The organism is Nocardiopsis kunsanensis DSM 44524 (genome assembly GCF_000340965.1).
In the GTDB taxonomy this organism is placed as follows: domain Bacteria; phylum Actinomycetota; class Actinomycetes; order Streptosporangiales; family Streptosporangiaceae; genus Nocardiopsis; species Nocardiopsis kunsanensis.
The window spans coordinates 115,343-230,685 of record NZ_ANAY01000002.1; the positions used below are offsets into that span (position 1 = coordinate 115,343).

A 115,343-nucleotide genomic window follows, 5' to 3' on the forward strand; every position below is an offset into this window, starting at 1 on the left:
TCCCACAAAAGGGTTCAATGACTTCATATGTGTCCTCATTGCGCCTCTCAATAAACTCCCCAACACCCATTTTAACCCGAGGGGTAGCATTTACCCTGATAACAGTTTCATCACCACCCCACCCAATAATAGAACCGTATGATTTCATCAAGAAAACAAGATCATCAGGAAGGGCCCTCCCCAGACCCTCCTCCACCGGCGCACGATCGAACAGCGGGACCGAACTCGGCTCCCCGAGTGTTTCAGAAAATCGGTCAAAAAATACCTGATACATCCTACCTACCCCCTACACACGGCACACCATGAAGCGCGACAGGTTAATATTCATTTGAAATGCAAGAATCAATCCGAAGGCCATCTTCCCCTGTGGCCTGAATATGAATAAAAGATGGGACATTGGTGTCACTTCCATAAACTGGGCGAACTGAATATATAACATCCTCCCCCGAATTAACGGAATCTCTCACTCTGCGCTCATAGCGTTCCATGACGGGGAAATTGGCTCTACGGTGAAGGTTGACAAGGTTTCTCGCATCTGATCCGCTCCCTCCGAGCTGCCGACCGAGAAGATGCCCCTTGTTGTAGGCGTAGCCCTTTTTTTCAGGCATTTTCGGATGGTGCTTTGGAGTTGTAGGGTACCCAGGAATGACACCCGCAGCTGAACTGGGCTTACTTCCCCCCTTCAGGTCTTCAGGGGAGCAGAACTGCTTGACGACTCCGCTGCGCCGGTCCTCGGTGTCGATATAACCGTAGTTCGTGTACGGCACACGGCACACCCCAGGCCGCAAAGGACTGCGCCTCGTGTGTCATGTCGAACTTGATGGTCCATGTCCCCGGCGGCAGCGGGTCGATTTCGGCATTGATGTTCACGCTCTCCCCGGTTGCCACGTTGCTCGGCACCGGTGTCGTGGGAGCGACGTGGTAGATGCGGTCACCGTCCTCATCGAAGACCTGGTAACTGAGTTCGTAACCGTTGTCCGGGGTCCACGTCTCCTTGCCTCGGTTAGTGACACCGACCTCGACGCTGGTCCCCCGGTTGGGGTGCGGCGCCGGGTCGAGTTCCGGGGAATCCTGCACAAAGGAGTAGTCGGCCCGATAAGGGCTGTAGGTGACCGTCATGTACGGCGCGCCCCAGGATTCCCGGCTTCCGAACTTCTTCCAGCCCGAACTGCTGGTCTCGGAGGCACGCACGGTCAGGCCATGGTTGTCCTTGTCACCGTCGACCCAGGCTTGCACCAGGTCCCGGCCCTGCGAACCGAGGTCGATGCCTTCGTAGCGGGCCGGGCAGGAACTGCTGGATGCTCCCACAGGCATCCATCCGCGGGCGAAACTGTTCTGCCCCAGGGCGGTGGAGTTGTAGCTGGGGCCCGGGAAGTCGGAAACGGACCGGTGGTTCCAGGACTGCGTCACCTCGTGAACGTGAACCGGGGACGGCGTACACGAGTACGACCAGTGGTTGAACAGGTACAGCTGGGCGCCGTAGATCTTGTGGTGGCGTAGCTCGCTCACCAGGGAGCTGAACTTCAAGTAGGAGGCGGCTCGGTTGGAACCGTTGTCGTACGTACCGGCTTTGAGTTCAGTATCGGTGTGCCGCGGGGTGTTGAACCCACTCTGGACGTAGGTGTCTTGGGAGGCGTTGTAGTTCCATGATGCTGTGGGGTCCACCCCGACCTGGTAGACGCGGTCATCGTCGGTCAACCAACCATGGTCGGCGGTGACTTCCAGTACCCACTGCCCGTCCTCCTCGAACAAGGCGAACTCGACCGCTTCGGACCACGCTCCATTACCGGACCGAGGGTCGATATCGGAGTCCTCCATATAACCCGCCGGGATGTGACCGGCGTTTTCTCCGTCCGAATCGACCAAGTCGATACTGCCGTCGTCGAGGAGCTCGGGGATGAGACCATCCAACTCCAAGGGAAAACGCCACGTGGCGTCTTCGGGGCTCTCCGGAACCTCGTTGAGCCAGATGGTCTCCTTCACGGTCCCCCCGACCAGGGACTCCAGTTCGATGTCGGCCCCGGGCAGGGCGTCTTCGTAAAGGATGCTGTCTTCGTCCCCGTCGAGGACCTCACCCTCGACGCCCGCAGCATCTTCCAGAGAGAAAACCAGGCTGTGGTGTTCGTCCAGTTCCATCCGGGCCAACTCACCGCTGCCCGCGTGTGAGGCGAAGGCGAGGTCCCGCGAGTCCGCGGAGTTGGCCCAGGTCGCGGTATTCTCCGGAACCAGACTGGTGTCAATCCTCTCCCAGGAACCGTTCGCGCCCTCGAAGTGGAAAGGCTGCAGCGAGAAATCGGTGGACAGGGTGCCGTCCTCGTTCTCGAAGGTACGGGAGAACTCTTCGCGTTCGTCGACGGCCTCCTCGCTGGTGTCCTCGTCGAAGCCGGAGACGTCCGGCTCGTCCTCCTCGGGCTGTGCGGGCGCTTCTGTTCCCTCCAGACCCGGGGGACGCATCGGATCAGCGTCCTCGGGCAGATCGGGCCACTCGCGGGGCAGCGCCTCGTCCGGTACATCGGCATCCGAGGACGAGCCGTCGGGATCACCTTCGACCACGGCGCTTTCGGATCGGTGTGTCCGATCGGACGCGGAGCCGTCCTGCTGTTCAGGCGTATCGACGTCAGCCGCCGAGGCCGGCGTGAGCCGCGGCATGGTCAGGTGCGGGGCAATGATGACAGGGAGTCCGTCGCCAGTAGCGCCAACGCCATCCCCACTGCCGTGAGCTTCAAGCAGGAACTTCGCACGCCGCCATGAGCAGCATCCGCCCCCGATCGCCCGCCAACACCCCCGAGGTCGGCTTGCTTTCCGGTCGTCACCACCGGTCACCTCCCGATTCCATGGCGGGCCACCCACGGAATCGGACACACTTCTCCTGCGTTTCCACACTTCCCTCTGAAGCCCGTGAATTTGGCATGCCGCACTGAACGAACAAACCGCACATAAAAGTAGCATTAAGTGAAGGTGCGGCCGCAAGTTTCATGACCTCCGCGCGCACCACTGTTTCCGGAACGAGACTTATCCTCACCCCGCACGCATCTCTCCGTTGCCCTCTGCAACAAGAACCAACGCGTTGCCGGCCTGATACCGAAATCACGAATCCGCACACCACAAGAGCCCTGGACCGTGTACCCGACCGTCGTGCGCACCCGCACCACTTCCGAGACGCCCCGTAAACGGCAGCCCTGCCTCTGGCAGCCCCGCAACGGTCCGTGTTCGACTACGGCGACATGACGCGGGCAGAACCGCAGCCCACGTAGGGCCCACTCTGGTCTCGACGACCGCTCAGCTGCGGCGGGCGAGCCAGAGGACCGCGGCGATGAGGACACCGGCGACGACGGCACCCCCGGCGATGAGGCCCAGGGCCGAGTCGTCGTCCCCGTCGCCGCTCTCGGCCTCCTCCGGGGAGGCGCCGGTCTCCTCGCCGTCACCGGCGGCGAGTTCGGCGTCCTCCTCGCTCAGGAACTCATCGGCCAGAGGGACCCGCCACACCGGTGCGTGTTCTCCCTCGGTGCCGGCCATGAGCGCGGTGCCGTCGGGGGTGAAGGCGATCGACTCGCCCTGGTCCATCTCCGGCAGGTCGAAGGAGCCGATCGCGTCGCCGGGCACTCCGTCGGTGGAGTCGTACACCGTGGCGCCCCAGTAGGTGCGGATCACGTACCGGGTGCCGTCGGGGTGGAAGGCGGCGTCGGTGGCGAACAGAGGCGCCGATTCGATGCGCTCCAGGACGTTCTCGCCCTCGGGGTCGAGCTCCTCGGGTGCGGCGTACAGACCGCCGGAGAACTCCTTGGAGGCGAGGTAGAGGCGACCGTCGCGCGGGTCGATCATCATCGACTCCGCATCGCGTCCGCCGTCCTCGTAGGCCAGAGTCAGGGCGGTGGGGTCGATGGCGGCGTCGGCGAGGGTCTCGGGTTCGGGGAACCGGTACACCCGGATGTCGGGCCACCCGCCGCCGAAGTTGTCGCCGATGTCGCCGATGTGGATCTGCGGCTTCCCGTCGGGCCCCTCGGCGACGGTCACGGCCTCCCAGTCGCGCAGTTCCACGTTCAGGGTGAGGGTCGCGAGGGTCTCGCCGTCCTCGTCGACCGCGTACACGCGGGGTTCGTGCAGGCCGCTGTCGTTGTGGGTCCACCACACACCCTCGTGCCGCAGCGAGGGCGCGATCCCGCTGGACTCGGAGACGAGCGGGTCCTGGAACTCGAAGGCCGTCTCCGAGCCCTCGGGCGGTTCACCACCGCGCGGATAGTTGGGGCCTTCCCCGGGTTCGCCCGGTTCCCCGGTCTCGTCGGGCACGTCGGTGTCGGCCCAGGCCGGGAGGGCCGGGCCGGGCGCGAGGACGACGGCTGCGGCGAGCGCGAGGAGTCTTCTCATGTCCGACATCCTGCCAGGACGGTGCGGGCGGGGGTGGCTTGCGTGTGCGTGCGAGCGGGCACATTCGGCGTACGGACACGCTGAGGAGAGCCCCATGAGGATCGTCGCCTGTCTCAACGGGGACCGCCGTCCCGGTTCCCACCCCGCCCTTCCGGTCTCGCTCGACCAGATGGTGGAGGACGCCCACTCTGCGGTCGACGCGGGGGCCACCGACCTCCACGTGCACCCGCGCGGGCCGGGCGGCGCGGAGTCGCTGGACCCGCAGGTGGTGGGGGCGCTCATGGAGCGTCTGCGCAGCGACGGGCCACAGGTCCCGGTGTCGTTGACCACGGCGCTCTCCGCCGAATCCGACCCGGTGCGCCGCTACGACCTGGTGCAGCGGTGGGCGTCGCCGACACTGCCGGACTCGGTGACGGTCAACCTGCACGAGCCCGGATCGGTCGACCTGGTGCACCTGTTGAACGACCGCCGAGTGGACGTGGAGGCCGGGCTGTGGACGGTCGACGCCACACGCATCCTGATCGCGACGGGGATCACGGTCTCGACCGTGCTCGTCGAACCCACGCAGGTGGATACCGGGGACGCGCAGCACAACGCCGACACGATCGTGGCGCTGCTCGACAAGGCCAAGGACCGGCGTCCGCGGCTGCTGCACGGCGCCGACGCGACGGCGTGGCCGATGTTGGAGGCGGCGCTGTCGGCGGGGATGGACGTACGTACCGGCCTGGAGGACACCCTGCGGCTGCCGGACGGCACGGAGGCCGAGAACAACGCCGACCTGGTCGCCCGGGCTGCGGAGCTGGCCTCCTCCGCCGCAGCTTGAGTCCGGTCGGCGGGTCGGGCATCACACGGCGTGCGTACGCAGGTGGTGTTCGATGCGGTCGCGCGTACGGGTCAGTGTGTCGATGCGTTCCTGCACCGACCGCAACCGGCGCTCGTAGAGGACGCGGGCGTCGGCGCACTCGGGTTCGGTGGACAGGTCACGCGCCAGGCAACCGCGGATCGCACGGATGTCGTCGGAACTCAGACCGGAGTCGAGGAGCAACCGGATGCCCTTGACCGTGGCCACGGCCTCCTCCGGGTAGTCGCGGTATCCGTTCTCCGAACGCTCCGAGCCCAACAACCCGCGCTGCTCGTAGTAACGCAGCGCGCGCGTACTGGCCCCCGTCAGTTCGGCGAGTTCACCGATGCGCATGCGGGTCCTCCTTCTCCTCCGTCACCTCCACAGTAGAACCGGGGGCGACACCCCCGGCCGCGGGGAACACGCGCACCGAGACCGCCATGAGGACCAGGGCGGCCAGGCCGATCCCCGTCGCGGCGAGCGCCGCACCGGTCCCCCCGTGTCCGGCCACAGCTGCGCCGCCGGCCGCACCGGCGACGGTGACCCCGACGTAGAGGGCCCCGGTGTTGAGCGCGACCGCCTCGGTACCGGACTCACCCGCCAGAGCGAGGACGCGTGCGCTCATAGGGGCGGCGAACCCCCAGGCGGAGAAGCCCCACAAGGCGAAGACGGCCACGAGCACCCAGACGGGCAGCGACCCTTCGCCGAACAGGCCGAGGACGGCCAACAGGGCGCAGGCGGCGACGAGTCCGGCGAAGGTGGCGATGAGGCTCCGGTCGGTGCCCCAGGCGTCGGTGAGGCGGCCGCACACGACGGTGCCGAGGACGCCCGCCACCCCCGCGACTGCGATGAGGGCCGCGAGGGTGAGCCCTCCGGCACCGGTCAGGTCCCTGGTCACCGGCGCCACGTACGTGTACACGAGGTAACCGCAGCTCGCGCCGCCGACGGTGCCCAGCACGCAGAGCAGCACGGCCGGCCGGGCGAGGGGACGCAACTGCGCGGACACGCGTGTGGCGGGTGATCCGGGCAGGGAGGGGAGGGCGACGGCGGAGGCCGCGAGAACGGCCAGGGAGAGCGCGGCCACGAACACGAACGCCCAGCGCCAGTCGGCCAGCGTCCCGATCGAGGTGCCGAGGGGCACCCCCAGGAAGAGGGCGACGGTGAGGCCGGCGGCGACGCCGCCCAGAGCGCTCCCCTCGCGTCCGGGCCGGGCCATCTGCGCGGCCATCGCGAACGCCGTGGGGGTCAGTGCGGCCGCCAGTACGGCGGCGACCACCCTCAGCGCCAGCAGGGCCGCGTAGCTCGGGGCCAGCGCGGTGACGAGGTTGACCAGCGCGAACAGGGAGAGTCCGCCGAGGAAGAGCGGCCGTCGGGGCCACCGGGCGGTGAGCACGGCCAGCGGCGGGGCGGAGACCGCATAGGTGAGGGAGAAGACGGTGATGAGCTGGCCGGCCGCGGGCACGCCCACGCCGAGGTCGGCGGCGATCTGAGGAAGCAGACCGGCGATCACCAGGTCGTCGGTGCCGATCGCGAAAGCGGCCAGGACCAGGCAGGCCGTCGCGAGCCGGCCGGTGCCGACGGAAGGGTTCTGTGTCGTCATGGCGGCAACCTAGAACCCTGACACCGGCGTCAAGGTCAAGCCGCGGGGGCGGGAGCCGAAGGCACGCACTCGCGGGGCGCGGTCCCGGGGCTCAGTCGAGCAGGGCGCCCAGGACGACCAGGAGCATGATGGAACCCAGCACCACGGGCAGCAGCCAACGCTGCTTGTGGTTGTTGGTGAGCATGCTCATGACGTGCCCCGCTCTGCTGTCCGGCCGGTATCCGTACCCCAGAGTAAGGGGCACGTGAGAGCGGTCCGATAGTGGGTCCCCAGGCACGGAACGCTCTCTCAGCCGTGCCTGAAGAGTCGCCGACCATCGCAAGAAGGCAGCTCTCCATGACATCTCTGGGACCACTGATTGCTGACCACCTGGCCAGTCTGTCTCTGCGCGGCGTGAGCAAGCACACGGGGCGGGTGGGAGCCCGGAACCTCTCCCTTCGGGTTCCGGGCCCTGCTCTGTCTGCTGCCTACCGCATCATGCCCGGGCGGTCACGAGCGCCACTGCTCGGGCAACGGCGCACCCGCGCGCAGCGCGCCATCCAGAGCCGCCCACCGCGCACACGCCACACGGAGCGCGCTGAGGCACGCGGCCGACCCTCCTGTCTCACGGAGAGCTTCCGAGACGTCGTCACACAGGTCGGTGATGTACTGGCGTTCGTTCTTGTCCCCGGGATCGACCACACTCCAGTGCCCGGGGAGCGGGGCGTGGCTGCGAAGCAGAGCGTCCAAGATCCCGAAGGCCACGTCGGCGCGGCGGAGAGTCGCGGTGCTGCGTGCCGGCAGGCCAGGGGACGCGAGAAGGAGCGATACCTGCAACGCCATGGTGGACGTGGGAAACGTGACCGCCCACGTACGACCGTCCGGATCCATGTATCCCCCCTCGTGGGAATCGCGCAGGGTGCATCCGTGTTCGAGGCACGGCTTCACCGGGCGGGTGTTCGCAGTCATCACGCAACAGCCCCCTCGGTGATGTCGCAGAGCACTGTGGCTCCGAGAGGGTTCCTGCCTGCGCGGCGGAGCGCTTCACGCCTTTCATGAGTCACGTAGTAACCCCGCACCAGCGCGGCGGGAGCCTCGGCCTCGCGGGGCTCGACCACGGGCGCAAGAGAGGAGAGGACCGTACGGGGGCGGCCGTCGGCAGGCTTACGCGGGGCGGGCACCAGCGGGGCGGGGGCCTCGCTCGTGTGCCCTTCGGCGACGTAGCGCCGGACACGGCCGGAGCGACGACGGCGAAGCTCTGCGGAGAGTTCTCGAAGGTAGCCGAACGGGGTCACGTGAACCCCGCACGTAGGACGGGACAGCCGTGCGAGCACGGCGAAGAGGGCGATAACGTAGCCCACGGCGAACACCTCGTTTGTTCGTCCGGGCCCGGGGTGTTGCTAGCACCGCCGGGCCGCTCTGTTCGGTTGTGGAGCCTTCACCTTACTTGCTATAGGACGCGGTGTATAGCAAAGGGACGCGTCCCTTACATTTGTGCAGCGCAGGGCCGGTTTATCGTGCATCCATGAGCAGCCCCGAAGACTTCCAGCCATCGAACGCGGCTTACCTGTATCTGGAACTTGCCGACTTCGTGGCAGGGCAGATACAACGCGGGAATCTGAAGCCCGGTGCCCGGCTCCCCCCTGAACGGGAGTTCGCAGAGGAGTACGGCGTTTCGATCGGCACGGCGCGGAGGGCGACCCGAGAGCTTCGGGAACGAGGACTTGTGATCACGCTCCCGATCAAGGGAACGTTCGTGGTGGACCAATCAGGGAGCGTCTCCGGCTCCTGACCGCCTTCGGGCCCGCTCACTCTCCGCTCTGGTCAGCGCAGCCCCGGAGCAAGGGGCACGTGAGAGCGGTCCGATAGCGGGTCCCTTGCCCTGGGATGCTTTCCACGAGGGCGACCCGGGTGGCACGCCATCGCAGCTGGGGCGGGTTCCCGAGCGATGCGACGGTGGCTTCGAGGTCGCGCGGGGGACGGCTGCGGGCGATCGTGATGTGCGGCACGTAGGGACGCGCGCCGGTCTCCACCCCGGCCTCCTCCACGGCCGACCGCAGGTCCCCGACCAGTGCGGCCAGCTCGCGCGTGTGCCCGCCCACCCCGGCCCACAGGACGGAAGCGCGCCGGGCCTGCGGAGGGAAGGTGCCCCAGCCGTCGAGAGCGAGGTCGAGCGGCGGGTGCGCCGCGGCGGCCCGTTCGAGCCCCGGCTCCAGGGCGGGCAGGCGTTCGGGGGCGACCTCCCCCAGGAACACCAGGGTCAGGTGCCAGTGTTCGGGGGCGGTCCAACGCAGTCGTGGCTCGTGGCGGCGGCCGCGCCGGACCGCGTCGCGGAGGGCGTCGGTGACCTGGCGCGGCGGATCGAGTGCGGTGAACAGGCGCATGGGTGCGGTCTTCCCCCTTGCGGGTTGTCCGAGTACCGCGCGGGCGGTACTCTCCCTGCGGCCGGCCACGGAACCCGCGCTGAGCTGGATTTCCCCCCGTCCCCTAACCGGAGTCCCCTTCTGTGCTCGAGCTCGCCGCCGTCTTCGCCGCCCTGGCCGTGGCCTCCCTGGTGCGGATCACGGCCGGTTTCGGCTACTCGCTGGTGTCGGTGCCGCTGATGGCTCTGCTGATCGACCCGGTGACGGCGGTGGTGATCGCGGCGGTCACGGCGGTCCCGCTCAACCTGTGGGTGGCCGTGCGCGACCGGGCGCACGCGCATCCGAAGCTCTCCCCGCTCCTGCTGCTGTCGGCGCTGGTCGGCGTCCCGTTCGGGTTGTGGGTGATCAACGTGGTCGACGAGCGCACGCTGTTGGCCCTGATCGCGACGGTGATCGTGGTGAGCACGGTACTGATCTGGTTCCGGGTCCGGATCCCGGGCGGTACACCGTCCGTGGCGGGGATGAGCCTGCTGTCGGGCGCCTCGTTCTCGGCGACCGCGATCGACGGCCCGCTGCTGGTGGCGGGGATCCAGGGGTCCGAATACCGCGGTCTGTCGCCCCGGACCCAGCGCGCGACCCTGAGCATGACCTTCTCCGCGACGAGTGTGGGGACGCTGATCGGGTTCGGGCTGACCGGTCAGCTCACCACCCAGGTCGGGCTGGCGGTACTGGCCGGTGTACCCGCGATGGTGCTGGGCACCGTCGCGGGCGAGTGGGTCTTCCGTCGGATGGACGCCGAGTGGTTCCGCCGCGCCGTGCTGGCGTTGATGGTGGTCAGTTCGGTGTCGATCATGACCCGCGTGGTCACGGCCTGACCGACACCGTCGCTTCAGGTCCTCTCGGTCCCGGAGGGCCGCGCCGTGCCCCGGTGGTCCGTCCTTCGGGGCCGGTCCTCGCCGTCCCCGGGTTCCCGGGTGGTGCCCGGTTCCCCGTCCACGGCGGCCGGTGGCCCGTCGACCTGGCCCGCGGTGTCCTCGGGACCGGTTGCGGGCTCGGCTTCTTCGGCCGGTCGGCCGTCGTCGATGCGGGCGGTGGTGAACAGCTCCCGCAGACTGATGCCCTTGGCCCAGCGCAACACCAGCGTGAGCACCACGACGACGGCGACCGTGACCGTTCCGCCGATGAACATGCTCGTCCCGGGCCCCCAGGTGTCGGCGAGGAATCCGACGACCGGTGCCCCGATCGGTGCCACACCCATGAACACCAGCAGGAACATGCTCATCACCCGCCCGCGCATCTGCGGGGCGACGCTGAGCTGGAACGTGGCGTTGAGCGTGGTCACGAAGGTCATGAACGCCACGCCCATGGGCACCAGCACCACGATGAAGGCCAGGTAGGACGGCATGGTCCCGGCCACGGCCTGCAGCAGTCCGAAGGCGAGGGCGCCGAGCAGCACCAGACGCATGTGGGGGCGCTCGCGCCGCGCGGCGAGCAGGGCGCCGGCGAGCGAGCCCACGGCCAGGCAGGCCGCGGCCCACCCGAAGGCGTCCGCGCCCGTCTCGAAGACGTTGTTGACCATGAGTGCGAGCTGGTTCTGGACGTTGGCGCCGAAGAACTGGGTGCAGGCGGCCAGGGTGAGCAGCACGATGAGGTCGCGGCGGGAGGCGATGTAGGCCAGGCCCTCGCGGATCCGTCCCTTGCCGCCGGCCGCGTCACGGTCGGTGCGGTTGAGCTCGGAGGTGCGGATCATCATCAGCGCGAGGATGGTGAACCCGAACGAGGCACCGTTGATGAGGAAGACGGGCCCGCTGCCGACCCAGGCGATGAGCAGTCCGGCGACGGCGGGTCCGGTGACACGGCCGAGCTGGAAACTGGCGCTGTTGAGCGCGATCGCGTTGGTCAGGTGGTCACGGCCGACCATCTCGGGCACGAAGGACTGGCGTCCGGGGTTGTCGACGACGGTGACCATGCCCAGCCCGAGAGCGAACAGGTACACGTGCCAGACCTCGGCGGCACCGGCCGTGGCCAGAACGCCCAGCCCGACGGCGAGCACGGCCATGGCGCTCTGGGTGCAGATGAGCAGTCGGCGTTTGTCGATGCGGTCGACGATCGCGCCGCCCAGGAGGCCGAAGAGGAGCATCGGCAGGAACTGCAGGGCGGTGGTGAGTCCGAGGGCGATGCCGCTGCCGCCGCTGAGCTGGAGGACGAGCCAGTCCTGGGCGATGCGCTGCATCCAGGTGCCCGGGTTGGACAGCAGCTGGCCGATCGCGTACAGGCGGTAGTTGCGCACGCCCAGGGAACGGAACATGGAAGCATGCTTCAACGGTTCCTCCCCACCTCTCTGTCGTAGTGGGGAGGAACCGTTGTGCGGGGGTTCCCGGCTCGGGGACCGACATGGAGTAAACGGCGTTGACACATCTCTGGGGACAACGCCACTCACCCGCCCCGGCATTCCCTCGGCCGGAAACCGTCGGTCGACCGGAGCCACCGGCCGGATCAGCCGATGAGGGCGTAGATCGGTGCTTCCGCGAAGTGGATCAGGAAGACCAGGGAGACGAACCACATGAGCGGGTGCACCTGGCGGCCCCGGCCCAGCACCAGGCTGATGAAGGTGTAGGTGAGCAGGCCGAAACCGATGCCGTTGGCGATGGAGTAGGTGAACGGCATCATGATGATCGCCATGAACGAGCCCATGCCAATGGCCGGGTCGGCGAAGTCGACGTTGACCACCTGGGTCATCATCATGAACCCGACGATGACCAGCACCGGGGTGGCGGCCTCGAAGGGAATGAGTTCGACCAGCGGGGTGAACAGCGTGGCGAGCATGAACATGGCGCCGGTGACGATCGGAGCGATACCGGTACGGGCGCCCTCACCCACACCGGCTGCGGACTCCGCGTAGAGCGTGGCGACCGATGCCGAACCCAGACCGCCGAGGATCGTGCCGGCGGAGTCGGCGATGAGCACCTCGCGGGTGCCCTCGATGTTGCCGTCCTCGTCGGCGAGGCCGCCCTGGTGGGCGACGCCGACCATGGTGCCCATGGTGTCGAAGAAGTCGGCGAGCAACAGGGTGAAGATCAGCATGATGACGGTGGCCAGGCCCACGTCCGACCACCGCGCGGCGATGTTGAGGCCGCCGTCGGCGAACAGGCCGATGAGGCTGAAGTCGGGGACCGCGACGAACTCACCGAGGCTCGTGGGCAGGGTGGGGGACTCGCCCAGGCTCCAACCGAGCCCGCCGGCACCGTCGCCGATCAGCGTCTCCACCGCGATCGCGACGGCGGTTGCCACCCCGATGGCGATGAGAAGGGCGCCCTTGAGGTTGCGCATGTAGAGCGCGATGCCCACGAGCAGACCGAGCACGAAGATCACGATCGGCCAGCCGTTGAGGCTGCCGTCCGAGCCGAGCTGGACGGGGGTGTCCTCGGCACCGGTGATGAAGCCGGCGTTGGAGAGGCCGACGAAGGTCAGGAAGAGGCCGACACCGACGGCGATGCCGATCTTGAGGCCGGGGGGCACGGCGGCGAAGACCGCGGTACGGAACCCGGTGAGCACCAGGATCAGCAGAACGATGCCCTCGATGATCACCAGCAGGAAGACGTCCGCCCAGGGCATGAGCGGTGCGATTCCGTAGGCGACGATCGCGTTCAGGCCCATGCCGGCGGCGATCGCGAAGGGGTAGCGGCTGACCACACCCATGAGCACGCAGGAGAGCGCGCCGACCAGGGCGGTCATGGCCGCGACCTCGGGGATGCCGAGGGTCTCGCCGTTGACGTCCTCCGCCGTCCCGATGATGAGGGGGTTGAGGACCACGATGTAGGCCATGGCGAAGAAGGTCGCCAGGCCGCCGCGGATCTCCCTGCCGAGGGAGGACCCGCGTTCGGTGATGCGGAAGTAGCGGTCGAGCGCTCCGCGTGGAGCGTCGGAAGTCTGGGAGGGGGGCGGGGTTGCTGCGTTCACGTCTTCACTCTGACCTGGTCGTGTTGGCGGACATCACGGACACTGAGCAAGATTAGTTGCACCTTCGCACAACAGCAGACACATGTTGCGCAGAGGTTTCATATAAATCACCGAATAGTTGGGGTGTGAGGACGAACAGTGTGATGTAGGCATCAATCGGACACGCACCCGGAAGAAGTCCTCCAGCGAGAGCCCGCCGGCCACTTTTCGCCCGCGTTCGCGCCCGGGCGATAACCTGGACCCGTGCGCAAACCTCGCCAGCCAGATCCGGACGTCCACGAGAGCGACTACCGCGTGCCCGCCGCCATCGGCACGCTCGCCTGGACCGCCGCCCTGGTCCTCCTGCTCGCCATGGGCGACGGCCTCCCCGATTCCGAGCAGTGGTGGATCGGCGTGTGTCTGACCGGCATCGCCCTGGGGGTCTTCGGGTTCCTCTACATTCCGCGCCTGCTCCGCAACCGCGGAGAGGGCCCGGAACAGACCGAAGACACGGAGGAGACCGGGGCCGGGACGAGCGGGGCCACCCACCGTGCGTCGCGGGACAGCACGGCCGGGACCAGCGAAGACACCGGCCCCGAGCGCCCCTGAGCCCGTCCGGCAGTCGGTTCCGGTCCCCCACCTGGCCGATAATGGGCAGGTGTCTGAGACAGAATTCCCGCGCGGACTCGCCGACCGGCTGCGTGGCATCCTGATCGACGCCGATTACACGGTGTCCGGGGTGCGCGACCGTCTCGGCGACGCCGCTGCACGCGCCCTGGCCCGCGAGGAACCCGTACCCGCAATGCGCGCCACCGGCGGGGACGAACGGCTCGGACTGCTGCTGCGCCTGTGGTGGCTGCAGTCGCCCATCCCCGAGCGCGCGGCCCGCAAGATCCTGCCCGTCGAGGAGTTGGTCGAGACCGGCCTGGTCACCGTCGAGGAGGGCGAGCGCGGACGTGTCGTACGCGCCCTGGTCCACCTGGGCCCGTGGGAGCTCGAGGAAGGCCGGCCCGGATTCGTGGTCTCCGACCCCAAGGTACGTCCGGGCAGCGGCGCCGTGCCCCGTCCGGACCACGTCGTGGGCGCCGGTAACGCTTCGTCGACGTTGTCCCAGCTCATCGTGGACGGACCCTTCGACCGAGCCCTGGACATGGGCACGGGCTGCGGCGTACAGGCACTCCACCTGGGTTCGCGGGCCCGCGAGGTGGTCGCGACCGACCTCAACCCGCGTGCTGTGCACCTGGCCGGCATCAGCCTCGCGTTGTCAGGCAGATCCGACGCGCGTCTGCTGGAGGGTTCGCTCTACGAGCCGGTGGCCGACGACCGCTTCGACCTCATCGTGTCCAACCCGCCCTTCGTGATCACACCAGAGGCCTCGCGGTACACCTACCGCGAGTCCGACCTGCCCGGAGACTCCGTCTGCGCAGAACTGGTGCGCGGCGCTCCCGCCCATCTGACCGACGGCGGCTGGTGCCAGATCCTCGCGAACTGGGTGCACGCCGACGGCGACGACTGGGAGGACCGTGTCGGCGGCTGGGTCGCCGGCACGGGGTGCTCGGGCTGGGTGGTCCAACGCGACGTGCAGGACCCGGCCGAGTACGTGGAGCTGTGGCTGCGCGACTCGTGCGAGCACGGGACGCCCGAGTACACGCGGCGCTACGACGCCTGGCTGGACTACTTCGAGCGCGAAGGCATCAAGGGCATCGGTTTCGGCTGGATCAGCCTGCGCAAGGACGCCGCCCAGGACGCGACCGTGCGTGTGGAAGAGTTGCGACACGAGATCGAGCAGCCGGTCGGCCCCTACCTGCCCGAGGTTGTCAACGGGGCGATGACCGCGCACCGGCTGACCGATGCGGCCCTGCTGTCGGCACACGTGGCGTTGGCCCCCGGTGTGGTCGAGGAGCGGATGAGCAGGCCCGGGGCACCCGATCCGGAGAAGATCCTGCTGCGCCAGCGCGACGGTCTGCACCGCGTCGCGCGCGTGGGAACGGTCGAGGCCGCGTTGGCGAGCGTGTGCGACGGGACGATGCCGGTGGGGCCCCTGCTGGACGCGATCGCCGAGCTCATGGGTGAGGATCCCACGGTGGTCCGTGAGCGGACCCCGGACGCGCTGCGCACGCTCATCTCGGAGGGTTTCTTCCGCGTCGCGCGGTAGGGCGCCCGGGCACGCCTCCTGGAGACCCGCGTCACGGGCGGCCCCGGGGCATCCCGCGGAAGCGGGAGTCGGCGGAACACGGGCCCACACGCCGGACCGGCCCGAGAACGGAACGCCTCAGGTCTCCCGGCCGGTGTAGAAGGCGACGGTCCGTGCGGCCGAGGCCTCGGCCGCAGCGGGTCCGCCGCCCGCGGCGACGTGGGCCTCACCCCACCGCTGCCCGGAGAGCATGACGAAGTCGCGGTATGCGGCCGACTCTTCCCATTCGGTGTCACCACCGGGGTTGGGGTCGCCGGTCTCCAGGTACCTGTCCAGCCCGAGCAGCGCCTGTTCCCATCCGATCCCGGTGGCCGCGGGCCCGTACTCCGCCCAGTGCTCGTCGACGGGCGCGGCGTGTGCGATGCGCAGGCGGCCACGCGTGCCGGAGAGCACGGTGAAACGTACCTCTAGTTCGCTGTAACCGCTGAACTCCCACGTCACCCGGAAGGAACGCGGCGGGTCACAGGCCAAGATCCGTCCGGCGGTGTTGTCCTGCACCTGGTAGGTCCCGTCCTCCTCGAACTCCCCGGTGACGGGTACGAACCACCGGGCGAGGCGTTCGCGATCCGTGCAAAGCCGCCACAGTTCCTCGGCCACGACACCGAAGTCACGGGTGAGCACGACCGCGTACTCCTCACCGTCGGCCGTGGGCTCGACCTCGACCGTGCGGTCGACCGCTTCCACCTGGTTGTTCAGGTCCATCGCTGTTTCCTCCCCTCCTCCCTGCCTGTCATTCCCCACCGGGTCGCCACCGAACGTCAGGCGCCGCTGAGCACCACCCGGCCACGTGCGGTCCCCTCGGTCCCGGACCGGAACGGTTCGGCGGGATGCAGGCGAGGGTCCCGAACAGGACCGTCTCGGGGCCGGGAAGTGGAGAGGGAAGAGGCCGTCCGGTGCATGGGTGCTCCGGTCGTCGGCGTGGGAGAAGGAGCACATCCGCCGACGGCGTCCGCCCCTGCCTTCCTGGTCCACCCGTTCCTCAGTCCAGGTCGGCCTCGGCCAGCAACCGGGCGGACGCGGACGGGTCGCGCAGCGCCGCCGCGAGCAGGTGGCGGCGCGACCAGGCGCCGGCCCGCCAGCACAGGGCACGGGCGAGCCCGTCGGTGCCGGACGCGTGCACGGCGTCGTCCCCGACGTACCAGTCGAGTTGGGTGCCGTCCACGGTCAGGGACTGGTGATGCAGGTAGGTGCGGTCGGCCAGGTCCAGGAACAGCTCGGCCTCGTCCGGGACCGGACGGATCCGTCCCGCCGAGCCCACCCGCCCGGTCACGACCTCGCTCGCCAGGTCGAGGTCGAGGACGTCGGCCAGGCGTCCCGCGAGGGCGGCGGGGGCGATGACCATGGGCCCGTCCAGGAGCGGCATCAGGTCCGGGGAGTCCAGGACGACGGTGTCCTCGGCGTCGGCGACCACGATCGTGCCCTCCCTCACCGCTCGCACGCGGGCGGGCGGTGAGACCGCGTCGGGGTCGACCTCGGCCATCGCCGTCCACAGGCTGTGGAGGGTGTTGCGCCCCACGTGCCGTTCGGGGTCGGCCAGGCGGGTGAGCAGGTCGTCGGGGCCGCCGGGGTCGGCGAGCAGGTCGGCGACGGTGGTCCGCACCCCCAGGGCCCGCGCGAATTCACGGTCCACGGTGGCGGGCGCCTCGTCGTAGAGGCCGGTCAGGGCGGACTCGGCGTCGCCGGCCCGCAACTCGACAGGCGCACGGCCGCTCAGGCGGGCCCTCGAACGCAGCCACCAGGCCGTGTAGGAAGGCACGTCACGGACCCGGCCGTCGGGTAGGAGCACACGGGTGGGTGCGGTCACGGCCTCCCGCAACGGTCCCTCGGCGAGCATGGTGAGCGCTTGCGGCCACCGGTCCTCGGCCACGCAGTCGAGGTCGGCGACACAGAGCAGTTCGGGAACGACCGGGGGCAGGTCGGGATCACCGACACGTTCGAGCACGTCGTCGGCCCAGTCCTCGATACCGTCGCCGTCGAAGTCGTCGGTGATGTCCTCACCGAGCGCGACCTCGTCGGCCCGTACGAGCGGGAACTCCCACAGCACGCCGACCGCCCGCAGCACGTCGGTCCCGTGGCGGTCGACGAGGTCCTGGTGCACGGTCGCGAACGGTGCGTCGGCGGCCAGCAGGTCGGCCAGTGGCGCTCCGGGCACGAGGAGTTCCCCGGCCACGGAGTAGCCGTCCTCGTCGTCGTGCAGGGCCAGTTCCGACAGCCACGGCAGGTCGTCGGTACTGCTCCCGGAGGCGGAGACCAGTGCGAGGACGGCTTCGGCGACCGGGTCGGGGTCCTCGGCGTCGAGGGAGTCGCGCACGGCCGCCTCGGTACGCGGGTCGGCGAGCACGGTCGCGGCGGTGGCCTCGACGGCACCCAGGCGCAGCAGGAGCGCGTGGGCGGCCTCGGGGTGGACCACACGCACACCGAGCGCCTCGGAGTCCGTGGGCCGCCAGTCCCCTGTGGGCATGAGCAGGGAACGCGGTCCGCGCACGAGCCGGCCGTCGACCAGCGGCACGGGCAGAGCGCCCAGGTCGGTGGTGTCAGCGGTGGACAGGGTCGCGTACAGGTCGGCCCACCAGCTCGGGGACCGGTCGGTGTCGGAGAGCAGGTCGGCGAGTTCGGCCAGGCCCAGACGCCGCACCTTGAGCGCGGCGAGCGCCGGGTGGCGGGGGTTCCACGCACCGGGCAGGACCTGCGGGATCAGCTCGACCAACTTCTCGGCCGCCCCTTCGGCTCCCCCGCCGGCGTCGAGGAGCACGGCATCGCGCGGGGCGACGGGCATGCCCGCCTCGGTGACCAGGAACGGGGTGTCCTGCAGCGGTTCGGCGACCCGGGTCCGGAAGACCCCGTCGACGGCGCCCCCTGCCACCTTCGCCTCGGGCACCAGGTCCAGTGCGGAGCGGGCGTCGAGTCGGCGCAGCAGGGCGCAGTAGGCGTTGGCGGCCTCCATGAGCAGGAAGTCGGTGACGGCTCCGGGCTGCACACCACGGCGATCGGTACTGAGCGGGAACGTGCCGATCAGGACCGCAGGCAGGTCGAGGGCGGTGTCGGTGGGCGTGGGGGCGTGCACGACCGGTTCGACGTCGGAGGGCATCGGCGCGACCCGGCCCTCGGCGTCGACGGGGACCGCCCAGGTGATCCGCCACGCGGTGCGTTCCCGTTCCTCGGCAGGTCGTCCGGAGAGCATCTCCGGGGAGAGCCGGCCCGAGCGGGAGAGCAGACGCCAGGGGGTGGTGCGTTCACCGTGCGCGTCGCGGTTGGTGGTGGTGAGGTCGGCCGGGCCGCCCTCGTCGCGGGTGAGGACGTGTTCGGTACCGTCGACACGTACACGGATCTCGGCGAGGCCGTCCAGTGCGAGCAGCAGCGCCTCGCCGGTGCGGTCGAGGAGTTCACGCACGCGCTGGGCGGAGTCCTCGTCCCGCAGCACGAGGGTGACGGCGGTCTCGTAGCCCTCGGGGACGCCCGTGTCCTCGGCGGGGAAGGGCAGGCGGAGCATGGGAACGTGCCCGGAGCGGCGTTCCACTTCCAGGGCGAGTTCTTCGTGGGTGTCGTCCGCGGCGAGCAGGTCTGCCACGGCCGAGCCCGCACTCTCTCCGGAGAAGCGCACCGCACCGGTGGAGGAGGCCACGGTCACGTCGTCGCTCAAGGCGGCCACCGCGGAGAAACCGACCCCGAAACGGCCGGCCGACCCGTGGTCGTCGCGTTTGGTGGAGGCCCTCAGTGTCGACAGGGACTCCACACCGTCAGAGGTGATCGGGGAGCCGGTGTTGGCGGCGGTGAGGCGGTCCTCGCTCAGTTCCAGGAACAGACGGCCGGGCCGGCCGGAGCGGAGTGCGGCGTCGGCGGCGTTCTGGGCCAGTTCCACGACGACACGGTCGCGGTAGCCGCCGAGCGCGAAGTCCTCTTCGGCGTTGGCGTCCTCCCGGAACCGGGCCGGGGCGTCCGCCCAGGCCGCGAGCACACGTCGGCGCAGTTCTGCGGTGTGGAAGGGGTCGGTCGCCGCAGCGACCGCGGATTCGGCCATCGTGGACTCCTCGCGCGCTGGGACAAAGGACCGTCCGCGGCGGGGCGCACGCGGTAGACCGAGCCTAGGACATGCCCGGAGCGGGTGTGCCGCGCCACGCGCCCGCATACCCGGCTCCGAGCATGCGCGGTCCCCCGGGAACGACGGCCCCGGCGTGCGTCGCACGTCGGGGCCGTCGGCCGGTCAGGAGTCGGCGGAGACCAGCTCCAGTTCCGTGGTGTCGTCGAAGATGATGTGGTCGTAGCCCATCTCGTCGATGACGGGCGCGACCGGTTCGTTCTGCGACTCGGGTGCACGCACCTCCGAGTGCGCTCCGCAGCCGTGGTCGAGGGACACGACCCGGCCGTCGTCGGGCGCGTACTCGTTCGTGCACACACCGAACATCTTGCGCAGCTCACCGGCGAGCGGGGTGAGGAAACCACAGGTCGCGCACGGAGCCGGGGCCTGGTTGGCCACCGGGGTGCGCGGTCCCGCATCGCCCTCGTACCAGCGCTGGGCGGCCTGCTCGCGGCCGAACTCCGAAAGGACGTGGCTGCGCCCCAGCCCCAGCTCCCAGATCATCTGCTGGTCGACACCCTCGGCCTCGAGGTCGGTCTCGGGGACCTGGGCGTAGCCGGGCATCAGGCGCATGTCGCCTTCCTCCGTGGGCAACAGGTCGCCGGCCCCGACATCGCCGGGGCGCAGGCGGTCCTTCCACGGGACCCACTCGGGTGCGGTCAACGCACCCTGACCCGGCAGGAGGACCACCTCGTTGACCGTGACCCTCTTCGCGCGCGCGGCGCGGACCACGGTGACGGCGTAGTTCCACCCCGGGTATGCGGGGTCCAGGCACGTGAAGTAGTGCGTGACCAGGCGTGTGTCCTCGACCTGGGGGGTGAGGTGCTCACCCACCCACTCGGGTCGCCCGATCTCGGCGGCCACCGAGCGGGCGAGATCCACCGCCTCGATACATGCCTTGTCCGGTACAGGAGAACGTCGAGAAGGGCTCACGTTTTCCATTCTCACTGATGGTGGGCACCGATCTGACCAATTCGGCGGTCCGAATCGCTCAGTTCCGGGTCACGGGTCGGGCACGGGCGGGATGCCGTGCCCGACCCCACGGCCTCAGGTGTCGAGTTCGTCGGCGACCACACGCAGCACGGACGCGACCTTGGCCGCCTCTCGGCGGTCGGGTCGGCGCCCCCTGCGGTAGCCGTTGGAGAGACCTTCCAGGAGCTTGATGAGGTCCTCGGTGATGACGACCATCTCATCGGGTTTCTTCCGACGGGCCTCGACCACCGAGTGCTGGGAGTCCAACAACTTCACCTGGAGCGCCTGGGCACCCTTGCGTCCCTCGGCCACGCCGAACTCGACCCGCTGCCCCGTACGCAGCGCGGTGGTTCCTTCGGGCAGGGAGGAGGAATGCACGAACACCTCACCGCCGTCGTCGCGCGTGAGGAAACCGAAACCCTTGTCTCCGTCGTACCACTTGACCTTGCCGGTGGGCACTGGGTGACCTCATGCTTTCAATCTCGGGAACCGCAGGACCGAAACCTGGAGAGCCCGGAACGCGGCTTCACCGTTCGTTCCCTGGGCGGTCCCTCCGGTTTCCGTGAGTACCCTCCCAGGCTACCGACAGGGGGTATCCGGGCGCGAGAGCACAATTCCTCCGTGGAGGCCCCTGAACACGGGAACGAGGCCCGGAGGCGGACCATCCGGGCCTCGGGACGACAACGGCCCCGATCACCGCTGGATGCGGAGTAATGGGACGGGACTCGGCGGAAACCGGGGTCCGTCGTCGACGCGGTCGGTGCCCATGCTGGCGGGCTGGGACACCGCTACCGCCGCGGCCCTGACGAAAGTGGCCGTGTACCGACATGGGTACCCGAAACAGCGCCTCCGGACGCGCCGGAACGGCCCAGCCGGAAAAGGTTATTCCGAGCATTTGCCAATCAGTGACCCCCTGGGACCGCACACCCTCACACCGGTCGGGCCGCCGTTTCCTTCCGCTCGGCCGCACGGAGCACCCGCGGGAAGAGGTAGAGCACACACACGAGGTTGGCCAGCCCCAGGCCGATCACACCCGTGTCGGTCAGTGATTCCAGGATGTACTCGTCGACGTAACGGGCGTCCCCGTCCCACAGGGCCATCCCCGACACGCAGGCCAGCACCGGCAGACCGATGCCGATCCACGTGTCGCGCCCGTTCCACACCTGGCTCAGAGCGACGAGCGCGGCGGCCAGGACCCACACGAAGGCCAGGTCCATCCACCAGGGGACGGACAGCAGCATCAGCCCCAGAGCCGCGGCCTCGGCCGGGTGCGTGCGCACGACCAGAGCTGTTCCCCTCAGGGGTCCGGTACCCCTGGCCCGCGACTTCTTCCGGCCCGCGACCGTGTCGGCCCGGCCGGGCCCCTCCACCAGGCCCATCAGGCCCGCGCTCGGTCCTCCCCGCCAGGGGGGCGGCGGCCGGTTCGCGTGCTGGGGACGGTCGGGGATGAGTTCGTTGTCCTCCAGGTCGAGGTTGCGTCCGCCGCACTCGCGCTCCACCACGTCCTCGGCGCTGCCGAACCCGCGCAGGATCCCGCGCACCGTGTCCACGTGGTCGTCCGGGGCCGTCCTGCGGCGCTCGTCGATCTTCGAGCGCAGCTCCGCCAGGAAGGCCGTGCGTTCCTTCGCGGTCAAGTGTCCGTACGACGCCAGCCCGACCTCGGACAAGTAATTGAGCACCAATTGTTCCGAGCGCTGGTTCATGGGCCCATAGTGGTCGAGAACCACCCGGCTTTTAACCCCTCTTCGCGAATTTCGGCCACCGATGGGGCACCGCCCCTCCCCGAACCGGATCACCAGGGCGTATTCGGTGTATGCCTTCCGTCACGTCGGCCGGTACCGCACCGGCAGGAGCCGGTGGCCGATCGGTGCCCCGCAGAAGACGTCCCGGCGGGCAGAGGCGGAGCACACTGTGGAAAGGAACCCGACGGACAGGCCATAACGTGGAAACGATGACCGAGAACCCAACCGCCGAGGGCTCCGGGCCCGAGCCGTCCGACGACCGCTCGGACACCCCCCGGCACAGGCCGCCGACGTTCACGGGCTGGCTGCGCAGCCGCTCCGACGAGGAACTCACCGCGTTGCTGAGTGCGCGCCCGGACCTGGCCCGGCCGGTGCCCTCCGACATCGGTGCCCTGGCCGGCCGTGCCACCACCCGCAACGCCGTACTGCGGGTGCTGGAACGCCTGGACCGGTTCACCCTGGCCGTTCTGGAGGCCGTCGTGGCCCTGGGCGACGACCGGTTGTCCGAACCCGTGGGTGTGACCGCGGCCGAGCTCGCCGAAGCCCTGCGCCCGGCCCCGGCGCCCGCTCCCGGGACGGGCACGGCCATCGGCTCCGACAGCTCAGGCGGACCGGACACGTCCGCCGTCCACCACCGGCCCTCGGAGGAGGCCTCCGAAACGACCCCTGTTCTGGACCGCGCCCTCGGGGAGCTCCTCCGCCTCGCCCTGGTCTGGCCGGACCGCGGCCGTGTACGGCCCGTCCAGGTACTCCGCGAGCTCCTCCCCCACCCCGCTCAGCTCGGACCTCCCGCACGCCCTCTCCTGGCGGACCTGCCGCACGCGTCCGTCGAACGCCTGGCCGGAGAGCTCACGCCCGACAGCACGGCCTCCACCCCCGTGGAGAGCCTCGCCATGCTGCTTTCGGACCCCGGCAGGGTCGGGGCGCTCCTCGGTCGGGTGGACGAACGCGCTCACCGCCTGCTGGAGGGGATGGCCTGGGGACCGCCCAACGGCACCGTCACCGACGCCCGCCGCGAGGTCGACCTGGCCACCGCGGGCTCACCCGTGGAGTCCCTCCTCGCGCGGGCGCTGCTGATCCCGACCGGCGACGAGACCCTCACCCTGCCGCGCGAGGTCGGCCTGCACCTGCGGAAGGGCGTGCTCTTCCGGGAACTCTCGTCCGAACCGCCGGCGTTCGAGGGCCGGGAGCGCTCCTCCGGGACCGTCTCACGCACCGCCGCCGGACAGGCCTTCACGGTGCTCCGGGGGCTCGAGGAGCTGTTGGAGCTCTGGGCCCAGGAGCCGCCCGGCGTACTGCGCAACGGTGGTCTGGGCGTACGTGACCTGCGGCGGGCCGCGCAGACGATGGAGGTCGACGAGTCCGGGGCCGCACTCCTGCTGGAGGTCGCACAAGCCGCCGGACTGGTGGGGACCGACGACCGCCTGTCCGGGGAGTGGCTGCCCACCCGCGAGTACGACCTGTGGCGGGAGAGCCCGCCGGAGGAGCGGTGGCTGCGGCTGGCCCTGGCCTGGATCGGCACCGACCGGGTGGCTTCCCTGGCCGGGTCCAGGGACTCCGGCGGGAGGGTCCGGAACGTGCTGGGCCCGGGTCTGGCCCGCCCGGGGGCGCCCCAGGCCCGCCGGGACCTGCTCAACACGCTGGCCGAGGCCGAGCCGGGTCTGGTGCCCTCCGAGGAGTCCCTGGCCGAACGGATGGCCTGGCGCCACCCGCGCCGGGAGTCGTCGGTACACACCGATCTCGTGGAGACCGCACGCACCGAAGCATCGGTGCTCGGCCTGACCGCGTTCGGGGCCCTGGCCGGACACACCCGTCCGCTACTGGCCGGGGACCCCGACGGCGCTGCCCGGGAACTCGCCGAGGAGTTGCCCCGGCCCTTGGACCACATCCTCGTCCAGGGCGACATGACCGCCGTGGCACCCGGTCCGCTCGTGGCCGACCTCGCCCGTGAGCTCGCCCTGGTCGCCGAGGTCGAGTCCACCGGCGGTGCCACCGTCTACCGGTTCACCGAGGACTCGATCCGCCGGGGTCTGGACGCCGGACGGGGCGTCGCCGACATCACCGGCCTGTTGGAACGCCACTCACGTACCCCGCTCCCCCAGGCCCTGCGTTACCTGGTCTCGGACGTGGGTCGGCGGCACGGCCGGCTGCGCGCCGGGACCGCGTCCGGTTACCTGCGCTGCGACGAGCCCTCCCTGTTGGAGGAGCTGCTCAACGACCGGCGTGCGGAGGGGCTCGGGCTGATCCGGCTCGCCCCCACCGTGGTGGCGAGCCGGGAGAACCGGGCGACGCTGGTGGAACGGCTGCGGCAGCTGGGGTACCACCCGGTGCCGGAGAGCGGGGACGGGGCGATGAGCCTGGACCGGCCGGAGGTCCGGCGCGCGGACCCGGTGGAGGTGTCCGAGGCACCCGACCGGGAGGCCTCCGCGGAGACGGTCCGTGCGACCGTGCGTGCGTTGCGGGCCGGGGACGAGGCATCCACGATCGCGCGCCGCCCTGTGCCGCTGCCCACCGACGGCCCCCCGGGTTCACGGGCCGCAGCTGTCATGGCGGCGCTCTCGGACGCGGCCCGGGACGAGCGCCGGGTCTGGATCGGCTACACCGACACCGACGGGCGCCAGGTGAGCCGGATCGTGCACCCGTCGTCGGTCGACGGCGGGTTCGTCACCGCCTACGACGCGACACGGGATGCCGTGCACAAGTTCGCGGTGCACCGGATCTCGGCGGTGGCCGAGCTCGCCGACCCCGACGCCTGACGCGCTGCCGGACCCGGGTGCCGAGGCTTCCGCGCGTCCGGCGGGTCGGGCCGGTATCGGGCGGCGAGACCTCCTTCCACGGTGGTTCGTGGAGCAGGCCCCTCGCCCAGCACCGGACAGCTGTCGTGGACCGGGCGGGCAGCGTCCCGGAACCGCCGGTCCGGGAGGAGGACCGGAATGCCTCCTCCTCAGGGGGAGGCGGGGTCGAACACCGTACAGTGACTCGCGCGTGCTCCTCTCCGGCGGGGCGCGCCAGGTCGAGCCTCAACGTGCGAGAGAGACCCCGATGAGCAATCCACCGCTGCCCCCAGGGGCATCGTCCCCCCGCGACCCCGGCGACGACGATCGGGACCGAGGCCCTCGTCGCGCACCCGGCGGCCCCCCGCACCCGGAGCGGAACGGTCCCGGCCGCGGTACCCATCGGCCCGAGGCCGCCCCCGACCTCGACCTGGCACGCGAGCACCAGGAGGCCCGTCAGGAACCGCAGCGTGTCCGGGAGCGCCGCCCCCGGACCGAGCAACCCCGGGAGCCCCGGCTCGGCCCACAGCCCGAGCAGCGCCGGGAACCGCGGAACGCGCCCGCGCGTGAACCGGAACAGCAGGAACAGGACCGTGACCGCGGGGACGACCAGGACTCATCGAGCGGGTCCGGCGTCCCCATGGCCGGGGGCGGGGCCAGCAGCGCCACCACCGCGATGATCTTGCACGCCATCACGGTCCTGTGCTGCTTCAACTGGCTGTTCGGCGTCGCGGGCATCGTCTTCGCGGTCCGTGCGGGGCACGCGCGTGATCGCGGCATGCCGGTCAAGGCCGAGACCCTGACCCGCTACTCCTGGTACTGCCTGGGCGCGGCGGGGGTCATGATCTTCGTGATGCTCGTGCTGACGTTCGTGGTCTTCACCCAAGCGGGTTCCTGGCTCCAGGAGATCACCGGTCTCGTACCGTACTGATCCGGGGCCGAGCGGCACGCCCGTGTCATGAACACTGACCGGCGCACTTGCGTCCCCCCGGTGGAGAATGGGTACCGCGACAGTACGCGACAAAGGGGAGGAAGCGGATACCGGTGAACAGTGGAGGCCCACGGGATTTCTGGGAGCGGGACCCCAACCCGGTCCTGCGCCCGTCCGAAGGCCTGCGTGAGACCGGGCCGCCGTCCCCGCGGAGCCTCCGGGAGCCGTACCCGGCTCCCGGCTCCTACAGTGCGGACCACCGCGGGGCCCAGGGAACCTACGGCGGGCCGCCTCCCGCTCAGGGGCCCTGCGCAGGTGCGCACACGGCCCCGCCCGCGCCCCACACCGCACAGCCCGCCCCGGGTGCCGCGAACCCCCCTCCGGGCGCACCACCGCCCTCCGGCCCGCCGCCACGGGTGGGTGGTGCGGTCGCGGCACTCGTCGTGGCCTTCCTGACGTGGGCGGTCCCCCTGCTCGGCATCACCATGGGACTCTGGTTCTACGTACTGGTGGCCAACCTGCCCGGTGTCGCCTTCGCGGTGACCGCACTGACGAAGATCCCGAACACCTCCGAGGTGGAGCGCTTCATCCGCTACACCTGGGCGTGCAACTTCGCCTACATCGCGCTGTCGGTGGTCTTCGCCGTCCCGCTCGCCGTCCTGTTCCTCATGATGATGCTGGTCGGCGGCTGAGGCCGCTCGGCCCCAGCGGCAGCTCCCCGACCGTGCCGTTCCATGGAGCCCCCGATGCCCGATCCCTACTACGGTCCCCATCGGCCCCAGTACGGCTCTCCCCGGTCGGAGGTCCCTCCTACGGCGGACCGCAACCGCCCCACGGCGGTGCGTACCGTCCGGTTCCCGGCCCGCCGCCGGCCCCGTACCCCTACGCCCACGTCCCGCCCGAGCACCAGCCGCCGACGGGCAGCACGATCACCGCGCTGGTCGTCGGTGTCCTGCCGGCGCCCATGCGTATGGGCAACGTCACCCCGTTCATCGGTACGGTCATGGCGGGGGTCGCACTGTCCGAACACAGCCGCGCCCCGGGGCACCACGCCGTGTTCCGTCGCCGTGCCTGGGTCTCCGACGGGATCCACCTCGGCATCTTCGCCGTCCTCCTCGGCGCCTTCGTCACCGCGGTACTCCTCGTGAGCTGACGGACGGGCCGCCGTACGCCGCACAGGGGTGTGCCCCACCGCTCCCGGACGGCGGGCATGATCGGAGCAGTACACGTGTTGCACGTGGGGCCCTCCCCACACGCCGTCGACGAGAGTGAAGGTCCCGTGTGTCCTGCCTGATCGTCCAGTCCGACAAGACCCTCCTCCTCGAGGTCGACCACGAGTCGGCCGACGAGTGCCGCCGAGCCATCGCGCCCTTCGCCGAGCTCGAGCGCGCCCCCGAACACGTGCACACCTACCGGATCACCCCGCTGGCGCTGTGGAACGCACGCGCCGCCGGCCACGACGCCGAGCAGGCCGTGGACGCGCTCGTGAGCTTCTCGCGGTTCCCGGTGCCCCAGGGCCTCCTGGTGGACATCTCCGAGACCATGGACCGTTACGGCCGCCTCACCCTGGACGGCGACCCCGCCCACGGACTGGTGCTGCGCTCCAGCGACCGGGCCGTCCTGGAGGAGGTCGTACGCGCCAAGAAGCTCAAGGGCATGCTGGGCGAGCGCATCGACGGCGACACCGTCGCCGTGCATCCCAGTGAGCGCGGGAACCTCAAGCAGGAACTGCTCAGGATCGGCTGGCCGGCCGAGGACCTGGCCGGGTACGTCGACGGCGAGGCCCACGAGATCGACCTCGCCGAGGACGGCTGGGAGCTGCGCCCCTACCAGCGCGAGGCCGCCGAGAGCTTCCGGGCCGGGGGCTCGGGTGTGGTCGTGCTGCCGTGCGGCGCGGGCAAGACCATCGTGGGCGCCGCGGCGATGGCGATGACCGGGACCACGACGCTGATCCTGGTCACCAACACCGTCTCGGTGCACCAGTGGAAGGCCGAGCTGCTGCGCCGTACCTCCCTCACCGAGGACGAGATCGGCGAGTACTCGGGCAGCCGCAAGGAGATCCGTCCCGTCACCATCGCCACGTACCAGGTCATGGCGGCCCGCAAGAAGGGTGTGCACACGCACCTGGAGCTGTTCGAGGCGCGGGACTGGGGGCTGGTCGTCTACGACGAGGTGCACCTGCTGCCCGCCCCGATCTTCCGGATGACCGCGGACCTGCAGGCACGGCGGCGGCTCGGTCTGACCGCCACCCTGGTGCGCGAGGACGGCCGCGAGGGCGACGTGTTCTCCCTCATCGGTCCCAAGCGCTTCGATGCCCCGTGGAAGGACATGGAGAACCAGGGGTGGATCGCTCCGGCCGACTGTGTCGAGGTGCGGGTCGACCTGTCCGACGCCGAGCGCATGGCCTACGCGACCGCCGAGCCGGAGGACCGTTACCGGTTCTGCGCCTCCACCGACGCCAAGAACCGGGTCGTGGGCGCCCTCGTGGAACGCCACGCGGAGGAGCAGGTGTTGGTCATCGGTTCCTTCATCGACCAGTTGGACGAGCTCGGCGAGTCCCTGGGCGCTCCGGTGATCAAGGGCGATATGCGCAACAAGGAGCGGGAACGGCTCTACGACGCGTTCCGGTCCGGTGAACTGCGGACCCTGGTGGTGTCCAAGGTCGCGAACTTCTCCATCGACCTGCCCGAGGCCGGTGTGGCGGTACAGGTGTCGGGTTCGTTCGGCTCGCGCCAGGAGGAGGCCCAGCGCTTGGGCCGGGTGCTGCGTCCGAAGGCCGACGGGGGCAGCGCGCGGTTCTACGCGGTCGTCGCCCGGGACACCCTGGACCAGGACTACGCGGCCCACCGACAGCGGTTCCTGGCCGAGCAGGGATACGCGTACCAGATCACGGATGCGGCCGAGCTGTTGGCCTGAGCAAGCGCACGGGGTCTTCCCGCGTGGCTGGGCCGTGGCGGGGTTCGAGGGTTGTTCCCGGCACCGGTGCCCGAGTTGTGGCAGGGGTCACGAGATAGGACAATGTCGACATCGGATCCCCCCACGCGTCTGAGAGGCCCCATGTCGCACACCCCCATCGACACGTCCGTCGCACACACCGCGCGCGTGTGGAACTATTGGCTCGGAGGAAAGGACAATTATCCGCCCGACCGCGAGGTCGGCGACCGGATCCGGGAGCGGTTCCCCGAAGTCGTCGACGCCGCCCTCGGTGACCGCGCGTTCCTGCGCCGCAGCGTCACGCACCTGGTGGAGCAGGAGGGGGTCCGCCAGTTCCTGGACATCGGCGCGGGCCTGCCCACCGCCGACAACACCCACGAGGTGGCCCAGAGGCTGTCCCCGGACAGCCGTGTGGTCTACGTCGACAACGACCCGCTGGTGCTGGCACACGCACGTGCACTGCTGACCGGGACCGACGAGGGGCACACCTCGTTCGTCGACTCCGACCTGCGCGAGACCGGACGGGTCCTGGCCCGGGCGCGCGAGTCCCTGGACTTCGAGCAGCCGGTCGCGCTGATGCTCATGGGCACCATGGGGCACTTCCCCGACCTGGACGAGGCGCTGGAGCTGGTGCGCACCTACGTGGACGCGCTGCCGACGGGGAGTTTCGTCGCGGTGTGCGACGGGGTGCTGTCGGACACGGTGACTCTGGGTCCCGAGGAGATCGCGGAGTTCACGAAGATCTGGGAGGGCGGGGTGACCCTGCCCTACGTGCCGCGTTCGCTGGAGGACTTCACCCGGTTCTTCGACGGCCTGGACCTGGTCGACCCGGGGGTGGTCTCGGTGAGCAAGTGGCGTCCGGAGCCGGTGGAGGTCGGCCGGTGCCGCGACCTGCCCCAGTACTGCGGGTTGGCGCGCAAGCGGTGAGTTGCCGCGGGCCGGTCCCGGCGACCGGCCCGGAACCGCGCTCTCCGTGTGGCCGCGGGAACCTCCGGGTCAGACCGAGGGCAGGACACCCATGACGTAGGTCCCCGCCGCGATGCCCCACGCGATGAGCGAGTAGGCGAGTGTGCGGGAGCGCAGGAGCCGGTCTCCGCGGACCGAAGGCGCGGTGAAGGCGATCACCAGGAGGGCCAGGCCGAGCAACGCGGGGATCACAGAGGCCAGCGCGAAGATCTGGGTCTGGGCGGCGCACGAGGCGTAACCGGAGCTCCCGGGCTCACCACAGAACACGTCGTCCCCCGATCGGTTCGTTCGGCGTGGAGTGTACCCCCGAACCGTACCGTTTCGGCGAGGCTGCATCGTCGAGGGAGACAGCCGAATCCCGCTCGTCCGGTTTCTTCTCCGCCAGATCTTTACATCTGTAGCGGATGTGCCCAATCATGAGGGTCGGTTTCCCTACCCCCCGGAGGCCCCTCATGACCGACACCCGGCAGCGCTCCGGTTTCCACTCGCTGCGGGCAGGCGGACTGAACTGGGAGTCCCTGCCGCTGCGACTGTTCGCCAAGGGCAACGAGCGCGGGTGGGACCCCGCCGACATCGACCTGTCCCAGGACGCCGAGGACTGGCAGGGCCTCGACGAGGAGTCGCGCACACGGGTCCTGCGGCTGTGCTCCCTGTTCGTCGCCGGGGAGGAGGCCGTGACCGAGGACCTTCTGCCGTTCCTGAGTGCGATGTCCGCGGAGGGGCGGCTCGGCGACGAGATGTACCTGACGCAGTTCCTGTACGAGGAGGCCAAGCACGTGCAGGCCTTCCGCCGCTGGCTGGACGCCATCGGCGTTCAGGAGGACCTGCACCGGTTCGTGGAGCACAACCCCGGCTACCGGGCGCTGTTCTACGAGGAACTGCCCGGTGCGCTGGAGGCACTCGTGGCCGACCCGAGCCCGCGCAACCAGGTACGGGCCTCGGTGACCTACAACCACATCGTCGAGGGGTCGCTCGCCCTCACCGGGTACTACGCGTGGAACCACCTGTGCACCGTGCGCGGGATCTTCCCCGGTATGCGCCGTATCGTGCGCCGCATCGGTGACGACGAGCGCCGCCACATGGCCTGGGGCACCTTCACGTGCCGCCGCCACGTCGCAGGGGACGACAGCAACTGGCAGGTGATCAGTGACCGGCTCCAGGAGCTGTTGCCGCACGTACTCGACACCGTCGAGCGCAGCGACGTCCCCAGCCGGAATCCGGCGTTCGAGCGTTACGAACTGCCGCCCGACGAACTGGTCCAGTACGCGAACAACCGTGCCGTGCGGCGTCTGGGAGCCATCGAGTCCGCCCGCGGGGCAGCGGTCACCACCATCGACACCGACGCCGCCCCCGAGAAGCTGGAGGAACGTTTCGGCGAGGAGGACCGCGCCACCATGGCACGGCTCCACCCCGCCGACTGAGAGCCACGCAGGGGTCAGGGGACGGGCTCGTGCGCACGGGGTGCGGGCGCGGCCGGGGCGGGTGCCCGTATGCGCCCGGCTCGGACACCGTTGGCCACCACCACGACCTCCGCGAGCTCGTGCACCAGCACCACCGCGGCCAGGCCCAGGACCCCGAACAGGGCCAGCGGCATGAGCCCCACGATGATCGCCAGCGACAACGCCACGCTCTGCCACATGATGGTGCGTGAACGCCGCGCGTGGGCGAGCAGCAGCGGCAGGTGCCCGAGGTCCTCGCCCATGAGTGCCGTGTCGGCGGTCTCGATCGCCACGTCCGTGCCCATCGCACCCATTGCCACACCCGCGTCGGCGGCGGCGAGGGCGGGTGCGTCGTTGACCCCGTCCCCGACCATCAGCAGCGGGCCGTGCGCACGCAGGTCGGCGACGACGCGGGCCTTGTCCTCAGGGCGCAGGCCGGCGTGGACCTCGCCGACGCCCACCTCACCGGCCACCGCACGGGCCGTGACGGGATCGTCCCCGGTGAGCACGGCGATCCGGTACCCGCGGTTCCGGAGCTCGGCGACGACCCCGGCCGCTTCGGGACGCGGGTCGTCTCGCACGGCGACGGCTCCGAGAAGCGCGCCGTCCTCCTCCACGAGCACGACGGTGGCACCGGTGTCCCGCAGCCGCTGCACACCGTCGGTCATGTCCCCGGGAGCGATCCACCCGGCACGGCCCAAACGTACGGGGCGCCCGTCCAGGGTTCCGGTGAGCCCGGCTCCGACGACCGCCTCGACGTTCTCGGCAGGGCGGTCAAGGTCCCCGGCAGCGTCCAGGATCGCTGGTGCCAGAGGGTGCTCGCTGCGAGCTTCCAGTGCGGCGGCGACCGCCAGTGCCCTGGTCCGGTCACCGAGGACCGCGGTGACGGCGGGCCGGTTGCGGGTCAGTGTCCCGGTCTTGTCGAACGCGACGGTGCGCACCGTACCGAGGGCTTCCAGCGCGGCACCGCCCTTGATCAGCACCCCGTGCCGAGTCGCCGCTCCGACCGCCGAGACCACGGTGACGGGGACGGAGATCGCGAGTGCGCACGGCGAAGCGGCCACGAGCACCACGAGGGCGCGTTCGATCCATGTGGCGGGGTCACCGAACAGCCCGCCCACCACGGCGACGAGGGCCGCGGCGACCAGCACCCCCGGAACGAGCGGGCGCGCGATCCGGTCGGCCAGCCGCTGCCCGGAACCCTTGCGGGACTGCTCCTGCTCCACCACCTGCACGATGCGTGCAAGGGAGTTGTCCTCGGCGGTGCGGGTCACCTCGACCTCCAGCACCCCGGTCCCGTTGACCGATCCGGCGTGGACCTCGTCACCGGTGGTGGCCTCCACCGGCACCGACTCCCCCGTGATGGCGGAGGTGTCCAGTGAGGTGGCCCCGGAGACCACGCGCCCGTCGGTGGCCAGACGCTCGCCGGGGCGCAGCACGAGGAGGTCGCCGGTCCGCAGCTCCTCGGGAACGATCCCCCGGTCCTGTCCGTCGCGCCGAACGGTCGCGGTGGCGGGTACGAGAGCGAGCAACGACCGGAGACCGCTGCGGGTACGGGCCAGGGAGTACTCCTCCAGGCCCTCCGCGATGGTGTAGAGCACGGCGAGCATCGCGGCCTCGCCGACGTCACCGAGCAGGACCGCCCCGACCGCGGCGACGGTCATGAGGGTGCCGACGCCGAGCCTGCCCCGGGCCAGACCCCGCAAGGTGGAGGGGACGAAGGTCCATCCGGCCACCGCCAGCGCTCCGGCCTGCCCGAGCAGCACTCCCCACTCGGGCCCGCCGGCCCACCCGGTCCCGTATCCGGCGGTCAGGAGCAGAACGGCCGCGGCAGCGAACCGGATCTCGTCCACGTGCCACAGACGGGCGGGCCCGTTCCCCTGCTGGGCGGGCGCGGCGGTGTCGTCCCCGCATCCGCATGCGTCACTCATCGTCGACCCCCGTGGCCGCACCCCGGGCCCGCTCGCCGAAGTTGGGGCACAGCTGTACTGCCCGACCGGTGGCCTCCAGGAGGGTCTCGGCGGCCGCGAGCAGGTCGAACAGTTCCGGGCGCGTGAGGGAGTAGAAGACCTGGCGTCCCTGCGGGTGGCCGTCCACGAGCCCGCAGTCGCGCAGACAGGCCACGTGCGCGGAGACGGTGGACTGCGCCAGGCCGGTGTGCTCGACGAGATCGGACACGCGGGCCCGACCCTCGGCCAGTCGGCGCACGATCGCCAGCCGGGTGCCGTCGGACAAGGAGTGGAACAGGGACTCGGCCGCCCCCGTTCCGGGGGTGCGTGTAATCGCTTCATTCATCGCCATACAGCGATCATATCGTCTTCAGGCGATGAATTTGGGTGCGCTCCTCCCCACTCCGCCTACAGTGGACGCATGTTCGGGACTTCCACGACCCCACCGGTGATCGACGCCCTCGCCTGGGTCCACGTCCGCGACGGGCTCCTGTTGTGTGTGCGTCCCGAGGGACGTGACCTGCTCTACGTTCCCGGCGGCAAGCGCGAGAGCGGGGAGAGCGACGAGGACGCCGTCGCCCGCGAGGCCTTCGAGGAAGTCTCCGTCCGCCTGCGCCCGGGCACCTTCCGGCTGGTCACCGTGGTCGACGAGGTCGCGCACGCGCAGGCGCCCGGCACGCGCGTGCGCATGAGCTGTTACACGGCTGAGCACGACGGTGCCATCGCCGCCGACCACGAGATCACCGAGCTCGCCTGGGTCGGTCACGCCGACCGCGCCCGGTGCGCACCCGCCGTACGCCGCCTCATCGAGGTCCTGCACACCGAGGGCGCCGTCCGCTAGGCGGGGTCGGGGACCCGCTCCCGCCAGTTCCCGTCCCGGCGGGACAGCAGGCTCGCCACGAGCACCCCGAACACGAACGGGCCCACCAGAGCGAGCATGAACCCGTCCTCACCCCCTCGCAGCTCGAACAACCGGCCGCCGAGAACCGCTTGCGCGGTCACCTGGAACACGAGGTGGAAACCGATGCAGGTCCACACGTTCCCGGTGACCACACGCAGACACCCGATGACGACCGCCATGGCGAAGAACAAGGTGACCCGTTCGCCGAGGACCTCCCATCCGCTGGAGAGCACCCAGAGAGCGGTTCCGAACAGTGTGAACAGCGCCGCCTGTGCCACCACCGCGAGCCAGCCGGCCATGACGGTGTTGAGGTTGCGGAACAGATAGCCGCGGAAGATCAACTCCTCCGGCAGCGCCTCGTACAACAGCACCAGCACCGTCAGCAGAGCCAGGTACCCCACCAGTTCCGGGACGGCCATGCGCGGCACGAGCTCGACCCAGCCGAGCCCGAGCGCGATCCCGATCCCCGCGAAGCCCGGGATCGCCCACGCGAGCGCCCCCACCAGGAAGGGCCACCACCCCTCACGGAACCCGGTCAGGTGCAGCCCCTCCCACGGCCGCCGGTCCAAGTACCGGCGGACCGCCCGTATCAGCGGCACGGCCACCACCGTCACGACCGCGGCGGTGACCCAGCGGGCGGCGCCGAACTGCGCGTCCTCGGGGGCGGCGAACGGTGCACGGACCAGGGGCAGGAGGGCGTACCAGAGCACCATGGCAGCCGCCATCACGGCGACCACCCGCACGAGCAGACCGACGCGTGGACCTTCTGCCGGGCCGGGGGAAGCGCTCCCGTTTCGGATCGAATCATCGTTCATACGGGCATTATCAGCGCCGGGAACGTCCCGGGGCATGGGGCATCACCCCCGTTCCTGCCCTGGAACGGGCCCTGAGGCGGTTCGGGGACCGGACGGAGGAGCCGGGGCGCCCCGGCCAAAAAATCAGTGGCCGACGGGATCGCGCACAGCTAATGTCCGGTGACTGTGCCCCGACCACCCGAACCGGTGACGACACCACCGGACACCCGTTCCCCCGACCACTTCCTCCTCTGGGGCGCCGGCCAACAGTGGACCACCCTCCTGAGCACCTCCGTCGTCAACGGTCTCTACACCCTGTGCGGGGTCCTGAGCGCCACCGTGCTCGGTGCCGCCCTCGACTCCGGCCTCACCAGCGGCGACACGGAAACGCTCCTGCTGTGGTCCGGTGTGCTCGCCGCGTGCGCGTTCGCCTCCGCGGCCATCGTGCTCGCAGCCGAACGCACCGCGACCTACAGCTGGGTCCGCGGCGCCTACCGCACCATCGCCGTGGTCATCGACCGTTCCGTCGACCTCGGCCCGACCCTGACCCGGAGACTGCCCGGCGGCGAGGTCGTGGCGATCGGAACCAACGACATCAACCGCATCGGCGACCTGTACGAGAACGCGTCGCTGGTGCCCGGGGCGCTCGTGTCGATCGGCGCGATCGTCGGCCTGACCCTGTACACGCACCCGGCCTTCGGAACGGTACTGACCGTCGGGGTCCCCCTCGTCGTGCTGGCGGTCGCACCGATGCTGCGCCCGCTCTCCCGCCGCCAGGACCACCAACGCGACCGGCAGGCCGAGCTCACCACCCGGGCCAACGACCTCGTCTCAGGGCTGCGTGCGCTGCGGGGAGTGGGCGGTGAGGACACCATCGGCGCCCGGTACCGCCAGGAGTCGGGCCGGGTCCGCGACGCCGGCATGCGGGTGGGCTGGATGGACGCCGCCCTCCGTGCCGCCCAGGCCCTCTACCCGGGACTACTGCTCGTGGGCATCGTCTGGTACGGAGCGCATCTGGCCCTGAACGGCGAACTCACCCTCGGCCAGCTCGTCGCCTTCTACGGGTACACGGGACTGCTGGGACAGCAGGTGCGCTGGTTGACCGCCATCACCACGCTCTACATCGGTGCGCGGGTGGCCGCCTCACGTGTGGTCCGGGTGCTGAACCTGACCCACGACCACCCCGAACCAGAACACCCGGCCGCACCCCCGGAGGGCCCGCTCGGGCTGCGCGACCGGCTCACCGGTGTCACCGCCCATGCCGGGCAGGTCACCGGCATCGTGTGCCCCGACCCCGCCGAGGCCACCGCGCTCGCCGAACGCCTCGGGCGCTACCGCGACGGCACCCCGGAGGAGACCGCGGAACTGGTCGAGCACCGCACCGGCCGGACCGTCCCCCTCACCGACCTCCCGTTGCGGGACCTGCGGGGCCGGGTCCTGGTCTCGGACAACGACGCCTACCTGTTCTCCGGGCGCTTGCGCGACGAACTCTCGCCGGACGGCGGTCTGCCTGCGGAGGAACTGGCCGGGGCGGTGCGCGTCGCCCACGCCGACGACATCGTGGGCCAGTCCCCCGCGGGGCTGGACACGGTGCTCACCGCCCGTGCCCGCGAGTACTCCGGCGGTCAGCAACAGCGCCTACGCCTGGCACGCGCGCTGGCCGCCGACCCCGAGGTGCTGGTCCTGGTGGAACCGGTCTCGGCCGTGGACGCGCACTCCGAGGCCGCCGTGGCCCGCGGGCTGCCGTCCGCCCGCAGCGGCCGCACCACCGTCCTGATCACGACGAGCCCTCTGCTGCTGGGCCGCACCGACCGTGTCCACCTGGTCTCCGGCGGGCGGGTGGTCGCCGGGGGCACGCACCAGGACCTGTTGGCGAACAACGCCGACTACACCCGTACCGTCCTGCGTACCGCGAGCGAGGAGCCATGACACACGCCGACCTGCCCGCCGCGGACCGGAACACGGCTCTGCCGGAGCCGGATCCCGCGGCCCTGCCGGTCTCCTCCACACGGGAGGTGTGGACACGCCTGGCCCGGGCCGGACGGGAGTACCGCAGCACACTGGTGTGGGTCGTGGTGCTGCACGCCCTGGCCGCGCTGAGCGCGCTCGCCGCCCCGTGGATGTTGGGTCTCATCGTCGACTCCGTCCGGGAAGGGCGGGACGCCGGCGGCATCGGCACCATGGCCGTACTCGTCGTGGCGGCGTTCCTGGCCAACGCGGCCCTGACCCTGGTCTCGGTGGCCCTGTCGATCCGGTTCGGCGAAGGGGTGTTGGCCCAGCTGCGGGAGGAGTTCATCGGAGCGGTGCTGCGCCTGCCGTTGGAGGTGGTGGAGCGGGCCGGTTCCGGTGACCTGCTCTCGCGCACCGGCCGCGACATCGGCAACCTCAACCACATGGTGCGCTTCTCCCTGCCGCACATGGTCGTGAGCGCGGTGACGGTCGCGGTGGTCCTGGCGGCGTTGGCGGTGATCCACCCCGCGCTGTTGCCGGCGTGGGTGCCGGGTCTCGTGCTGCTGTGGGTGTCGGCCCGCTGGTACGCCCGGCGTGCCCCGGACGGTTACATCCGCGAGCTGGCCACCCACTCGGACCTGACCCAGGGCGTGACCGACACCGTCGAGGGCGCGCACACCGTGGAGGCGCTGGGCCGACAGGACCGTCGGCGCACGCAGAGCGACCGGCAGGTGCGCCGGGCCTTCCTCGCGGAGAGGTACACGCTGTGGCTGCGATCGGTGTGGTTCCCGCAGCTGGAGGTCGTCTACCAGCTGCCCACGGCGCTGACCTTCCTCGCGGGCGGTCTGCTGTACATGAACGACGCACTCACTCCGGGCCAGGTCGCGACGGCGACGTTCTTCTCCGTGCAGTTGGCCCACCCCGTCGAACAGCTCGTGCACCAGATCGACAACATGATGGTCGGTTTCGTGAGCATGCGGCGCCTGCTGGGTGTGGGGCACGCCCAGGAGACCGTGCGGGAGGCACGGAACCGGCCGGTGGCCGGCGACCGGGGTGTGGAACTGTCCGAGGTGCGGTTCGGCTACACCGACACCGAGGTCCTGCACGGTGTGGACCTGCAGATACGGCCCGGTGAACGCCTGGCGATGGTGGGGCCCAGCGGGGCGGGCAAGTCGACGCTGGGCAAGCTCGTCGCCGGGATCCACGTCCCCTCCTCGGGCCGGGTCCGGGTGGACGGAGCGGACCTGGCATCGTTGTCGCCCCAGCAGCGGCGCGCACACGTGATCCTGCTGAGTCAGGAGAGCCACATGTTCCGTGGCACGATCGCGGAGAACCTGAGGCTGGCGGCGGAGTCCGCCGACGAGAGCGACCTGTGGAACGCTCTGGAAGCGGTCGGCGCCGCGGACTGGGTGCGCAGCCTGCCCGAGGGCCTGCTCACCCCCGTGGGTTCGGGGAACACCACCCCTGATCCGGCCCGTGTGCAGCAGATCGCGCTGGCGCGGGTGGTACTGGCCGACCCCGCGGTGCTGGTGCTGGACGAGGCGACGTCGTCGATGGATCCGCGCTCCGCCCGCCACCTGGAACGTTCCCTGTCGGGGGTGCTGGCCGGACGCACGGTCCTGATGATCGCGCACCGGCTGTACACCGCGCACGACGCCGACCGGGTCGCGGTGGTCGAGGGCGGCACGGTCCGCGAGCTCGGCACCCACGAGGGGTTGTTGTCCCGCGGCGGTTCCTACGCCGACCTGTGGCACGCCTGGCACGGGGACTGATCCGCACGGACACACGAAACCGGGCGGCCCCGTGGGGACCGCCCGGTCGTCGCGGGCGAGGTCGCGTATCCGACCCCTGGCCGGTGGACTAGAAGTCCATGCCGCCCATGCCGCCGGTCGGGTCGGCGGCCGGGGCCGCCGCCTTCTCCGGCTTCTCGGCGATGACGGCTTCGGTCGTCAGGAACAGACCGGCGATGGAGGCCGCGTTCTGCAGAGCGGAACGGGTGACCTTGGTCGGGTCGATGACGCCGTCCTTGAACAGGTCGGTGTACTCGCCGGTGGCGGCGTTCAGGCCGACGCCCGGCTCCAGGTTCTTGACCTTGTCGACCACGACGCCGCCCTCGAGACCGGCGTTGAGCGCGATCTGCTTGAGGGGCTCGGCGATGGCGCGGCGGACGATGTCGGCGCCGACCGCGTCGTCGCCCTCGGCCTCGAGCTTCTCGAAGGCGGGCACGCTGGCCTGCAGCAGCGCGACGCCACCACCGGGCAGGATGCCCTCCTCGACCGCGGCCTTGGCGTTGCGGACTGCGTCCTCGATGCGGTGCTTGCGCTCCTTGAGCTCCACCTCGGTGGCGGCACCGGCCTTGATGACGGCCACGCCGCCGGCCAGACGGGCGAGGCGCTCCTGGAGCTTCTCGCGGTCGTAGTCGGAGTCGGTGCGCTCGATCTCGTTGCGGATCTCGTTGACGCGACCGGCGATGCTGGTGGCGTCACCGTTGCCGTCGACGATGGTGGTCTCGTCCTTGGTGACGACGACCTTGCGGGCGCGGCCCAGCATGTCGAGCTCGGTGTTCTCGAGCTTGAGGCCGACCTCCTCGGTGATGACCTGGCCGCCGGTCAGGACGGCGATGTCGCCGAGCTGGGCCTTGCGGCGGTCACCGAAGCCCGGGGCCTTGACGGCGACGGACTTGAAGGTGCCACGGATCTTGTTGACGACCAGGGTCTGCAGCGCGCCCTGCTCGACGTCCTCGGCGATGACCATCAGCGGACGGCCGGCCTGCAGGACCTTCTCCACAACGGGCAGGAACTCGTTGTTGTTGGAGATCTTGGAGTTGACGATGAGGATGTAGGGGTCCTCGAGGACCGTCTCCATCCGCTCCAGGTCGGTGGCGAAGTAGGGCGAGATGTAGCCCTTGTCGAAGCGCATGCCCTCGGCGAGCTCCAGCTCGAGCCCGAAGGTCTGGCCCTCCTCGACGGTGATGACGCCTTCCTTGCCGACCTTGTCCATGGCCTCGGCGATGGCCTCGCCGATCTGGTCGTCGCCGGCGGAGATGGAGGCGGTGGAGGCGATCTGCTCCTTGGTCTCGACCTCCTGGGAGAGGTTGCCGAGCTCCTCGTTGATGCGCGCGACGGCGGACTCGATGCCGCGCTTGAGGCCGACCGGGTTGGCGCCGGCGACGACGTTGCGCAGGCCCTCGCGGACGAGTGCCTGGGCGAGCACGGTGGCGGTGGTCGTACCGTCACCGGCGACGTCGTCCGTCTTCTTGGCGACCTCCTTGACCAGCTCGGCCCCGATCTTCTCCCAGGGGTCCTCGAGCTCGATCTCCTTGGCGATGGAGACGCCGTCGTTGGTGATGGTGGGGGCGCCCCACTTCTTCTCCAGCACGACGTTGCGCCCCTTGGGGCCCAGCGTGACCTTGACGGCCTCGGCGAGCTGGTTCATGCCGCTCTCGAGGCCGCGACGGGCCTCCTCGTCGAACGCGATCAGTTTGGCTGCCATTGAGTTCTTGTCCTCCCGTGACCGGGCTGATACGCGAAGGGACGAGGCCTGCGCCCGCGACGGACGACCGTGACCGTGCCGACAACCCTGCTGTCGGCGACCACGATCTCGCAGCCTCGCTCCGACTTAGCACTCATGATCGCCGAGTGCTAAGCACTCCTATTTTTAGCACTCGCCCATGTCGAGTGCAAACGATGTGGTCACGATTTGCCGCCCGTTGACCTTTACCCTTTCCACCTGCGCAAACACCTGCCCCTCAGGGGTTTCGCGCGACCCTCGGGGCGGACGACACCGCACCGGGCATCGCGAGCAGGGCAGGCATCACCACCGCTCGGGATTCGCTGAGCGCTCCCGCACCCCCGGGCCCTCGTCACTGGGGCCAGACCCCGGACGAGCCGCGGCGATGCGATCCGAGCAGGTGGGTGTCGACGATGCCGACCGCTTCCATGAGCGCGTACATGGTGGTGGGGCCGACGAACGTGAACCCCTCCTTGCGCAAGGCCCTGGACAGGGCCAGTGACTCGGGTGACTTCGTGGGGACCTCCGCGACGGTGCGCGGGGCCGGGGTCCGGTCGGGCCGGAAGGACCAAACGAAGTCGGCCAAGCCGCCTTTGTCCCGCAACCGGAGGGTGGCTTGCGCGTTGGTGACGGCAGCGAGGATCTTGGCCCGGTTGCGCACGATCGCTGCGTCCGCCATCAACCGTTCCAGATCGCGATGGCCGTACTCGGCCACCGTTTCGGGGACGAAACCGTCGAACGCGGCCCGGAACGCGGGGCGTTTGCGCAGAATCGTCGCCCACGACAGTCCGGCCTGGAACGCCTCGAGACTGATGCGCTCGTACATCCCGCGCTCGTCGCGCACCGGCATGCCCCACTCGGTGTCGTAGTACTCGCGCAACAGCGGATCCACCGACGCCCACGCGGGGCGGACCAGCCCGTCCCGGCCGGTCACCGTCCCCGGGTCGGTGGCGTCGACAGCCTGTACATCGTCGGCAGGGGCGGACTCGGTCATCGGGGAAGGGCTCCTTCGCTCTGCGGTCATCGAAATGGTGACACGGGACGGCGCCTCGGGGCAGGCCGAGGCGGCCCAACCATCGAGCCGATCGCCCGGAACACGACCTGACGGCTCAACTGCCGAGACCGGTGACACGATGTTGAGCGGTGCGGTCCCGGGCCCGCGCCCCCGGAAGACCCCGTCAACGGGCTACTCCGACCGCAGCAGGAGCAGCGGCACCAACTGCTCGGCCTCGGTCCAGGAACCGTGGTGGCCGATCATCGCGGTCTGGGCCGGTTCGGCTTCGGAACGCACCAGCGTCCAGGTGTCGCGGGCAGCGGCAACGACGTCACCCAGCCGCCCACGGTTGCGGCCGGACACCGTCCCGTACCAGCCCTCCGCGATCGCCCGGTCGCGTTCGACCACGTGGGCCCGCTCCCCCAGCGCCTCGCGCCAGGCGGCGAGCACATCGGCCGCAGCACCGGGTTCGGTGTGGACGTGGCGCACCCGGGCCTCCCCGCCCAGGCGGTCCACGCCCGACAACAGGCCGGGGGTGTGGTCGAGGTCGATCCGATGATCGCCGGTGTCGATCATCCCGTGGTCGGCGACCACCGCCAGCACCGTGTCCGTGGGCAGGTCCGAGGCCAGGTCGGACACCAGCGCCTCCACCCGGACGAGCTCCTCGATCCAACGGTCGGAACCGGGTCCGTGGTCGTGGCCGGCCCGGTCGAGATCACCGTGGTAGCCGTAGACCAACGCCCGACCGGAGCCGCGCAGTGCTTCCAGCATCCCGGGCACGAGCTCCTCCGGTGCCTCCGCGGGCACGAACCGGCCAGGACCGCGCAGCACGGCACGGGTCAGCCCGGACCCGTGGTGGAAACCTGGCACCAACCGGGAGACCTCGACCCCGTCCGCGGCGGCACGCTCGAACACCGTGCTGTGCGGCTGGACCGACTCCGGGGGGAAGTCCTCCCGCAGGTCCGCATGCTCCGGGCCGGCATGTGCGCACCATCCCAACGCGCTCATGACCGGCCCCTGCGGTGTTCCTTCCGGGCCGTCGAGTGCGAAGCTGTACCCGATGACACCGTGCTCGCCCGAGGACAGCCCCGTCCCGAGCGATGCCAGGCTCGCAGCAGTCGTCGCCGGGAACCCGGCCCTCAGTACGGAACCGCCGCGCGCGAGGGCGGCCAGGGTGGGCGCGTGGTCGGCGTACCGGGCGAGCAGCTGCGCGCCCAGCCCGTCCACCAGCAGGAACGCGGCCGCACGGGCCCGCCCCGCTCCCAGCAGGTCCTCGTGTCCGGGTACCCCCAGGGCCCCGGCCAAGGAGGGGGTGACAGCGGAAAGGGTGTCGTTCACGTACGCCGGGATGCCGCTCTCCGGGTACGTGGTGCTGTCCGTGCTGGGTGTGTCCACTGGATCTCCTTCCGTGGCGGCGGCCGCCGGCGCGTGATCACCGGTGCCAGGAACCGTCGTAGCACCGCATCGGCTCCAGGTACAGGGCTGTCCACAGTTCCAGTCGTGTGCGGGCCTGCCTCAGGTCACCGCCCAGGACCCGCTCCGCGATACGCAGGCGTCCGCGCAGGGTGTTGCGGTGCACCCCCAGTTCCCGTGCGGTCGCCTCGACGTGGGCACTGTTGTCGAGGAAGTGGCGCAGCGTGTGGGCGAGGTCGGTGGAGTTGCGTACGTCGTGCTCGCGCAACGGTCCCAGCACGGCACGCCCGAACGCGCGCGCCCCCTCCGCGGAAAGGTTCTCGCGCAGCAACGACCAGGCGTCGGAGTCGTCCGCGTGCCGGTACCCGTCGGTGGCGGCCTGGCGTGCCCGGTCCACCGCCGCGGGGAGTTCGGCCGGACTCCGAGCACCACAGGCACCGGCGGCGGAGGGCCCCTCGGAAAGATCTTCCAAGGCCTCCAGGAGCCGCTGTCCCGTACGGGGGATTCCGGTGGCCGGGAGCACGGCGACCAGGGCGTCGCCGAGAGTGCACAGGCCGACGCGTTCGGAGGCCTCGGTCGGCCCCAGCAGGTCGGGGAGGGCGTCGGAGGCACGGATCAGTGCGGCCTCCGGGGCCGGGCAGGGGTAATGGACCACCTCCCACGGGGGTTCGGGCAACGGGGGAAGGACCCGCCCGTCGCCGCCCTCGAGCGCGGCACGCAAGTGGGGTGCCCGTTCACGGAACAATGCCCGGCGGGCGTTCCGGGAGTACATCAGGTCCACCGCCAGCAGGGATGCGGCATGGTTGGCGAGCATGCGTGCGTGCGGCGAGGCGGGCTCGGTGTGGCGCACCGCCAGCCACCCCAGCGTGCGCCCGGTGGTGCCCAGGCTCTGCAGGAGGACGGAGGCTTCGCCGTCGGCGAGCACGGTCATACCCCGGGACCGCTGGCCTTGGACGGAGGCACGCACGAGGGCGTGCCACTCCGGCTCGCCCTCCGGTACGGCGAGACGGGCCAGGCCGTTGGGGTCCAGGAGCAGGCAGTCACCGGCGGTCGCCGAGGCCAGCTCACCCATCACCCCGGAAGGGCCCGAACGCAGCGCGGCGCGGGCCATCGAGTCCTGGGCACCGAGAACACGTGACTGCTCGCGGGCACGCTCCTTCGCGTGGTGGTCGGCGACGGCCTCCACGATGGCGATGAAGGGGGTCCCTCCCTCCACTCTCAGGATGGGCAGGCCCAGGCGGTCGCCCTCGGCGAGGACCTCTTCGGGGATCTCCTCCATCCACACGTCGATCGCGAAGGCCAGACCGACGCAGCCGGCGTCGTGGATACGGCGCACGTAGGCGGCCCGACCCTCGGCGTCCACGCTCATGCCGGCGCTCAGGACGAGTTCTCCGCCGCGCATCCAGGGGGCGGGGTCGGGGAGCTCCGTCACGTGCGCCCACCGGATCGGCCGGTCCAGCCCTCCGGTCCCGGCGACAGCGCATACCTCGAGAGCGGGGTCGGTGGTGATGTCCCGAACGGTGATGTCCATCGCGTGCCCCTCCCGGGTTGTGTGCGGCGTGCACTTTTGTCACGACCCGACACGTGCAGAATATCCCTACGAAATCGGATATCGGTGTCTAGGGTCACACGCAGTTCCCGGGACGTTGTCCTGCTGTTGACCACCGGAGTACCTCATGCCTGTTCAAAAGGCCCCGTCGTCATCTCATCCCATGCGTGCGGCCCTCGCAGCCTTCGTGGGGACCACCATCGAATGGTTCGATTTCTACATCTACGCCACAGCTGCGGGGCTGGTCTTCGGAAGTCTGTTCTTCCCCGCCGACGCGGACCCGATGATCGGCCTGATGGCCTCGTTCGCGACCTTCTCCGTCGGGTTCTTCGCCCGTCCGCTGGGAGGCGTCCTCTTCGGTCACTTCGGTGACCGCCTCGGCCGCAAGTCCGCACTGGTCACGACCCTGTTGATGATGGGCGTGGCCACCTTCGCCGTGGGACTGCTGCCCACCTACGAACAGGTCGGCTTCCTCGCACCGCTGCTGTTGGTACTCCTGCGCCTGGTCCAGGGCGTCGCCGTGGGAGGTGAGTGGGGCGGCGCCGTCCTGATGGCGGTCGAGCACGCCCCCGCCCACCGCAAGACCTTCTACGGTGCGTTCGCCCAGCTCGGCAACCCCGCAGGCGCCCTGTTGGCCACCGGTGCCTTCGGCGTCATCGCTTCCTGGGGGTCGGACGTCCTCTACGACTGGGGCTGGCGCCTGCCGTTCCTGGGCTCGATCCTGCTGGTGCTGGTGGGCCTGTTCATCCGGATGCGGGTCGAGGAGTCCCCGGTCTTCGCAGCGGCCCAGGAGAGCTCCGCGAAGGAGCCCGAGAGCCTGCCGCTGCGTGATGCGGTGCGCTCCTCCTGGCGCTCGTTGCTGTTGGGCGTGGGTGTCCTGCCGGTGGCCGTGGGCGGTTACTACATCGTGACCACGTTCCTGCAGGCCTACAGCGTGACCGAGATCGGCCTGAGCGAACAGCTCGTTCTCAACGCACTGACCGCGGCCGCACTGCTGGAACTACTCGTGACCCTGGGCGTGTCCTTGCTGGGCGACCGATACGGCACCGTCCGGATGGTCCTCATCGGCCTGGCGGGTGTGGCCCTTCTGGCCCTGCCGCAGTTCCTGGTCCTGGAGACCGGCAGCGTCGTCCTCATCGTGCTGATGCTGTGCCTGATGCGTCTGGCGATGTCGGCCGTGTACGGGCCCACCGCACGAGTGCTGTCGCAGATGTTCCCGCCCCGCAACCGGTACACGAGCATCTCGCTGTCCTACCAGGTCGCCGGCGCGATCTTCGGCGGACTCTCCCCGCTGGTCTGCACGGCCCTGCTCGCCGCGACCGGCAGCATCCTGCCCGTCGTCGGCCTGCTGGTCCTCATGGCCGCGCTGAGCGCCTTCTGCCTGATCCGCGCCCCCCGCTACCAGGACGAACAGCTGCCCACCGAGGTCTGACCCGGACCGCAGCACAGGCCCGACCCCGCCGTGGTCCCCCACCACGGCCCGAACCCGGAGGAGCACCCCACCGTGACCTCTCTGCTCATCCACAACGCCCGCGTCCTGACCATGGACGAGACCAACCCCGAGGCCGATGCCGTGGCCGTGCGCGATGGCCGGATCCTGCTCGCCGGCTCCACCGAGCAGGCCCGGGCCGCAGCGGGCCCGGGAGCCACCGAGGTCGACGCGGGCGGGCGCACGCTCGTTCCCGGGTTCATCGACCCGCACAACCACCTGCTGTCCACCGCCGAGTCCCTGGCGGCCGTCGATGCCCGCTACCCGCGGGTCTCCAGCGTCGCAGACCTCGTCGAGGCGATCGCTGCCGAGGCCGAACGTACCCCGGCCGGGCAATGGATCCGTGCCTTCTCCATGGACGACGCCAAGTACCCCGAAGGCCGCCCCACCCGCCGTGCCCTGGACGAGGCCACTTCCGAACACCCGGTGATCGTCTACCACGTCTCCGGCCACCAGGCCGTCGTCAACTCGATGAGCCTGGCCTGGAGCGGTGTCGGCGAGGACGTCACCGACCCCGAGGGCGGCTCCTTCGTGCGGGACGAAGGGGGCCGCCTGACCGGCATGGTCCTGGACTCGGCCATGGAACTGCTGCTGCCGTTGGCAGTGGACATCGGATGCCACGGGCCCAACTTCCACACGGACCTACCCGCCGAACAGCTGCTGGGATGGTTGGCCGACGCCGCCGACCCCTACCTGTCGGCCGGGGTGACGACGGTGTGCGACCCGCAGGTCTCCGCACGCGAACTGCGGGTCTATCGGGCCGCGCGCGAGGCCGGGAGCCTGCCCTTGCGCACCTTCGGTATGCCCCTGTCGCACCAGTTGGACGCCCTGACCCAGGCCGGGCTGGCCAGCCCCTTCGGTGACGACTGGCTGCGGCTGACCGGGATGAAGTTCTACTCCGACGGCAGCCTCCTGGGCGGGACCGCCAGGTTCAGCACCCCCTACGGTGAGCGCGGGGAGCTCGCCGGGAGCCTGTACCACCACCCCGACCAGCTCGCAGACCTGGTCACCCGCGCCGCCGGTGAGGGTTGGCAGGTGGCCATCCACACCCAGGGCGACGAGGCGATGGAACACAGCCTGGCCGCGATCGCGTCGGCGTCCCGCGTGAGCGGCCCGGACGCGCGCCCGCGGTTGGAGCACTGCGGCTATCCCACTCCCGAACAGGCCAAGCGCTTCGGTGACTACGGGGTCATCCCCGTCAACCAGCCCAACTTCCTCTACGACAGCGGGGGCGACTTCCTGCGCAGGCTGGGCCGTCGCGCGCACCGTCTCCAGCCCATGCGCGAAGAACTCGACCTGGGTCTGCGGCCCGTGCTCTCCAGCGACTCCTTCGTCTCCAGCCTGCGCCCCATGGACACCGTCGCCAACGCGGTGGGCCGCACCACGCGCGAGGGAAAGGAGATCGGCACGGACCAAGCGGTGACCCTGCACGAGGCCCTTCGTGCGCACACCCTGGACGCCGCGCACGCGCTCGGTGTCGAGGACCGGTTGGGTTCCCTGCACCCCGGTCATCTGGCCGACCTGGTGGTGCTGGACGCGGACGTGCGGACGCTGGGCCCGGAGCGGTTGCGGGACGTGAACGCGTGGCTGACCGTGCTCGACGGCAAGGTCGTGCACAGGGCCGCCTGAGTCCGGCGGGCAGGGAGGACAGTGCCCGCACGTGCTCGGGTCAGAGCGCACGGAAGTAACGCACCACGGGAAGGGCGGTTGTACCCGGCGTTCTCGTAGAGGGCGCGCGCGGGGCTGTGGCCCTCGTCGCCGCCGGTCTCGACCATCGCCGTCGTCATGCCCTGCTCACCGATCCACGCGGTGGTGTGGTCGATGAGGGCCCGTCCCACACCCCGGCCCTGGTGGTCGGGGTCGACGGCCACCAGGTAGACCTCGCCGATCCTGTCGTCGGGTTCGAGGTGTACGGCCACGAACCCGACGACGGTGTCCTGGCGGACCGCCACCCACACGTGGGAGCTCTCCGAGTCCAGCTCCCCGGTGACGGTCGCGCGTTGGCTCTCCCGCCAGTCCGGGATCATCCTCCGGTAGAGCATCTCGCCCAGGACCCGCCGCATCGATGCGTGCACGGGCTCCCAGGCGCGCAGGGCCAGTGCGACCACGGCCTCGCGGTCACTGTTCGTGCAGGAACGGATCTCGGCCATGCCCGCAGCCCAGGAGCGCGGGCCGCGGTCCGCCACGGGTTTTCCGCGGCCCCGGACACAGGGGTACGTCCGGGGCCGATCACCGTGACCGTGCGGGGTCAGCAGCCCCCGGCGACGGCCGGGATGATCGAGACCTGCGCCCCGTCGGAGATCTCGGTGTCGAGCCCCTTCTCGAAACGCACGTCCTCGTCACCGACGTAGACGTTGATGAAACGGCGCACCTTGCCGCTGTCGTCGATGATGCGGGCGCGGATGCCGGGGTGGTTGGCCTCGAGGTCGTCGAAGACCTCCTGGAGGGTGCTGCCCCGAGCCGTCACCTCCCGGGCGTCGTCGGTGTAGCTGCGCAGGATGGTGGGCACGCGAACGCTGGCGCTCATGGCGAAGGTCCTGTTCTGTCTCAGGCGTGGGTGGTGAATCGAGAAGGAAGGAGAATTCAGGCGAGACCTGCGGCGGTGAAGGCCTCCACCGAGGGCTTGACCGTGGCGGTCACACCCGCGTCGACCGCGTTGAGGGTCTTGAGTCCGTCCCCGGTGTTGAGCACGACCGTCTCGGCTTCGGGGTCGATACGGCCCTCCCGGACGAGCTTGCGCAACACACCGGTGGTCACACCGCCGGCGGTCTCGGCGAAGACGCCCTCGGTACGGGCGAGCAGGTTGATGCCCTCGCGGATCTCGGTGTCGTCGACGTGCTCGACCGAGCCGCCCGTGCGCTGGGCGACGTCGAGCACGTAGGGGCCGTCGGCGGGGTTGCCGATCGCCAACGACTTGGCGATGGTGTCGGGCTTGACCGGCTGGATCACGTCGTGGCCGGCCTCCCACGCGCGGGCGACCGGTGAGCAGCCGGTGGCCTGGGCACCGAAGATCCTGTAGGGGCGGTCCGGGACCAGGCCGGCCTGGACGAGCTCCTTGAAACCCTTGTCGATCTTGGTGAGCTGGGAGCCGGAGGCGATCGGGACGACGATCTGCTCGGGCAGGCGCCAACCGAGCTGCTCGGCGATCTCGTAGGCCAGGGTCTTGGAACCCTCGGCGTAGTAGGGGCGCAGGTTGACGTTGACGAACCCCCAGCCCTCTCCGGCCGGGTCGCCGATGAGCTCGGAGCAGAAACGGTTCACGTCGTCGTAGTTGCCGTCGATCGCCACGACCTTTCCGCCGTAGACCGCGGCCATGACGATCTTGGCCTCCTCCAGTCCAGCGGGGACGAACACGCAGGACTCGAAGCCGGCTCGCGCCGCGGCGGCACCGACCGCACCGGCGAGGTTGCCGGTGGAGGAGCAGGACAGCGTCGTGAACCCGAACGCGCGGGCGGCCTCGACGGCCATGGCCACCACACGGTCCTTGAAGGAGTGGGTGGGGTTCGCGGAGTCGTCCTTGACGTGGAGGGAGCGCAGACCCAGCTCAGCGCCGAGGCGGTCGGCGCGTACCAGGGGGGTGAGGCCGGGGTTCATGTTCGGCAGTTCCGCCACGTTTTCGGGGACGGGCAGCAGCGAACGGTAGCGCCAGATGTTGGCGGGGCCGCTCTCGATGTCGGCCCGGGTCACACCGGAGAGGTCGTAGGCGATCTCCAGAGGACCGAAACAGAACTCGCAGGCGAAACGCGGGGTGAGGTCGTACTGCTGACCGCATTCGCGGCAGGAGAGCGCGATGCCCGGGCCGAAGGCGCGGGTGGAGGCTTTTTCTGCGGCGGCGATTGCCATGGCGAGGCTTCTCCCCTCATCTTTCCTGGCTGGCCACTTTGACCCCAGGCCGGAGTTGGCACCTGCCTCAGTCGCCTCGCAGGTCGCGAGTGTCAGATACTGAGATGGTTGCCGGGGCTTCGTAGGGCCGGTCCCTCCACCCCTCTGGATGAGCAATATGAAATTTTCTGCTGGTCCCTGCTGGAACCGCATCGTCACTGTAACCGAGCCCTCGTCAGCTTTTCCACGACGGGTGACGCGTATTACACAAAGTCGCCCGCATGATGAGACGCCACTTCAGGCGGGCCCGACCGGGCACATGCTCCCCCGACCGGGCACATGCTCCATTGCAACGGGATGAGGCGCTCCTGGCCCACGTTTGGGATCCCGGCGCAGGGGCGAGACATACGGTGCGCCCACGCGACAACCCATGCCTGCGAGAGGAACGATTCGTGGACAAGGCCCAGACCCTCATCGCCGCCAACCGGGGGCCGATCTCCTTCCGCACGGCGGAGGACGGTTCCCTGGAGTACAGCCGGGGCGGCGGTGGACTCGTCTCGGGCATGACGTCGGTGGCCGCGGAGGTCGACAGCCTCTGGGTGTGCGCGGCGCTCTCCGACGACGACCGGCGTGCCGCCGCCGAGGCCCCCGGGGCCCGGATCGACCGTGTCCACGACCTCGGCGGGATGCGGGTGCACATGCTCGACATTCCCGAGCGGACCTTCGCCGGCGCCTACACGGGGATCGCGAACTCGACGCTGTGGTTCCTGCAGCACCTGCTCTACGACCTCCCGAACAAGCCGGTGTTCGGTTCGGGGTTCGCACGGTTGTGGGAGGACTACGCCGCCTACAACAACGCCTTCGCCGAGGCCCTGGTCTCCGGTGCGGCCGAGGGCGCACGTGTGGCGGTGCAGGACTACCACCTGGCACTGGTTCCGCAGATCCTGCGCTCCCGCCGCCCCGACCTGCGCATCACCCACTTCTCGCACACCCCGTGGGCTCCGCCGGAATATCTGCGGATGCTTCCGAACCGGGTCGCGCGCGAGTTGTTGGAGGGCATGCTCGGCGCCGACCGGCTGGGTTTCCACAGCCCGCGGTGGGCCGAGGCGTTCCTGCGTTGTTGCTCGGAGATCCTGGGAGCCGACGTCGACATCGACCGCCGCACCGTCGAGCACGGGGGACGCGTCGTGACCGTGGGGGTGCACGCGTTGGGCGCCGACGAGGAAGGACTGCGCACCAGTGCCGCCGAACCCGAGGTGGCCCAGCGTCGCGGGGCACTGTCGCAGCTCGTGGGCGACACACGGCTGATCGTGCGGGTGGACCGTACCGAGCTGTCCAAGAACATCGTGCGGGGGCTGGAGTCCTACCGCGAGCTGCTCACGCTCCACCCCGAGTGGCGCGGGCGCGTCACCCACCTGGCCTTCGCCTACCCGAGCCGCGGGGACGTCCCCGAGTACCGCGAGTACACCGAGACCGTGCTGCGGATGGCAGAGGAGATCAACGAGGAGTTCTCGACGCCCGAGTGGACACCGCTCGTGCTGGAGGTCAACGACGACTACCCGCGGTCGCTGGCCTCGTTCCAGCTCGCGGACGTGCTGTTGGTCAACCCGGTGCGCGACGGTATGAACCTGGTCGCCAAGGAGGGCCCGCTGCTGTCGGAACGCGATTCGGTCCTGGTCCTCTCCCGGGAGGCCGGGGCCGCCGACGAGCTCGGTGAGGACGCGCTGCTGGTGAACCCGTTCGACACCGTGGAGACCGCCGAGGCCTTGCACCAGGCGTTGTCGATGCCGGACCGGGAACGGCGCGAACGCCGCGAGCGGCTGGCCGAAGCAGCGGTGGCGTTGCCGCCCCGCCGATGGTTCCAGGAGCAGATCCGGTCGCTGGGGTGAGCCCGGATCAGGCCGTCGGTCGCCGCGCTGCCTCGGTGAGGAGCTCCTCGACCACTTCGGACTTGGCGTCGGCGTAGTCCTGGACGCGGTCCCAGGTGTGCTCGGTGAGCTCCTTCTTGACGGCGGCGTAGCGGGAACGGGCGTCGGCGTCGGCGCGCAGGTGGTCGCGCAGGAGCAGCATCCGTTCGGCCTCCTGGCACCCGTGCGCGAACACGTGGAGGTTGAGGTTGATCTCCGTGCCCTTGAGGACCCGGTGCCCGTACCACTCCGGTTCACGGAGGGCCACGCTGTACCCGGCGGCTTCGAGATCCGGCACGTAGGCGCTCTCGTCGGCGGGATCGGCCACGCACAGGAGCAGGTCGACGCAGGGTTTTGCGACCAGCCCGGGCACGGAGGTCGATCCCACGTGTTCCAGCAGCAGGACACGTTCCTGGAGCCTCTCGCGGATGCGGCGGGCCTCGCGTTCGAAGAAGTAGGGCCACTTCGGGTCGGACTCGACCAGGCGTATCCGGCCGTCGACGAGGTGTTCGGACCAGGAACCGGGCGCCGGCCGGCTCTGCCCGCGTGTGGGCAGCTCAGTGGGTTCGGGGGAACTCATACGGCCAGCTTTGCCGGTCCTCTCCCGAGCGTCAAGAGGGTCCGGGCGTGCTTTACAGATGCACGTGCACGGCACGGAAGGGCAGTATTCCGGCGGATCGGCCCTTCCTGCCGTGCCGTGCGCGGGTCAGTCGGGCACCGCGACCACCAGCACCAGCGACCCGTGCAGCTCGGGGGTGCTGCGCAGGTGTCCGTGCCGGCGGTCCCACGTCCCGTCGCCGAGATCGCGGGAGAGGTCGGCGGTGAAGCGGTGAACGACGTCGTCCCCGACGAAACTCCAGGCCGAGCACGATGCACGGGCTCCCCCGTCCAGGAGAGCCTCGGGCCGGCCGTAGTAGGCCTCGTTGAACCCGTCGGAACAGTCCAGGGGGACCGGGACGGTGACGGTCTCCACACGCCCGCCCAGGCCGGTGGCGAGCACGTCCGGTGCGGGGTAGCGTGCGGCCTCGGTCGCCAGGACCTCGGGGGCGTACTCGTCGAGCCAGAAGTCGCGGACCAGGGCGGGATCGCAGGTCAGCAGCGCCACGGGGCCACGGGTGACACGGCGGATCTCCGCCAGCCCGCGGTCGAGGTCCTGCCACTGGTGGACGCTGAAGGTGGCCATGGCCGCGTCGAAGGCGTCGTCGTCGAAGGGCAGGCTCTCCGCTACGGCGTCCACGGCCCCACCGAGGTGGCCGGGGCGCCGGCCCCGCATGCTCGTGGAGGGTTCCACCGGCGTGACGTCACGGTCCCCGGGTTCGTAGGAGCCCGCGCCCGCGCCGACGTTGAGGACGGTGCGGGCCTCGCCGAGGGCTGTGTGGACGGTACGGGCGATACGCGGATCGGGGACACGGTGGTCGGTGTAGTCACGGGCGATGACGCCGTAATCGGCGTCCCCCGCGCTGCCGTCGGCCGTGCGTGGCATGATCGTGCTCCATTCTCCGGGGGTGGGCGTACCCGTCAACCTGTACAGCGCCCCCGGGACGGCACACGGCGGCCCCGATCGGCGGACGGTGCTCCCGGAAGCGCCGTCCGCCCGCACCGGGGCCGGGGAGCCCGGACGACACCTCCGAAACGACGACGGCCCGCCCGGCCGGCCGAGCGGGCCACGGACGGCGTCCCGTCAGCCCTTGCGGGGCTTGCGGCGCCGACCGCCCTTCTGACGGCGCGCGGGCCGCTCCTCGGCCGCACGGGCGGCGGCGATCTGCTCGTCCTCCTCCCGGCGTTCGGCCTCGACGCCGTAGGGGTCGCGGGAGGACCGGCGCACCCACATGACCAGGGCCAGGACCCCGAACACCAGGACCGCACCGACGACCGCGAACCACACCCAGACCGGCACGGCCGGCCCCTCCTCGATCTCCTGGGCGAGCTCCTCGTCGATGATCCGGCCGCCCTCGGTCGCCTGGGCGGCCTGCTCCTGCGCGGTGGGCAGATCGAGTGCGGGCAACCCGCCCGGCCCCTCCTGCGCACCCTGGACGACGACCTCCCGTACCTGCTCGGGTGTCAGCTGCGGGTGGTCCGCACGCAGCAGGGCGATCCCTCCGGCGGCCAGGGCGGCAGCGTACGGTGCGCCGGTCACCTGGGTCTGTCCCATGTCCGGCCCCGCGGTGTAGAGGTGATCGCCGGGTGCGGTCAGCTCGATCTGCGACGTGTCGGTGGTACCTGAGGTCAGTTGCCCGTCCTGGTCGGTGGCGGCGACCGAGATGACGTTGGGGTCCTCGTCGCCGCCCGCGGGCCCGACCACGACCACGCCCGACGCCACTGCGGCCCGGGTGTCCTCGACCAGGTCGGCGTCGGTGGAGGGCAGGAGGATCACCTGCGAGTCCTGGGCCGCGGTGCGGATGGCCGAACCCATGTCGTCCTCGGTGGGAAGGGCCAGCAGCCCGGCGTCGGGTGCGACGCCCAGCACTCCGCCGTCGGCGTCCATACCGTGGCCGTGGCCGACGACCAGACCACCCAGCGCCGTACCGAGTTCCATGTCACCGGAGTTGTCACCGTGTTCGGTGTTGACGGTGATGTTGTCCCTGAGGTCGGGATGGTCCTCCATGACCGAGGGCCCCGGGACCGCCACGGTGACCCCGTGTCCCCGGGTCTGTTCCCACAGATCCGCTGAGCCGATCGCGTCCTGTCCCCATTGGTCGGGCCGGAAATCGGGGTAGTCGTCGACCTGGGCGGCGGCAGGGACAGCTGTGGCTCCGAGAACCGTGACGATCGCGCACGAGGCGGCGATCCCCCTGATCCCCTCTCGTGTGTGCGTCCTGTTACGGCTGTTTCCCCCGAGCACGTCAGGCTCCCTCGAACGATGCGGTCGACGTTCCACGCGGTCCTCCCGGGACCCACGTAATTCTGTCATGAGCACAGGAGCACGGCTTGGGCAAGTGGCCCGAGGGCTAAGGCATGCAACTGTATCCCGGCTGCTAGTCATGAGTTTTCCGCTCTCCACGCGGCATGTCGAGTCGCTAACATGAGTCGCGCCGATCCGGACAAACCAATTTCCCGCCCAGGGGGTGCCCCATGCCGAATATCGGCCCGTCCGAGGACGGGCAGTCGGCCCTCGCCGAGCGCGAAGAGCGCATCCTCGCCTTCGAACGCCAGTGGTGGAAGTTCGAGGGCTCGAAGGAGCAGGCGATCCGCGAGGAGTTCGGGTTCTCACCGACCCGTTATTACCAGCTCCTCAACGGGCTGGTGGAGCGTCCCGAGGCGCTCGCCTTCGACCCGCTGACCGTCAAACGGCTGCGCCGTCTGCGCGCGGACCGCCGCCGTCAACGCAACGCCCGCCAACTGGGTATCCGGCTCTGACCTCTGCCGCGACCACCTTGGAGAGACCGCATGGCCCTGCCCTCACCGCGGACCGATGACGGACACCGCGGCCTGGACGCGTTCCGGTCCTCCCCCGGCCGTGCTCTGGCCGCCTTCGACTTCGACGGCACACTCGCACCGATCGTCGAGGATCCCCGGACATCGGTCCCCTACCCAGGGATCGTCCCGGCCCTGACCGGCCTCGCCGCCCGCGTCGGGACCGTCGCCGTCGTCACCGGCCGCCCCGCGGAAACGGCCGTGCTCCTGGGCGGCCTGGCCGAAGTACCCGACATCGTCGTGCTCGGCCACTACGGGGCCGAGCGGTGGGCCGGCGGCCGCCTGGTGGCCGCGGCTCCGCCACCGGGGGTGGACCTGGTCCGCGAGCAACTACCCGCACTGGTGGACTCCGCGGGTGCCCCGGAGGGCACGTGGATCGAGGACAAGGACCGTTCCCTGGCGGTGCACACCCGCCGTGCCGCCGACCCCGACGCTGCACTCGAGCTGCTGCGCCCGCACCTGGAACGCCTGGCCGAGCACGCCGGGTTGGTCACCGAACCCGGGCGCATGGTGATCGAACTCCGCCCACAGGGCGTGGACAAGGGTGCCGCCCTGAGATCACTGGCGCAGGAGACCGCAGCGCGCTCGGTGCTCTACGCCGGGGACGACCTCGGGGACCTGCCCGCCTTCGACACGCTGGTCTCCCTCCGGGAGGAAGGGGTGCCCGGCGTGACGGTGTGTTCGGCCTCCGAGGAAGTCACGGAAGTCGCCTCCAGGGCCGATCTCGTCGTCCCGGGCCCGGCCGGTCTCGCCGAGTTCCTGGACGAGCTCCTGGCCAACCTGCGCACCCACCCCTCCTGATCCCCGGGCGGGTGCGCGGCCCCCGCCCGGCCTCATGACTGGGAGTCGTACGCCTGCGGAACCAGCGCCGCACGTGCGGCCGACCGCAGATCGGTCAGCCCCGTGCGGTCGCGCCCGTAGTGCACAGCGTTGGTCAGCACCCCCACGTACCGGCCGCTGCGAGGGTGCATGAACAGGCCCGTGCCGGTGAACCCGTTGTGGTGGACGACCCCCTCGGGCGTGACCAGCCATCCCAACCCGCGCGAGAGCCGGTGCCCCGCGTCCACGTGCGGCTGCCAGCTGGCACGCACGAACGGCTTCGGTACCGGGCCGCGGCCGCCCTCGTGCATCCGCAGCATCTCCCGTGCGAACGCCCCCAGGTCGATCGCCGTGGTGAACGCCCCCGCGTGCCCGGCGACCCCTCCCATGAGCGAGGCCGCCTCGTCGTGCACCACGCCCCAGTCGGGCGCTGCACCGACCAGGCGGCACTCGGTGGGGGCCACGGACGGCGACCGGCCCAGCGGCCCGTAAGAGGTCGAGTGCATGCCCATCTCCTCCCACAGGTCCTCGGCCAGACGGTCCAGCCCCGTCCCGTACAGGTTCTCCAGCACGAGCCCGAGGAGGATGAACCCCTGGTCGATGTACTGGTAGCCGGGTTCCTCCAGAGGATCGGACAGGATCGCCTCGGCCAGGTGCTGCCCCGTGCCCACGTGCCGCTCCAACCACGTGACCTGGTTGAGGCGGCTGGTGTGGGTGAGGATCTGGCGCGTGGTCACCCCCGCGCCGGGCAGGGCCTCGTCCACGCCCAGGTATTCGGACACAGGGGCGTCCAGGTCGAGCAGCCCCTCAGCCATCGCCTGCCCCACCAACGGCCACGTCGCCATGACCTTGGTCAGGCTCGCGACGTCGTAGGAGACGTCGGGAGCGGTCATGTACAGGTCGGAGGTCCGCCCCACAGCGACGAACTCCCACATACCTCCCGTTCCGATGACGGCGGTGCCGCCGGGCAGCCACCCGGCGTCCACCATGACCTTCAAGACGCCTCGGATCCGTGCCCCGGTTTCCGTGAGCCAGTCACCATCGCGCACCACACGCCTCCCCCCGGTGTTCGTGTTCTTACGCCGAATACCCCGTAACCACGCCGATGTCACGCAGACGCCGTCTATGGACGGCACGAAACCCTTGCAGGTCGGGTCCGTAATCGCGCTCGTGTGTCCCCAGTAAGCTGGCCGCTACACCGGGACGGCACCCACCGGCACACGCCCCGGGCACGACGAGGAGTGACGATGAGCGAGCAGACCCCCGTACCGGCGGGCTTCCGCGGGTTGGCCGGCAACATCGGCATCAAGGACCACCACGACGACTTCTTCGTGGTGGCCTCCGAGGTGCCCGCGCACGTGTCGGCGGTCTTCACACGTTCACGGTTCGCCGGGCCGAGCGTGGTGCGGAGCCGGGACGCGGTCGCCGACGGCAACGTGCGGGGGGTGGTGACCCTCGCCCGGAACGCGAACGTGGCCACGGGAACCGAAGGTGAGGCCCACGCGCGCGAGGTCCAGGAGCTGGCGGCCTCGGCCGCAGGGGTTCCGGCCGACGAGATGATCGTGGCCTCCACCGGTGTCATCGGCCGCCCCTACCCCATGGACAGGATCCGCTCCACCTTCCACGCTCTGTCCCCACCCCTGCCCGCCGCCGACCTGGACCGTTCGGCGGCAGCGATGATGACCACCGACACCCGGCCCAAGACCGCGAGCGCACGCGTGGGCGGTGCGACCGTCACCGGTATCGCCAAGGGCGTGGGCATGATCGAGCCGGACATGGCCACGATGCTCGCCTGGTTCTTCACCGACGCCGAGATCGACCGGTCCGTGTTGGACGCCGTCTTCCGCCGTGTCGTGGACCGCACGTTCAACGCCCTGAGCATCGACAGCGACACCTCCACGAGCGACTCCGCAGCGATCTTCGCCAACGGACTGGCCGGCCCGGTCGGGACCGACGCGTTCGAGGAGGCCCTGTACGGGATCGCTCTGCAGCTCGTACGGATGATCGCTTCCGACGGCGAGGGCGCCGGCAAGCTCATCGAGGTCCGCGCGACCGGCGCGCGCGACGACGCCCAGGCCAAGCGTGTGGCCAAGACCGTGGTCAACTCCCCGCTGGTCAAGACCGCCGTGCACGGGGCCGACCCGAACTGGGGCCGGGTGGCGATGGCGGTCGGCAAGTGTTCCGACGAGACCGACATCCACCCGGAGAACGTCCGGATCGTCTTCGGTGACGTGGAGACCTACCCCGAGCCCTCCGACGAGGAGACGCTCCGCCGCGCCGCTGAGCACATGGCCGGTGACGAGGTCGTCATCGGTGTGGACCTGGGCATCGCCGACGGTTCCTTCACCGTCTACGGCTGTGACCTGACCGAGGGCTACATCCGGATCAACGCCGACTACACCACCTGAGCACCGCCCGTCCCGGGCCTGCCGGAGCCCGTCGTCCGTCCGGGGGTTGATCGGGGCGCAGCGCGGGGAAGGAATCCCCGGAACACACCGGGGCGCCCCACCCCGCCCCCACACTCCGACCCGAGGATCGACATGCCCCAGCGCACAGTCGCCGTCGCCGCCCTCCTGGGGCTGCACGCACGCCCCGCCACTCTTTTCGTGCAGGCGGCCAAAGAGACCGGACTGCCCGTGACCATCGCCCGCGAAGGCCAGGAGCCGGTGGCGGCCACGAGTGTGCTCGCGGTGATGGCGCTCGGTGTCGAGCACGGGCAGCAGGTCACGATCGCCTGCCCCGACACCGACGGGGCCGAGGCGGCCCTCGACGGACTGTGCGGGGTACTCGCCACCGACCCCGACGCGGTGAGCGGCTGACCGGGACGGTCAGGCCCCGTCGATCAGCTCGACCGCCCGCTCGCGCATCTCGACCTTGCGAACCTTCCCGGTGACGGTCATGGGGAACTCCTCGACCACGTGCACGTACCGGGGCACCTTGTAGTGGGCCACTCGCGTGCGGCAGAAGTCGCGCAGGGCCTCCAGGGTGATGGCCTCCGCGCCCTCGCGCATGCGTACCCACGCCATGAGTTCCTCGCCGTACTTGTCGTCGGGAACACCGATGACCTGCGCATCGAGGATGTCGGGATGGGTGTGCAGGACCTCCTCGACCTCGCGCGGGTAGATGTTCTCACCGCCGCGGATCACCATGTCCTTGATGCGGCCGGTGATGGCGAGGTAGCCGTCCTCGTCCATGACGGCGATGTCGCCGGTGTGCATCCAGCGGGCCGGGTCGATGGACTCCGCGGTCTTCTCGGGCATGTCCCAGTAGCCGAGCATGACCGAATACCCGCGGGTGCACAGTTCCCCGGCCTCGCCGCGCGGCACGGTCACGCCGGTGGCAGGGTCGACGACCTTGACCTCCAGGTGGGGGCCGACCCGCCCGACGGTGGACACACGCCGTTCGAGGGGATCGTCGCGCCGGGTCTGGATGGAGACCGGGGAGGTCTCGGTCATGCCGTAACAGATGGAGACCTCCCCCATACCCATCCGGTCGATGACCTGGCGCATGATCTCCTGCGGGCACGGCGAGCCGGCCATGATGCCGGTGCGCAGGCTGGACAGGTCGTAGTCCTCGAAGTCGGGCAGGGAGAGCTCGGCGATGAACATGGCCGGCACCCCGTACAGGGAGGTGCAACGTTCGGCCTGGACCGCTTCGAGTGCGGCCGCCGGTTCGAACCCGGGCCCGGGAAGCACCATGCAGGAGCCGTGACTGGTAGCTGCCAAGTTCCCCATGACCATGCCGAAGCAGTGGTAGAAGGGCACGGGGATACAGATGCGGTCCTGTTCGGTGTAGCCGAGGAGCTCACCGACGGAGAAGCCGTTGTTGAGGATGTTGTGGTGCGAGAGCGTCGCGCCCTTGGGAAAACCCGTCGTGCCCGATGTGTACTGGAGGTTGATCGGGTCGTCCGGGGACAGGTCCTGCTCGATCCCGGCCAACCGCGCCCGGTCGGCCCGCCGTCCCGCGGCGCGCAGCGACTCCCAGTCGTCCCCTCCGAGGAAGACGGTCTCGCGCAGCTCGGGACAGTTCGCGCGCACCTGCCCGACCATCTCCACGTAGTCGGAGGACTTGAACGAAGGAGCCGAGACCAGCACCGACACCCCCGCCTGCTTGAGCACGTACTCGAGCTCATGGGTGCGGTAGGCGGGGTTGATGTTGACCAGGACAGCGCCGATACGGGCGGTCGCGTACTGGGTGAGGACCCACTCCGAGCAGTTGGGCGCCCAGATCCCCACACGGTCGCCGACGGCCACATCCATCTCGAGGAGGCCCAACGCGACCTCGTCCACGGCGTCGGAGAGCTCCCGGTAGGTCAGGCGCACGCCCTGCGCGAGGTCGACGAGCGCATCCCGGTCGGGGTGGGCCGCGACCGTCCGGGCGAGGTTGGTGCCGATGGTGTCACCGAGCAGCGGGGTGGTCGAGGTGCCGGAGGCATAACTGGGGTGGGAGGCGGTCGTGCTCAAGTCCGGGGTCTCCTAGCCGTGCGGGAAGGATGAGCGGAACGGTCGGACGGGGACGACTCCACCCATGTCCGACTCGTGACTCACGTCACTTTTACCACGTCACACAGGCCTCCCGGAAGCGTTCGGCAGGGTCACACTGCCCGGACCCCCGACTGTCACCACCGCACACACGAGGACGGGGCGCCGTCGCTCGACGGCGCCCCGTCCTACCCCCGGTTCCCCGTGGAGGTCCTCACCGGGCCTCGGCGGCCCGGGTGTTCATCGCGTCGCGAAGCGCAGGACCGCCGCGATCCCGTCCTCCGGGGCGAGCCTCTGTCCGGGAACGCGGAGGAAACCGGCGCCGGTCAGGGACACCGAGCGCACCAGCGCGGGCCCGGCCTCCTCCTCGACCGGATCGCTCACCCCCATGTCGCGCAGTTCCTGCGCATTCAGAGCGATCTGCTCGCCGGACGGGCCGATCCACAGCTTCCGCTCGGAGCCGGGGAAACCCTCCGACCACAGGAGCGTCTCCACCTGGCCGCGCTGCAACGCGTGCACGACGGAGTCGAGGCCCTCGACGGACGCCCCCTCGGGGGCCCCGCGCTCGAACGCCTCGACCGCGTCCCGAACGTGCTCGTCGGCCTGACGGTCCAGGTGCTCGTCCAGCTCCCCCTCTACCGGGGAGGCCTCGGACCCGGACGCGCGGGAACCGGACTCCAGCTCGACCGCGCGTTCACGCACCCGTTCGGGCAGGCGTTGCACGAGGTCCCCGCGGACGGAGGTCTCTCCGGCGACGGCGACGATCTCGGCCCCGCTGCGGTCGGCGAGTTCGGCGAGGGCCTCGGCGACGTCGTCGAGGTTGTGCCCGATCTGTTCGTCCGCAGCCCGCTGCATCTGCTTGTGGTGGTATCCGCCTTCACGGACCTTGTGCACGGGTTTGTCCTCACCCTCGATACGGCGGGTCACCGTGCGCCCGTCGGCGTACTCGGCGATGAGGTCGGCGCCGATACTGTCGACGACCGCGAGCGCGTGCGGGACGTGGCGTCCCTCCGCGGCCAGGGCCGGCAGGGGGTCCGGCAGAGTTCCGACACGGACGTAGTGGTCCTGGGGTGGTTCGGAGACCGGGGAGTCGAGCAGCACCTTGCCCCCGGCCGCATACACCACCTGGCCGTGTGGTCCCGGTATTCCTTCGGTCGCGCCGACGACCGTTTCCATCGCGTCGAGGGTCGCTTCGTCGATCCCCCGGTCCCGCAGTGCGTCCCTGGCCTTGTCCCAGCGGACACGGACCGCGTGTTCGGTGTCCTCCGCGTCACGGGAGGTGTTGATGTACAGCGACGCCACGGGCGTGGACGTCTCGTACAGCGGCTGAAGGAAAGTCAGATCCATGATGCGCCCTCCATTCATTCGCTATCGGAGTTCGGAACATCTGGAGACCGCCTCACACCTGGCAGTGCCCGACACATCGGCCGTCAATCATCGGTGCAGGTGATCGATCACGGTGTCATGAACCACCCGAATTTTGCCCTCGGAAGGTGAATAGAACACGAATCACATGGAAGCCCCGGGGGTGAGAGAGCTCGAAGCGAGCGAACCGTAAGGAGGTTCCCATGAGTCAGGAAGGAAAGTCCCAAGGCATGGTCGAGCAGGCCAAGGGCAAACTCAAGGAAATGACCGGCAAGGCGACCGGGAACGACAAGCTCAAGGGCGAGGGCCATGCCGAACGGTTCAAGGGCCGGGCCCGTGAGGGTGTGGAGAACGCCAAGGACTCCGTGCAGGGCGCCGTGGCCGGGCTGCGGGACAAGGAACAGCAGGACGAACGCGGGAAGAAGAACGGGGACGGCGACGAGAGGAGCTGATAAGGCCCCCGGGGACGCCGCCGTCCCCTCCCCTTCTTCCCCTGCTATGCCTGCGTGTCGTCGGAGACACGGTGCACCCGGTGTTGGGCGGCCTGCGCACGGGGACGCACCACGAGCAGGTCGATGTTGACGTGCGGCGGCCGGGTGACGGCCCACACGACGGTCTCGGCCACGTCCTCGGCCGTGAGCGGGTCGGGCACCCCCGCGTAGACGGCTTCTGCGGCCTCGGAGTCGCCGCGCAACCGGTTGAGGGAGAACTCCTCGGTCTTGACCATGCCGGGTGCGACCTCCAGTACACGCACCGGTTTGCCCACCATCTCCAGGCGCAGTGTGGCGGCGAGGGTGTGCGCCCCGTGTTTCGCGGCCACGTAGCCGGCCCCTCCCTCGTAGACCACGTGCCCGGCCACGGAGGTGAGCACCAGGACGGTGCCGTCCCCGCTCTCCTCCAGCCGGGGCAGCAACGCCTGCGTCATGTTGAGCACGCCGAGCACGTTGACCTCGTACATCGTGCGCCAGTCCTGCGGGTCGCCGGTGGCGACCGGTTCGGTGCCGATGGCGCCACCGGCGTTGTTGACCAGGACCCCGCAGCCGTCGAGTTCTGCGGCGAAGGCGTCGACGTCGTCACGGTCGGTGACGTCGAGGACACGGGCCCGGGCCTTTTGTCCGCGGTCGGTGATCTCCCGCGCGAGTGCTTCGACGCGGTCGGCCCGGCGGGCGACGAGCACCACGTCGTAGCCCTCGGCGGCGAGCCCCCGTGCGGTGGCGGCTCCGATGCCGCTGCTGGCACCGGTGACGACGGCGGTCACGCTCATGACGGTCTCCTCGGGTGGTCGGTTCTGCACCGAGCGTACCGACGACCGCGCAGGGGCTCTCGGCCCGGTCTCCGATCGGCCGGGATCGGAGCATCCGTCCGGCCTGTCACCGCGTGCCGGGCGAAAACCCCACATCCCAGCGTGCTTCCATGAGAGTCACGTCGAACGTGGAAGGTGGGAGCGTGCAGGGCATCGAGATCCGGGAACTGGAGTGCTTCCTCCTGGTTGCGGAGGAACTGCACTTCGGCCGGGTGGCCATGCGCCTGGGCCTGTCCGTGGAGCGGGCCCGTGAACTCGTGGAGCGGTTGGAACACAGGATCGGTACTCCGCTGCTGGACGACTCCGCCGAGCGCCTGCGCCTGAGCCCTTTCGGGGAGGACTTCCTCTCCTCCCTGCGCCCGGCCTACGGGGCACTGGTATCGGTGCTGGAGGACGCCCGCGACCGGGCCTCGAGCGGTCAGCGCATGGTGCGGCTGGGGTTTCCGGGACAGATGCGGGAACCGGTCGACCGGGCGGTCAAGGTATTCGAGGAACGTTCGCCCGAGGCCCGGGTGGAGATCGTGGAGAACCCTCTGGAGGATCCGTTCGGCCCACTGCGCGACGGCCGGGTGGACGCGGCGGTGGTGCTGTTGCCGGTGCGCGAGCGCGACCTCGTGGTCGGTCCGGTCTTCGACCGCCAACCGCAGAGGCTGGCGATCTCGGCCGAGCACCCGTTGGCCGACCGCGAGGCGGTGGGGGTGGAGGACATGGCACGGGTCCCCCTCATCCCGGTGCGGCGCTCCCGGAACCACTGGTTGCGGGTGCACGCCCCCACACTCACCCCTCTGGGCAAGAGGATCCATCACCACGAGGGGGTGGAGGACCTGCAGGACGGTCTGCGCCAGGTCGCGTTGAAGCGGGGCGCGATGCTGTTGTGCGGTTCGATCGACGGGTACGAGGACACCGATGAGGTGGCGTTGGTTCCGGTGTCCGGCCTTCCCGAGTCCTCCTTCGGCCTGGTGTGGCCGCGCGGCGGACGCAACCCCGGCGTGCCGGCTCTGGCCGCTGCGTTCTTCGAAGTCCTCGTCTAGGGCACCGGCTTTTTCCGGAGCGTGGCGACAACCTCCTGTCATTGGCTGAGGCCTACCGTATCCATGGCAGCGGGAGCAGGCGGAGAGGAGCTCTCTCGCCGATTCCCACAGAAATGAAGAGCACAGGAACGGCATTCCGTTCAATCGGCGGAACAGAGTCGAGTGTCAGCATTTCCGCATACAATCGGTGGGAGTGGTAGAAATGGCCAAGGCAGGGCTTCTGAACGTACGCCCGATCGTCCAGGCACCCATGGCGGGCGGGGTCTCCTCGCCCTCCTTGGTCACGGCCGTGCACAGGGCCGGGGTCACCGGTTCGCTGGCCGCGGGGTACCTGAGCGCCGACGCCCTGGCCGAGCAGATCACCGCCGTCCGCGAGCAGGGCGTGGACCCCTTCGTGGTGAACCTGTTCGTCCCCCCGAAGATGGAGGGCGACCCCGACCGGTTGCACGAGTACCGCAGGGAACTGTCCGCCGAGGCCGAGCGCCAAGGGGTCCCCGTCGGCGAGGCCGAGCACGACGACGATGACTGGGCGGCCAAGCTGGATCTCCTCACCAGGGACCCGGTACCGATGGTGAGTTTCACCTTCGGTTGCCCGGAACCGTCCGTGTTGTCCCAGCTGCGTGAGGCGGGGACGGCGACGGTGGTGACGGTGACGACCGTGGCGGAGGCGTGCATCGCCGTCGGCCGCGGCGCCGACGCCCTGTGTGTGCAGGGTGTGGAGGCCGGCGGGCACCGGGCCACGTTCGACCCCCTGCACGGCCACGACCGCCCCCTGCTGGAGCTGCTTCCGGACGTGATCGCGACCGTGGGTGTACCGGTGATCGGTGCGGGCGGGGTGATGAACGGCCGGGACGTGGCCGCGGTACTGGACACGGGCGCGGTGGCTGCGCAGCTGGGGACGGCGTTCGTACGCTGCCCGGAGAGCGGCGCCCAGCCGAACCACAAGCTCGCCCTGGGCAACCCGGACTTCGTCGAGACGGCACTGACGTGGTCCTTCACCGGACGGCCGGCCCGGGGACTGGTCAACCGGTTCGTCGACGAGCACCTGGGGGCTCCCTTCGCCTACCCGGAGATCCACCACATGACCAAGCCGTTGCGCGCCGCCGCCTCGAAAGCGGGGGACACCGGGGGCATGGCGCTGTGGGCCGGGAGCGGGTGGCGCAAGTCCCGGGACCTGCCCGCGGCCGATCTGGTGGAGCGGTTGCGCGTGGAGGCCTCCGAAGCGGGCGTGCGGGTCTGACCCGGACCGGGGCACGGTCCGTTCGGGTCCGGGTGCCGGGGCCCGGCCCCGTGTCCTCGCTCCGTGGTGGCACCACTCGCCTACCGCTTGGTAACAAATAGGGCTCGGGAACGGGCCGACCATGGCATGTGTGACCCGAGGCACCTTAAAGTTCCGCTATGGGTGTTCTGCGCAAGCCTGTCCTCCTTCGCGTGCTTTTGGGCCTCCTGGCCGCGATCATCGTCCTGGCCCTGCTCGCCGCACTCCTGAGCGTGTGGGCGGTGCGCCGCCCGTTCCCGCAGACCTCCGGTGAGATCGATCTGCCCGGCCTGCATTCCCGGGTCGAGGTCGTACGCGACGAACACGGCGTCACGAACATCTACGCCGACCAGGCCCACGACCTGTTCATGGCACAGGGCTTCACCCATGCCCAGGACCGGTTCTGGGAGATGGACTTCCGCCGCCACGTCACCTCCGGCCGCGTGGCCGAGCTGTTCGGACCCGACCATGTCGAGACCGACGTGTTCCTGCGGACCATGGGCTGGCGCCACGTCGCCGAGCAGGAGTACGAGCTGCTCGACGAGGACACCCGTGCCCACCTGGACTCCTACGCCGACGGGGTCAATGCCTGGCTGGAACAGAACGGGGACGCCTCGGCCTCCCTCGAGCACAGCCTCCTGACCGTCATGAACGGCGGGCACGAGATCGAACCCTGGCAGCCCGCCGACAGCCTCGCCTGGCTCAAGGCCATGGCCTGGGACCTCAGCGGCAACATGAGCGAGGAGACCGAGCGCGGACGCCTGCTCGCCGCCGGCTTCGACGAGGAACAGATCGGCGAGCTCTACCCTCCCTACCCCTTCGAGGAACACACCCCCACGACCGTGACCGAGGAACACGCCGACCCCGCCGACGAACCTTCCTCGCCCGAGGAGGACGCCCGCCGCGCACCCGGACCGGCCGGCGGACAGGACGCCCTGGAACGGGTCGCGGACTCCGTCGGCGCCGTTCCCGACCTCCTCGGCCCCGGCGGCAGTCCCGATCTGGGCTCCAACGCCTGGGCCGTCTCGGGCGAGCACACCGAGTCCGGTGAGCCCCTGCTCGCCAACGACCCCCACCTGGGCGCCTCGATGCCCTCGACCTGGTACCAGATGGGGCTGCACTGCACCGGGCCGGCCGAGGAGTGCCCCTACGACGTGAGCGGGTTCGGTTTCTCCGGGCTCCCCGGGGTGGTCATCGGCCAGAACGAGTCCATCGCCTGGGGTTTCACCAACCTCTACCCCGACGTCATGGACCTGTACGTGGAGGAGGTCGACGGCGACACCCACCGCTACGGGGACGAGTGGCTGCCCGTAGAGACCCGGGAGGAGACGGTGCGGGTCCAGGGCGGCGAGGACATCGACATCACCGTCCGCAGTACCGTCAACGGCCCGATCGTCTCCGACGCCCAGGCCGGCGCCGGCCAACGCGAGGCCGGACAGGCCCAGGACGGCGGTTCCGGCGACGTCTCCCTGAAGTGGACGGCCCTGGAACCCGGCGGCACCGCCGACGCGATCTTCGCCATGAACCGGGCCCGCGACTGGGAGGACTTCCGCGAGGCGGCGCGCTCCTTCGAGGTGCCCTCGCAGAACCTCGTCTACGCCGACGGGGAGGGCAACATCGGCTACCAGGCGCCCGGCAAGGTCCCGGTGCGCGGCGAGGGCGACGGGCGTTTCCCCGCGCCCGGCTGGGACCCCGACCACGCCTGGGAGGACTACCTGCCCTTCGAGGAGCTCCCGAGTGTGCTCAACCCCGAATCGGGGTTGGTGATCACCGCGAACCAGGCCTCCGTGGACGACGAGTACGCACACATGCTCACCGACGACTGGGACTACGGGTACCGGGGCCAGCGCATCAACGACCTGGCCGAGGAGGCCCTGGCCGACGGGCCGGTCGGGGTCCAGGACATGGAGCGCATGCACATGGACTCCTACCACCTGGCCGCCGAGCCCCTCGTGCCGCACCTGCTGGGGGCCGACGTGGACGGGGTCACCGCGCAGGCCCAGGAGCAGCTCGCCGACTGGGACCTGTACACCGGGGCCGACTCCGCCGGTGCCGCGTTCTACCAGGCCACGTGGCGCCACCTGCTGCCGACGCTGTTCGACGAACTCGACCCGGTCGGCATGGGCGACGGCTCACGCGGCATGTACGTGGTCAACAACCTGCTCGAGGATCCCGACTCCCCCTGGTGGGAGGGTGAGGACGCCGACGGACGCGACGAGGTCCTGGCCGCATCGATGGACGCGGCCGCCGCCGAGCTCACGGACCTGCTCGGCGACGACCCCTCCGAGTGGCGCTGGGGCGACCTGCACACCCTCACCGCCACCCACGAGTCCTTCGGCACCTCGGGGATCGCGGTCGTGGAGCGCCTGTTCAACCGCGGTCCGGTGGAGAGCTCGGGCGGGGGGAGCATCGTCAACGCCACCGGATGGGACGCCTCGGAAGGGTTCGGGATCGTGACCGTGCCGTCGATGCGGATGGTCGTGGACCTGTCGGACCGGGACGCCTCGACCTGGGTGAACCTGACCGGGAACTCCGGGCACGCCTTCCACGGCAACTACGACGACCAGCTCGACCTGTGGAGCGCGGGCGAGACCCTGCCCTGGGCGGTATCGGAGGAGGCCGTACGCGGGGCCGGCTCCGACGAACTGACCCTGGTGCCCTGAGGGGTGCGGGGCGGCCCTGCCCCCGCAGGGGCCGCCCCGCACCTTTCCGGCGGTTCACTGCGGTTCCGGCCGCACGGAAGGGATGCACCGCCGGTACCTCACTCCCCCGACCGCGTGGGCGGCCGGCCTCAGAGCGGGAAGGAAGCCCCCGTCAGCTCCTCCGACAGCTCCCAGAGGCGTTCGGCCGCCACGGGGTCATTCGCGGCGGCACTGCGCTTGGAGTAGGTGGGCGCGCCCCGCATACCGAAGAGTCCGCCCGGGCCGGCGTACCCGGCCCCTTCGATCTCCTGGGTGGCGGCGAAGACCGTGGGCAGCGCCCCGGCCCAGGCGCTCTGGGCGATGACGTCGTTGCCGAGCATCGCCACCTTGCGCGAGAAGGGGTCGGCGCCGTGGCTCTGCAGGTTCGTGGCGGCGTAACCCGGGTGGGCGGCCACCGAGAGCACGCGCGAACCGGCCTCGTCCAGCCGGCGCTGCAGCTCCAGCGTGAACAACAGGTTGGCCAGCTTGGACTGTCCGTAGGCGCGGTAGGGGGTATAGCCCTGCTCGAGGTGCACGTCCTCGAAGTCGATGCCGGTCGCCATGCGGTGCAGACCCGAGGACAAGGTGACCACGCGCCCGGTCACGTGTTCCAACAGCAGGTTGGTGAGGGCGAAGTGGCCCAGGTGGTTCACGCCGAACTGGATCTCGAACCCGTCGGCGGTCCGCCCCTCGGCCACCGCCATGACACCCGCGTTGTTGATGAGCAGCTCGATGTCGCCCGTCCACGCCTCAGCGAAGGCACGCACGGACTTCAGGTCACCGAGGTCGAGACGGCGCACCTCGGGGTCACCGGGTACCTCCCGGGCCGCTTCCCGGCCCTTGGCCTCGTTGCGCACGGCGAGCACGACGTGCGCGCCCCGGGCTCCGAGCATGCGGGCGGTCTCCAGGCCGAGTCCGCTGTTGGCGCCGGTGATCACGACCGTGCGTCCGGTCAGGTCGGGGAGGGAAACGGCTTTGGTCTGCATGCCCACAACGTAGGCACCACCCGGAGAAGTTGTCAACGACAACAATGATGGCACCGTATACATCCGACTATGCTGGGGCCATGGCTCATCGCCCCTACCACCACGGAGACCTGCGCGCCGCCCTGCTCGAAGGGGCCGAACGCGCCCTTGCCGAGCAGGGTCCCGAGGCGCTGTCCCTGCGTGAGCTCGCCCGCCGGGCCGGGGTGAGCCACGCGGCTCCGGGACGCCACTTCCGCGGCAAGAACCACCTCCTGGACACCCTGGCCCTGACCGGTTTCGAGCGTCTGGACACACGGCTCGGCGAGGCCGTCGAGGAACCCGGCGATCCACGGTCCCGCCTTCTCGCCCTGGCCCGCGGCTACGTCGGTTTCGCCCTCGACCACCCCGCGCTCCTGGAACTGATGTACACGCGCAAACACACCCCCTCCCGCCCCGACGAGCTCACCGCCGCCGTCGGGCGCCTGGTGGAGACGGTGCTGCGTCCCGTCACCGAGGGACAGGAGGAGGGGTCGATCGCGCCCGGCGATCCGGGCACCATCGCGCTCACCGTCGCCGCGACCCTGCACGGGCTCGCCTCGTACGCCGACGCCGACTCCCTCCGGGAACTGGAGGACCACCTCCCCGCCGTCGTCGACCTCCTCATGTCCGGCCTGCTCCCCCGTTGAGAACCGGGGCGAAGCAGGGTCGGAACCCGTTTCGGTGCGCAGGATCTCCGGGTAGATCCCGATTGCCACCGACAGGTCCGCTTCGAACGGGGGAACCATGCGCGCACATGTCGGCGATCTCGTGCACACGCACGGCGCCAGCAGCAGCGACGGTCGGCGAACGGGAGAGATCGTGGAGGTGCGGGGCGCCCACGACGGCCCTCCGTACCTGGTCCGGTTCCCCGACGGTGAGGAGATGGTCATCTACCCGGGTCCCGAGACCCAGGTGGAGTCCCGCTCCGCCACGGAATGACCGGCACAGAGCGAGGGGGTGACGGGCCGTCCCGTCACCCCCTCGTCGCGTGCGGACCGGACTCAGCCGACGGTCAGCACCATTTTCCCGGTGGTCCGACCGCGCTCACCGATCTCGTGCGCACGCGCGGCCTGCGCGAGCGGGAAGGTCTCGGCGATGGTGGGCCGCAGCGCACCCCGCGCCACGAGGGCGGCGATGGAGCGCATGCCCTGGTGGTCGTGTTCCACGAGCATGTTCACCACCCGCGAGTTCTGCTCCTCGGCACGGGCCACCGCGTCCGCGGCGTCGAAGGGCAACAGGCTCACGACGGTGCCGCCGGGCCGCAGCGCACGCACCGACATCTCGATCTGCTCGTCCCCGCCGACGGCGTCCAGGACCACATCGACGCCCTGGGCAGCCTCGCCGACATCTGTGGTCCGGTAGTCGATGACCTCGTCGGCGCCCAGGGAACGCACGAACCCGTGCTTGGGCTCGCTGGCGGTCCCGATGACGTGGGCACCGCGGGCCTTGGCGATCTGCACGGCCAGGTGGCCCACACCGCCGGCGGCCGCGTGCACCAGGACCCGGTCCCCGTCCCCGACCCCGGCGGTGTCGACCAGGGCCTGCCATGCGGTCAGCGCCGCGAGCGGCACCGCGCCGGCCGTGACGTGGTCGACCTCGGAGGGTTTGAACGCGAAGGCACGCGTGGGCCCCACGACGTACTCGGCGTGGGTACCGACCCCGAAGGGGTAGGGCACCATCCCGAAGACCTCGTCACCGGGCCGGAACAGGGTGGTGCCGAAGCCGACCTCGTCGACCACGCCGGAGACGTCCCAGCCCAGCACGAACGGCGGCTCGCCGAGGAACCTGCCGGTCTCACGGTGTTTCCAGTCGGTGGGGTTGACGCCCGCGGCGTGCACGCGGACGCGGATCTGGCCCAGCCCCGGTTCCGGAACGGGCAGTTCCTCCTCCTTCAGGACCTCCGGGGCTCCGAGGGTCTCCTGCCTGATGGCTCGCATGGTGTGGCTCGTCATGTCCCCAGTCTCACACCCGGAACAGCCGATACACGTGTTTCCCCCGGGGGCACGAGCGCTCCAGGGGAAAGACACCGGGCCGTCGCAGGTCATGAGGGCGACACGCGGATTCTCGCGTCAACACGTCTCGTCACCGGAGGATCGCCCATTGTAGTGTTCCTCCGTCCGCGTCCCTCCGATCCGTTCCTCCCCCCGATGCAAGGACGCACTATGCGCAGACGCAGAGTCACGGCCCTGGTCTCAGCCACGGTCATCGGTGTGCCCCTGGCCCTGGCCGGGACCGGCGCCACCGCCGCCGAACGCGACGAACTCCACCTGCCCGGACTGAACGGCGAGGCGACCATCGCCGTCGACTCGGCCGGGCTCCCGCACATCACCGCCGACGACAACGAGGACCTCTTCTACGCCCAGGGGGTCAACGCGGCCCGCGACCGGCTCTTCCAGATCGACCTGCACCGCCGGCAGGGGCTGGGTGAGCTCTCCGAGGTCCTGGGCCCGGACTTCGTGGAGCGCGACCGTGCCGCACGCCTGTTCCTGTACCGGGGCGACATGGACGAGGAGTGGGACAGCTACGGGCCCGAGTCCCGCACCGCCGCCGCGCGCTTCGCCGAGGGCATCAACGCCTACGTCGACTGGCTGGCGGAGCACCCCGAGCACATGCCGCCCGGGTTCGACGAGCTCGGTTACGCCCCGGCCCGCTGGGAGCCCGAGGACGTCGTCCGCATCCGTACGCACACCCTCGGCACGAACCTCGCGAGCGAACTCACCCGCGCCCGGGTGGCCTGCGACGACGAGCTCGGCAACGCCGACCTGCTGCTGGGCATGGAACCCGACCACACGGCCTCCCTGCCCGAGGGCCTGGATCCGTGTTCGGTTCCCGACGACGTCCTGGACACCTACCGGCTCGCCACCGGCGACGTGACCTTCGACGACGAGGGGCAGGCGCGCCTGCCCCTGGCCGCCGAAGAGGAAGAGCCCCTGACCACCAACGGGGACGAGGGCAGCAACAGCTGGACCGTCTCCCCCGGCCTCACCGACACCGACCGTCCGATCCTGGCCGGCGACCCGCACCGGCCCGTGACGGCGCCCTCCCTGCGTTACGTCGTCCACCTGTCCTCACCGGAGGTCGACGTGGTCGGTGCGGGCGAGCCGTTCCTGCCGGGTGTGGCGATGGGGCACAACGGGACGGCCGCGTACGGGCTCACGTTCCTGGCCGCCGACCAACAGGACCTGCTCTTCTACGACGTGGATCCCGACGACCCCGACCGCTACCGTCACGACGGCGCGTGGGAGGAGATGGAGGTGGTCACCGAGGAGGTCGCCCTGCCCGACGGTTCGACCGAGGAGGTGGAGCTGCGCTTCACCCGCCACGGCCCGGTCGTCGCCCAGGACGAGGAGAGCGACACCGCCTACGCCGTCCGCACCACCTGGACCGAGCCCGGAACGACCGCCTACTTCAACAGCCTGGAGCTGATGTACGCCGAGGACTTCGGGGAGTTCCGTTCGGTCCTGGACGGCTGGGGCGGCCCGCCCATGAACTACACCTACGCCGACGTCCACGGCGACATCGGGTGGTCCGCGGCCGGCCTGATCCCCGAACGCGGCGAGGGCGACGGCCTGCTGCCCGTGCCCGGGGACGGCACCCACGAGTGGGACGGGTTCATGGACGGCCTGCCGTCCGTGCACAACCCCGACGAGGGGTTCTTCTCCACCGCCAACGAGTACAACATGCCCGATGACCTGGGCCTGGGGTACGAGTGGGCGCCCGGCTACCGCCAGGACCGCATCACCGAGGTGCTGGGCGGCGACGGGCCCGCCACCATGGAGGGTTCCGCACAGCTGCAGAACGACGTCGTGGACCTGACCGTCCGCGAAGCGCTGCCGTTGCTCGAGGGCCTGGACACCGAGGGGCCGGCCCGTGCGGCGGCCGACCTCCTGGAGAGCTGGGACGGCGACCACCCGGTGGACTCCGCGCAAGCGGCCCTGTACCAGACCTGGTTCCACCGCCACCTGGGACCGGCCTTCTACGAGGCGGTCTCGCCCGAACTGGCCTCCTTCACCGAGCACACCCAGGACGCGGGCGCGCTCCTGGACGCGCTGCACCACCCGGAGGAGTGGATCGACGGCGACGCCGAGACGGTGCGGGACGAGGTCCTCGCCGATTCCCTGGCCGCGGCGCTCGAGGACGTGTCCGGGTCCTTGGGCACCGACCCGTCGCAGTGGCGGTGGGGCGACCTGCAGCACACCGTGTTCGAGAGCCCGGTGGGTGATGACCTGGGGCCGTTCGAGCGCCAGGGTTCCACGCACACGGTGAACCGTTCCGGGATGGACCCGGCCGAGTACCGGCACAACGCCGGGGCGTCCTTCCGGATGGTCCTCGACGTCGGTGAGTGGGACTCCTCCCTGGCGGTCAACGCACCCGGGCAGTCGGGCGACCCGGACAGCCCGCACCACGACGACCACGTCGACCCGTGGCGCGAGGGTGACTACGTCCCGCTGCACTACAGCGACGACGCGGTCGAGGCAGACACCCAGCACACGTTCGCGCTGATCCCGCAGGGCTGATCACGGCGGGGCTGCAGAGCGCGGCCCCGCCCCGGTTCAGGCTCCGTGCGTCCAGGTCAGAGGTCGAGGACTCCACCCCGCCTACGGCACTCGACCTCATGCGCGGAACTTAATTCGGAGAATCTGCATAGAAGTGGATTTCAGAAGTCTGCCGCTCCCCATCCGGGAGGACAGTGACAGTTATTACGTGCATACGACCATGCTCCCTCGGGCACGTCATGCGCCAACCCCTCGCCTCAAATGGAGGGATCTGGGCTTCCTTGTCACTGAGAGCAATGGGCTCCTGACGGCCACTCCATGGAAGATATCCTGATCTACAGGACGCATCAACCCTTAAACCAAGATCCTCCCCCACCTGATTATTGACCACCAACTCCCATGAATAAATATTTTCATCAGACTCAGTTGGGCCATACTCAAGGATCCTGAGCGTGAAGTCACCTGCATCATGGGAGCGATTAATTGGCACCACAGAACCAGGTCGCCAAAAAATAAATAACGCGAGAAGCAAAAGGAGAAAAAGAATAATTACGGCAGATATTTTTGCCCACATCAGCGCGCACCAGGAATCATATTCATACAGTCATCGAGCCCTTCCTGTGAAGAATGAGAAGATTCTTCTGGCGTAATCCAAACACTCTCACCGTCAAATTCGATTTCTTTCTCTACAGCTTCTAGGCTTGTCAAATAGTCATCAGATGCTACTACGCAACTGAATTCAGACGAAACTTCGAAGTCCCCCCCTCCACTGAACTCCAGGGACGAACAGATAGAATGCAGATCCGCTAGAATAGCTTCATGAGAAAACTCATCGAACCCGCGTCCTTCAAGATTCCAGGGCTCTGCAGCAGCGCATGTTTCGCCCAGATATGCGAGGAGCGCTGGTGATATTGATTCTTCTCCGTAACGATACCAAAATGAATCCGAGAGTTCAGCTGCTAGTTTCGGGCTATTTCGGTCAGCTAGTTGAGATGCATAGGAGTTCACAAACTCTTCTGAAACATACGGCAGAGCAAGTTCAGCAGATAGGTAATCGAAATTTTCAACCGGGAGCGTTCGCTCTGATACATCAACTGGATCTGAAGATTCTATGGCTTCTTGCCCCCCAACAGCCAAATCAGATATTTGCTGTGCTCTCATATCTATTAGTTCCGCACCTTGAATCCCCGTAGGATAAGGACGTACAAGAACTGACCAGGAAAAGTCCCAGTCACTAAGATAGTTGGCACGAGTCGACCCGAAAGAGAACCCCAAGAACCCATTGATCGATATTCCTTCCTCTTTTTCCACCTCAGAAACGACGTTAGGATAACTATCAGCGTCGAATGACCAGACCGATCCATCGATCATACATTCACTGGCCATGCCGATCGCCGGCTTCTCAATAGAGTGCGACTCTCGGATGCTAGAATAAAATTCGGACAATTTTTCATCGCATGCTTGCCCAATTTCTTCTGTAACCCAAGGTTCATCAATGAACAGTACATTTGTTTTGGATGTATCGAAATTTGATTCGACAATCCCTTGAAGATCGAAACTACCCGAAAGAACTGAGCTTCCTGGTCCTCCCAAATCGACTATCGCGGTGTTTGACACATCGCTGTCAGAACGAATTAGGGAGTACCTATACTTCTTCCCTGAAAATTCCACTGAAGCACATGAAGTAACTGTAGGAGGGTTCTCGCAAACATCGACATCAGTTTGGCTCAGCTCTTGCTCTTCTTTCGACCCGCTCTCGTCATCTCTCTTCAACCAAACCAAGCTTAGGACAAGCACCATAGCCATCAGGGCTGCCGTTGATATAATCAAAACACGTGGGGGGATGCCCCGGGTGACCCGAGACATCCCCAAAAAAAGACGTTTCACTTCTTACCAGCCGCTGTCAGCATGAACATAGGAGTAACTTGGGGAACCAGGGAGGCACAGCACGCCCGCACCACACAGCATGACTTCCGACCAGACATAATCAGCCAGAATAGGCGCTACTTGATCATCGGTAGCTTCGAAAGCCATAGCGTAGTCTGCTGTCTTGTTTCGGGATGTTGTTTCGTCAATCCACCCCATAGAGATCAGACCTGTTCGGGGTTCGACCTCGACATCCTCACAAGTCCCAATCGGGAAAGAAATTCCCACGCCTCCGATTCCAACGTTCCCTGTAGCTCCCGGATTACATTCAGAGGCCGGTACTGCAGTTGCACTTCCGTTTTGCATGACCTGATGCTGTCTGGGATGGCCTGACCAGATTTGACCACGCTGATCTGGGCGTTTGCCGTACACAACAACGGCCACCGCCCGATGATCGTGTGTGTGAAGACAACAAATCCCGAGGCGGTGGCCGCAGACACCAGCATAGCGGCCCAGCGCTGGCCGCACCTGCTGAACGAACTCACCGACACCCTCATCGACCCCCACCTGGCCCGGCCCGAGACCCGCACCACAGCCTGCGAGGTCATCCGCGCCCTGCTCGCCCCGCTCACGGCCAAGAACTGCTGGAGCCTGGCCCAACAGGCCGGACACAGCAGGCCCTACCGGATCCAACGCCTGCTGTCCCAGGCCGGTATGGACGAGAAAGCCCTGGCCGCGGCCCTGCGCGACTACCTCATCGGCCATCTGGGCACCGACGACGTGGTTCTGGTCGTAGATGAGACCGGCGACATCAAGAAGGGCACCCGCACCGTCGGAGCGGCCCGCCAGTACACCGGCACCACGGGGCAGGTGGAGAATTGCCAGGTCGCGGTCTATCTCGCCTACACCACACCCGAGGCTCACGCCCTGATCGACCACCGCCTCTACCTCCCGGCTTCTTGGAGCGATGACCCTGCCCGGCTCCGCAGTGCGGGGGTGCCCGAGGACGTGGAGTTTGAGACCAAGCCGGAGCTGGCCCGCCAGATGATCGCTACCGCCCTGGCCCGGGTGCCCGGCGCGTGGGTGGCCGGCGACGAGGTTTATGGCCGCAACCCCGGCCTGCGCTCCTACCTGGAACAGCAGCGGGTGGGGTATGTGATGGAGATGGCGGCCACCGACCGCATGGCTACCCCGCGCGGGCCCTTGGCGGTCAAGGAGCTGGCCGTGCTGCTGCCGGATGCGGCTTGGCAGAAGCGCTCGGCCGGGGCCGGGTCCCAGGGCGAGCGCTTCTACGACTGGGCGCTCATCGACGACCACACCGACACTGCCGGGGTGCGGTGGGTGCTGATCCGACGCAGTCGCACCAGTGGTGAACTGGCCTTCTTCCGCTGCTATGCACCCCAGGCGGTGCCCTTGGCCCGTCTGGTGGCGGTGGCCGGGCGGCGGTGGCGAGTGGAGGAATCTTTCCAGCAGGGCAAGAACCTGGCCGGGTTGGACGAGCACCAGGTGCGCATGTGGAGGTCCTGGCACCGCTGGAGCCTGCTGGCGATGGTGGCCTATGCGTTCCTGGCCCTGTGCCGGTTGCGGGAGCTGGCCCGTCACCGGCCTTCTTCGGGGTTGGTGGCGCTCTCGTGCAGCGAGATCGCCCGTTTGTTGCACGCTTTGTTCAGAGTCGAGCACGATCTCGAGCACGCATTGGATTGGTCGGTGTTCAGACGCGCCCACCAGGCGCAGGCTCAGCGTTGCCACTACCGCAGACGAGCGCTGTTGGAATCATGACAAAACGGAAGTGCAACTGCAGTACCGGTTCACGGGGCGCCCAATCGACCATGCGCTCGAATTCGTCTTCACGACCTTCCCAAGGTCGGGTGCGCATACTAAAGTCGATATTTCGCGCATAGTCACCGGTGACAGGTTCCGCCGTTTCCCAGTGACCCCAACGGTTATATACCCAGTTGACTGTGCCTGACTCGGCAAATTTCTGATAACACGTCGTCATGTAATGGTCTTCATCATCGACAGTATCATAATTAGGACCGAAATAGGCATTGAAACAATCTTGCGAGAACAAGTACATACCATCAATATCCGAGGCAGCACCATACCCCATGCCGATAGGAGTTTCCCTAGTACCATCCATATCAACTTCGTTGTGCTTCATAGCCACACCGAGGCCAACCTGAGATGCCTTTTCTCCCTCCCCTTCGAGAAGTGAAAGGTTCATCTCGGTGGGAGACATAGAGTCGTTCCATACGAGGTCCACTGAGGAACCATCGAGTGGACTTTCGACGGAGGCACTCATGACCTCTTTTTCGTCTACCAGGTTTCCTTGCCGAGCTTGACTTGCAAGGTAATCTTTGACTTTGCTTTCAGAAGCCGTTTCGCCGTCAGGATTCGCGGCACCATTGAGCTGCTGCATGTCGATCTGCGCAACCGAAATATCGCCTTTTTCCTGAGCGAATGCGGAAGTCGGAAACATGAATGCAGAGGCAACTGTGATACTAGCTATTACAATTACATTGACTTTTTTGGGGGATGCAAAGCTCGTCCTTCATTGGGGGATGATTCGGACTCTGACCATCCAACCCGAATAATATTATATTTAAGTAACAAGCAGGACTCATATTAATTAAGGCACTTCATTCCAGCAAGACACTGGCGGTGTCAATTCGTTGAAACAACACCCTCGCCATCCAGGACTGTTTCAAAGTCGAGGGAGGTCGACATCGGCACTGGTCACGCGAGCCCAAGAAGATCGAGTGGTCTTGTGAAGGCCTCATAGGAGACCCAGCGGATGGCTTCGGGGATACTGCTCCTATCCAGCCCGGCCAACAGCGGGATAGCCAGGTTGCGCAACATCGCCATGTTCTGCGCCCCGTGCCCGCTACGCACCCGCGAGGCGTCCTCGTCAAAGCTCACGTCCCGGACATGGTGAAGCGCCTCGATCCGCCAATGGCCCCGGACCAGACCCGCCAGCCGTCGAGCGTCGGCCTGCTCAGCAGCAAGGCTGGTGACCACGTAGGCGTAGGTGCGCCGCACCTTGCCGGTGCAGACCTCCTTGACCCACCGGTGCACCCGCAACACCTGTTTGGCGTGGGCGAACGCGAGTCCGGGTGCGGTCAGCACCTTGGCGGTGCGTCTTTCTTCGCGGCCGTGTGCGCGTGAGGTCTCGGTGAACAGCAGGGGCGCCTGAGCCCACGGGAGTGCTTTGACCTGTCTGAACAGGGTGGGTTGGTTGGCTTTGACGGTGAAGGCGTAGTGGGCTCTGCGCTCTTGGACCAGGTACTGGGCGGTCTCGTTCTGGGTGTGTAGCGCGTCGGCACTGACCACGCTGCCTTCGATGTCCAGGCCGGCCAGGACGTCGGCCAGGGCGCTGATCTCGCTGGTTTTGTCGGCCACGCGGGTCTGGGCTGCCACCTGGCCGGCAGGGGTCATGGCGGCCAGCAGGTGCACCGCCCGACTCTGGCGGGTGTGTGAGCCCCGGGCGCTCTTGCCGTCAACGATCAGTACGGCCAGGTCGGCGGCGGTGCTCATCTGTGTCAGTACGCCGGGGTCGGTGCTGGTCAGCACGCGTCGGATGGTGGCTGGGCTGGGTGCCTGGCGCAGACCGAGGGCGGGTTGCATCAGGCGGGCGTCCAGCCGGGCCAGGGTGTGCTGGGGTGCGTTGGCTGCCCATTGGCCGATCGCGGCCAGGGAGCGGGCTCCGCCCAGTACTGCGCACAGGCCGATCAGGATGATGCAGCCCAGGTGGTGGCGTCGCCCGCGGCGGTGGCGGGGGTCGGCCTGTTCAACAGCGGGGGCGGACAGGGCGCAGGAGGCCATGGCAGACTGAGGGTGCAACGGAGTCCTTTGGAACCGGAGATGTGAGAGTCCCTGGTTTTCTAGCGGGCTCCGTTGCTTGTTGGTGGGGGTTCGAGCGGATCGCTACAGGTCCGTGATCAGTGCTGATGTCTCATGGCCCCGACTTTGAAACAGCCCTGCTCGCCATCGGCCTCGCCCCCGGGCAGAAGCTTGTGGAAGACCTCTTGGGGCGTGTAGAAGCCCCAGCATGCCCGTGACCGGGTGTTGAGCTCTTCAGCGTAGCCGCGTTCATACTCAACGGGGCTGAGCGATTCGAGTGCCAAGTGTGCTCATCACGACCGGTCAGTATGAGCCTGGGAACCATACTTCTGATGAGTACGCCGAAGGCACCGACCAGATCGGTCGGGGCCTTGCGCATTCTTGAGCTACTGGCGGGTGGCCGAGCGAAGTAGGGCTGCCCATTCCGGAGAGGGGAAGGCCAGGTGCCCCAGCTCCCGATGCTGAGTGTCTCGGACAGCTGCTCCCTCGAAGAACTCAGCGACCTCGACACAGTCCTGCCCCTTGGCGCTGGAGTAGCTGGACTTGCGGAAGTTCAGGTGGGATTCGCTGGTGGACATCGTGCCCCTAACCGAGCTGGTCGAGCTGCCCCTTCAACCATGTCAGTGACTGTTCGGCACTCAGCGCCGAAGTCCGGACGTGGTCGAGGACGGTCTCGTAAGTCGTGAGCTGCTCCGCATCCTCGATCAGCAGGCCGTCTCCGTCGGCCCGCTCGACGTACACCGCCGAGGGATCAGAGGCGAAATCCAGGATCACGAAGGAACCGTCCATCCCGGCGTGCGGCCCCACCTCGTCCGGAAGGACCTGCACCCGCAACGTCGGTCGCTGTACATCGATCAGATGCTGGATCTGGCGAGCAGCCACGGCCCCGGGCAGTTTCCTGAATGCGGTCTCGTCGACGACGGCCGACAGACGCGGGGCATCCGCGCGGTTCAGCAGGTGCTGACGCATCATGCGTACTTCGACGCGACGGTCGACCTCTTCTTCAGAGGTGACTCCTCCAGCACGGATCATGGCGCGAGCGTAGTCCTCGGTCTGGAGCAGGCCGGGAACATGTTGCACCTGATACGTGCGAATAAATGATGCTTCGGTCTCCAGGTCCACGTAAGTGCCGGCACCGAGGATGTCCCGATACCCGTACCACCAGCCGCTGTTGGCCGCTTCGCGGGCGAGCCGCCGGTACACCTCGCGTTGTTCGGTGTCGGTGACGCCGTACACGTCGAGAAGAACCTGGAGGTCAGCGTCACGCACCCGCAGGATCTTGCGGGTTTCGATGCGAGTGATCTTCGCTTCGAACCAGGACCTGTCCGGAGCGATCTCCTTCGCACGGGCGGCGGCCTGCTTGGCGGTGAGGCAAGCATCCTCACGTAGCTGTAGGAGCTGTCGCGCCAGTCGGCGTCTCCTGAGCGTCGGGCTGGGAGCCACCTCGCCACCCTTCCTGGATCGGTACGGACCTGCAGAGCTTACGCTCCGAGTCGCTTTTTCGGACATCTCGCGCACCATGCTTCTAATAGAGTCAGATCCGACTCAGATCGATGCCATCTTCCTTGATCGCATCTTGCGTTATTGAACGCATTGGGCGACCATGGGGTTTCGCCAGTAGCTCGCCGGTCCTCCATCCGGCACCTGACCCAGGAGGTGTGCGCCCATGGCGCCTCGCTACCTGTCCCTGTCCGAGCTAGAACGCGTACGCCGACGTGCAGAAGAGAACCTCCGCGAGCGCCGCCCTCACCACAAGCGCCGCCCCCGCCGTGCGAACCGGGTGCGCACCTACGTGTCCGGCCCGGCCGGAGACCTCGCCCCGCTCGCTTTGGCGGTGCGCCGCTATCTGGCGCAGGGGGCCGCATGAAGTGGCGCGACCTGTCCGAATGCGGCGCCCGCACCCTGGCCGATGGCGCCACCCGTGTGTGCGTGCGCATCACCCGCCACGAGGGCCTGCACCAGGACCGGACCGGACAAGCCTGGGAGACCGAATGCGAAACCCTGGCCCGCCTGCGCGCCCGGTGGGGACACCGGTGGCACATCGTCTACACCGGCCGCACCTGGATCGCCACCACCTACCGCCGCCCCGGCCTGCGCCCCCAGGTCGAGAGCGCCCCCACACCGGGCCGGCTGGAGAAACAGCTCACCCGGGCACCCGCCCCGAGGACACCCCTCATCCCCGACCCCAGGAACAGGGACGGGTGAACACGATGCAGCCCCCGGAGAAAGAGAGCCCGGTCAGGGCGGAGCACTACGACACGACCGACCCCGACAACCGGCCGCTCAACCGCGAAGAACGACGCGCGCTGCGTGAACAGGACCGCCTCATGGAGAAGCGTCGCCAGGCCCGGAAAGCCCGGGAGGCTCCTCGCTCCGACCAGGCCCGGGAACAGAGAACCGGGCCCGATACGCCGGGCACGTGAAGACGCGGGCCGGGTCAGAGACCGAGGGCACCGCCCTGGAACCGCGCGAGGGCGCTGTCCAGAAGGTCGGGGAAGTCCGCGGGTTCGCCCTCGCCCTCCTCGGCCACGGCGAGCAGGACCGACAGCAGCACCCCGATGCACGCGCCCGCCCAGGACCGCACGTCCAGGTCCGTGGCCGGACGGCCGGTACGTTCGGCTGCGGCCTCGGCGAGCTCCCCGATCCCGGTGGCGTGCCGCTCGATCAGGGACGACCGGAGCTCGCGCACGGTGAACATGAGCCGGCGCCGTTGGAGGTCCCCGTCCCGGTCGGCACCGCTCATCTCCGCGTAGGCACGGCGCAGCCCCGCCCGCAGGGCGTCGGTGAGGGGCACACTCTCGGGTTCGTCGAGGAAGTAGCGGCACACCCGGGCGAGCACGTCCTCGGTGAGGACGGCTTCCTCCTTCGTGGGGAAGTACCGGAAGAAGGTGCTCTCCGAGACGTCCGCGGCCGCTGCGATCTGTTCGGTGGTGGTTGCCTCATATCCCTGCTCCCGGATGAGCTCCAGAGCCTGATGCCGGATCGCGGCTCGGGTGGCCGCTTTCTTCCGCTCTCGCAAACCCATGAGCACATCATTGCGCACCGGAGGGCCCCAGGGAATCGGGGGGACGGAACCGATCACGACGGATCTGCGGAGCGCACGGGACGAGTGCGCCGAGCGAGTGTGCGCCGGCGCTCGGAAGGCGGGCGCCGGAGCCCCGCCCGCGCGGATCACCCGCGGTCGAAGAACCGGAAGATCTGGAGCACGAGCCCGGAGGCGAGACCGGCCAACAGGACCGAGGAGACGAAGGAGGCGATCCAGAGCGCGAGTCCCTCCAGCTCCACCCAGGACGCCAGGAAGGTCCGCGTGAAATCGCGGGTGGCGACGAAGGCGACGACGAAGACGAGGAAGGACACGACGGTGGCGGCGTTCCTCACCGGAGGCCACCCCGCTTCCCGGGAGCAAGGTCAGACATGCCGCCCAGCCTATGGCGGGTGGCTCCCTCCCCGTTCACGGGGCAGCCGGCCCCTGTGCGGGAACGGGTTCCAGGAACGGGCCCGTCGCGCCGCCGTGCGCCCGGCAGCGCCTCCCGAGCCCCCTGTCCCGGCCGCTCTCAGAAGGGGCGGACCACGGGAGGGGGCGAGGGCAGCGGGCGGGCCGCCTCCGGGGAGAGTCCGTCACTGAGCAGGGCGAGGTAGCGCCGCCATCCCTCACTACCGCGTTCCACGGTCACGAGCACGCTGGTGAGCATGATCATGATGCGGGGCACGTCCTCGGGTTCGAGGTCCTCGCGAACGGCCCCCTCCTCCTGAGCGCGCCGGACGAGGTCCATGATCTGCCCGAAGAAGGCCTCACGGCTGTCCATGGCCAGTACACCCAGGTCGCCGGCGGCCGAGAGGGTGTTGTACTCGCTCGCCAGCAGGGACATCGTCGCGTCGAGCACGGCGATCAGGCCGCTGCCCGCGTCCTCCTCCTGCACAGCCTCCTCGATGACGGGGGCGACCCGCTCGTGGAAGGCCTGGTCCAGCACAGCGCGCACCAGGACGGCCTTGTCGGGGAAACGCCGGTAGAGCGTGGCCACGCCCACCCCCGCGCGCCGGGCGATCTCGTCCAGGCGGGCGTCGGGACCCTGCTCGGCGAAAACCTCGCGGGCCGCTCCGACGAGCCTCTCGCTGTTGCGGGCGGCGTCGGAACGCAACCGTCTGGGGGACTCGGTACTCATCCGTGCCACCTTACCGACCGATAGTCAGCTCTCACTTCTGTTGACCCCCTCCCCGGACAAGCGATAGCGTCCTCTCGGTTCTTCGGTTATACAACCGTGATCAGGAGTGACCGCACGATCCTGCCCGCACCCGGCCGCGTCCGCCCGCACCAGGTACGGCGCGGTTCCGGGCCGCACATCCCCCTGCCGCATCCGCGCGGGGCGTGCCCGCACATGCCCCACTGCACGAGAGGGGGCTCGATGAGCCCGCAGGAACACACACTGCAGTACCCGTTGACCCAGACCGCACCGCTGGAACCGCCCCAGGAGTGGGATGAACTGCGCCGCGGCTGTCCGGTGGCCGACGTACACCTGCCCAACGGGGCCCCGGCCAAGCTGCTCACCCGCCACGAGGACGTCAAGGCCACGCTCGCCGACCCCCGTTTCGTACGGGACATCCGCGTGGGGACCCGCCCGGAGGGCGCAGAGGACGACCCGGGCGACCTGACACGGATGGTCCCGAGCACCGGTGAGGAGCATCTGCGGTGGCGGCGCCTGGTCGGACGCTGGTTCACCGCCAAACGCATGAAGCAGCTGCGTCCCGGCATGGAGCAGATCGCCGAGGACCTCATCGAGGCCATGGTGGCCTCGGGGCCGCCCGCCGACCTCAAGGCGGGGCTGGGCTTCCCGCTCCCGGTCTTCGTCATCTGCGACATGTTGGGGGTACCGGCCCGGGACAGGGAACGCTTCTCGCGCTGGTCCGACATCCTGCTCAACCTCACCCGCTACACCGGGCAGGAGATGCGGGAGTCCCAGCAGGAGTTCGTCGCCTACATGTCCGGGCACATCGAGGCCAAGAAGACCGCCCCCGCCGACGACCTCATCAGCGCGCTCATCGAACAGCGCGAGACCGAGGGCGACGGCCTCGGCGACACCGAGCTCCTGGGCACGGCGATGGGCCTGCTCGTGGCCGGACACGAGACCACCGCCAACATGATCGGCAAGATGGTCGCGATGCTCCTGGCCGACCGCAGCCGGTGGGAACGCCTGCTCGAGGACCCCTCGAAGGTGCGTACCGCGGTCGAGGAGTCCCTGCGCGCCGACGCCAACGCCGGGTTCGGACTGAGCCGCGTGCTCTCGGAGGACACCGAGGTCGCCGGCGAACACCTTCCCGAGGGGACGCCCGTGGTGTGCAGCATGGCCGCCGCCAACCGCGACGAGCGGGTCTTCACCGATCCCGGGAACATGGATCTGCACCGTGTCCCCAACCCGCACCTGTCCTTCGGTGCCGGTGCGCACTCCTGCCTGGGGCAGGCGCTGGCCCGCACCGAACTGCAGGTGACCCTCGAGGTGCTGTTGCGCAAGCTCCCCACTCTGGAACTGGCCGTGCCGCCCGAGGAGCTCGAACCGGTGGAAGGGCTGCTCGTGGGCGGCCTGCGCGAGGTCCCGGTCCGCTGGTGACCGCCGCCGCGCACCACGAACACCCGACCGAGTGAGGAGCAGAGCTTGAGGATCACCGTCGACCAGGACCTGTGCTGCGGGGCCGGCCAGTGTGTGCTGATCGCGCCGGACGTCTTCGACCAGCGCGACGAGGACGGCATCGTCGAACTGTTGGACCCGGCGCCCGGACCGGAACTGAAGGACGACGTGCACGAGGCCGCAGCGGTGTGCCCGACCGCCGCGATCACCGTCGACGACGGCTGAGGCGGGCACCCTACCCACGGATCGGGCACCCGGCCGCTCCGTCCCAGGTCGGGTGCCCGCCACGCGCCCTCCACCGACACCATCCGGCTGGGCCCCACCCGGCTCACCGCGCTGACCGACACCGACAGGGCACCGTTCCTGGCCCTGGACGGTAAGACGCTGCGCGGCTCCACCCTGGAGCAGGACGACCCGGTCCACCTGTTGGTCGCGATGACCGACGACGGGAGTATCGCCGCCCAGGTACGCGTTCCCGCCAAGGACAGCGAGATCTAGTACGTGACCGAGCTGCCCGCCGGCCTGGACACCGGCGGGACGATCGTCTCCGGCGACGCCCTGCACACCCAACGGCCCACCGCCCACTACCTCCTCGAACAGGCCGGGGCGCACTACTTGCTCCAGGTCAAAGGCGACCAGCTGCTGCACACCCGGACCAAAGGACTTCGGTGGGACCAGGTCCCGAGGTGCTGCGCCAAATCAACAGTGTGCGCGCCACCGACCGGTCCTCCCTCGAAACCTTGAGCCAGGTCCTGAACCGCTAACGCATCCGTGTTATGCGTCACACGCGTGCGACAGATGCGATGCGCAACACGGGCATCACTCCTGTTCAGGGGGTCGATCACTCGCTTTCCCTTTTGCGTCGTTCAGGGGCCCAGGTAAAGAATCAAGCCAACCACGCCAGATTGGCGCTTAGCTCGGGCATGATGGAGTCATGAACGCTGAACAGATCGAACACCCCGACCAGGAGCGCGAGCTCTCGGTCACCCAGGCCCGCGACCACTTCTCCGAACGCGTCAACCGCGCCCACTACGGCGGCGAGGTCACCTACGTCACCCGCGGCCGTCGCCACCAGCGGGCCGCGGCGATCGTCCCGGCCGACCTGGTCGACCACTACGAGGAGCTCCTCGACGAGCGCGACGCCCGCGTGGCCGCTGAGCGTCTGGCCGACATCGAGTCCGGCCGCTCGGAGACAGTCCCCTTCGACAAGGTCCTGGAGGAGGCCGGACTGTCCGAGGAGCTGGGACGGTGACCGACCAGCCCTACGAGGTCTCCTTCGACGACGTCGCCCGCAAGCAGTTCCTGCGGCTCGACAAGCCCGTGCGAGCCCGGATCGCCCGGAAGGTGCAGGAACTGGCCGCCGACCCGCGCCCGCCCGGGAGCATCCCGCTCAAGGGCCCCAGCGAGGCCTGGCGGGCACGGGTGGGCGACTACCGCATCGTCTACGCCATCGATGACGGGCGCCTGGTGGTGTTGGTGCTGAGCGTGGCCCACCGGGGCGAGGTCTACCGGGACCTGTGACCCCATGCCAGACTTCCCGGAGTGATATGTGCAGCACTCGTATTTCGAGTGCTGCACATATCACTCCGGATCACAGGCCCAGCCACTCATGCGGGACGCACGCGGCAGACTCCTCCGCTCCACCGAGAGGTGTCTGCCCGGCGGTCGGTACGGGTCTGGGGATCTTCTGCGTGAGCAGTGTGTGCGCACGTGCCGTGCACGGACGGTGATGGCCGGGCCGGGATTCGATCCCACGCTGGACCCGACACTGGACAGCTGGGGCTTGACTCACTTTCCGCACACGCGGGTCGTTGTGCCTGGTCACAGACAGATGACGATCGCCGGAAAGCCCTGAAGGCAGCAGAAGACCCCTACACAAGGATGGACATACCTCACGAGCCCCCGCGCCGCCCGCGGGATCCGACACCCGCTGAGCTGCATCGTCACCACCGGGCTGTGCGCGGTGTTGACCGGAGCCCGCTCCACCGACGCCATCGGCCCATGGGCCGATGGCGCTCCCAGCACGCCCTGACCCGCCTGGACCCCGCCCGGCTCACCGCGCTGACCGACACCGACCCGGTCGCAGGTCCGGGCGATCTGGTCCAACTGGTGGCCGGATACGAAGACGGTCGTCTCCCCGCGAGCCGGCACAGGAGTTCCCACATGTCCCGCATACCGAGCGGGTCCAGGCCGTTGATGGGTTCGTCCAGCACGAGCAACCGCGGCTTACTGACCAGCGCCACCGCATACCCAAGGAACAGGCGGAGACCCGGCGGGCGGCGAGGTCGGCCCTACCGACGGTGCCCAATGCCTCGTGTCCCCATTCCTCGGGCACCCCGGAGCCTGGCGTGCACACGGACGTGCTCGACCGCGTTCATCCGGGGCCACAACCCCGGGCCGTCGATCAGGGTCCCCGGTTCGCGACGGGAACCCCTCGACAAGGGCCGATCGAACACGGAGATCCGTCCCGAGTCCAACCGCAACAGTCCCGCGATCGTCTTCATCAGCGTGGTCTTACCCGCACCGAGGAGGCCCCTCGGAAACGGTCCGCGGAGGTCCACACGGCGATCCAGGTCTCCTGCAGGAGCTCCTCGGCCACCCCGGGGTCGGACGTCAGCCGCCGCAGCAGCCGCAGCACGGCCGCGGCATGCCGCTCGTACAGGAACCTCAGCCCCTGTTCGTCCCCGGAGGCAGTGCGCGCGAGCAGGTCCTCGTCGCTCTCCACGTCCACCTCCGCCCTCTGGTCCCGGTTCAGGTCCTGATCTCAGAGAGCCTACTCACCCGTGGGATACCGGTGCTCCGGAGCACCGGAGACCGTGGCCGTTCCATGGCGGGCACGTCCCCCCCCCGGGGTTCGTTCCGCTCACCCGGCACGGAGCACGTGCGGCCCCGGGCCACCCGTCCACGTTCGGCGGCATCGGGGGCGCCGGTGGCCAGGCCCTCGGCGCTCGTGTCGAGCTCGGCGAGGGGAATCGGGCCTCAGTGAGTTCGATGTCGACGAGGTCGCCGACGGTACGGACCTCGACCACGTCGATCTCCTGCGCGGCGACGCCGAGGGTGCCGGTACGCCGGACCGTTCCGGTGCCCGGTTCGAGCGCCCACGCGAGGATGTGCAGAAGCGTGGATTTACCGCGTCCGTTTTCCCCGACGTTCCTCCATCGGGAGCGTGTGCGCGAGCTCTTCGAGCCGACGGCCGGCCCCTGCGCGGGGCCCGGACATGCGTCTGGCACCCGCGGCCACGTGGTGGGCGGGTGCTGAGACCCGGATCAGAGATAGAGGGGCAGATGCACGTCTACATCGTGTCCGACGGTCCCCGGCCCCGAGCAGGAAACGAAGGACCCGTGGTCGGGCACCAGCGCCGACGAAGGAACGAAGGTTTCCTGGTCAACGCGTTCCCCGATCCGGTTAACCTTTTTCGGAACCCGGTCCCCGGCTGACGACCAGGAGGGCCGTCTTGGCCACACCGCCCCAGGCCGACGCACAGATGCGAGACACCACCATCGCCTCGACCCACGAACGTGCACAGGGCCTGGCCCACGGCTGGCGCGGTGAGGAACTCGACCTGGAACGCCTACCTCCGGCGCATCGGCTGGTCCGGGCCGCAACGAATGGTCGACGCCGAGCCGGGACGGGGCGGGGCGGTTCATGAACTGGTTCAAGCGGGTGGTGCCCATGGACCGGTGACAGGTGTGTGGTGTTCGTCGAAGCGTCGAGCGTAGCCCGGCCGGGCTAAAATCCCGACTCCGACGAACCACCGCACCCCGGCACCACAAGAAACCCTGAACACTAGCCCCCATCAACGATCGAGGGCGCCCTCCACGTTCTTCACCCGTCCGTACTCGTCGAAGGACACCGTGAGGGCGAGGCCCTCCGCGGACAGGGTCAGCCGCGCGCCGTCATCCGCGAACGCGGGATTGAGGCCGCGCAGGTTGCCGTAGGTGTAGACCGCACGCCGGTGGTCGGTCAGCGGTAGACCGGAGACGGCCTGCTGCAACAGCCCCGCGGTCCGCGCGGGAGCGGGCGCAGGGAGCCGGAAGGCAGGGTGTTCCACCAGGAACGACGCCCGGGTCCCGCCGCCGACCTCGCCGTTGTAGGAGGTCCACCGGCCGGTGAGGACCTTGGCGGCCTCCGTCGGCGGGCCCACGGCGTTGTGCGGCATGTCCGGGGCGCCGGGCAGGTCGGCGAAGGGCACCTCGGCGGAGGTGAGCTCGGCGACCCCGTGGCGTTCGCCGAGGTCGCGCACGGAACCGGCCAGTTGGGTGAGTGCCTCGGGGAACCCCGACGGGTTGGCCCAGGCCCACATCCATGAAGCGGGGCCGGGGGCGGCGCTGCCCAGGAAATGGAAGCTCTCGCAGGTCAGGGTCTCGCCCGAGGGGAACGTGAATTCGAAGACGGGTGCGTTCATGTCGACCCGCCAGTTGTGTTCGCCGAGCACGTCCTGCAGGTGGAACTGGTGTTCCAGGGACAGGATCCCGGCATCGTCCATGAGGGTGCTGAGGGGCAGTTGTCCATTCACGTTCCGTACTCTAAACACCGTCCGCGACATTTCGGGGAAGAACTCCCGAAGCCATCGCCCGACTCCGATCAGGGGGCCGTCCGTCCTTGTGCCGAAGGCGGGCGCATACTGGGGTCCCCGTCCCCGACCGCCTGGGAGCACCATGCCCGGCATCAGTCGCCGCACACTCATGCGCGGAGGCGGAGCCCTGCTCGGCGGCGGGGTCCTCCTCCCGTCCGCGGCCTGTTCCCGGCTGGGCGCACCGAGACGGGACGTCGTGGTCGTCGGCGCGGGCATCACCGGACTCTCGGCGGCACGCAACCTCGTCGACCACGGGTTCTCCGTCGTGGTCCTGGAAGCACGCGACCGGATCGGCGGCCAGCTGCACACCGACCACTCCTTCACCTCCGTCCCCGTGGAACTGGGTGCCGGCCTCATCCACGGCCGCGACGCCTACACCTGGGAGCTCGTGGAGGAGAGCGGTGCCGAGACCGTGCGTGTGCGGGGCGGTTCCGGCAGCGGTACACGCATCGACACCGACAGCCCTCCCCTGGACGTCGAGGACGCCGCCGCCTACCTGCGACGCACAGGCGTGCCCGAGTCCGACTGGCCGCCGGTCTCCATCGACAACGAACCCCTGGACCGGTGGAGCGCCACCTGGATGCACCGCCACGACCTCTTCGACTGGTGGGCGGCCTCGCGGGCCAACTACCGCGTGGTCGACGGCTACGACAGACTTCTCGAGCCCCTCGCCGACGGGCTCGACCTAAGCCTGTCCACCCCGGTGCGGGAGGTCCGCCGCATCCGGTCCGGGGTCGAGCTGGCCGCCGGCCCGGACGGCGAAGAGGTCTTCCGTGCCGACCACTGCGTGATGGCGCTGCCCCTGGGGGTCCTCAAGGCCGAGGACGTGCACTTCGACCCGCCGCTGCCCACCAGCCACCGGGACGCGATCCGGGCCCTGGACACCACCGACGCCCTCAAGCTGGTCTACGAGTTCGACCGCCCGGTCTTCCCCGACGGGCCGGATGCCCTCGACTGGGAGCCGGGCGCCGACTTCGTGTTCTGGCGCATCTCCTCGGGCGAATCCGAGGTCGTCGTGGCCTGGGCTTCCGGCCCCAGCGCCCGCGACCTGCTGGCCCGCGAGGAGGGCGAACGTTTCGCCATCGGCCTCGCCGCCCTCTCCGACGCGCTCGGTGAGGATCTGCCCGACCCGGTCGCCCGCACCACACACGACTGGGCCGCGGACCGTTACAGCCGCGGCGCATACCTGTACGTGCCGCCGGGCGCCCACGACGCCCCGGCGGCGCTGGCCTCCCCCGTCGACGGGGTCCTGCACTTCGCAGGCGAGCCCACCACCGGCGAGAACACCGTCGAAGGGGGCTACGCCAACGGCTACGACCTGACCGACCAGCTCATCGCCCAACTCTGACCGTTCCGGTCACCCGTCGTTCAGGACCCTCCTGACGCCATAGGCCCCCCAGTACCCCTCGGTGTACTCGGTGATCTCGACGTCCTTCCCGGTCTGGGGCGCATGGACCACCTTTCCGTCACCGATGTACATCCCCACGTGCCCCTCGTGCGGGAAGACCAGGTCGCCGGGCTGCACATCGCCGGGCGAAACCCCCCGGCCCACATTGATCTGGTCGAACGTGGTACGGGGAAGGCCGACCCCGATCTTGTCGTAGGCCTGCTGCATGAGGCTCGAACAATCGCATTGGGTTCGCATGTCCTCACTGGTCCATCCGCCCGTGGGACTGCCTTGCGTGTCTTGTTTGGGGTCCATGCAGGCGCCCCCGTAGACGTACGGGGTCCCCACTTGCGCCACGGCCCACTGGATGGCACCGGCCACGTCACCATCAGCGTCGATCTCGACACCAGGGTCGGCGAGACCCTCACCGCTGTCGTCGGTGAATTCCTCGGACTTGCCCAGGATGATGTCGATGTAGTTCTCGGTCTCCTCGTACGGGGGGATCCCGCCGTACTCTTCCACGGCCCCCCAACCGGCGTTGTAACCGGCCAGGGCCAGCGAGACCGGGTTCTCGTCGTACCCGCTGTCCGCGGCCTGCCCCATGAGACTGCACATGAAGGCGCCCTGGGCCATGATGGCGTCGGGCGCGTCGAAGGGGGACGCCTCTCCGTTGTCGTCAGCATCGACCGCCCAGGTCTCCCAGGTGTAGGGCATGAACTGTGCGATGCCCTCCGCGCGGTGCACACCCTCGCGTTCCGAGACCGTCACGGGCGGCCCCACGGCGTCGGGATCGAACCGGCTCTCCTGGTAGAGCTGTGCGGCCAACACGGGAGCCGACAATTGTTCGTGCTCACATCCGTCCGCCGCCTGCTCGATCCAGAGGACGAACTCCTCGGGAACAGCCTCCGTGTCCAACGAACCTCCGGTCGTCTCCCACTCGGCGTCGGTATCGACAGTGACGAGCATCAGGATGAAGACGAGGAGGGAGAACATCGCGAACACGGGCGCCACCAAGCAGCCGCACGCGAGCAGCTTGGCACCGGAACTACCTTCCATGACGTGTCTCCAGTCGCGTTCGGACGGCTACTGCTGGACGAAGCGGTCGACACGCCAATCGGGGTCGTCCTCACCGGTGTTGTTCAGGAGCATGGTCCGCGACGACTCACGCGGACCGATCTCTTCCCCGCCGTCGGAGTCGGTCAGATTCCCCTCGACGGTCAGCACGATCTGGCGGTCGCCCTCCTGGGCCGGTTCGGGGACCTCGACGCTGTCGACCTCAGCGGTACGCAGACGCCCGCTCTCCCTGAAGGCCGTAAGGTTCTGCGGCGGCACAGGGATGCCCTCGGCCTCGTACTCGTCGAGGAAGCGGTCAGTGACGAGCGGTCGATAACGGTCGACGTAGGTCTCGTCGGTGTCGGCCTCGCCGTCGTAGGACTCCCAGGCGACCCAGAAGGAAGCGGCCACGGACTCCGCGTCGGTGAAGTCGGTCTCGGGCAACTCGACCCTCGATTCGTCCGACACCGGGGGAGCAGCTGTTTCCAGAGGATTCCGGGACTCCTCCGCCGGCTCCGGCGACGGTGTCTCCTCCTGTGTTCCACAGCCCGCGAGCGCGAGTGAGGCCGCGAGAGCTGCGGCGAGTGCCCGATGTCGTACGCGGAAAACCCGTGCTGCGGTCCTGTGCACGCTTGTCTCCTGCTCCGGATCGTTGTTGTGAAGGCCGGTCATCGTCGGGCCCCCGCCGTTCTCCGCGCCGCTGCCTCCGCCTCGTGACTGTGGACCTTCTGCCGTGACGTGTACGTACGTGCGCCGTTGCCGAGCCCCGCCTGAGGAGCGGCGCTCGCTTCTCCGCGGACGCTCCGCATCTGGGCGGGAGCGAGGTGGAAGGGCGCCGCGCGTTCATGGCTCGCGTGGACGCCCTCCCCCTCCTCGGGAGCACCGGAGTGGTCGGCAGGGCCGTCGGGTCTCGGAGCGGACTGCTGCTCCTCCAGCTCGGCCCTTCGCCCATCGGGGTCGGGCGCCCTCCCGTCGGAGGGTTCCGCGGTGCCCTCCTCCCTCGGTTCCTCGACCCGCCCGACCCCGTCCCACCGTTCCTCATGGCGGAGAAGGCCGCTTTCCGTTCCGGCCGTGTGTGTTTCGGCGCGTTCACGGTCCGGTCGCTCGCGCTCCCGCTCGTCGTGTTGCGTCCGTTCGCCGGCGACATGCTCTCTTTCGGCGCGTTCCCAATCGGTACGGCGCCGCTCCTCCTCGGCCAGCGTGCGGTCGGTGTCCTCCTCGACCCGCGTAGGGGCGGCACGCCCGGTCCGAGAGGCCACACGCGCATGCTCCAGCCACTCGGGCTCCGCGTGGGTACGCCCATGAGGCGTCCGCGATGTCGGAACCGGTCTCATGTCTCTTGTCCTCCGTCCACGGGCCCGGTCGAGCCAGGTGTCTGCCTGCTGTTCGGAGCGGCCCCCTCCGGATACTGCTCGTCCTCGCGGGGCGCCCAGCTCTCGGCCACCTCGAGGAGCCAGCGTCCCGCGTCGATCGTTCGTGTCACCTGCTCCTCCAAAACCGTCTGGAGCGCGCGGACCCCGCTGTCACCGAACACGGGACCTGCACTCTCCGAAGCCGTGCCGGTCAGCAGACCGAGAAAAGCGTCGTCACGGCGTTCGTTCTCCTCGCCCTGACGCAGTTCTTCGTACGTGGTCGCAGCGGTGTGCGCTCTTCGCGCGTACTCGTCGAACCTCCGGATCCGCTCCTCCACGGCCTCCCTCGCGGCATCGAGGGCTCTGCGCTGCGGATCGAGCGCTCGTGAGACCCGTTCGGTGACGGCCTCCCTCGATCTGCTGTGGAGGTCGAGGGCGAGTTCACTGCAGTGGGCCAAGGCAGAGGCGACCGACCACTCCTGTTCTGCGAGCCAGCGCTCCTCCCCACCAGGGCCGACGTCGTCGCCGAGTACGGCAGCAGCGCCGCGGAGCCGGTCCATCGCTCCTTGGAGACGCCTGAGCGCCTCCGAGTCGACCGGTTCGAAGTCCTCGGGCAGGAGGTAACGGCCGTGGTTCCGGACCCCGGCCGACGGTGTGACCTTGGTGGCCAGAGCCAGCGCGGCCACTGGTCCCGCCGCCCAGAAGAACGCCGCACCGCCAGTCATGGCCGTCCCCGGAACAGCTCCCCAGACGAGGAAGAGCGGACCCCACGTGAGCAGGAGCGCCAACACCGCCCCGACACGGCCCGCTTGTCGTGCGCCCCACACGACAAGGGCGAGCAGCCCGAGAGTGCTGAGCACACGGACGGCGAAGTCGGTGACGTCCGGAACCTCGGTCGCCAGGTGAGCCGCTCCCCACGAAGCCGCGACCACCCCCGCCGAGGCGAGATAGCCGGCGTTCCTTCGGTGTCGGATCCGGCTGTCGGGCGGTCGTTTCTTCGGGAGTAGTTCGGCCGATCCGCTGCGCAACCGTTCGAGGGTCCGCGCGGACAGGTCGGGGTCGAAGACCGTCCTGGGACGGCCGGGGGGTACTCCGTCGGCCTGCACGAGTCCTCCTGCTCGTTGTGGACGGCCTTCAGTTCTCAGGACCGCGCCGCGAGAAGAAGCGCCGGCCACGACCGGACAGCCCGGAACCGTTCCTGTGTTCCGGGATCGCAGTGGCCACACCCTGCGCTCCGACGGAAGAGTTGTGCTCGGCGATCGCCTCGCTCCACCATTGGGCCGCTCGGGCCCTGCTCTCGTTCGGACCTCCGATGGCGGTCGGAACCTGCCCGGTGGTGTTGCCGGGCTGATTCCGAGTCTGGTCGCCGGGGCCGGGCGCCGGCGGGTGGGGGCGCGGGGGCGCGGGCTCCGGCGGGGCGGACGCATGATGCCGGATCCGGGGATCCGTCGGTGCAGCGCTCGGTTCTTCGGATACCGCGGGCACCGGCTCAGGATCGGGGACCAGCTCCGGCTCAGGGTCCCGGGCGAGGTGCTCGACGTGCTGTTCCGCTGCCTGCTCCTGCGCCGATGAGGCCACCTGCACCGGACCGTCCCCAGCAGGCACGGCCTTCGGCTTGCGTCCCTTGGCCTTGCGCGCCTTCTTCGGCACGGGGGCGGAGGCGTCCTCCTCGACCGTGCCGTCGGGGTGGACGATGAGAGGCCACTCCCCGTCGACACCCGCGGTGGCGACTTTCACCGGGCGTCCGAGTTTCCCGGCGACGTCGGTGATGATCTCCGTGACGCGGGTCCTGACCTCCGACGCGGTCTCGGCCGAGACCGTCTGTGAACGTCCGCTGATCGACACGTCGCCGGTTCCGTCGCTGCGGGTGGTCACGGTGATCCTCGGGAACACCGGAACCTCGTCATGCTCCATGGCTGCCCGACCTCGTCTCTGTGGATCGTCGCGAGCAGCGCCTTCCCCGGGTGGAGCGAACGACGGTTCACGAGCCTACACCTCACTCGCTCCTTTCGACAGATCTGCATCACAATTTATGTGGAACCCAGTCCCGCCCAAAAAACTTCAAAATCATGTGAACCAGCGAACGAGATGTCGCATCAGAGCTGGTGCGCCAAAAAGAAGAGGGTCCAGTAGAACCAGGAACAACCAATGCGAGAGCCCTCCCCCGGGATGACGACGGAACAGAGGACCACTTCCCTTCTTGCGCACACGACAATGCCGGACAACCGATACGAGAAACAGCAGATGAACGGGCAGGATCGGTGATGGGTGAGAACGTGAATCCCTGGGTCACGAGGCCTCCGCTCGAGGAGGCCCCGGACCAGGATCCCACCGTCCCGGACGACGCCCCGGCGACCACAGGCCCCCAGTCTCCCCAGGGAGGGGTCCCCCTCCCGAGCGACGACGACCGTCTCCCACGGCGCCGGGTCTCCGGAACCGCGCACGTCTGGTTCCTCGGTGTGCACGGCGGTGCGGGCGAGAGCACTCTCGCCGGGTTGGTGCCTGATGCCAGGCCCGCAGGGCACGCGTGGCCGGAAGTGGCCACCCCGCCCGGACATGCTCCCGCCAGGGTCGTCCTGGTCGCCCGCACCCACGCATCCGGGCTTCGTTCAGCACAACTGGCCGCCACGGAATGGGCGTCCGGATCGGCCTCGGGGATCGAACTGATCGGGCTCGTGCTCGTGGCCGACGCACCGGGAAAACTCCCTCGCCCGCTGAAAGACATGGCCAAGGTCATCAAAGGTGGCGTACCTCGGACATGGAGCATCCCGTGGATCGAGTCGTGGCGCCTGGACGAACCCGTGGACGTACAGAGAAGCCCGAAATCCGTGCGTTCCATGATCGCGGATCTGGACGCACTTTCACACTGAGAAACCTCCTTGTTCCGAGTTCAGAGAAAGGACTCCTATGCTCCTCGAAACCGCATCCGAGGTCACCGTCCACCTGGCCGCTGTTCCCGACCCCGGATCGGGGGAAGCTCCCCCCGGCGCCGAGGGCTTCGTGTCGATCCTCGGGTGGGCCAAGTGGATCGCCCTGGGGATCTGCGTCCTCGGTCTGATCATCGCCGGAGCGACCATGGCGATCCAGTCCCGCCGGGGGGAGGGCGGCGAGCACATGGGCAAGATCGGCATGGTCCTCGCGGGGGTCATCCTCATCTCCGCCGCCACGTCCCTCGTCGGATTCCTCGTATAGACAACGACCCAGGGTTGCATCGCCATGACCAACTTCGGTGAACAGGTGGACGAGTCGCCCTTCGCGGCCAGAGGATTCATCTTCTCTGCGATGTTCCTCGGCGCCATCGTCCTCGTCGGCCTTCTCGTGATATCGATCAGTTTTTTCGGCGGAGACGATGAGGACGGAGAGGAAACCTCGCCCTCCGCACCGACAGCATCCCCCACGTCCGAGAAGCCGCCTCCAGCGGAGGACGCGAGCGTGTGCGGACTGACCGAGGTGGAGATGGCGAGTGGCTTGGACGAGCCTCCCGAGGGAACCGAGTGGGAGCTCGCGGGCACGATCGCCGCGCCGGGCGTCGAGGGCCAGGGCCCAGGCACGGTCGACGACGACGGTTACCGCTCCTGCTTTGCACGCACCCCTCTGGGGGCCGTCCTCGCCGCGGCGAACTGGACAGCAATGAGCTCGGACCCGGAACTCGCGGACGTGGTCATGGAACGTGCCCTCGCAGAGGGGCCCGGGCGCGAGGCGGCCCTGGCCGACGGCGGGACCTCCGCCGCGGCATCCGAGGACGACGGAGCAAGCATCCAGATCGCGGCCTTCCGTGTCATCTCCTACGACGGGGAGGAAGCCTCCGTCCAGATCGCCTACACCTCGTCGTACGGGCTCGACATGGTCTTTCCCCTCGACCTCCGCTGGGAGAACGGCGACTGGAAGAACGTCCTGGCCGACGACGGCGAACCCGCCACTCCTCCCTACCCGGTGGAGAGCCTCTCAGAGTTCGTCCGGTGGCAGGGCGCTTGATCGGACCTCTTTCGCGAGCGCGCACAGAAGCGAATGGTGAAAAACACGACCGCTAGGCGAGTACCCCCATGTGCGATTGGCACGATATCGGCTGTCACTTCCAAGAAGGCGCCAGAGCCTTCGCGGAAACTGCCTTCGACACCATCCTCGAATGGATGTCCGACGCCGTCGTCGAGGCGCTCGGTCAAATCATCGAGTCGCTGGGCACCTTGTGGGTGCATGTCAGCCCACCACCGCTGACCGGTGCCACCGGTGACTCCGCGTCCATCAGTGCCGGGGAGACCGGGGACACATCCGGAAGTATCACACGCCTGCTGGAGTACGGGGTGTGGATCGCTCTCGGTGTCTGCGTCCTCTCCCTGATCGCCCTCGGCGCCCGCATGGCCATCGCTCGCAGGCAGGGCGAGGGAGGCGAACACCTGGGCAAGGTCGGCATGGTCCTGGGCGCCGTGGTGCTCATCTCCGCCGCCTCCGGCATCATCATGGCGCTCATCCCCACGACCGCTGCTCCCAGTGGTTCGGGCCCCACGGTCTATCTCCAGAACAGCCTGTGGTGGTACACGGGTGCCGCGGCCGTCATGTCGGTGGTGGTCGCGGGGATGAAAATGGCCTGGGAACAGAGGGCCGAGCCGGGCAAGGACCTCATCAAGTCCCTGATCACCCTGGTGATCGTCTCCGCCGGCGGCGTAACGATGGCCAACCTGGCGATCACAGCCTCCGAGCAGTTCTCCACGTGGATCCTGGACAACGCGACAGACGGGACCGACTTCGCCGAGAACGTCTCCGTGATGCTCGTGATGAGCGGAGCCTCCGGGGTGATCTCACCCATCATCCCCCTCACGGTGATTCTCCTCGGCCTCTTCGCGATCATCGCGACGATGATGCAGATCGTCCTCATGGTGGTCCGCATCGGGATGCTCGTAATTCTGGCCGGGGTCCTCCCCCTGGCGGCATCCTTCACCAACACGGAGATGGGCAAGTCCTGGTTCAAGAAGCTGGTCGGCTGGCTCGTCGCCTTCATCCTCTACAAGCCGGCTGCGGCCATCATCTACGCGGCGGCCTTCCAGCTGGTGGGGGCCGACCTCTTCGAGGACGACCACGGCCTCCTACAGGTCATCTCGGGCCTGACGCTCATGATCGTGGCGCTGATCGCCATGCCCGCCCTCATCCGCTTCTCCGTACCCATGGTCGGTGGGATGGCCGGCGGCGCCGCCGCGGGAGCCGCGGTCAGCGGGGCTGTGGCCGACCTGCCCTCCGGTGCCGCCAAGACCTCCGGCGGAGGCGGAGGCGGCGGCGGAGGCGGCGGCGGCGGAGGCGGCGGTTCCGGCAGTGGCCCCTCCGGCTCCGCCAACACCAGTGGCGCGGCCCAGGGCGGCGGCCAAATGGCCGGCGGTGCCGCCAAGGGAGGCGCCGCCGCAGGTGCGGGCGCGGCCACCGCTGGTGTCGCCACCGCGGCGATGGCAGCGGCGGATGCCGCGAAGAAGGTCGGCGACACCATCGCCCAGACCGCCAAGGACGCAACCGAGGGAAGCGAATCAGGAGAGGGGGGCGGTCCCAGTGGCAGTCGCTGACTCGGAGGTCCGCGGACCTCGCACCTATGGGAACTGGCGCAAACCGGCGACCGCGGGGCTCATGGGCCTGGGCTCTTTGGGCACCGGCCTCCTGCTCGGCGGACTCATCTTCGTGGTCTTCCTCGTGATGATCGGGGGAATGCTCGCCGGATTCGTCGGTGGAATCCTCGTCGGCGGGCTCCTGCTGGCGGTTCTCACCAAGGACAAACACGACCGCAACCTGATCACGAGGATGACCGTACGCATGGCCTGGTGGAACACACGATCGAAGAAAGCCCATCTGTACCGCTCGGGTCCGTTGGGCCGAACCCCGTGGGGCACCTTCCAACTCCCGGGTCTGGCAGCACCCTCGCGCCTGTCCGAACACACCGACTCCTACGGCCGCCCCTTCGCCCTTCTCTACGTGCCGGCCACCGGCCACTACACCGTGGTGATCGGGACCGAACCCGATGGCGCCGCGCTGGTGGACGAGGACCAGGTGGACGTGTGGGTAGCCGGTTGGGGCCACTGGCTGGCCAACCTCGGGGACGAGCCCGGGATCGAGGCGGCCTCGGTGACGGTCGAGACCGCCCCGGACACCGGAACCAGGCTGCGCCGGGAAATCATGAGCAATATCGACCCGGGCTCACCCGCCTTCGCACAGGCCATGCTGCACGAGGCCGTCGACCGCTACCCGACCGGCTCCTCCGTGGTGAAGGCCTACGTCGCCGTGACCTTCTCGGCCGCCTCCCGGACCGGCGGCAAGAAACGCAAGCCGGACGAAATGGGCCCCGAGCTGGCAGCACGGGTCCCCAACCTGACCCAGCAACTGAGCGCGACCGGGGGCGGAGCGGCTCACCCGCTGTCCGCCCAAGAACTGTGCGAGACGATCCGAATCGCCTACGACCCCGCATCGGCGGTCCTCATCGACGAGGCGCACGCCAACGGGGAGGACCCCGAACTCACCTGGCCGGACGTCGGACCCACCGCTCACCAGACGATGTGGGACTCCTACATCCACGACGGCGCCCTGTCGATGACCTGGTCCATGACCGCGGCTCCGCGGGGCAACGTCCAGTCCAACATCCTCTCGCGCCTCCTGGCCCCGCACTCCGACATCGCCCGCAAGCGGGTGACCCTGCTCTACCGCCCATTGGACGCCGCCCGCGCCGCCAGTGTGGTCGAGGCCGACCTACGGGCAGCGGAGTTCCGGCAGACCTCCTCCGACAAACCCTCCGCCCGCGACATGGTGGCCACCCGGGCGGCCCGCGCGACAGCGGCGGAGGAGGCCTCCGGCGCCGGCCTGGTCAACTTCGGCCTGGTCGTGACAGCAACCGTCACCGACCCGGCGCTCAAACCCGAGGCCGTGGCGACCGTGGACAACCTGTCCGCGACCGCCCGCCTCCGTTTGAGGTTGGTCCACGGCTCCCAGGACTCGGCGTTCGCCGGGGCCCTCCCACTCGGCCTGGTCCTGCCCAAACACCTGAAGGTCCCCGCTGAACTGAGGGAGCAGCTGTGATCGGCGGACACAAACGCGCCAAGAGCACGAACATCAAGAAGCAGCGGCAAGCGCAGATCAGACGTCAGAAGCAGGCCGAGGAGGAGGTGCAGGCCCCTCGCAAGCGTCCCGGTATGCGTGGTTGGGTCGGCCCGGGCCGCGGCGAGGCGGGCGTTGTCCAGATGGCGGAGGAGTGGCGGGGCACGACCGTCCAGGCCTGCGGTCTGTGGCCGTTCTCCGTGGGCACGGGCACGCCCATGGTCGGGGTCCCCCTGGGACGGAACCTGAGTTCGGGAGCGACTCTGTGCTGCGACCCGATCTCCTGGTTCCAGCGCGCCAAGTTGATCTCCAACCCATCGGCCTTCGTCCTGGGCAAGCCCGGACTCGGGAAGAGCACCATCATCAGGCGTATGGCCACCGGGATCGCCGGCTACGGAGGGCAGCCCCTCGTCCTCGGGGACCTCAAACCGGACTACGTCGACCTCATCGAGGCCCTGGGCGGCCAGGTCATCACCCTGGGACGAGGGCGCGGGCACCTCAACATCCTCGACCCCGGCGAGTCCCGGGCCGCCGCCCGCCGGCTCACCGGCAAGGCCCGCAGCCGAGTCCTCGCGGACGCCCACGGCCGCCGACTCAACATGGTCTCGGCGTTGTTGACCATCATGCGGTCGTCTCCTCCCACGGACCGGGAGGAGACGATCCTGGACCGCGCATTGAAGGTCCTGGACGACAGGCTCGACGGCACCCCGGTCCTTCCCGACCTGCTCAAGGCCGTTCAGGACGCCCCCGACGAGGTGCGCCAGGTCGCCCTGGACCGCGGTTCCATGGATCGGTACCGGGAGATCACCGACGGGTTGGAGGCCTCGCTCATCGGTCTCTGCGGCGGTGGACGGCTGGGGGAGACCTTCTCGAAACCGACCACCAGCCCGATGGTGCGCGACCGCCCGGTGGTCTTCGACGTCTCTTCCATCGACGACTCCGAGATGGACCTGCAGGCCGCCGTGCTGCTGGCGTGCTGGTCCGCCGGATTCGGCACGGTCAACGTCGCGAACGCCCTGGCCGACGCCGGTCTCGAACCCCGGCGCCACTACTTCGTGATCCTCGACGAGCTGTGGCGTGCGCTCCGTGCGGGCCGCGGCATGGTCGACAGGGTCGACGCCCTCACCCGCCTCAACCGGCAGCGCGGCGTGGGCATGGCCATGTGCTCCCACACGATGAGCGACCTCATGTCCCTCGCCAACGAAGAGGACCGGATGAAGGCCCGCGGTTTCGTCGAGCGTTCGGGCATGGTCATCTGCGGCGGGCTCCCCGCAGCGGAAATGCCCATGCTCCAGTCGGCGATCCCGTTCTCCGAGGCAGAGCAGAACATGCTGAAGGGCTGGCAGGACCCGCCGGCCTGGGACCCGGCGACCAACAAGGAGGCCGAACCCCCCGGCCGCGGCAAGTTCCTCGTCAAGGTCGGCGGGAGGCCGGGCATCCCGGTGAACCTCCAGCTCACATCGGTGGAGTCGGGGATCCACGACACCAACAAACTGTGGCACCAGACCTCGCGGGTCGGCAGTGCCGAACCCGCTGCCTCCGAGACCACGGATACCACGGAGGCCACCCCGGTCACCGAGCCCACCGCCACAACATCCGAGGAGATCGGGCAGGGCACCTCGGGCGACCGCACGTCCCACACGGATACCGACGTCTCCACACACAGCTGAAGAAAGGTCCACACATGGGCAAGCAGCGGGGCGGCAGAGCGCCCGTCGACCCCTCCCAGTTCTGGCTCATCGGCCTCATCATCGGTGGTTTCGCCCTCCTGGCCGCCCTGTGGCTCGGCGGGACCATCGGCGCGTTCTTCGGCGGCGCCGGATGGAACCCGCCCGCTTTCGGGTTCGACACGTTCTTCGCCGTACTGAGCGGGGAGCCGGTGTGGCAGGGCGCCTCGCTCACGGCGGTCGTGACGGGCATGGTCGCCACGGTCGGCTTCGTCGTCATCCTCGCCGTACTGGTGGTCCTGCTCATGAGCGGAGGGAACGACCGCGGCGGTCTGGCCACCGCCGAGCAGACCGGCGACCTCGCGCCGAAGGCAGCAGCGGAGAAGGCCAGGCGCCTGCGGCGCTCGCTCCGGGACCGCAAGAAGATCGACCCCGCCGATGCGGGTCTGCTCCTCGGCGACCTCCATCCGTCCGGCCCCGAGCTGCGTGCCTCGTGGGAGGACGTCGCGGTGGTCTTCATGGGGCCCAGATCCGGTAAGACCTCGGCGCTGGCGGTCCCGAACATCCTTCAGGCCCCCGGGCCCTGCGTCGTGACCTCCAACAAGGCCGACATCTATGCGATCACCTCCGGGGAACGCGCCCGCCGCGGAAGAGTGTGGTTGTTCGATCCCCAGTCGATCGCCCACGCCGACCGTGAGATGTGGTGGGACATGCTCTCCATGGCCCGCACCATCGAAGGGGCCGACCGGCTGGCCATGCACCTGGTGTCGGCCACCAGTGGAGCCGAGGAGGGTGAGGACTTCTGGGCCAAGGCCGGGCGCAACCTGCTGCGCATCGTCCTGCACGCCGCATCCATCGACGGCAGGAACCTCAGGGAGGTCCTCGACTGGTTGGCCGATCCGGGCGACCAGGGTCCCCTCATCATCCTGCGCAATCACGGGCTGGCCGCTCTCGCGGAGAATCTCGACGGGACCGTTCGAGGAGCTCCGGAAACGAGGGACGGCATCTACGAGCACGCCCGCCAGGCGGTCGCATGCCTCTTGGACCCGGAAGTCCTGGCCTGGGTGATCCCGAACGACGACCTGCCGAAGTTCGAGCCCGGGGAGCTCGTGCGTTCCACCGACGCCCTCTACCTCCTGTCCAAGGACGGGGGCGGTGGCGCGGCCGGTGTGATCGCGGCACTGACCGACGCGTGCCTGCGCGCGGCCGTCGCTGTGGCCGAGGCCAGCCCGGGCGGCCGCCTGGACCCGCCGATGGAGGCGATCCTGGACGAGGCCTGCAACGTCTGCAAGATCCAGGACCTGCCGGACCTGTACTCGCACCTGGGTTCACGCGGAGTGCTCCCGGTGACGGTCATGCAGTCCTACGAGCAGGGCGTGCGTGTGTGGGGCAAGAGCGGGATGGACTCCTTGTGGTCGGCCGCCACCGTCAAGCTCCTCGGCTCCGGCTTGGACGACCAAGCTTTCGCCGACCGGATCTCCTCTCTCGTCGGCGAGACCTACGTGGACGAATCGTCGGCGTCGGAGAGCAAGGACGGGCGCAGCCTCCAGCGCTCACAACGCCGCGAGCGCATCCTCGACGTGTCCGACGTGCGTGAGATCGAGAAGGGAACCGCCCTGCTGCTCGCGACCTCCACCCGGCCGGCGCGCCTGCGTCTGAGGCCCTGGTTCCGGGAGAAGAGCGCCAAGGCCATCTCGGCGGACCAGGAAGCAGCCGAGAGCGCCATCGCCGGCCGAGCGGCCAAACGCCTCACCTTCTGACCCGATCCCGTCGAGTACAGCACTGGAGCGACCTTGAGCACTACCCAGGAAGAGGCCCAGCAGCCGCCTTTCATCTTTGCGCTCACCCCGGACGAGTACACGGTCGAACTCGCCCAACTGACGACCTGGGTGAACGGCTTCCTCGTCCCCGTCTACGTCACCTCCCGTATCCCGAGTTCTCGTGCTCCTTGGTGCGCGCGCTGGTGGAAGCATCCGGAGGCCATCGGTCGGCTGCACGCACTGTGGCTCGCCTACCAGGCGATGTCGGACACCGGCGGCGCCGGGATCACCGCACCGCACGAATGGCACAGGGACCACCTGGACCCTGCTCTGGCCTCCCTGCGCGCACCCGACGGCCCCTTCTCCGGGTGTATGACCAAACCCCACCAGGACACACACAATCCCCCGCCCGAGGTAACGGTCGTCGACCACACTGGGCTCTGACCCGACCAGGAGGAGAGCAGCATGCCGTACTCGGAGGACGACGACCGGAGCATCGAACAGCTCCGCGCGGAGCAGGAAGCCCTGATCGCCCTCGGCACAAGGGCTCCTGTCGACAGCGCCCTGCGCCTGATCTCGGAGGAGACCGCGGCCGGGGGCCTGTGGCCCGAGAGCCCGAAGGGCACCCCGATCATCCTCGACACCGACATCGGGGGGGACCCCGACGACGCGATCGCCGTGGCCGCCGCGGGCCGTACCGTTCCGGAACTCGCGCTGGTACTGACCAACGACGAGACCGGGAACGGTCTCCCCCACGGCGAACGGGCGCGGTTGGCCCGGTATCTGCTGGACCTGTTGGACCGCGGCGACGTAGGGACCGTGGCCGGCCACAGTGCCGGCAGGACCAGGTACTTCTGTGCGCAGGGTCTGGTGCCCGAGGAGATCCCCGACCAGCCCTCCGACGTCACCGGCGCGATACGTGACCTCCTGGCACGGACCGACGGGCCGATCCGCTGGGTCGGTATGGGAGCACTGAGCAATCTGGCCCGCGTCCTGACGGAGGTCCCGGAAGCTGCCGAGAGGCTCATCGTCACGCAGATGGGGGGAGCGCTCGAGTACCGCGACCCTTCCCGGGCCGAGCACAACATCCGGATGGACGTTCTGTCGGCCCACAGGGTGTTCGACGCGATCAACTCGGGCCGACTGGAGGACGTTCAATTGGTCACGTCCGAGATCACCTTCCACTCCGAGATCGAGATCGTTCCGGGAGACGCATTCCATCGGCGCCTCTCCGAGGCGCCGACCGGCGGCTGGCAGGAGCTGCTGCACCGCCACATTGAAGCGTGGTTCGCCGCTTTCCACCCCGGGAGCATGCAACACGACGCGCTCGCCCTCTCCGCCGCGCTCGGCAAGCCCTTCGTCAATCTCGGCCTGAGGAAGGTCTCCTTGGACCGGATCGGCCGCATGAGCCGTGACGATCGCGGTGCGGAGGTCTGGCTGAGTGTGGCCGCGAAATACGATCCGTTCAACACTTGGTTGAAGCAGACCCTGTTCGACTGAGTCCTCACCCCCCGGACCATGCATGGATCTTGAATACATCCAGAACGAATACGGGCTCACGCCGAACGAGCTCCGCGCTGTCCAAGACGCCTACACGACCTTTCGCAACACCACCGCTCCTTTCATGGTTTCCGTCGCTGCTGAGATCCTGGACGACCTGAAGGAGGACGTCCGAATCAAAGGCGATGACCACAGAATCGCGTTCCTCGGACGCGACGGCACTTCTCTGAATCTCGCTGTACGCGAACTCGACCCGGATTTCCACGCCCGGTACTGCGCCAATGTGACTCTGTCCAGGGCTGTTGCCGAATCGGCCCTGCAGGACCGGGAGAGGAACGAGGGACGTTCCTTCCCAGGCATCGAGACCTTCCGTGGAGCTAGGAGCAAGGTGGATCCGGAAAGCGTCGACTTCTCCCATCAACGGGTTCAGAGGATGTTCCAACGCGCCGGGGTCCCCATGGGGGAACCGGACAGTTCGGTGACGTTGGTGGACACCAGCTTCAAGGGGACCGTGCAAGAACTCCTCACCGAGGCCTACCCGGAGACGGAGCTCACCGGAAGGTACGCCTTCCTCAGCAAGACCCCGGACGATCCCCGCCCCGAGGCGAAGCTCGGGTACGTCTTTCACCAGGAAGCAGGAGAGAAATGGAGCGGTTTCCCAAGCCGATCACTGTCCGAGGATCCAGCTGAGACCTTCGGGAACCAGGATGCGCTCGGCACCATCGAGGAGACCCTGCACGGCCCTCTCGACAGTCCGAAAGGGATCAGCCCGTCCGGCCCCGTTCAACGCCCCCAGCGTGAGCAGACCGACCCGACCGAGGGGATCAATCCCAACAGGGTCTCAGAGAGATACAGGTCTCCGAAGGTCAGAGAGGCCGTCAAGGTGGTGGCACTCGATGCGGTCATCGACGCAGCCAGGGACAGCGCTCGGAAACGCGACGCGGGGCAGGACTGGCGTGCGGAGCTCGAGGACGCACGCCGGTCCTACACCTCCGAGACACGCGCTTGGGTCGCGGGCCGCCCCACGCAAGACGCCCACCTCACTCCACTGTTCGACAGCTTCGTCCGCCGTGCGGACAAAGGACTGGTGAAGGACCTGTCCCGATCCCTCGAGGGGCGCAAGTTGTCCCCCGAAGCCCTGCACCGCACGTGGGAAGCCTTCGGCCGTGCGGGCGACCTGGAATCCAAGAAGGCGTATGCGGACAACGTCGGGGCCACGCTCGCGAAAAGCGGTGCGGACCATCCGGCGCAAGGTTCCGGGACCGCTTCGACCACCGGTAACGCCTCCTCCGGCTCAGCGTCCCCAGCCGTACCGTCGTTCCTGCAGAGGAGCAGAACGAAGGGGGACGAGCACGGTCACGGTAGTGGCCCTTCGAAGAAGTGACCAGGCTCCTGGTCCCCGACCGTCAGAGAAGCGACCCCCGAGGAAGACCTGTGAACGAGACCAAGCGGTACTCGGGCATTCCCGCCCACTTGTCCCTGGCCTGCCTGTTGGTACTGACCGGCTGCGGCAGCGACGACACTCCGACCGCGCAGGATGCCCCGAACGAGGAATCCCCGGAGGAGGCGGCCGAGATCCCTCCGGAAGACCTCTCGGGCCTACTCATCTTCAACTGGTCCAACGACGACACGTTCGTGACCTTCCACGACGTCGAGGACGGAAGCCTGAACATCCGTCTGAGTCTCCACGAGCTCAACGAGGCGGACGAGGAGAGCCATCAGACGGACTGGAGCCAGTTCGTGTTCTCGCCGGGTTTCCGGAACGCCGTCATCGAGACCGACCAGGGGTTGATCCTGGGATCGCTCGACGGCGAGACCCACTCATACGTTCCCGGGCCGACGATCGCCCCCGAGGAGGAGGCGAGTTTCAGCGGTGGTGAGATCACCTACTCAGCGCCCCAGTTCAGCCCGGACGGAACACAGATCTGGTTCGAGGAACGCAGCGAGCACGGTGAGGACGACTCCCGGATCCTCGCGGTCGACGTCGACGATCCCGGGGCCGAGCCCGCACACGTCGGAGACGTTCCCTGCGTCACGCAGGCTCCCGATACCGTCGAGGAGGTCCAGGTACACGGGCACGGGCTCGAGATCGGCCTTCCCGACACCGTCTACACGATTTCCGAGGGCCTCGAGCCCGAGGTCCTGGAGCTGGTGGAGAGCGGCCCGCCGGGACAAGACAGTGACCCCGGGGATTCCCTCGAATTCCTGATGAGCGAGGACGGAACGAACATCGTCCCGTCGAATTTCGTGCGCGGTCCCGAAGAGACGTTCATCGGCCCTCTCGAGAGCGCGCCTCAGGAGGACACGCACACCCAGCTGTCCCTCTTCTCCCTGGACGAGGAGGGCTCGGTCATCGATGACGACGTGCTCCTGGAGACCGAGGGCAACCCGATCAACCGGTACTGGTACGACCCCCGGGGCGACCGCCTCCTCCTTCAGACGAGCGACGCCTACTACCTCCACACGATCGGGGACGACGGCGAGCCCGAACGCGCCTTCGAGGCACTGGACTTCGGAGAGGACGGCGATGTGGCCGGGGAGTCCGACTCCCTGGGCATTTTCCCACCGCACGAGGACTGACCACAGCATGTGGCCGGGCCGAACAGGACAGGCCGCAACGCCCCGTAGGAGGGAACAGCATGGACAACGACGAGACCGTGTGGGCCGAATACCGGCGGATCTACTCCGCCGCCGCCCGCATGTACTGGCTACAGAAAGCGGAGGTGGGACGCGGCCCCGAGTGGTCGCAGGAACGCAGGGATTCCTGGCTCGAATTGAGCCGTATCCTGCACGAACACGCCGCACCCGGGGTCGAGCGCACCGGGCCCAGCGATCCCACACGCCACCTGATCAGCCAACGTGCGTACGACGACCGGCCCATCCCGCTGGCCGATGCCGCGCGAGCGTGGCAAGAGCGCCTGGACAACTCCCCCGTCATCAAGTACCCGCGCCTGGACCCCGACCCCTACAGCACCGGCGAAGACGCGCACAACGCCGTCCGCTTCGAACCAGGAAGCTGTGTTCTTCTTCCCTCCTCCTGGCTGTCCTCGGCTGCGTTGTCCGTCGCAGCTCTGAACTGGCGTCTCGCACCAGGGCGGCCCCCAGTCGTGATCGGCACCGAAGCCGCAGGACTCTCGCAGACCTTCCACGACTTGGCCAACCAGGTGCGGGACGCCGTTCCCGGGTCAGCTCCGCTCCCCCACCCGGCGACCGCCTCGTGGATTTCCGCCGGAACCACACCCCACATCGGCAGCACCGAACCCACGGTTCTGGACGAGCTCTGCTGGACAGCACACGATGCTGCAGAACACACCCCCACCAAGGAGCAGGCCACAGAGGCCGGGGACCACTCGATTTCCACGGAGGCCATCGAGGCTGCACAGATCGTGCGCACCCTTCTCGCCGGTTCGAGGGGCGAGCCCTGGCGCGAGCGGGAAACAGGTATCGATCCCAGCCGCTCCCTGCTCGTCTCCGCCGATCACACTTTCGAGCAGTGGGACGCACGTCTGCGGAGGCGAGCCCTGAACTGCGAGCCCCTGCCCTTCGTCCCCAGTCAGCCGGAGGTTACTGCCCCACCAGCCGAGGGGCCACGGATGAAGGCGATGGCCACGGACACCGCTCTTGTGGTCGCAGAGCTCCTGGACGAACACGCCGCCCGTCTCCACCCCGGACGCAGCACCGAGATGATCGGCTTCGATTCCTACCCCTTCACCCACTTCATCGACATTTTCAGCGACCATTTGTTCGCCCTCTGATATAAGGCGGATCCATTTTGTCCAGATACCTTTTCATCACCGACTCCGGGAAGATCCGGGACGGCGGACACGTCCTCAACCAGGAATTAACTACATCTTTGGCCAGGCAGGGACACGAGGTCCATCTGCTCATGCTCGGTGCGACCACGGTCCCACGACCGGGCGTGACCACCCACAACGTGCGCGAGCCGTCCCTCACAGCTGACCAAGAATCCGAACTCACTGATCGGTTGAACCGCTGCCGACATGGGATCGACCGGGTATCGACCGAAATATCCGAGCGGTTCGCTAAAATCGACCGAGGCAACGCTGGAGTTCCGGAAAGCCGTTCCCACTTCACTGCTGTCGTGGGTTATGGAGACGTCACAGGTCCGGCTGCTCTGGAGATCAGGAATTGTTTCTATCCCGATGCTGTTGTGGCCAACGGCATCACCATGGACCCCGAACAGCTATTCAAGACCCTGAAGGCTCCGGAACTGGGCGCACACCGAACCAGCCTGCAGAGCCGAACGTTCTCTGAGTCCGACCTCGTTTTCGCTCACGGAATCAAGTCCGAGAGGGATGCGGCCAGAATCGCTGCTTCCCGCCCCGGGGCCGTTTCAGTTCCCTCGCTCCACAGCTTCATCCCCGGAACGGACAGCTCTCATCAGCCGGGAGATCTCTGGGACGGCACGGGCACCATGAACATTCTGATGCTGGGGCGCATGGGGGACCCCAACAAAGGGGCCGCAGACACGGCCAAGGCCATCGAGGGGTTGCGGAACAGTCATGGCAAAGAGATCCATCTCACTCTCAGGGGGATCCCCGAAGCAGAAAGAGAAGATTTCGAAGACTCCATGGACGCAAATTTGCGACCCGACTGGAGGTCATTCGTCACGGTTCAATCATTCACTGATTCCGAGGAGGAGAAAGAACGTTCCATAAGAGATTCACACGCCATGGTAATGGCCACGGAGAGTGAAGCCTACGGACTTGCTTCAGGGGAGTACTTGGCCCACGGGAAACCTTTACTCGTCACCGAGGGGAACGGAAACGGGTACACGGAAGTACTGAAGTCGTGGGAGGGCATGCCCGAGAGAGCACGAATGCTCGTCATCGACGACAGCAACACCAGGAGCACTCAAGGCAACGCAATCTCTCCCGCAGATCCGACGGTTCTTCCGAGTGCGAGTCGGCACGTGGCCATCAGTGAGAAGATCGCGGACCTGCACGACAATTATTACGAGTACCTACAGTCAACGCGCGAAGCATGTGCTGTCCTGGAGCACTACAACAAGGACCACATGGCACAGAGCCTGGACCAGGCCGTCACCGAACGGCACGATGGGATCATCCGGCACACCAGGCAAACTGCCGACGGGGGGCTGCGTCCGACCCATGACCACGAGATCACGGCGGGTTTACCCGAACACTTGCACGGCGTCGCGCTGAACCCGTCCGCCCCCGGACATCGAGACACGGCGGACCCCAGCAACGCTACTCCGCCGCAGCCCGGCCACTCTCCGGCGGCCGTACCCCAGCGAAGGCCCACCTTCCTCGCCAGCAGCACGGCAGCCTCCACGACCGGCCAGGCCCGAGCCAGTGGTGATGCCGCGGAGAAGCCCCCGCAGCACGGCTCTCGGAACCCCAGCCTGCACAACCGAAAGGGCCACAGTACGAGCCGCTGAGGGACATGGACCCGCGAGATCTCTCCGAGGGACCATGGCCACAGGCGTCCCACCTCCACTGACCGGCAGTGACCCGCGCTACAAGCGAGGACCGGCTTGAGCATCCGGGCCGGGTGTTGTGATGCAATAAGGACGTGTTCGTGAACCCGTGGAGGGCTCCCGAGACCGGCAACAGCACCGAGATTCAGGAGGAGGTTGGCACTCCATGACCAACCGCGCATACGTGATCGCAGGGTCGGAGGCCACCGGCGGCGCCGGCATCCAGGCCGACCTCAAGGCCTTCCAAGAGCTCGGCGTCTACGGGATGGGCACGATCACCTGCATCGTCTCCTTCGACCCGAAGAACGACTGGGCACACCGCTTCGTCCCGATCGACCCGGGTGTCATCTCCGACCAGATCGAGGCGGCCACGAGCTGCCACGACCTCGACGTCGTCAAGATCGGGATGCTCGGAAGACCCGAGACCATCGACGTGGTCGAGCAAGGCCTCAAGGGTCAGGAGTGGCGACACGTCGTCCTGGACCCGGTCCTGATCTGCAAGGGTCAGGAGGCCGGGGCGGCCCTGGACACCGACAAGGCCCTGACCGCGCAGATCCTGCCGCTGGCCACGGTCATCACGCCCAACCACTTCGAGGCTCGCACCCTGGCCGGCATGGAAAGCATCGACACGGTCGACGACCTGATCGAGGCCGCCCGCCGTATCCACGAGCTGGGCCCGCGCCACGTCATCGCCAAGGGCGGCACCGAGCTGCCCGGACCCGACGCCGTGGACGTGCACTTCGACGGCGAGGACGTCACCGTCCTGAGCGCCCCGAAGATCGGCCAGGAGCGCGTCAGCGGCGCAGGCTGCACCTTCGCCGCCGCCATCACGGCCGAGCTCGCCAAGGGCGCGGACGTGGGCAGCGCCGCGGAGACCGCCAAGGCCATGGTCCGCGAGGGCATCACGGGGCGCCTGGCCACCCACGCACCCTTCTCGTCCGTGGTTCCGATCGCGCCTTAGCACGCGGGCCGCGCCGCGTACACGCCACACCGGCCCTGTCGTACTCAGCGACGGGGCCGGTGGCGTTCGGAGCAGGGGCAACGCGGCCCGGTTCGGAACCGGCCACCGGGGACGCACGCCCTTGATGCACGGTCGGTACAGTGTTCCGACTGTGAGAGAAGATCCCGAGATCAGCGCATTCGTCCCGAAGTGGCAGACCTTGCAGGCACCACTGCGCGTCCTGGCGATCATCCACAACGTCACCTCCGCGACCCGCATGATGGACGTCCTGCCCGCCCTGGAGGACGACCCCCGCGTACAGACCGTGCTGACCTGGACCCGCTCCTCGCCCTTCCGGCACGGGGTCGAGAAATTCCTCGACGACACCGGATACCTGGTCATGGAATGGGAAAAGGCCCTCGAGCAAGAATTCGATCTCGCGATCGGCACCAGCCTCGGCGGCGACATCCACAAGATCTCCGCGCCTTTCCTGCGCCTTCCGCACGGCATGGGGTACAATAAATATCTGAAGCCGGAAATCCGGAAATCCGGAAATCCGGTCTTCGGTCTCTCGCGGGAATGGCTCCTCCACGACGGTGAACCTGTCCCGGCCGCGCTCGCGCTCTCCCACGACGAACAGGCCGAACGCCTCGCCGCCGACTGCCCCGAGGCCTTGCCCCGCGCCTTCGTCGCCGGCGATCCCTGCCACGACCGTATCCTCGCCGGGTTCCCCCACCGCGCCCGCTATCGCCGCGCCCTCGGGGTCCGCCCCCACCAGCAACTCGTCCTCATCAGTTCCACCTGGGGCACCCGGTCCCTCTTCGGCCGCCACCCCAGTCTCCCTGCCCGGCTCCTCGGGTCCCTGCCCCAGGACGAGTACCGGGTCGCCCTCGCCCTGCACCCCAACATCTGGCACGGCCACGGTCCCGGCCAGGTCGACGCCTGGCTCGCCCGCGCCCGCCGGGCCGGGCTCATCGTCCTGCCCCCGAACGAAGGGTGGCGCGCCGCGATCGTCGCCTCCGACGCGGTGGTCGGTGACCACGGCTCCGTGAGCTACTACTCCGCAGCCGCAGGGCGTCCCGTCGTACTCGACACCGCGGGCCATGGAGCCGTGGCCCCCGATTCCCCCATCGCACGCCTCTTGGAGACCGCTGTCCCCTACACGCAGGAGGTCCCCGTCGAGGAGCTCCTACGCCGCGCCCATGAGCTCGTGGACACCACCAAGAGCGTGGCGGAGCACTGGGTCTCCTCACGCCCGCGGGGGTCCCTCGCCCTCGTCCGGAGCCGGATGTATGACCTCATGGGCGCAGAGGAACCCGAAATCCCAGTGGCGACCCGCGCCGTTCCCGCCCCGGTCCCCGAACCCGGCCCCGCACACCCGGCACAGTGGGTGCGCATCACCGGCCTGCCCGACGACGTGCTGCGCGTACGCCGGATCCCGGCCGCCGCCTATGATCACCGCGCACCCGGCAACGAGGCACCCGGCCACCTCGCGGTCCGGGACGAGGAGACCGACGAACGGCTCAACGGCCTCGCCGACCTGGTGCTCTGCCACGAGGACGATCTCCCCGAGGACGGCGCAGCCTGGGCCCGCAGTGTCTTCACCCACCGGCTCACCCCGGCCGCAGCCGTCGTCCACGGCCCCGACGGCTGTGTGCTCCACGGACGGGACGGCACCCTTACCCGCGTCCGACTGACCGGGGCGACCGAGGGGTTCGACCCGTCCCTGCTGCCACTCATCGTTCACCACGCCGGTTCCGACCCCCGGTTGGGCACACAGGTGAGGTCCGGTTCCCTGCGGCTGACGGTCGAGGCCGGGGGCATCTGGGAGATCGAGGCCGTCGTGACCGGCGGCCCCGAGCGCGCATGAACCCCCGCCCTGGCCGGGCGGCCGAGCACAACACGGTCAGGGACGCGGCCCCGGCCCCTCCCGCTCGGACTCCACACGCTCGGCCTCGGACACGTTGCCGGCGTCCCGGTACAGCCCCGCGGCGGCCGTCAGGTGTTCGTCCCTGACCTGCGCGTCCCGGACCGTCGCCGCCAGTGTCTCCAATGTGTGCGCCCGTTGCAGGGGCATGTCACGTTCGACGAACCCCTTCAGGGCCTCACGGAGTTCGACCCCCGCCGCCTCGGTCTCACCCAGGACACAGAGTGCCCGGCCCAGCTCCGAGCGGACCTTGGCGACGTTGACCGCGTCCGGAGCCCGGTGCTGTCCCGGCTCGGCGAAGACCGACAGGGCGCCCTCCAGACGCTCACGCGCCTCGGCGCACCGGCCGAGCGCGATCTGGGAACGGGCGATGAGCAGATCGGCCACGGCCAGAGCCTGGGGACGGTGGAGCTCTTCCTTGAGCTGTCGCACGTGCGACAGCCGTTCCACGGCCCGCGTGTGATCACCGCGGCGTTGGGCCACAATCCCGAGGACCTCGTGAGAGGCCGCCAGCTCCATGGTGTCTCCGGCGGGTTCGGCCAGTTCCAAGGAGTGTGCGACCACAGCCTCGGCCTCGTCGAACGCGCCGCGGTCGAGGTGGGCCACGCCCAGCAGGTTGCCGAACCGGATCCGTGCCCGGGTGTCGCCGGCGGCGACCGCTGCCTCGTGTCCCTGGCGGAGCAGGGCCGTGCGTTCGGAGGTCCGTCCGGCCTCGGCCAGGTACACCGTCGCGGCCTCGGCCGTGGCGATCACCGTCCGGTGGTCACCGGCCGCCCCGCTCTCACCGACGACGGCGGCGAGAACGTCCGCGGCCGTGTGCAGCCAGTTCCGCGCCTCCACCACCTCATCGGCCCCCACAGGCCCGGTGTCGGCGTCCGGTACGGCACCCAGCAACGGACGCCGGGTCAGCAACGAGGCCGCCCGCACGGCCGCGTCCCGGTAGAAAGAACACAGGGCGCCGAGCCGCTCGCGTCGCACGTGTTCGGCCCCGGCGCGTTCCTCGGCGACGGAACCGACGAGGCTGCCGACCGTCAACCACACCGAGCGCCGTGATCCCACCCTGCGCGCCAGGGAGTGGGTCGCCAGTTCGTTGAGGCCCTCGCGCATACCCGCAGGGTCGCCCAGCACACTTTGCAGGGAACGCAGGTCGATGGTCGTGCCGAGCGCGGCGTGCGCACCGACGGCCCGGAAGACCCGGCCTGCAGGCTCGGTCAACGCGGCGACGTGTGCGGCGATCCGGTCCCGCGGGTGCTCTCCCCCGCCCTCCTCCAGGTGGGTGATGAGGTCTTCGAGACCGGAGAAGGGACGCTGGTCCAGATACGCGATGGCCAGGCGGGCGAGTACGGGCAGGCCGTGGCAGAGACCCACCAGGCGGTCGAAGGTTCCCTCCAGGACCCCCTCCAGGGCGTCCTCCGGCAGGCCCTTGCGGAGAATCTCCGCGACGGCTTCGTCTTCCAGTTCCCCGACGTGCACGGGCAGTTCCTTCCCCACGTTTCCGACACGAGGCAGCGCTTCGAGCGAGGTGACCAGCAGCAGGCATCTGGATCGCCCTGGCAACAGCGCACGGACCTGCCCAGCGCCGACCGCGTTGTCCAGGACCAGAACGAAGGTCCGGCCGGCCGTGAGTCTCAGGAAGAGGTCCCGCTTGGCCGCCGGGGTGCCGGGGATCTCCTCGGTGCGGGCGCCGCACAGCAGCAACAGGCGGTCGAGCAGGGCCTCGCCCGGAACGGCCCTGGCCGGGTCGGGTCCGCCGAGGTCGATCTCCAACCCGGCGTCGGGGTAGTGGTCGGCGAGCTCGGTGGCCAACTGCCGGGCGAGCTCGGAGGTGCCCACCCCCGGAGCTCCGTGCAGTTTGACCAGAGTGGTCCCGTCCTCGGCGCTCCTCTCGTGCACGAGGCGCCGCACACGCGCCCGGGAGGATTCCCGGTCGGTGAACAGGCGGTCGACCGGGGCGAGGTTGCTGTGCAGCGTGCGTCCACGCGTTCCGGACATGCTCAGGTCCCCATGGAGGTTGGCGACCTGGACCACCCGTGCGTTTCCGCGGATCTCACCCGTGCTGTTTCCTTCTGTGCTCACGCCTGACGATT

The 115,343-nt window shown here is 68.9% G+C and carries 106 protein-coding genes, 4 pseudogenes and 1 riboswitch (1 of these 111 cut by a window edge); of the genes and pseudogenes, 56 read left to right on the top strand and 54 right to left on the bottom strand.

Features of this window, described 5'->3' with window-relative positions; translation table 11 throughout:
* From D456_RS27365 to D456_RS0101925, 4 genes are all read right to left on the bottom strand, one after another.
* Positions 1–274, bottom strand: partial view of a hypothetical protein gene (locus D456_RS27365; protein ID WP_239643752.1) — the 5' portion only. 296 nt of this gene lie to the left of the window's left edge; the window shows 274 of its 570 coding nt (coding positions 1–274); its start codon is at positions 272–274; the stop codon falls past the left edge of the window.
* Positions 275–317: 43 nt separating this feature from the next.
* Entirely contained in the window at positions 318–608 is a 291-nt protein-coding gene (locus D456_RS26785; RefSeq protein ID WP_083904485.1) for a DNA/RNA non-specific endonuclease, read from the bottom strand.
* An 82-nt stretch (positions 609–690) separates the two neighbouring features.
* Positions 691–2,553 carry a DNRLRE domain-containing protein gene (locus D456_RS0101920; protein ID WP_017574457.1) on the bottom strand — a complete coding sequence of 621 codons (1,863 nt, stop codon included), beginning with the start codon at positions 2,551–2,553 and terminating at the stop codon, positions 691–693.
* A 726-nt stretch (positions 2,554–3,279) separates the two neighbouring features.
* Positions 3,280–4,365, bottom strand: coding sequence for a hypothetical protein (locus tag D456_RS0101925; protein ID WP_017574458.1), 1,086 nt, complete (start codon positions 4,363–4,365; stop codon positions 3,280–3,282).
* Positions 4,366–4,459: 94 nt separating this feature from the next.
* On the opposite strand from D456_RS0101925, the gene D456_RS0101930 reads away from it, so the two are divergent.
* On the top strand, positions 4,460–5,188 hold the full coding sequence (locus D456_RS0101930) for a 3-keto-5-aminohexanoate cleavage protein (protein WP_017574459.1): 729 nt from the start codon (positions 4,460–4,462) through the stop codon (positions 5,186–5,188).
* 21 nt (positions 5,189–5,209) lie between these two features.
* Here D456_RS0101930 and D456_RS0101935 read toward each other — a convergent pair whose 3' ends face one another.
* From D456_RS0101935 to D456_RS25370, 4 genes are all read right to left on the bottom strand, one after another.
* Positions 5,210–5,560 (bottom strand): MerR family transcriptional regulator, encoded by a 351-nt coding sequence (locus D456_RS0101935; RefSeq protein ID WP_017574460.1) that lies wholly within the window; start codon positions 5,558–5,560, stop codon positions 5,210–5,212.
* Positions 5,547–6,806, bottom strand: a complete 1,260-nt coding sequence (locus tag D456_RS0101940; protein ID WP_017574461.1) for an MFS transporter — start codon at positions 6,804–6,806, stop codon at positions 5,547–5,549. Before D456_RS0101940 ends, D456_RS0101935 begins: the two co-directional genes overlap by 14 nt.
* A gap of 489 nt (positions 6,807–7,295) precedes the next feature.
* The gene (locus D456_RS0101950) at positions 7,296–7,676 is read right to left on the bottom strand and encodes a hypothetical protein (RefSeq protein ID WP_017574463.1); all 381 of its coding nucleotides are present in this window, start codon (positions 7,674–7,676) and stop codon (positions 7,296–7,298) included.
* 77 nt (positions 7,677–7,753) lie between these two features.
* A complete protein-coding gene (locus D456_RS25370; RefSeq protein ID WP_083904489.1) occupies positions 7,754–8,146 on the bottom strand; it encodes a hypothetical protein in 393 nt (130 codons plus the stop codon).
* A gap of 164 nt (positions 8,147–8,310) precedes the next feature.
* On the opposite strand from D456_RS25370, the gene D456_RS25375 reads away from it, so the two are divergent.
* The gene (locus tag D456_RS25375) at positions 8,311–8,577 is read left to right on the top strand and encodes a winged helix-turn-helix domain-containing protein (RefSeq protein WP_083904486.1); all 267 of its coding nucleotides are present in this window, start codon (positions 8,311–8,313) and stop codon (positions 8,575–8,577) included.
* 16 nt (positions 8,578–8,593) lie between these two features.
* Here D456_RS25375 and thpR read toward each other — a convergent pair whose 3' ends face one another.
* On the bottom strand, positions 8,594–9,169 hold the full coding sequence (thpR, locus tag D456_RS0101955) for an RNA 2',3'-cyclic phosphodiesterase (RefSeq protein ID WP_017574464.1): 576 nt from the start codon (positions 9,167–9,169) through the stop codon (positions 8,594–8,596).
* A 122-nt stretch (positions 9,170–9,291) separates the two neighbouring features.
* Here thpR and D456_RS0101960 point away from each other — a divergent pair, with 122 nt between their 5' ends.
* Entirely contained in the window at positions 9,292–10,023 is a 732-nt protein-coding gene (locus D456_RS0101960; protein ID WP_017574465.1) for a sulfite exporter TauE/SafE family protein, read from the top strand.
* Positions 10,024–10,037: 14 nt separating this feature from the next.
* Here D456_RS0101960 and D456_RS0101965 read toward each other — a convergent pair whose 3' ends face one another.
* Positions 10,038–11,456 (bottom strand): MFS transporter, encoded by a 1,419-nt coding sequence (locus D456_RS0101965; protein WP_017574466.1) that lies wholly within the window; start codon positions 11,454–11,456, stop codon positions 10,038–10,040.
* A 188-nt stretch (positions 11,457–11,644) separates the two neighbouring features.
* On the bottom strand, positions 11,645–13,108 hold the full coding sequence (locus D456_RS0101970; protein WP_017574467.1) for an NCS2 family permease: 1,464 nt from the start codon (positions 13,106–13,108) through the stop codon (positions 11,645–11,647).
* Positions 13,109–13,351: 243 nt separating this feature from the next.
* Between D456_RS0101970 and D456_RS0101975 the strand changes: the two are divergent.
* Together D456_RS0101975 and D456_RS0101980 are read left to right on the top strand one after the other, a co-directional pair.
* Positions 13,352–13,597: pseudogene (locus tag D456_RS0101975) on the top strand (DUF2530 domain-containing protein); the annotation flags it as partial.
* 148 nt (positions 13,598–13,745) lie between these two features.
* On the top strand, positions 13,746–15,242 hold the full coding sequence (locus tag D456_RS0101980; RefSeq protein ID WP_017574469.1) for a DUF7059 domain-containing protein: 1,497 nt from the start codon (positions 13,746–13,748) through the stop codon (positions 15,240–15,242).
* 117 nt (positions 15,243–15,359) lie between these two features.
* Here the strand turns inward: D456_RS0101980 and D456_RS0101985 are convergent, their stop codons facing one another.
* The 5 genes from D456_RS0101985 to D456_RS0102005 form a co-directional block, all read right to left on the bottom strand.
* On the bottom strand, positions 15,360–15,983 hold the full coding sequence (locus D456_RS0101985; RefSeq protein ID WP_017574470.1) for an SRPBCC domain-containing protein: 624 nt from the start codon (positions 15,981–15,983) through the stop codon (positions 15,360–15,362).
* A gap of 277 nt (positions 15,984–16,260) precedes the next feature.
* Complete coding sequence (locus D456_RS0101990; protein ID WP_017574471.1) at positions 16,261–19,299, bottom strand: sacsin N-terminal ATP-binding-like domain-containing protein; 3,039 nt, start codon at positions 19,297–19,299, stop codon at positions 16,261–16,263.
* A gap of 183 nt (positions 19,300–19,482) precedes the next feature.
* Entirely contained in the window at positions 19,483–20,238 is a 756-nt protein-coding gene (locus D456_RS0101995; protein ID WP_017574472.1) for a DUF3027 domain-containing protein, read from the bottom strand.
* A 165-nt stretch (positions 20,239–20,403) separates the two neighbouring features.
* Positions 20,404–20,787, bottom strand: a complete 384-nt coding sequence (locus tag D456_RS0102000; RefSeq protein ID WP_017574473.1) for a cold-shock protein — start codon at positions 20,785–20,787, stop codon at positions 20,404–20,406.
* A gap of 470 nt (positions 20,788–21,257) precedes the next feature.
* The gene (locus tag D456_RS0102005) at positions 21,258–22,031 is read right to left on the bottom strand and encodes a hypothetical protein (protein WP_040698503.1); all 774 of its coding nucleotides are present in this window, start codon (positions 22,029–22,031) and stop codon (positions 21,258–21,260) included.
* A gap of 248 nt (positions 22,032–22,279) precedes the next feature.
* Between D456_RS0102005 and D456_RS0102010 the strand changes: the two genes are divergently transcribed.
* The 6 genes from D456_RS0102010 (at position 22,280) to D456_RS0102035 (ending at position 29,636) form a co-directional block, all read left to right on the top strand.
* Positions 22,280–24,826, top strand: coding sequence for a helicase-associated domain-containing protein (locus tag D456_RS0102010; protein ID WP_017574475.1), 2,547 nt, complete (start codon positions 22,280–22,282; stop codon positions 24,824–24,826).
* Between the two features lie 286 nt (positions 24,827–25,112).
* Complete coding sequence (locus D456_RS27980) at positions 25,113–25,775, top strand: hypothetical protein (protein ID WP_017574476.1); 663 nt, start codon at positions 25,113–25,115, stop codon at positions 25,773–25,775.
* A 416-nt stretch (positions 25,776–26,191) separates the two neighbouring features.
* Positions 26,192–26,467: a hypothetical protein gene (locus D456_RS0102020; protein ID WP_026115489.1), complete on the top strand. Its 276-nt coding sequence runs from the start codon at positions 26,192–26,194 to the stop codon at positions 26,465–26,467.
* 32 nt (positions 26,468–26,499) lie between these two features.
* Complete coding sequence (locus D456_RS26420; RefSeq protein WP_152442451.1) at positions 26,500–26,928, top strand: hypothetical protein; 429 nt, start codon at positions 26,500–26,502, stop codon at positions 26,926–26,928.
* Positions 26,929–27,056: 128 nt separating this feature from the next.
* Entirely contained in the window at positions 27,057–28,691 is a 1,635-nt protein-coding gene (locus D456_RS0102030) for a DNA repair helicase XPB (RefSeq protein ID WP_017574479.1), read from the top strand.
* A gap of 141 nt (positions 28,692–28,832) precedes the next feature.
* The gene (locus D456_RS0102035; protein ID WP_017574480.1) at positions 28,833–29,636 is read left to right on the top strand and encodes an SAM-dependent methyltransferase; all 804 of its coding nucleotides are present in this window, start codon (positions 28,833–28,835) and stop codon (positions 29,634–29,636) included.
* A 69-nt stretch (positions 29,637–29,705) separates the two neighbouring features.
* On the opposite strand, the gene D456_RS0102040 is transcribed toward D456_RS0102035, so the two are convergent.
* Entirely contained in the window at positions 29,706–29,942 is a 237-nt protein-coding gene (locus D456_RS0102040) for a hypothetical protein (RefSeq protein ID WP_017574481.1), read from the bottom strand.
* Positions 29,943–30,127: 185 nt separating this feature from the next.
* On the opposite strand from D456_RS0102040, the gene D456_RS0102045 reads away from it, so the two are divergent.
* Positions 30,128–31,096 carry a R2-like ligand-binding oxidase gene (locus tag D456_RS0102045; protein WP_017574482.1) on the top strand — a complete coding sequence of 323 codons (969 nt, stop codon included), beginning with the start codon at positions 30,128–30,130 and terminating at the stop codon, positions 31,094–31,096.
* Between the two features lie 14 nt (positions 31,097–31,110).
* Here the strand turns inward: D456_RS0102045 and D456_RS0102050 are convergent, their stop codons facing one another.
* Together D456_RS0102050 and D456_RS0102055 are read right to left on the bottom strand one after the other, a co-directional pair.
* Positions 31,111–33,045: a heavy metal translocating P-type ATPase gene (locus tag D456_RS0102050; protein WP_017574483.1), complete on the bottom strand. Its 1,935-nt coding sequence runs from the start codon at positions 33,043–33,045 to the stop codon at positions 31,111–31,113.
* Positions 33,038–33,415: an ArsR/SmtB family transcription factor gene (locus D456_RS0102055; RefSeq protein WP_017574484.1), complete on the bottom strand. Its 378-nt coding sequence runs from the start codon at positions 33,413–33,415 to the stop codon at positions 33,038–33,040. Before D456_RS0102055 ends, D456_RS0102050 begins: the two co-directional genes overlap by 8 nt.
* Before the next feature lie 69 nt (positions 33,416–33,484).
* Between D456_RS0102055 and D456_RS0102060 the strand changes: the two genes are divergently transcribed.
* Positions 33,485–33,904, top strand: coding sequence for an NUDIX hydrolase (locus tag D456_RS0102060; protein ID WP_026115490.1), 420 nt, complete (start codon positions 33,485–33,487; stop codon positions 33,902–33,904).
* On the opposite strand, the gene D456_RS0102065 is transcribed toward D456_RS0102060, so the two are convergent.
* A complete protein-coding gene (locus D456_RS0102065) occupies positions 33,901–34,779 on the bottom strand; it encodes a CPBP family intramembrane glutamic endopeptidase (RefSeq protein ID WP_026115491.1) in 879 nt (292 codons plus the stop codon). The two genes, D456_RS0102060 and D456_RS0102065, sit on opposite strands and share 4 nt — an antisense overlap.
* A gap of 186 nt (positions 34,780–34,965) precedes the next feature.
* Here D456_RS0102065 and D456_RS0102070 point away from each other — a divergent pair, with 186 nt between their 5' ends.
* Both D456_RS0102070 and D456_RS0102075 read left to right on the top strand, forming a co-directional pair.
* Positions 34,966–36,687, top strand: a complete 1,722-nt coding sequence (locus D456_RS0102070; RefSeq protein WP_017574487.1) for an ABC transporter transmembrane domain-containing protein — start codon at positions 34,966–34,968, stop codon at positions 36,685–36,687.
* Positions 36,684–38,480: an ABC transporter ATP-binding protein gene (locus tag D456_RS0102075; protein WP_017574488.1), complete on the top strand. Its 1,797-nt coding sequence runs from the start codon at positions 36,684–36,686 to the stop codon at positions 38,478–38,480. Before D456_RS0102070 ends, D456_RS0102075 begins: the two co-directional genes overlap by 4 nt.
* An 88-nt stretch (positions 38,481–38,568) precedes the next feature.
* Here the strand turns inward: D456_RS0102075 and groL are convergent, their stop codons facing one another.
* The 4 genes from groL to D456_RS0102095 form a co-directional block, all read right to left on the bottom strand.
* Positions 38,569–40,200: a chaperonin GroEL gene (gene groL, locus D456_RS0102080; RefSeq protein ID WP_017574489.1), complete on the bottom strand. Its 1,632-nt coding sequence runs from the start codon at positions 40,198–40,200 to the stop codon at positions 38,569–38,571.
* Positions 40,201–40,570: 370 nt separating this feature from the next.
* Complete coding sequence (locus D456_RS0102085) at positions 40,571–41,212, bottom strand: DNA-3-methyladenine glycosylase I (protein ID WP_017574490.1); 642 nt, start codon at positions 41,210–41,212, stop codon at positions 40,571–40,573.
* Between the two features lie 192 nt (positions 41,213–41,404).
* Complete coding sequence (locus D456_RS0102090) at positions 41,405–42,607, bottom strand: alkaline phosphatase family protein (RefSeq protein ID WP_017574491.1); 1,203 nt, start codon at positions 42,605–42,607, stop codon at positions 41,405–41,407.
* Between the two features lie 37 nt (positions 42,608–42,644).
* On the bottom strand, positions 42,645–44,156 hold the full coding sequence (locus D456_RS0102095; RefSeq protein ID WP_017574492.1) for a PucR family transcriptional regulator: 1,512 nt from the start codon (positions 44,154–44,156) through the stop codon (positions 42,645–42,647).
* A gap of 181 nt (positions 44,157–44,337) precedes the next feature.
* Here D456_RS0102095 and D456_RS0102100 point away from each other — a divergent pair, with 181 nt between their 5' ends.
* Together D456_RS0102100 and D456_RS0102105 are read left to right on the top strand one after the other, a co-directional pair.
* The gene (locus D456_RS0102100; RefSeq protein ID WP_017574493.1) at positions 44,338–45,606 is read left to right on the top strand and encodes an MFS transporter; all 1,269 of its coding nucleotides are present in this window, start codon (positions 44,338–44,340) and stop codon (positions 45,604–45,606) included.
* A 72-nt stretch (positions 45,607–45,678) separates the two neighbouring features.
* The gene (locus D456_RS0102105; RefSeq protein ID WP_026115493.1) at positions 45,679–47,292 is read left to right on the top strand and encodes an amidohydrolase; all 1,614 of its coding nucleotides are present in this window, start codon (positions 45,679–45,681) and stop codon (positions 47,290–47,292) included.
* 137 nt (positions 47,293–47,429) lie between these two features.
* On the opposite strand, the pseudogene D456_RS25380 reads toward D456_RS0102105, so the two are convergent.
* The 3 genes and pseudogenes from D456_RS25380 to thrC all read right to left on the bottom strand — a co-directional run.
* Positions 47,430–47,813: pseudogene (locus D456_RS25380) on the bottom strand (GNAT family N-acetyltransferase); the annotation flags it as partial.
* Positions 47,814–47,911: 98 nt separating this feature from the next.
* Positions 47,912–48,190 (bottom strand): ubiquitin-like small modifier protein 1, encoded by a 279-nt coding sequence (locus D456_RS0102115; protein WP_017574496.1) that lies wholly within the window; start codon positions 48,188–48,190, stop codon positions 47,912–47,914.
* Between the two features lie 56 nt (positions 48,191–48,246).
* Positions 48,247–49,506, bottom strand: coding sequence for a threonine synthase (thrC, locus tag D456_RS0102120; RefSeq protein ID WP_017574497.1), 1,260 nt, complete (start codon positions 49,504–49,506; stop codon positions 48,247–48,249).
* Between the two features lie 13 nt (positions 49,507–49,519).
* Positions 49,520–49,661: riboswitch (SAM riboswitch) on the bottom strand.
* A gap of 276 nt (positions 49,662–49,937) precedes the next feature.
* Here thrC and D456_RS0102125 point away from each other — a divergent pair.
* Complete coding sequence (locus D456_RS0102125; RefSeq protein ID WP_017574498.1) at positions 49,938–51,374, top strand: alpha,alpha-trehalose-phosphate synthase (UDP-forming); 1,437 nt, start codon at positions 49,938–49,940, stop codon at positions 51,372–51,374.
* Between the two features lie 7 nt (positions 51,375–51,381).
* Here the strand turns inward: D456_RS0102125 and D456_RS0102130 are convergent, their stop codons facing one another.
* The 3 genes from D456_RS0102130 to D456_RS0102140 all read right to left on the bottom strand — a co-directional run bounded on the left by D456_RS0102130 (position 51,382) and on the right by D456_RS0102140 (position 54,234).
* Positions 51,382–51,972, bottom strand: coding sequence for a GrpB family protein (locus D456_RS0102130; protein WP_017574499.1), 591 nt, complete (start codon positions 51,970–51,972; stop codon positions 51,382–51,384).
* 126 nt (positions 51,973–52,098) lie between these two features.
* Entirely contained in the window at positions 52,099–52,875 is a 777-nt protein-coding gene (locus tag D456_RS0102135; RefSeq protein ID WP_017574500.1) for a methyltransferase domain-containing protein, read from the bottom strand.
* Between the two features lie 198 nt (positions 52,876–53,073).
* Positions 53,074–54,234 carry a S8 family serine peptidase gene (locus tag D456_RS0102140; RefSeq protein WP_017574501.1) on the bottom strand — a complete coding sequence of 387 codons (1,161 nt, stop codon included), beginning with the start codon at positions 54,232–54,234 and terminating at the stop codon, positions 53,074–53,076.
* 230 nt (positions 54,235–54,464) lie between these two features.
* On the opposite strand from D456_RS0102140, the gene D456_RS0102145 reads away from it, so the two are divergent.
* A complete protein-coding gene (locus D456_RS0102145) occupies positions 54,465–54,749 on the top strand; it encodes a DUF3263 domain-containing protein (protein ID WP_017574502.1) in 285 nt (94 codons plus the stop codon).
* A 30-nt stretch (positions 54,750–54,779) separates the two neighbouring features.
* Positions 54,780–55,607, top strand: coding sequence for a trehalose-phosphatase (otsB, locus tag D456_RS0102150; RefSeq protein WP_017574503.1), 828 nt, complete (start codon positions 54,780–54,782; stop codon positions 55,605–55,607).
* Between the two features lie 32 nt (positions 55,608–55,639).
* Here otsB and D456_RS0102155 read toward each other — a convergent pair whose 3' ends face one another.
* Positions 55,640–56,674, bottom strand: a complete 1,035-nt coding sequence (locus D456_RS0102155; protein WP_026115494.1) for a serine hydrolase domain-containing protein — start codon at positions 56,672–56,674, stop codon at positions 55,640–55,642.
* A 198-nt stretch (positions 56,675–56,872) separates the two neighbouring features.
* Between D456_RS0102155 and argJ the strand changes: the two genes are divergently transcribed.
* Entirely contained in the window at positions 56,873–58,033 is a 1,161-nt protein-coding gene (argJ, locus tag D456_RS0102160) for a bifunctional glutamate N-acetyltransferase/amino-acid acetyltransferase ArgJ (RefSeq protein WP_017574505.1), read from the top strand.
* A gap of 132 nt (positions 58,034–58,165) precedes the next feature.
* A complete protein-coding gene (locus D456_RS0102165) occupies positions 58,166–58,444 on the top strand; it encodes an HPr family phosphocarrier protein (RefSeq protein ID WP_017574506.1) in 279 nt (92 codons plus the stop codon).
* Positions 58,445–58,453: 9 nt separating this feature from the next.
* Here the strand turns inward: D456_RS0102165 and D456_RS0102170 are convergent, their stop codons facing one another.
* Both D456_RS0102170 and D456_RS0102175 read right to left on the bottom strand, forming a co-directional pair.
* Complete coding sequence (locus D456_RS0102170) at positions 58,454–60,088, bottom strand: AMP-binding protein (protein ID WP_017574507.1); 1,635 nt, start codon at positions 60,086–60,088, stop codon at positions 58,454–58,456.
* A gap of 258 nt (positions 60,089–60,346) precedes the next feature.
* Entirely contained in the window at positions 60,347–61,453 is a 1,107-nt protein-coding gene (locus D456_RS0102175; protein WP_017574508.1) for a baeRF2 domain-containing protein, read from the bottom strand.
* Between the two features lie 221 nt (positions 61,454–61,674).
* Here D456_RS0102175 and D456_RS0102180 point away from each other — a divergent pair, with 221 nt between their 5' ends.
* A complete protein-coding gene (locus D456_RS0102180) occupies positions 61,675–61,923 on the top strand; it encodes a CsbD family protein (protein ID WP_026115495.1) in 249 nt (82 codons plus the stop codon).
* 44 nt (positions 61,924–61,967) lie between these two features.
* On the opposite strand, the gene D456_RS0102185 is transcribed toward D456_RS0102180, so the two are convergent.
* Positions 61,968–62,735 (bottom strand): SDR family NAD(P)-dependent oxidoreductase, encoded by a 768-nt coding sequence (locus D456_RS0102185; RefSeq protein ID WP_017574510.1) that lies wholly within the window; start codon positions 62,733–62,735, stop codon positions 61,968–61,970.
* A 149-nt stretch (positions 62,736–62,884) separates the two neighbouring features.
* Between D456_RS0102185 and D456_RS0102190 the strand changes: the two genes are divergently transcribed.
* The 3 genes from D456_RS0102190 to D456_RS0102200 all read left to right on the top strand — a co-directional run bounded on the left by D456_RS0102190 (position 62,885) and on the right by D456_RS0102200 (position 67,726).
* A complete protein-coding gene (locus D456_RS0102190) occupies positions 62,885–63,805 on the top strand; it encodes a LysR family transcriptional regulator (RefSeq protein ID WP_026115496.1) in 921 nt (306 codons plus the stop codon).
* A gap of 202 nt (positions 63,806–64,007) precedes the next feature.
* Complete coding sequence (locus D456_RS0102195) at positions 64,008–65,045, top strand: nitronate monooxygenase (RefSeq protein WP_017574512.1); 1,038 nt, start codon at positions 64,008–64,010, stop codon at positions 65,043–65,045.
* A gap of 158 nt (positions 65,046–65,203) precedes the next feature.
* Positions 65,204–67,726 carry a penicillin acylase family protein gene (locus D456_RS0102200; protein WP_017574513.1) on the top strand — a complete coding sequence of 841 codons (2,523 nt, stop codon included), beginning with the start codon at positions 65,204–65,206 and terminating at the stop codon, positions 67,724–67,726.
* Positions 67,727–67,854: 128 nt separating this feature from the next.
* On the opposite strand, the gene D456_RS0102205 is transcribed toward D456_RS0102200, so the two are convergent.
* Positions 67,855–68,730: an oxidoreductase gene (locus tag D456_RS0102205; protein WP_026115498.1), complete on the bottom strand. Its 876-nt coding sequence runs from the start codon at positions 68,728–68,730 to the stop codon at positions 67,855–67,857.
* A gap of 80 nt (positions 68,731–68,810) precedes the next feature.
* Between D456_RS0102205 and D456_RS0102210 the strand changes: the two genes are divergently transcribed.
* Both D456_RS0102210 and D456_RS0102215 read left to right on the top strand, forming a co-directional pair.
* A complete protein-coding gene (locus tag D456_RS0102210) occupies positions 68,811–69,395 on the top strand; it encodes a TetR/AcrR family transcriptional regulator (protein ID WP_017574515.1) in 585 nt (194 codons plus the stop codon).
* Positions 69,396–69,492: 97 nt separating this feature from the next.
* Positions 69,493–69,687 (top strand): DUF1918 domain-containing protein, encoded by a 195-nt coding sequence (locus D456_RS0102215; RefSeq protein WP_017574516.1) that lies wholly within the window; start codon positions 69,493–69,495, stop codon positions 69,685–69,687.
* Positions 69,688–69,749: 62 nt separating this feature from the next.
* Here the strand turns inward: D456_RS0102215 and D456_RS0102220 are convergent, their stop codons facing one another.
* Entirely contained in the window at positions 69,750–70,685 is a 936-nt protein-coding gene (locus D456_RS0102220) for an NADP-dependent oxidoreductase (protein WP_017574517.1), read from the bottom strand.
* Positions 70,686–70,910: 225 nt separating this feature from the next.
* Here D456_RS0102220 and D456_RS0102225 point away from each other — a divergent pair, with 225 nt between their 5' ends.
* Positions 70,911–73,265, top strand: coding sequence for a penicillin acylase family protein (locus tag D456_RS0102225; RefSeq protein WP_017574518.1), 2,355 nt, complete (start codon positions 70,911–70,913; stop codon positions 73,263–73,265).
* A 552-nt stretch (positions 73,266–73,817) separates the two neighbouring features.
* On the opposite strand, the gene D456_RS26425 is transcribed toward D456_RS0102225, so the two are convergent.
* Positions 73,818–75,017 (bottom strand): hypothetical protein, encoded by a 1,200-nt coding sequence (locus D456_RS26425; RefSeq protein ID WP_152442452.1) that lies wholly within the window; start codon positions 75,015–75,017, stop codon positions 73,818–73,820.
* A gap of 624 nt (positions 75,018–75,641) precedes the next feature.
* Between D456_RS26425 and D456_RS0102230 the strand changes: the two genes are divergently transcribed.
* Positions 75,642–76,889, top strand: a complete 1,248-nt coding sequence (locus D456_RS0102230) for an IS701 family transposase (protein WP_449289276.1) — start codon at positions 75,642–75,644, stop codon at positions 76,887–76,889.
* Here the strand turns inward: D456_RS0102230 and D456_RS26430 are convergent.
* The 4 genes from D456_RS26430 to D456_RS0102245 all read right to left on the bottom strand — a co-directional run bounded on the left by D456_RS26430 (position 76,822) and on the right by D456_RS0102245 (position 80,393).
* Positions 76,822–77,589 carry a hypothetical protein gene (locus D456_RS26430; protein WP_152442453.1) on the bottom strand — a complete coding sequence of 256 codons (768 nt, stop codon included), beginning with the start codon at positions 77,587–77,589 and terminating at the stop codon, positions 76,822–76,824. The two genes, D456_RS0102230 and D456_RS26430, sit on opposite strands and share 68 nt — an antisense overlap.
* A 257-nt stretch (positions 77,590–77,846) precedes the next feature.
* Complete coding sequence (locus D456_RS0102235; protein WP_239643753.1) at positions 77,847–78,950, bottom strand: ISAs1 family transposase; 1,104 nt, start codon at positions 78,948–78,950, stop codon at positions 77,847–77,849.
* A 386-nt stretch (positions 78,951–79,336) separates the two neighbouring features.
* A complete protein-coding gene (locus tag D456_RS0102240; RefSeq protein WP_017574521.1) occupies positions 79,337–79,528 on the bottom strand; it encodes a DUF397 domain-containing protein in 192 nt (63 codons plus the stop codon).
* 7 nt (positions 79,529–79,535) lie between these two features.
* Positions 79,536–80,393 carry a helix-turn-helix domain-containing protein gene (locus D456_RS0102245; RefSeq protein ID WP_017574522.1) on the bottom strand — a complete coding sequence of 286 codons (858 nt, stop codon included), beginning with the start codon at positions 80,391–80,393 and terminating at the stop codon, positions 79,536–79,538.
* A 223-nt stretch (positions 80,394–80,616) separates the two neighbouring features.
* Here D456_RS0102245 and D456_RS0102250 point away from each other — a divergent pair, with 223 nt between their 5' ends.
* The 3 genes from D456_RS0102250 to D456_RS0102260 are packed head-to-tail and all read left to right on the top strand — an operon-like array spanning position 80,617 to position 81,373.
* Entirely contained in the window at positions 80,617–80,817 is a 201-nt protein-coding gene (locus D456_RS0102250; protein WP_017574523.1) for a hypothetical protein, read from the top strand.
* On the top strand, positions 80,814–81,155 hold the full coding sequence (locus D456_RS0102255) for a hypothetical protein (RefSeq protein WP_017574524.1): 342 nt from the start codon (positions 80,814–80,816) through the stop codon (positions 81,153–81,155). Before D456_RS0102250 ends, D456_RS0102255 begins: the two co-directional genes overlap by 4 nt.
* A 5-nt stretch (positions 81,156–81,160) precedes the next feature.
* Positions 81,161–81,373, top strand: a complete 213-nt coding sequence (locus D456_RS0102260; RefSeq protein WP_230480186.1) for a hypothetical protein — start codon at positions 81,161–81,163, stop codon at positions 81,371–81,373.
* Between the two features lie 14 nt (positions 81,374–81,387).
* Here the strand turns inward: D456_RS0102260 and D456_RS0102265 are convergent, their stop codons facing one another.
* From D456_RS0102265 to D456_RS0102275, 3 genes are all read right to left on the bottom strand, one after another.
* Positions 81,388–81,975, bottom strand: a complete 588-nt coding sequence (locus tag D456_RS0102265; RefSeq protein WP_017574526.1) for an acyl-CoA-like ligand-binding transcription factor — start codon at positions 81,973–81,975, stop codon at positions 81,388–81,390.
* A 146-nt stretch (positions 81,976–82,121) separates the two neighbouring features.
* Positions 82,122–82,328 carry a hypothetical protein gene (locus D456_RS0102270; protein WP_017574527.1) on the bottom strand — a complete coding sequence of 69 codons (207 nt, stop codon included), beginning with the start codon at positions 82,326–82,328 and terminating at the stop codon, positions 82,122–82,124.
* Positions 82,329–82,504: 176 nt separating this feature from the next.
* On the bottom strand, positions 82,505–83,113 hold the full coding sequence (locus D456_RS0102275) for a TetR/AcrR family transcriptional regulator (protein ID WP_017574528.1): 609 nt from the start codon (positions 83,111–83,113) through the stop codon (positions 82,505–82,507).
* A gap of 240 nt (positions 83,114–83,353) precedes the next feature.
* Between D456_RS0102275 and D456_RS0102280 the strand changes: the two genes are divergently transcribed.
* From D456_RS0102280 to D456_RS25390, 6 genes and pseudogenes are all read left to right on the top strand, one after another.
* Positions 83,354–84,553 carry a cytochrome P450 gene (locus tag D456_RS0102280; RefSeq protein WP_017574529.1) on the top strand — a complete coding sequence of 400 codons (1,200 nt, stop codon included), beginning with the start codon at positions 83,354–83,356 and terminating at the stop codon, positions 84,551–84,553.
* 45 nt (positions 84,554–84,598) lie between these two features.
* Entirely contained in the window at positions 84,599–84,796 is a 198-nt protein-coding gene (locus D456_RS0102285) for a ferredoxin (RefSeq protein ID WP_017574530.1), read from the top strand.
* A gap of 276 nt (positions 84,797–85,072) precedes the next feature.
* Positions 85,073–85,315: a hypothetical protein gene (locus D456_RS24940; protein ID WP_017574531.1), complete on the top strand. Its 243-nt coding sequence runs from the start codon at positions 85,073–85,075 to the stop codon at positions 85,313–85,315.
* Between the two features lie 190 nt (positions 85,316–85,505).
* Entirely contained in the window at positions 85,506–85,823 is a 318-nt protein-coding gene (locus tag D456_RS0102295) for a type II toxin-antitoxin system Phd/YefM family antitoxin (protein WP_017574532.1), read from the top strand.
* Complete coding sequence (locus tag D456_RS0102300) at positions 85,820–86,092, top strand: type II toxin-antitoxin system RelE family toxin (protein WP_017574533.1); 273 nt, start codon at positions 85,820–85,822, stop codon at positions 86,090–86,092. The genes D456_RS0102295 and D456_RS0102300 overlap by 4 nt, the downstream gene beginning before the upstream one ends.
* 382 nt (positions 86,093–86,474) lie before the next feature.
* Positions 86,475–86,603, top strand: a pseudogene (locus D456_RS25390) (transposase family protein); the annotation flags it as partial.
* Between the two features lie 259 nt (positions 86,604–86,862).
* On the opposite strand, the gene D456_RS27870 reads toward D456_RS25390, so the two are convergent.
* The 3 genes and pseudogenes from D456_RS27870 to D456_RS27380 form a co-directional block, all read right to left on the bottom strand.
* Positions 86,863–87,075 carry a hypothetical protein gene (locus D456_RS27870; RefSeq protein ID WP_338036318.1) on the bottom strand — a complete coding sequence of 71 codons (213 nt, stop codon included), beginning with the start codon at positions 87,073–87,075 and terminating at the stop codon, positions 86,863–86,865.
* Positions 87,075–87,296: an RNA polymerase sigma factor gene (locus D456_RS27730; protein WP_230480180.1), complete on the bottom strand. Its 222-nt coding sequence runs from the start codon at positions 87,294–87,296 to the stop codon at positions 87,075–87,077. The genes D456_RS27870 and D456_RS27730 overlap by 1 nt, the downstream gene beginning before the upstream one ends.
* Before the next feature lie 179 nt (positions 87,297–87,475).
* A pseudogene (locus D456_RS27380) lies at positions 87,476–87,738 on the bottom strand (ABC transporter ATP-binding protein); the annotation flags it as partial.
* A gap of 287 nt (positions 87,739–88,025) precedes the next feature.
* On the opposite strand from D456_RS27380, the gene D456_RS26435 reads away from it, so the two are divergent.
* Positions 88,026–88,220, top strand: coding sequence for a hypothetical protein (locus D456_RS26435; RefSeq protein ID WP_152442454.1), 195 nt, complete (start codon positions 88,026–88,028; stop codon positions 88,218–88,220).
* Between the two features lie 147 nt (positions 88,221–88,367).
* Here D456_RS26435 and D456_RS0102315 read toward each other — a convergent pair whose 3' ends face one another.
* The gene (locus tag D456_RS0102315; RefSeq protein WP_017574536.1) at positions 88,368–89,057 is read right to left on the bottom strand and encodes a DUF6882 domain-containing protein; all 690 of its coding nucleotides are present in this window, start codon (positions 89,055–89,057) and stop codon (positions 88,368–88,370) included.
* Between the two features lie 172 nt (positions 89,058–89,229).
* Between D456_RS0102315 and D456_RS0102320 the strand changes: the two genes are divergently transcribed.
* Positions 89,230–90,495 (top strand): flavin monoamine oxidase family protein, encoded by a 1,266-nt coding sequence (locus D456_RS0102320; RefSeq protein ID WP_017574537.1) that lies wholly within the window; start codon positions 89,230–89,232, stop codon positions 90,493–90,495.
* Between the two features lie 9 nt (positions 90,496–90,504).
* Here the strand turns inward: D456_RS0102320 and D456_RS0102325 are convergent, their stop codons facing one another.
* The 5 genes from D456_RS0102325 to D456_RS0102345 form a co-directional block, all read right to left on the bottom strand.
* Positions 90,505–91,590, bottom strand: a complete 1,086-nt coding sequence (locus tag D456_RS0102325; RefSeq protein WP_017574538.1) for a C40 family peptidase — start codon at positions 91,588–91,590, stop codon at positions 90,505–90,507.
* 27 nt (positions 91,591–91,617) lie between these two features.
* Positions 91,618–92,055, bottom strand: a complete 438-nt coding sequence (locus D456_RS0102330; RefSeq protein ID WP_017574539.1) for a hypothetical protein — start codon at positions 92,053–92,055, stop codon at positions 91,618–91,620.
* 200 nt (positions 92,056–92,255) lie between these two features.
* Positions 92,256–92,846: a hypothetical protein gene (locus D456_RS0102335; protein ID WP_017574540.1), complete on the bottom strand. Its 591-nt coding sequence runs from the start codon at positions 92,844–92,846 to the stop codon at positions 92,256–92,258.
* Positions 92,847–92,917: 71 nt separating this feature from the next.
* Positions 92,918–94,045 (bottom strand): APC family permease, encoded by a 1,128-nt coding sequence (locus D456_RS0102340; protein WP_017574541.1) that lies wholly within the window; start codon positions 94,043–94,045, stop codon positions 92,918–92,920.
* Between the two features lie 28 nt (positions 94,046–94,073).
* Complete coding sequence (locus D456_RS0102345; RefSeq protein WP_026115500.1) at positions 94,074–94,853, bottom strand: hypothetical protein; 780 nt, start codon at positions 94,851–94,853, stop codon at positions 94,074–94,076.
* A gap of 350 nt (positions 94,854–95,203) precedes the next feature.
* On the opposite strand from D456_RS0102345, the gene D456_RS0102355 reads away from it, so the two are divergent.
* The 15 genes from D456_RS0102355 to D456_RS0102425 all read left to right on the top strand — a co-directional run bounded on the left by D456_RS0102355 (position 95,204) and on the right by D456_RS0102425 (position 113,199).
* Positions 95,204–95,809 carry a DUF6668 family protein gene (locus D456_RS0102355; protein WP_017574543.1) on the top strand — a complete coding sequence of 202 codons (606 nt, stop codon included), beginning with the start codon at positions 95,204–95,206 and terminating at the stop codon, positions 95,807–95,809.
* Between the two features lie 37 nt (positions 95,810–95,846).
* On the top strand, positions 95,847–96,131 hold the full coding sequence (locus tag D456_RS0102360; RefSeq protein WP_017574544.1) for a hypothetical protein: 285 nt from the start codon (positions 95,847–95,849) through the stop codon (positions 96,129–96,131).
* 24 nt (positions 96,132–96,155) lie between these two features.
* Positions 96,156–96,914, top strand: a complete 759-nt coding sequence (locus D456_RS0102365) for a hypothetical protein (RefSeq protein WP_017574545.1) — start codon at positions 96,156–96,158, stop codon at positions 96,912–96,914.
* 155 nt (positions 96,915–97,069) lie between these two features.
* Positions 97,070–98,485, top strand: coding sequence for a hypothetical protein (locus D456_RS0102370; RefSeq protein ID WP_017574546.1), 1,416 nt, complete (start codon positions 97,070–97,072; stop codon positions 98,483–98,485).
* Positions 98,472–99,983 (top strand): SCO6880 family protein, encoded by a 1,512-nt coding sequence (locus D456_RS0102375; protein ID WP_026115502.1) that lies wholly within the window; start codon positions 98,472–98,474, stop codon positions 99,981–99,983. Before D456_RS0102370 ends, D456_RS0102375 begins: the two co-directional genes overlap by 14 nt.
* Complete coding sequence (locus D456_RS0102380; RefSeq protein ID WP_017574548.1) at positions 99,980–101,671, top strand: hypothetical protein; 1,692 nt, start codon at positions 99,980–99,982, stop codon at positions 101,669–101,671. The genes D456_RS0102375 and D456_RS0102380 overlap by 4 nt, the downstream gene beginning before the upstream one ends.
* Before the next feature lie 14 nt (positions 101,672–101,685).
* On the top strand, positions 101,686–103,428 hold the full coding sequence (locus D456_RS0102385; RefSeq protein ID WP_017574549.1) for a type IV secretory system conjugative DNA transfer family protein: 1,743 nt from the start codon (positions 101,686–101,688) through the stop codon (positions 103,426–103,428).
* Between the two features lie 33 nt (positions 103,429–103,461).
* Positions 103,462–103,872 carry a DUF4913 domain-containing protein gene (locus tag D456_RS0102390; RefSeq protein ID WP_017574550.1) on the top strand — a complete coding sequence of 137 codons (411 nt, stop codon included), beginning with the start codon at positions 103,462–103,464 and terminating at the stop codon, positions 103,870–103,872.
* Positions 103,873–103,893: 21 nt separating this feature from the next.
* On the top strand, positions 103,894–104,928 hold the full coding sequence (locus D456_RS0102395; protein ID WP_017574551.1) for a nucleoside hydrolase: 1,035 nt from the start codon (positions 103,894–103,896) through the stop codon (positions 104,926–104,928).
* 22 nt (positions 104,929–104,950) lie between these two features.
* Complete coding sequence (locus tag D456_RS0102400; protein ID WP_017574552.1) at positions 104,951–106,312, top strand: hypothetical protein; 1,362 nt, start codon at positions 104,951–104,953, stop codon at positions 106,310–106,312.
* 50 nt (positions 106,313–106,362) lie between these two features.
* Positions 106,363–107,508 carry a hypothetical protein gene (locus tag D456_RS0102405; RefSeq protein ID WP_017574553.1) on the top strand — a complete coding sequence of 382 codons (1,146 nt, stop codon included), beginning with the start codon at positions 106,363–106,365 and terminating at the stop codon, positions 107,506–107,508.
* A gap of 59 nt (positions 107,509–107,567) precedes the next feature.
* Positions 107,568–108,683 (top strand): hypothetical protein, encoded by a 1,116-nt coding sequence (locus tag D456_RS23505; RefSeq protein ID WP_017574554.1) that lies wholly within the window; start codon positions 107,568–107,570, stop codon positions 108,681–108,683.
* 17 nt (positions 108,684–108,700) lie between these two features.
* Positions 108,701–110,350: a glycosyltransferase gene (locus D456_RS23510; RefSeq protein ID WP_152442455.1), complete on the top strand. Its 1,650-nt coding sequence runs from the start codon at positions 108,701–108,703 to the stop codon at positions 110,348–110,350.
* A 205-nt stretch (positions 110,351–110,555) separates the two neighbouring features.
* Complete coding sequence (thiD, locus tag D456_RS0102420) at positions 110,556–111,350, top strand: bifunctional hydroxymethylpyrimidine kinase/phosphomethylpyrimidine kinase (RefSeq protein ID WP_017574556.1); 795 nt, start codon at positions 110,556–110,558, stop codon at positions 111,348–111,350.
* A 151-nt stretch (positions 111,351–111,501) separates the two neighbouring features.
* The gene (locus tag D456_RS0102425) at positions 111,502–113,199 is read left to right on the top strand and encodes a hypothetical protein (RefSeq protein ID WP_152442456.1); all 1,698 of its coding nucleotides are present in this window, start codon (positions 111,502–111,504) and stop codon (positions 113,197–113,199) included.
* Positions 113,200–113,235: 36 nt separating this feature from the next.
* Here D456_RS0102425 and D456_RS0102430 read toward each other — a convergent pair whose 3' ends face one another.
* Positions 113,236–115,332 (bottom strand): tetratricopeptide repeat protein, encoded by a 2,097-nt coding sequence (locus D456_RS0102430; protein WP_152442457.1) that lies wholly within the window; start codon positions 115,330–115,332, stop codon positions 113,236–113,238.
* Positions 115,333–115,343: the final 11 nt, after the last annotated feature.

Coding starts and splice junctions, on each gene's coding strand:
- D456_RS26785 (WP_083904485.1), bottom strand. CDS start 608: ATGCCTGAAAAAAAGGGCTACGCCTACAACAAGGGGCATCTTCTCGGT.
- D456_RS0101925 (WP_017574458.1), bottom strand. CDS start 4,365: ATGAGAAGACTCCTCGCGCTCGCCGCAGCCGTCGTCCTCGCGCCCGGC.
- D456_RS0101930 (WP_017574459.1), top strand. CDS start 4,460: ATGAGGATCGTCGCCTGTCTCAACGGGGACCGCCGTCCCGGTTCCCAC.
- D456_RS0101935 (WP_017574460.1), bottom strand. CDS start 5,560: ATGCGCATCGGTGAACTCGCCGAACTGACGGGGGCCAGTACGCGCGCG.
- D456_RS0101940 (WP_017574461.1), bottom strand. CDS start 6,806: ATGACGACACAGAACCCTTCCGTCGGCACCGGCCGGCTCGCGACGGCC.
- D456_RS0101950 (WP_017574463.1), bottom strand. CDS start 7,676: ATGGATCCGGACGGTCGTACGTGGGCGGTCACGTTTCCCACGTCCACC.
- D456_RS25375 (WP_083904486.1), top strand. CDS start 8,311: ATGAGCAGCCCCGAAGACTTCCAGCCATCGAACGCGGCTTACCTGTAT.
- thpR (WP_017574464.1), bottom strand. CDS start 9,169: ATGCGCCTGTTCACCGCACTCGATCCGCCGCGCCAGGTCACCGACGCC.
- D456_RS0101965 (WP_017574466.1), bottom strand. CDS start 11,456: ATGTTCCGTTCCCTGGGCGTGCGCAACTACCGCCTGTACGCGATCGGC.
- D456_RS0101985 (WP_017574470.1), bottom strand. CDS start 15,983: ATGGACCTGAACAACCAGGTGGAAGCGGTCGACCGCACGGTCGAGGTC.
- D456_RS0101990 (WP_017574471.1), bottom strand. CDS start 19,299: ATGGCCGAATCCGCGGTCGCTGCGGCGACCGACCCCTTCCACACCGCA.
- D456_RS0102005 (WP_040698503.1), bottom strand. CDS start 22,031: ATGAACCAGCGCTCGGAACAATTGGTGCTCAATTACTTGTCCGAGGTC.
- D456_RS0102010 (WP_017574475.1), top strand. CDS start 22,280: ATGACCGAGAACCCAACCGCCGAGGGCTCCGGGCCCGAGCCGTCCGAC.
- D456_RS27980 (WP_017574476.1), top strand. CDS start 25,113: ATGAGCAATCCACCGCTGCCCCCAGGGGCATCGTCCCCCCGCGACCCC.
- D456_RS0102035 (WP_017574480.1), top strand. CDS start 28,833: ATGTCGCACACCCCCATCGACACGTCCGTCGCACACACCGCGCGCGTG.
- D456_RS0102045 (WP_017574482.1), top strand. CDS start 30,128: ATGACCGACACCCGGCAGCGCTCCGGTTTCCACTCGCTGCGGGCAGGC.
- D456_RS0102050 (WP_017574483.1), bottom strand. CDS start 33,045: ATGAGTGACGCATGCGGATGCGGGGACGACACCGCCGCGCCCGCCCAG.
- D456_RS0102055 (WP_017574484.1), bottom strand. CDS start 33,415: ATGGCGATGAATGAAGCGATTACACGCACCCCCGGAACGGGGGCGGCC.
- D456_RS0102060 (WP_026115490.1), top strand. CDS start 33,485: ATGTTCGGGACTTCCACGACCCCACCGGTGATCGACGCCCTCGCCTGG.
- D456_RS0102065 (WP_026115491.1), bottom strand. CDS start 34,779: ATGAACGATGATTCGATCCGAAACGGGAGCGCTTCCCCCGGCCCGGCA.
- D456_RS0102075 (WP_017574488.1), top strand. CDS start 36,684: ATGACACACGCCGACCTGCCCGCCGCGGACCGGAACACGGCTCTGCCG.
- groL (WP_017574489.1), bottom strand. CDS start 40,200: ATGGCAGCCAAACTGATCGCGTTCGACGAGGAGGCCCGTCGCGGCCTC.
- D456_RS0102085 (WP_017574490.1), bottom strand. CDS start 41,212: ATGACCGAGTCCGCCCCTGCCGACGATGTACAGGCTGTCGACGCCACC.
- D456_RS0102095 (WP_017574492.1), bottom strand. CDS start 44,156: ATGGACATCACCGTTCGGGACATCACCACCGACCCCGCTCTCGAGGTA.
- D456_RS0102100 (WP_017574493.1), top strand. CDS start 44,338: ATGCGTGCGGCCCTCGCAGCCTTCGTGGGGACCACCATCGAATGGTTC.
- D456_RS0102115 (WP_017574496.1), bottom strand. CDS start 48,190: ATGAGCGCCAGCGTTCGCGTGCCCACCATCCTGCGCAGCTACACCGAC.
- thrC (WP_017574497.1), bottom strand. CDS start 49,506: ATGGCAATCGCCGCCGCAGAAAAAGCCTCCACCCGCGCCTTCGGCCCG.
- D456_RS0102130 (WP_017574499.1), bottom strand. CDS start 51,972: ATGAGTTCCCCCGAACCCACTGAGCTGCCCACACGCGGGCAGAGCCGG.
- D456_RS0102135 (WP_017574500.1), bottom strand. CDS start 52,875: ATGCCACGCACGGCCGACGGCAGCGCGGGGGACGCCGATTACGGCGTC.
- D456_RS0102145 (WP_017574502.1), top strand. CDS start 54,465: ATGCCGAATATCGGCCCGTCCGAGGACGGGCAGTCGGCCCTCGCCGAG.
- otsB (WP_017574503.1), top strand. CDS start 54,780: ATGGCCCTGCCCTCACCGCGGACCGATGACGGACACCGCGGCCTGGAC.
- argJ (WP_017574505.1), top strand. CDS start 56,873: ATGAGCGAGCAGACCCCCGTACCGGCGGGCTTCCGCGGGTTGGCCGGC.
- D456_RS0102165 (WP_017574506.1), top strand. CDS start 58,166: ATGCCCCAGCGCACAGTCGCCGTCGCCGCCCTCCTGGGGCTGCACGCA.
- D456_RS0102175 (WP_017574508.1), bottom strand. CDS start 61,453: ATGGATCTGACTTTCCTTCAGCCGCTGTACGAGACGTCCACGCCCGTG.
- D456_RS0102180 (WP_026115495.1), top strand. CDS start 61,675: ATGAGTCAGGAAGGAAAGTCCCAAGGCATGGTCGAGCAGGCCAAGGGC.
- D456_RS0102185 (WP_017574510.1), bottom strand. CDS start 62,735: ATGAGCGTGACCGCCGTCGTCACCGGTGCCAGCAGCGGCATCGGAGCC.
- D456_RS0102190 (WP_026115496.1), top strand. CDS start 62,885: ATGAGAGTCACGTCGAACGTGGAAGGTGGGAGCGTGCAGGGCATCGAG.
- D456_RS0102195 (WP_017574512.1), top strand. CDS start 64,008: ATGGCCAAGGCAGGGCTTCTGAACGTACGCCCGATCGTCCAGGCACCC.
- D456_RS0102200 (WP_017574513.1), top strand. CDS start 65,204: ATGGGTGTTCTGCGCAAGCCTGTCCTCCTTCGCGTGCTTTTGGGCCTC.
- D456_RS0102205 (WP_026115498.1), bottom strand. CDS start 68,730: ATGCAGACCAAAGCCGTTTCCCTCCCCGACCTGACCGGACGCACGGTC.
- D456_RS0102210 (WP_017574515.1), top strand. CDS start 68,811: ATGGCTCATCGCCCCTACCACCACGGAGACCTGCGCGCCGCCCTGCTC.
- D456_RS0102215 (WP_017574516.1), top strand. CDS start 69,493: ATGCGCGCACATGTCGGCGATCTCGTGCACACGCACGGCGCCAGCAGC.
- D456_RS0102220 (WP_017574517.1), bottom strand. CDS start 70,685: ATGCGAGCCATCAGGCAGGAGACCCTCGGAGCCCCGGAGGTCCTGAAG.
- D456_RS0102225 (WP_017574518.1), top strand. CDS start 70,911: ATGCGCAGACGCAGAGTCACGGCCCTGGTCTCAGCCACGGTCATCGGT.
- D456_RS26430 (WP_152442453.1), bottom strand. CDS start 77,589: ATGTTTCCGACTTCCGCATTCGCTCAGGAAAAAGGCGATATTTCGGTT.
- D456_RS0102240 (WP_017574521.1), bottom strand. CDS start 79,528: ATGTCCACCAGCGAATCCCACCTGAACTTCCGCAAGTCCAGCTACTCC.
- D456_RS0102250 (WP_017574523.1), top strand. CDS start 80,617: ATGGCGCCTCGCTACCTGTCCCTGTCCGAGCTAGAACGCGTACGCCGA.
- D456_RS0102255 (WP_017574524.1), top strand. CDS start 80,814: ATGAAGTGGCGCGACCTGTCCGAATGCGGCGCCCGCACCCTGGCCGAT.
- D456_RS0102260 (WP_230480186.1), top strand. CDS start 81,161: ATGCAGCCCCCGGAGAAAGAGAGCCCGGTCAGGGCGGAGCACTACGAC.
- D456_RS0102265 (WP_017574526.1), bottom strand. CDS start 81,975: ATGGGTTTGCGAGAGCGGAAGAAAGCGGCCACCCGAGCCGCGATCCGG.
- D456_RS0102275 (WP_017574528.1), bottom strand. CDS start 83,113: ATGAGTACCGAGTCCCCCAGACGGTTGCGTTCCGACGCCGCCCGCAAC.
- D456_RS0102280 (WP_017574529.1), top strand. CDS start 83,354: ATGAGCCCGCAGGAACACACACTGCAGTACCCGTTGACCCAGACCGCA.
- D456_RS0102295 (WP_017574532.1), top strand. CDS start 85,506: ATGAACGCTGAACAGATCGAACACCCCGACCAGGAGCGCGAGCTCTCG.
- D456_RS27870 (WP_338036318.1), bottom strand. CDS start 87,075: ATGAAGACGATCGCGGGACTGTTGCGGTTGGACTCGGGACGGATCTCC.
- D456_RS0102315 (WP_017574536.1), bottom strand. CDS start 89,057: ATGGACGATGCCGGGATCCTGTCCCTGGAACACCAGTTCCACCTGCAG.
- D456_RS0102320 (WP_017574537.1), top strand. CDS start 89,230: ATGCCCGGCATCAGTCGCCGCACACTCATGCGCGGAGGCGGAGCCCTG.
- D456_RS0102325 (WP_017574538.1), bottom strand. CDS start 91,590: ATGGAAGGTAGTTCCGGTGCCAAGCTGCTCGCGTGCGGCTGCTTGGTG.
- D456_RS0102345 (WP_026115500.1), bottom strand. CDS start 94,853: ATGGAGCATGACGAGGTTCCGGTGTTCCCGAGGATCACCGTGACCACC.
- D456_RS0102355 (WP_017574543.1), top strand. CDS start 95,204: ATGGGTGAGAACGTGAATCCCTGGGTCACGAGGCCTCCGCTCGAGGAG.
- D456_RS0102360 (WP_017574544.1), top strand. CDS start 95,847: ATGCTCCTCGAAACCGCATCCGAGGTCACCGTCCACCTGGCCGCTGTT.
- D456_RS0102365 (WP_017574545.1), top strand. CDS start 96,156: ATGACCAACTTCGGTGAACAGGTGGACGAGTCGCCCTTCGCGGCCAGA.
- D456_RS0102370 (WP_017574546.1), top strand. CDS start 97,070: ATGTCCGACGCCGTCGTCGAGGCGCTCGGTCAAATCATCGAGTCGCTG.
- D456_RS0102385 (WP_017574549.1), top strand. CDS start 101,686: ATGGGCAAGCAGCGGGGCGGCAGAGCGCCCGTCGACCCCTCCCAGTTC.
- D456_RS0102395 (WP_017574551.1), top strand. CDS start 103,894: ATGCCGTACTCGGAGGACGACGACCGGAGCATCGAACAGCTCCGCGCG.
- D456_RS0102400 (WP_017574552.1), top strand. CDS start 104,951: ATGGATCTTGAATACATCCAGAACGAATACGGGCTCACGCCGAACGAG.
- D456_RS23505 (WP_017574554.1), top strand. CDS start 107,568: ATGGACAACGACGAGACCGTGTGGGCCGAATACCGGCGGATCTACTCC.
- thiD (WP_017574556.1), top strand. CDS start 110,556: ATGACCAACCGCGCATACGTGATCGCAGGGTCGGAGGCCACCGGCGGC.